Raw genomic sequence first — 113,423 nt, 5'->3', positions numbered from 1 at the left:
ACCGGCCAGCAACAGCGCGTCGGCATCGCCCGCGCCATTGTCCACCGCCCGGCCTTGCTGCTGGCGGACGAACCTACCGGTAACCTCGACCCGCGCCTGGCGGCGGAGATCATGGGCGTGTTCGAAGACATTAACCGCCTGGGCACCAGCGTATTGATCGCCAGTCACGACCTGGCACTGATCGCCCGTATGCGCCACCGCATGCTGACCCTGCAACGCGGCCGTCTGATCGGCGACGGGGAGGCTGGCGTATGAGTGCAACTCGCAGCCCCAAGGTTTCCGAGCGTGTGGCGCCAAAAGCCGCCGACCCGCAACCGCCGAAGAAAAAACGCGACGAAGATGATGGCCCGGATTTCGCCACTTTGCTGCGCGCCTGGATCGAAAGCCATCGCGCCAGTTTGGTCGACAGCCTGCGCCGCCTGGGCAAGCAGCCGATCGGCAGCTTTTTCACCTGCCTGGTAATGGCCGTGGCACTGAGCCTGCCGATGGGCTTGTCGCTGCTGCTTAATAATGTCGAGCGCCTGGGCGGTTCCTGGCAGCGCGCGGCGCAGATTTCGCTGTACCTGGACCTCGACACCAGTGCCAAAGACGGCGAGAACCTGCGCGATGACATCAAGAATCTGCCGGGCGTGGCGGATGCCGAATACATCAGCCGCGATCAGGCGCTTGAAGAGTTCCAGCAGCAATCGGGCCTGGGTGAGGCGCTTAAAGAGCTGCCGCAGAGCCCACTGCCGGGCGTGGTGCTGGTGACGCCGAACGAAGTCGACAAGCCGGCGCTTGAGGCCCTGCGACAAAAACTCGCAGAGATGCCGAAGGTGCAACAGGCACAACTTGATCTAGTCTGGGTAGAGCGCCTGGCGGCCATTCTCAAGCTGGGCGACCGCTTTGTGTTCGGTCTCACGGTGTTGTTGGTGTCTGCATTACTTTTGGTGATAGGTAATACCATTCGTCTTCATATTGAAAACCGCCGCACCGAGATAGAAGTGATTAAACTGGTCGGCGGCACAGACAGCTATGTGCGTAGGCCTTTTCTGTACATGGGCGCGCTTTATGGCTTCGGTGCCGGGATTTTGTCCTGGGGCGTTTTGGCTTTTGGCTTGAACTGGCTCAACGACGCGGTAGTAGGGCTGGCCGGCTTGTACGGCAGCGATTTTGCCTTGGCCGGTGTGCCGGTTGCCGATGGCCTGAGTCTCTTGCTTGGTGCCGTCTTGTTGGGGTATATCGGTGCTTGGATTGCGGTCGCTCGTCATTTACGTGAGCTGGCACCGAAGTAGTTAATGTCAGATTAATGTGGTTTCGTTTGTATTGACCGTATTGGTGGTTTAGGGAACTTGTCCTACGGTTCCCGGTCAATTTTCGCAGTGCTGAACTGCACGAGTTATGTGAGTCGGAGGTTTTTTCGTATGACCACTTCTTTGCAACCTGCTTATGCTCTGGTCCCAGGTGCAAACCTGGAAGCCTATGTGCACACGGTCAACAGCATTCCATTGCTGACGCCCGAGCAGGAGCGTGAACTGGCCGAGAGTCTCTACTATGAGCAGGATTTGGGGGCGGCTCGGCAGATGGTGCTCGCCCACCTGCGTTTTGTCGTACATATCGCCCGTAGCTATAGCGGCTACGGCCTGGCCCAGGCTGACCTGATTCAGGAAGGCAACGTCGGCCTGATGAAGGCTGTAAAGCGCTTCAACCCTGAGATGGGCGTGCGCCTGGTGTCGTTTGCCGTGCACTGGATCAAGGCGGAAATCCACGAGTTCATCCTGCGCAACTGGCGCATCGTGAAAGTCGCGACCACCAAGGCCCAGCGCAAGCTGTTCTTCAACCTGCGCAGCCAGAAAAAACGCCTGGCGTGGCTGAACAATGAGGAAGTACACCGCGTGGCCGAAAGCCTCGGCGTGGAGCCGCGTGAAGTGCGCGAGATGGAAAGTCGCCTGACCGGTCATGACATGGCCTTCGACCCGGCCGCTGAAGCGGACGACGACAGCGCCTTCCAATCGCCGGCCAACTACCTGGAAGACCACCGGTACGACCCGGCACGTCAACTGGAAGACGCCGACTGGAGCGACAACTCCAACCAGAACCTGCACGAAGCGCTGGAAGTGCTGGACGACCGCAGCCGTGACATCCTCTATCAGCGCTGGTTGGCTGAAGACAAAGCCACGCTGCATGACCTTGCGCAGAAGTACAACGTGTCGGCCGAGCGGATTCGTCAGCTTGAAAAAAGCGCGATGAACAAGCTGAAATTGTCTATCGCCGCTTAAAACGCTGCGATAAGACAAAAAAATGCCCCGGTCGGAAGGCCGGGGCATTTTTGTGTGCAATCTAAAGTCTCTAGCTCAACTCGGTCTACTGTGGGAGCTGGCTTGCCTGCGATGAGGCAGTCTCAGCCAGCACATGTGGTGATTGACCCACCGCAATCGCAGGCAAGCCAGCTCCCACAGGTATTGCATTGTGTCAGTCAGCCCACGGGGCTTTTCGGGAGTTATTCAACTCCACCAAGTAGCCATCCCCACCCAGTTGGCTCATCTGCTGCCGAATCCACGCCGCCCGCCGTGCCACATACGCCGTTGGATGGCTGGCACTCCACACCCGTGGATTAGGCAAAACCGCCGCCAGATAGCTGGCCTGCTGACGGGACAGCGCCTTGGCACTCACGCCAAAGTGATGCCGCGCGGCTGCCTCTGCGCCAAACACGCCTTCATCCCACTCCACGCTGTTGAGGTACACCTCAAGAATCCGCTGTTTGGGCCACAGCACCTCGGTCAGTGCGGTAAACCAGGCTTCCAGGCCTTTGCGCAGATAACTGCGACCGGTCCACAAAAACAGGTTCTTCGACACTTGCTGGCTCAAGGTGCTGGCGCCGCGAATCGAACCGCCGCGCTCGTTATGCAGCAGCGCCGCCTGGATCGCGCCGAAATCAAAACCCCAATGCTGCGGGAAACGCTGGTCTTCACCGGCCATTACCGCCACTTTCAGTTCGTCGGATATGTCGTCCCACGGCACCCACGTGCGTTGCAGGTCAATCGGTTCGCCGTCGACCCAGGATTCGACCTTGCGCTCCACCATCAGCGCGGTGAACGGTGGCGGCACCACACGAAACAGCAGCACCAGCAGCACACTGCCGATGGCAAACCATTTAATGACTTTAAGAAAGCGCTTGAAGAGGAGACGCAGCATAGAGATGGCTTGGCCGAACCCGTTGAGCGGGCCATTATACAGACCCTGCCCATCGAGTCTGACTGGAGTTCCTCATGCTGCGTAGCTTTCTGATGCTGGCTGCCTTTTTCGGCTTTACCGGCGTCGCCCTGGGTGCCTTTGCCGCCCACGGCCTGAAAAACCGCCTGAGCGCCGAGTACCTGGCAATCTTCCATACGGGCGTCACCTACCAGTTGGTGCACGCCCTGGCGCTGTTCGGCGTGGCGTTGCTGGCCGCGCATATACCTGGCCGACTGGTCAGTTGGGCGGGCATCTCGTTTACCGTTGGCATTCTGCTGTTCTCGGGCAGTCTGTATGCGCTGACCCTGACCGGCATCAGCAAGCTCGGCATCATCACGCCGTTTGGGGGGCTTGCCTTCTTGCTCGGCTGGTTCTTCCTCGGTTTGACTGCGTGGCGTCTACAGGTCGCCTGACCAAGGGACTTGGGTCAGCCACGCTGATCGGGCTAGAATGCTGGCCCCTAAAAACGATGGCGGCCCGTGGCATGCGCATTCAGTTGAACGGCGAACCCCTTGAACTGCCCGACGGTGAAACCGTTGCGGCCCTGCTGACCCGTCTGGACCTGACCGGGCGCCGTGTCGCAGTGGAGCTCAACCTGGATATCGTCCCGCGTAGCCAGCATGCCGAAACCGCGCTCACCGAAGGTGATCAGGTGGAAGTGGTCCACGCCATCGGCGGCGGCTAGCCGCCCGGCGCTCAAGGGCGCCAACCCGCATTCTGCAGAACCTCACCCCACTTCGAGGATTTCCCATGAGCATCGTTCGTAGCGACAAGCCCTTCGTCCTGGCCGGTCGTACCTACCAGTCCCGTCTGCTGGTCGGCACCGGCAAGTACCGCGACATGGAAGAAACCCGTCTGGCCATCGAAGCCTCGGGTGCCGAGATCGTGACGTTTGCCGTGCGCCGCACCAACCTCGGCCAGATCGAAGGCGAGCCGAATCTGCTCGAAGTGTTGTCGCCGGATCGCTACACCTTCCTGCCGAATACTGCCGGTTGCTACGACGCCATCGAAGCTGTGCGCACCTGCCGCCTGGCCCGTGAGCTGCTCGACGGCCACAACCTGGTGAAGCTGGAAGTGCTGGCCGACCAGAAAACCCTGTTCCCCAACGTGATCGAAACCCTCAAGGCCGCCGAAACCCTGGTCAAGGAAGGCTTCGACGTGATGGTCTACACCAGTGATGACCCGATCATCGCGCGCCAATTGGCCGAAATTGGCTGCATCGCCGTGATGCCGCTGGCCGGGCTGATCGGTTCCGGCCTGGGCATCTGCAACCCGTACAACCTGCAAATCATCCTCGAAGAAGCCAAGATTCCGGTGCTGGTGGATGCGGGCGTGGGCACTGCCTCCGACGCCACCATCGCCATGGAGCTGGGTTGCGACGCGGTGCTGATGAACTCAGCCATCGCCCATGCCCAGCAGCCGGTCATGATGGCTCAAGCCATGCAACATGCAATCGTAGCGGGCCGCCTGGCGTACCTCGCCGGTCGCATGCCGAAAAAACTGTACGCCAGCGCCTCCTCGCCGCTGGATGGTCTGATCAAGTAAGAGCCATTGATGACTGAATCAAACGAAACGCCGAACACCGTGGAAGAAGGCGACGAGTCCAAGCACCGCCGCATCAAGAGTTTTGTGATGCGCGCCGGCCGCATGACCGAAGGCCAGCAAAAGGGCCTGGAGCAAGGTACGCCGCTGTTCGTGTTGCCATTGGCCGACGCGCCGGTGGACTACGACCAGGTGTTCGGCCGTTCGGCCCCACGCTCCCTGGAAATCGGTTTCGGCATGGGCCACTCCCTGCTGGAAATGGCTGCGACCGCGCCGGACCAGGACTTTATTGGGGTGGAAGTGCACCGCCCAGGTGTCGGCGCGCTGCTTAACGGCGTGCTGACCCAAGGCCTGACCAACCTGCGCGTCTACGACTGCGACGCGATTGAAGTGCTAAACCGCTGCATCGCCGACAACAGCCTCGACCGCCTGATGCTGTTCTTCCCGGACCCTTGGCACAAATCGCGTCACCACAAACGCCGTATCGTCCAGGCTTCCTTCGCGGAGCTGGTGCGCAGCAAGCTCAAAGTGGGCGGCATCCTGCACATGGCCACCGACTGGGAACCGTATGCCGAATACATGCTGGAAGTAATGGACGTAGCGCCTGGCTACCGCAACCTGGCCGAAGACGGCAAATGCGTGCCACGCCCGGCTGAGCGTCCGATTACCAAGTTCGAACGCCGCGGCGAGCGACTGGGGCATGGGGTTTGGGATTTGAAGTTCGAGAAGGTCGACTGACAAGCCAATAGCTGGCTTGGAATGCAATCAACTGTGGGAGCTGGCTTGCCTGCGATGCAGACACCTCGGTGTATCAGTGATACCGAGTTGATGCCATCGCAGGCAAGCCAGCTCCCACAGTCGTTTTGCAGTGTTGCTGGAGTTGGCGGCGATCTATCGCCATTTGGTGTTTGACTTGTAAAGGAATACACGGGTTTGAAATCCATTCTCTGTTGCTCGGTACTGCTGGGCTTGCTGTCTTCGACGGTCTTTGCTGCCACCACCGCCGCCCTGCCAGTGACCTCCCCGGACGACTACTTCGAGCGTGCGCAAAAGAAGGCGGAACAACTCAAGTTATTGTTCGATGAGAACGTCAAGCTGGAGGCCAGTGGCAAGCTGGATAAGGCCACTTTGCCTGAGCAACTCAAAGAGGTTCAGGGCACCATGGCTGCGTTCGAGCGTGATCTGAAGATGGCCTCGGAGGGTGGCCACGTTGTAGCGACCTATATGCTGGCCAATATGCAAAGCCGGTTCGGCATGTCTGACGAAGAACGCAAACAGGTGTGTGAGCCGATGCACAGGGCAATGGATCAAGGTTTGTTGGCCGCCGGCGTGGGTTATTACTATCAGTGCGACATGACGTACATGCGCCTTGATCTGCTTGATCCTGGGCACATCAAGTATCTGGAGGCGCTCAAGCAGATGCTGCTGAAAGTTGACGAAAACCGCGATTACTATCCGTTGTACACCAATCGCTCGCTTTGCTTTGAAAGTGATCGGTTAGCCGAGATCAAAGAAGAAAGAACTCTGGGTAACATGCAAGCCCGTGCCAGTGCGCGGATGCTGACCTATGATCAGTACCGGGCGGATGCCTACTACATATTGGCTGCGACTCGAATGAACGAGAAAGGTATGCCGGATAGCACTAACCTGGCTTATCTCAACCAGGCGCTTGAGCTGGGTTGTAAAGACCCGATGACTCTTAAAGAGTATTACCAAAAAGAGTTTGGTAAGCCGGTGTCGAAATAGAGCGCCGACACTTAGCGGCGGTCGGCTACTACGCCTATCAACACCAGCACCACCACCAACACCGGCGCCAGGCTGTAGTTATTGAACTGGCTCAACCCCCGCACAATCCACGGCGTGGCATACAGCAATGCGGCGCCGCTGCCGATCATGCACACCAATGCCATCAACGGTACGCGCAATGCCCCGGCGATGCTGCCCAAGCGGCCTTCGATCCAGCCTTTGATATCAGCGCCAAACAACACCAGTAGGCAGCCGACAAGGGCCAGGGAGATTTCCGACAGATTGCTACGGCTCCAGCGGGACACGGTGGCGAGCAGGTCGAGTACCAAATCCATGTGATTTCCTTAGAGCGATCAGCTCAAAAACTTCTGCAACAGGTCATTGAGAAACAGTTGCCCACGGTCGGTGGCCGCCAGGCGTGACGGTTCGACCTGCATTAAGCCACTTTGTTCTGCCTCACGGCGGCCTTCGTCGAGGCTGGCCAGGTCGAGGCCGGTGCGCTCGGCGTACAGCTTGGATTCAACGCCTGCGGTGAGCCGCAAAGCGTTCATCAGGAACTCGAATGGCAGCTCTTCATTGGTGAGCTCTTTTGCTCCGGCCTGGAAGCTTTTGGCCGGGTTGAGGTAGTCCTTGGGGGCCCGGGTTTTCCAGGTGCGTACGATGCGCCCGTCCGGGTGGCTGAGCTTGCCGTGGGCACCGGCGCCGATGCCGATAAAGTCACCGAAGCTCCAGTAGTTCAGGTTGTGTCGCGCCGGGCGGCCCGGTTGGGCATAGGCCGACACTTCATATTGCGCGTAACCGTGTTCGGCCAGCAGCGCCTGGCCGGCTTCCTGAATATCCCACAGCGTGTCGTCTTCCGGCAGCGCGGGCGGCTGGTTCCAGAATACGGTGTTGGGTTCCAGCGTCAGCTGATACCACGACAGGTGCGTTGGCTTCAGCGCGATGGCCTGGCGCAAGTCGCTCAGCGCATCGTCCAGTGACTGATCGGGCAAACCGTGCATCAGGTCCAGGTTGAAGTTATCGAACCCGGCCTGGCGGGCCATGCCAGCGGCGCGTACAGCCTCATCGCCATTATGGATGCGGCCCAACGCCTCAAGCTTTTGCTGCTGGAAGCTCTGGATGCCGATGGACAGGCGATTGATCCCCAACTTGCGGTACGCCACGAACTTCTCTTGCTCGAAGGTGCCAGGGTTGGCTTCCAGGGTAATTTCGATGTCGTCGGCAAACGGGATACGGGCTTGCACGCCTTTGAGCAGGCGTCCCAGCGCGGCGGCACTGAACAGGCTGGGCGTACCACCGCCGAAGAAAATCGAGCTTAGTTCACGGCCGTAAACCGCGTGCAGGTCTTGATCAAGGTCGGCGAGCAAGGCGTCCACGTACTCTTCTTCCGGCAGCACTTTGCTGGCGGTGTGGGAGTTGAAGTCGCAATACGGGCATTTGCGCACACACCACGGAATGTGGATATACAGCGCCAGGGGCGGCAGCACCGGCAAGGCCGCCCGCGGTGTTTGCGCGCCGCCGTGGATCAGCGGCTGCGCAGAAGTGTTTTGGGTCATTTCAGGCTCAGGCGTTGGCGCAGCAAATCCATTGCGCGGGCGCGGTGGCTGATCTGGTTCTTGTCGGCCGGGCTCAGCTCGGCGCTGGAGACATTGCGCTCCGGCACCCAGAACAGCGGGTCATAGCCAAAGCCATGCTCGCCACTGGCGGCATGCAGGATGCGCCCGTGCCACAGGCCTTCGCACAGAATCGGCAACGGGTCATCAGCGTGGCGAACCAGCGCCAGCACACAGACGAACTGTGCTCCACGCTCGGCGTCCGGCACATCCTTGAGGGCTTCGAGCAGCTTGGCGTTGTTAGCCGCATCGCCTTTGCCATCGGCATACCGCGCCGAGTAGATGCCCGGCGCGCCGCCGAGGAAATCCACGGCCAGGCCCGAGTCGTCCGCGAGTGCCGGCAGGCCGGAGATGCGTGCGGCATTGCGGGCCTTGAGGATGGCGTTTTCAACAAACGACAGGCCGGTCTCTTCCGGCTCTACTTGGCTGAACTCTCCGATCGAGCGCAGTTGCACGGAGTCGCCGAGCATGGCCTGGAGTTCTTTGAGTTTGCCGGCGTTATGGCTGGCCAGTACGAGTTGGGTGAGGTTCATCATTCGGCCGGGAAAAGTTCTTGGACAAAACTGAAACCGTGGGCCTTGCCGCCAGTTTCAACATTGATAGTGAAGGTCTTGAATTCTTGTTGCGGCACTGAGTAAGGGGCCAGGTAATTGGTCACGCCTTTTTCGGTGATTTGCTTAAACGTCAGCACTTCACTCTTACCGCTCAAGTCCTTGATGGTGCCGGTGACTTGCGCCACCACAGGCGTCACGCCTTTGAACACCGACACATTGATCAAGCCTTTGTTCTTGCTGCGTACCACGCCCACCGCTTGAGCGGTTTCGGGTTGCAGGAAGCTGGAGGTAAAGGTGTTGTAACGCACGGTGATATCACCAAATTCTTTGGTGCGATTAGGGTCGATAACATCGGCGGCCATGGCGTTGGCGCCCAGCAGTGCAGTCAATAAAAAAATAGCCAAACGACTCATAAGCGTCCCTCTTGAAATAATTAGACGGCAATCTTGTGGTCGGTCAGGCCAGGGCTGCTGACCCGGTAGATACCAATTTCGCCCAACAGGTTGGGCCATAGTTTACTCGCCCAGCCGTGGCGGTGCTGTTGATCGACGGCAAGGCGGTTGATCACCTTGGCCTCACGCTCGCCGCACAGGGCTTCGAAGTCTTCAAACGTGCAGAAGTGGATGTTCGGCGTGTTGTACCAGGTGTATGGCAGGAAGTCCGAGACCGGCATGCGGCCCTTGGTCGCCAGGTACCAACGGCAGCGCCAGTGGCCGAAGTTGGGGAAGGTAATGATGCACTGACGGCCCACGCGCAGCATCTCGTCGAGGATGCGGTCCGGGTAATGCACCGCCTGCAGGGCCTGGGTCATCACCACGATATCGAAACTGTTGCTGGCAAAGTTGCCCAGGCCCTTGTCCAGGTCCTGCTCGATCACGTTGATGCCCTTGGCCACGCACTGGGCGATGTTGTCCGGGTCGTTTTCCAGGCCATACCCGGTGACTTGCTTGTTGTCGCGCAGCCAGCTGAGCAGTTCGCCATCACCACAGCCCAGGTCGAGCACGCGGCTGCCGGCGGGGATCCAGTCTTGGATGATTTCCAGGTCGGCTCTCATGGCGTTCTCACAAAGTAATGCGGTTCATGTAGTTGCTGAAAGCCTGCAAGTAACGCGGGATCGGAATCAGGAAGGCGTCATGGCCTTGCGGAGCATCGATCTCGAGGTAGCAGACGTCTTTGCGGGCAGCCATCAAAGCGTCCACCAGCTCACGCGAACGCGCCGGCGAGAAGCGCCAGTCGGTGGTGAACGACATCACGCAGAACTTGGCCGTGGCGTGCTCGAAGGTTTTCGCCAGGTCGTCGTCGTGGTTGGCGGCCGGGTCGAAGTAGTCCAGCGCCTTGGTCATCAGCAAGTAAGTGTTGGCGTCGAAGCGCCCCGAGAACTCCTCGCCCTGATAACGCAGGTAGCTTTCGACCTGGAACTCGACACTGTGGAAGTCGTAGTTGAGCTTCTCACTCTTGAGCCCACGGCCGAATTTTTCGCCCATGGAGTCATCGGACAGGTAGGTGATATGCCCGACCATCCGCGCCAGCATCAAGCCGCGCTTGGGGATCACGCCCGCTTCCTGGAACGAGCCGCCGTGGAACTCGGGGTCGGTGAGGATGGCCTGGCGTGCCACTTCATTGAAGGCGATGTTCTGCGCCGACAGTTTTGGCGCCGAGGCAATGGCCAGGCAATGGCGCACGCGATCCGGGTAGGAGATGGTCCATTGCAGCGCCTGCATACCGCCCAGGCTGCCGCCGATCACGGCGGCCCACTGGCTGATGCCCAGCAAGTCGGCAAGGCGCGCCTGGCTGTGCACCCAGTCTTCCACGGTCAGCACCGGGAAGTCGGCGCCGAATGGCTTGCCGGTTTCCGGGTTGAGGCTGCTCGGGCCGGTGGAACCGTTGCAGCCGCCGAGGTTGTTCAGGCTGACCACAAAGAATTTGCTGGTGTCGATGGGCTTGCCGGGGCCGATGCAGCTGTCCCACCAGCCGGGCTTGCGCTCGTCGACACTGTGAAAGCCGGCGGCGTGATGATGCCCGGACAAGGCGTGGCAGATCAGCACGGCGTTGCTCGCCGTGGCGTTCAACTGGCCGTAGGTTTCATAGATCAGGTCGTAGGCGGGCAGCGAACGGCCGCAGGCCAGGGCCAGCGGTTCGCTGAAGTGCGCCACTTGGGGCGCGACCAGTCCAACAGAATCGGGGGGGAAGGCAGCTGGCATCGACCCTGCTCTCGTTTAAATGAGGCGTAAGTCTAAAGAGCGGTGACCCCAGCGGCAAGCAAAGGCCTGCACCAGTACGCAGATACAGATATCAGCACTGGCTTGTGTGGGAGCTGGCTTGCCTGCGATTGCATCACCAAGGTGAGACTGACACGCCGAGGTGCCTGCATCGCAGGCAAGCCAGCTCCCACCTATCAGATCAGGCCGAACAGCTCTTTAGGCATGAACGCGTAGTACGCCAGGCGCGGAATCACCCAGCTTTGCAGCAGCTGGATCGCGATAAACGCGAAGATCGGCGAAATATCCAGGCCGCCCAGGTTCGGGATCAGGCGGCGGAACGGCGCCAGCACCGGCTCGGTGATCTGGGCCACCAACTCGGCGCCCGGGCTGCGGCTGCCAGGTGCGACCCACGACAGAATCACGCTGATGATCATCGACCAGAAAATGATCTTCAAAAACAGCGAGAAGATCCCGATCAAACCCCATGGCAACAGCAGCACGGTGAACGCCTGGTAGCCGTTGAGCATCAGGATCACCACAAACAACAGGATTTGCAGGAGCAGCGCCAGCACCAGCGAAGACATGTCCAGGCCGAACATGCTCGGCACTACCCGGCGCAGTGGCTTGAGCAGCGGCTGGGTGGCCTTGACCACGAACTGGCACAGCGGGTTGTAGAAATTCGCCCGCACCAGTTGCAGGATAAAACGCATCAGCACGATCAGCAGATACAGGCTGCCCAGGGTCTGGATGATGAAAATGGCAGCGTCATTGATTCCGAGCATGTTTGATTACCTTGGTAAGGGATGACTATTTGCCCAGTTGCTCAGCCATCTCGGCCGAACGGTGTGCCGCAGCACCCAGTGCTTTTTCCACCAGGGCTTCAAAACCCCCGGCCTGGAACGATTCGATGGCAGCCTGCGTGGTGCCGCCTGGCGAGGTCACGCGACGGCGCAACTCGGCAGCGTCTACATCACTGTCGACCGCCATGTTCGCGGCGCCCAAAGCAGTTTGCTCGGCCAGTTGCTCGGCGACTTCATGGGGCAGGCCCAGTTTCACGCCAGCGGCGGTCATGGCTTCGATCAACAGAAAGAAGTAAGCCGGGCCGCTGCCGGACACGGCAGTAACCGCGTCCAATTGCTGCTCCTGTTCCAGCCACACGGCCAGGCCCACGGCAGACAGCAGTTCCTGCGCCTGGTCGCGCTGCTCTGCCGTCACGTCGGCAGTGGCGTACAAGCCGCTGACGCCCTTGCGCAGCAGTGCTGGAGTATTGGGCATGCAACGCACAATCGGCTGGGCACCGAGCCAGGTGTTCATGCTCGCGCAGGTGATACCGGCGGCAATCGACACCACCAGTTGGTGCGGTTGCAGGCTCGGGCGCAGGCTCTCGCACACGGCCTTCATGGCTTGCGGCTTGACCGCCAGCACGATCACGTCGACGCCCTGGATGGCCTCGGCGTTATCGGCAAAGGTTTCGATACCGTGCTCGGCGCTGACGCGCGCGCGGGTTTCGGCGCCAGGGTCGCTGGCGCGGATTTGCGTGGTTTCCAGGCCCTTGGCCCGCAGGCCGCCGATCAGGCTGGCCGCCATGTTACCGGCGCCGATAAAGGCAATACGCGTGTTGCTCATGACAGGTCCTTACTTAGAGGGATGTCAGCCATTTCACGGCTGGCTGTAGTCGCGGGCGCCAAACAGGGCGGTACCAATCCGCACCCAAGTGGCCCCTTGGGCGATAGCCGACTCAAGGTCGTGGCTCATGCCCATGGAAAGTGTGTCCAGCCCCAGGTTCAGGCTGGCTTGCAGATCGCTGACCGCTGCGAAGGCTGCATCTTGTGCCGCGCGATTTTCAGTCGGCTCGGGGATCGCCATCAAGCCACGCAGCTTCAAACGCGGCAGGGCGCTGATTGCAGTGGCCAAGGCCGGCAGGTCGGCGGGTGTACAGCCGGACTTGCTGGCTTCGCCACTCACATTCACCTGAATGCAGATATTCAGCGGCGGCAGGTCAGCCGGGCGTTGTTCAGACAGGCGTTGCGCGATTTTCAGGCGGTCCACGGAATGCACCCAAGCGAAGTGCTCGGCGATCGCACGAGTCTTGTTCGATTGAATGGGGCCGATGAAGTGCCAACTCAAGGGCAAGTCGGTTAATTCAGCCTGTTTGCCCAGGGCTTCCTGCAGGTAGTTCTCGCCAAAGTCGCGCATGCCGGCGGCATAGGCTTCACGCACGGCCTGGGCCGGTTTGGTCTTGCTCACGGCCAGCAGGTGGATGCTGCTTTCGTCACGTTGCACGGCGTGGGCCGCGACGCGGATGCGCTGGCTAACCTGGCCAATGTTGTCTGCTATCGTCGACATTCAAGATGCACCCGTGGATATGGAGTCCGCGGCATTCTACTGGAAATGGAAAGCCCTATGGATATCACTGAAATGCTGACGGCCAGCGTGCGCCGTGGCGCCTCCGACCTGCATCTGTCGGCGGGCCTGGCGCCAATGCTGCGTGTTGATGGCGAAATCTGGCCATTGGATGGCCCGGTGCTTTCGCCTACGCAAGTTGCGGACTTATTAAGCCCTTTGCTCAATCAGCACCAACAAAAGGATTTCGAAACATCTCTTGAAACGGATTTTGCCTTCGCGCTGCCGGGCCTGGCGCGGTTCCGCGCGAATGTGTTCCGCCAGGATCGCGGCATGGGCGCGGTGTTTCGCACCATCCCGACCGAAGTGCAAAGCCTGGAGAGCCTCGGGTTAGGCGAGGTCTTCCGCCGTATCGCACAGCTGCCGCGTGGCCTGGTGTTGGTGACCGGGGCGACCGGCTCGGGCAAGTCCACGACCCTGGCGGCGATGATCGACCACCTCAATCAGCACCGGCGCCAGCAAATCCTCACGCTGGAAGACCCGATCGAATTTATCCACAGGCCGAAAATGGCCCTGATCAATCAGCGTCAGGTACACCGCGATACCCATAGTTTCTCGGTGGCGCTGCGCTCGGCACTGCGTGAAGACCCGGATGTGATTCTGGTGGGCGAGCTGCGTGACCTGGACACCATCCGCCTGGCACTGACGGCGGCAGAGACCGGGCACTTGGTATTGGGCACGCTGCACACCACCTCAGCGGCAAAGAGCGTGGATCGGCTGGTGGACGTGTTCCCTGCGGGGGAAAAAGCCATGGTGCGCACCATGCTGTCGGAGTCGTTGCAGGCGGTGGTGTGCCAGGTGCTGGTCAAGAAGCTCGGCGGCGGCCGGGTCGCGGCGCACGAAATCATGCTGGGCACGCCAGCCATTCGTAACCTGATCCGCGAGGACAAGGTGGCGCAGATGGTCTCAGCGATTCAGACCGGCGGGGCGTTGGGGATGAAAACGCTGGATATGAGCTTGAAGGCGTTGGTCAGCGAAGGGCTGATCAGCCGGGAGGATGCGCGGGGGCAGGCGAGGGTGCCTGGGGATATATAGGTCTGAAGATCGACGCAAAAAAATGTGGGAGCGGGCTTTGTGTGGCGAGGGAGCTTGCTCCCGCTTGACCGGGCTGGCGCTCCAGTGCGAAGCGCTCCCAAAATCTTGGGGCCGCTGCGCAGCCCAGCGGGAGCAAGCTCCCTCGCCACAGCAAGCCCTCCCACATTTTGTAGTGCATTCAGCCTGGGATCAGCGCTGAACAACCCGCAGGTTATTCTGCTCTTTAGGCAGAACACGCTTGGCAATCACGTAGTTCTTGTCCCAGAACGGCTTTTTCAGTGTGTCGATGCTCACCGACTTGCCACGGCGCGGTGCGTGGATAAAGCGGTCGTTGCCCAGGTAGATGGCAACGTGGTTGACCTGGCGGCTCTTCAACTTGAAGAACAACAGGTCGCCCGGTTTCAAATCCTTGCGGTCAACCTTCAAGCCGTGGCCGGCAGCCATGGCATTGGAGGTGCGGGGCAAATCCACCGCTTTTACATCATTAAACGCATATTTCACCAAACCGCTGCAGTCGAACCCTTTACTTGGGCTGCTGCCGCCCCAACGATAAGGTGTACCGAGCACGTTAACGGCACGGCTGAGGACATTGCTGCTTTGTTTGGTGTTGACGGCCAGTTGGGTGTGGGTTGCTTTACCGTGGGCCTTGCTCACTTGAGTCGGGCGGTTGACGGTCAGCTTTACCGACTTGGCAGTGCTGGGTGTGCTGTGAACTTTAGGGGTGAAACCGTTAACGTTAGGAAGACGTTGCTCACGATTGGTGGCGTGGGCGGCCAGTGGCATTAATAGGCAGATGGTTAGCCATGTCTTGAAAAATGGTCGCATTAGGCGTGGCTCTTTATGGTTTGCGCGCAACTTTATAACAGCTTTTTGTGTCGTTCTAAGGCCGTTTGTCGACTGAACCCTGGGGTCAAATACAGGAAAAACGCGACGAATTGCCGCTATTGTCCTACAGAAGTCAGGTGGCATAAGGCTTTGCGGGAGGGAAGATACCATTTGCCGTGCGTCGGGCGCCCGTAAAAAAGTCACAAAGAAAATGAAAAAATTTATCTATCGAGGCAAAAGAGGTACTCCATGAACACCTATCGACAGGATGTTACGCAGCAAGACACCCACAGCAAGGTGATCGGTTACCTGCTGTGGATTTTTGGTTTTACTGGGGCACATCGCTTCTATTACGGCAAACCGGTGACCGGCACGATCTGGTTTTTCACCTTCGGCCTGTTCGGTATCGGCTGGCTGATCGACTTGTTCCTGATCCCGGCCATGGACCGTGAAGCGGACCTGCGTTTCACCGCCGGGCCGATCGAATACAACGTGGCCTGGATACTGTTGGCGTTCCTGGGTGTGTTCGGCTTGCACCGCATGTACCAGGGCAAATGGATCACCGGCCTGATCTACCTGCTGACCGGCGGTTTGTTCCTGATCGGGGTGCTGTATGACTTCTGGACGTTGAATACGCAGATTTCGATCCGCAATGCCGAGCGCAATGCTGGACGATAAAGCACTTAAGTCATGTAGAGATGCAAATGTGGGAGCTGGCTTGCCTGCGATAGCATCACCTCGGTAGGGATGAAAAACCGAGGTGTCCGCATCGCAGGCAAGCCAGCTCCCACATTGACCGTGCCTACACTAGCTGTGTGATCTATCAGGCCTGGTAAGTAATTCGCCCATCCACCAAGGTGTAACGCACCGTCGCCGGCAGGCTATGGCCGATGAACGGGCAGTTCTCGCCCTTGGACAGCCAGTGCTCCCCGGCGACCGTGGAACTGGCCGGGGCAAACAGCACCAGATCCGCCGCCGAACCCACCGCCAACTTACCCGCCGGCAAGCGCAATGCCTCGGCCGGGCCAGCGCTCAGGCGCGCCAGCAGCGTCGGCAAGTCCAGCAAGCCGTCTTCCACCAACGTCATCGCCAAGGGCAGCAACAGCTCTACGCTGCTGATTCCCGGCTCGGTAGCGCCAAACGGTGCCAGCTTGGCATCCCGTTCGTGGGGCTGGTGATGGCTGGAGATGGCCGACACCACACCCGACTTCACCGCCGCCCGCAAACCTTCACGGTCGGCCAGGGTGCGCAGCGGCGGCTGCACGTGATACAGGCTGGAGAAGTCGATCAGCGCCTCATCGGTCAAAATCAGCTGATACAACGCCACATCCGCCGTCACCGGCAAGCCGCGCGCCTGGGCCTGGGCGATCAAGGCCACACCGCGTGCGCTGGTGAGTTGGCTGAAGTGCGCGCGCACGCCGCTTTGTTCCACCAACAGCAGGTCGCGGGCCAGGGCCACGGTCTCGGCAGTTTCCGGAATGCCCGGTAGGCCGAGGAAGCTGGCCACGGCGCCCTCATGGGCCAGGCCGCCTTCGGCCAGGTCGCGGTCCTGGGAGTGGAAAATCACGGTCAGATCGAACGTAGCCGCATATTCCAGCGCACGGCACAGCGTGCGGGTGCTGCGAAAACTCTCCAGGCCGTTGCCGAATGCCACGCAACCGGCGTCACGCAGGGCGATCAGCTCGGCAAGTTGTTCGCCTTCCAGGCCTTTGCTCAACGCGCCGATGGGGAACACCTTGCAATTACCGGCTTCACGGGCGCGGTCGAGGATCAGCTCGGTCACCGCCGAAGTGTCCAGGATCGGCTTGGTGTGGGGCGGGCAGCACAGGCTGGTGACGCCACCGGCCGCAGCCGCGCGGGTTTCGCTGGCGATGCTGCCTTTGCGGCTGTAACCCGGCTCGCGCAGGGCGACGTTCAGGTCCACCAGGCCAGGCGCGGCCACCAGGCCTTTGGCATCGATGCTCTGGCTGGCGCTGAAGCCTGCGGGCGCGGCGCCAATGGCGATGAGCTTGCCGGCTTCCAGGTGAAGGTCGGTGACTTGATCCAGGCCACTGGCCGGATCGATAACGCGAGCGCCAAGAATGCTGAGCTTCACTGGGCGTTCTCCTGCTCGAATTGACGTTGCGCGGTTTGCCCGCTCATGGCCATGGACAGCACGGCCATACGGATGGCGATGCCATAAGTCACCTGGTTGAGGATCACTGACTGCGGGCCATCGGCCACCGCCGATTCAATCTCCACGCCACGGTTGATCGGGCCTGGGTGCATCACGATGGCGTCCGGCTTGGCGCCGGCCAAACGTGCGGTAGTCAGGCCGAACAGGCGGTAGAACTCGCCTTCGCTCGGCAGCAGGCCACCGGACATGCGCTCGCGTTGCAGGCGCAGCATGATCACCACGTCCACATCCTTGAGGCCTTCGGTCATGTCGGTGTAGACCTTCACGCCGTATTGCTCGATGCCGATCGGCAGCAGGGTTTTCGGCGCGATTACGCGGATATCCGGGCAACCCAGGGTTTTCAGGGCCAGCATGTTCGAGCGCGCCACCCGCGAGTGCAGGATGTCGCCGACGATGGCCACCGACAGGTTTTCAAAGCTGCCCTTGTGCCGACGGATGGTGAGCATGTCGAGCATGCCCTGGGTCGGGTGGGCGTGGCGGCCGTCGCCGCCGTTGATGATTGCCACCTGCGGGCACACATGTTCGGCGATGAAATGCGCGGCACCGGAGTCGCCGTGGCGTACCACGAACATGTCCGCAGCCATGGCTTCCAGGTTGCGCAGGGTGTCGAGCAGGGTTTCGCCCTTGCTCGCCGACGAGGTCGACACGTTCAGTGTGATCACGTCGGCTGACAGCCGCTGGGCCGCCAGTTCAAACGTGGTGCGGGTGCGCGTTGAGTTCTCGAAGAACACATTGCAGATGGTTTTGCCGCGCAGCAGCGGGACTTTCTTCACCGCCCGGCCACCGACTTCGAGGAACGAGTCGGCGGTGTCGAGGATTTCAGTGAGCAGTTCGCGGGGCAAACCGTCGAGGGACAAGAAGTGTTGCAACTGGCCCTGAGCATTGAGCTGCAGCGGGCGCTTGGCATCTAGAGGCGTCATCGCGGGGACTCTGTACAAGGCGGTTTAAAGGGCAAGGTCTTGCAGTTCGAGTTCGAGCGGCGTGGGACCGGACAATTTTACCCGCTGGTGGGCTTCAAGGGACAGTGTGGCGCCGACCACATCCGGGCTGATCGGCAATTCGCCAGCATCCAGGTCCAGCAGGCACACCAGGGTTACGCTGGCCGGGCGGCCGTAGTCGAACAGCTCGTTGAGGGCGGCGCGGATAGTGCGGCCGCTCATCAGCACGTCGTCGATCAGCACCAGATGCTGGCCTTCGACCTCAAACGGCAGCGCCGAGGGCTGCACTTGCGGGTGCAGGCCATTCTGGCTGAAGTCGTCGCGGTAAAAGGACACGTCCAGGGTGCCCAGCGGCGAATCGCTGCCCAGCTCTTCCAGTAACGCCTGGGCCACCCACACACCGCCAGTGCGGATGCCGATAAAACGCGGCTCGCTGATGGCGCGGTGTTCCAAGTGGGCCTTAAGGCGAATCGCCATCTGGCTGATCAGTTCGGTGGGATTGGGCAGGCTCATGGTGGCTCCTTCAAGGCCTTGCGCGGCGTGGGCGCAGCAAGGTCCGGACTCAAACGTAAAAAGACGCGGCAAGCCGCGTCAGTCAGGATTCAAATAAAGCGGTGTTTTCATCCAGCCAGCCCTGCAGCAACAGGGCGGCGGCAATGGCGTCCACGGGGTTGTCGCGGTAGCTGCCTTTTTGCCCTCCACGGTCGCGGCGTTCACCCTTGGCTTCAAAGGTGGTCAGGCGTTCATCGTGGGTATAGAAGGGCAGGTTGTAGCGGCCATTGAGGCGGCGGGCGAATTTTTCCGCGCGCAGGCACATTTCGCTGGGGGTGCCGTCCATGTTCAAGGGCAGGCCGACCACCACAGCATCGGGCTTCCACTCTTTAATCAGGGCTTCGACCTGGTTCCAGTCCGGCACGCCGTTCTGGGCTTTCAAGGTACACAGCTCGCGGGCCTGGCCGGTAATCACCTGGCCGACCGCTACGCCGATCTGTTTGGTGCCGTAGTCAAAACCGAGGATCAAGCGCAAAGCCATCAGGCGTGCCCCGCCTGGCTGGTCAGCAGGCTGAGGTTGACCCGCAGCTTGGCGGCAGCCGCTTCCAGGCGCAGCTCACTGGCGGTGTTGAACAGGATGTCGGCGTCAAACGGGCACGTCAGCCAGGCATTGCTGGCCAATTCCGCTTCCAGTTGCCCGGCTTCCCAGCCGGCGTAGCCGAGGGTGATCACGCTTTGCTCAGGGCCGACGCCGTCGGCGATGGCGAACAACACGTCCTGGGAGGTCGACAGCGACACGCCTTCAAGGTCTACCGTGGCCTGAAACTTTGGCCCGGTGGGGTGCAGCACAAAGCCGCGATCGGTCTGCACCGGCCCGCCAATGTAGATCGGCACACCCTGGCAGCGCGCCGGCGGGTCGATCTCGGGGCGCAACTGCTCAAGGATATCGGCCAGGTTCAGCTCTTGCGGGCGGTTGACCACCAACCCCATGGCACCATTGGCCGTGTGCTCGACGATGTAGGTCAAGGTCTGCGCAAAGTTCGGGTCGGCCATATGGGGCATGGCGATCAGGAATTGGTGCTTGAGGTAGGTCGGGCTGACATTTTTCATGTCCACTAGTGTGGCGTTGGAGGGGCGAACTGACAAGCTGGAGTTAGTGATCGCTCCCACGCTCTGCGTCACGCTCTTGAAAGTGGACGCGGAGCGTCCTGAGATGTATTCCCACGCAGAGCGTGGGAACGATCCTTATCCTGTATTAAAGGATGTACTTCGTACCTGTGGCGAGGGAGCTTGCTCCCGTTGGACTGCGCAGCAGTCCGATTTTTGGGGCCGCTGCGCAGCCCAGCGGGAGCAAGCTCCCTCGCCACAAGGGGGAACTATACTCAGTTGCTCGACAGCCGATCGCCCCTGGCGAACTTCCAGGTGCGGATGATTTCCAGGCGGTCGATGTCGTTGAGGTCGCCGGTAAACGGCGCGAAAGGCGCAGCCAGGCGCACGATGCGCTGGGCGGCCTGGTCCAGCAGCGGCTGGCCGGACGACTCCAGCACCTGCACTTCATAAAGCGAGCCGTCGCGGTTGATCGACACCAGAAGACGCAAATTGCCGTAAATCTGCTGACGCCGCGCTTCATCCGGGTAGTTGAGGTTGCCGATGCGCTCGACCTTCTTGCGCCACTCGTCTTTATACCAGGCGCCTTTGTCACGCATGGTCGACGCGGCGTTGAGGCGATAGATGCGCGGGCGCTTGGCATACAGCTGTTGCTCATTGGCCAGCTCCGCTTCCAGGCTGGAGATCTGGTCGGAGAGCTGCGAACTGTCGAACGTCGGGGCGGGCTTCACCGGCTCAGGCGTCGGTTCGGTCTTGGCTTTTTCGCGCTGGGTCGCAGCTTTTTGCGGTTTGGGCGCGACGGTGGTCACGGCAGCCTTGGGCGCGGCCTGCTTGACCTCGGGCTTGGGTGCGGGTGGCGGCGTGACTTTATTGACCTTGTTGTCCTGGAAAGGCGCCACTTCGGTGGTCTTGGGCACGGCTTTCTTGTCGAGGGTGCCGCTGCCTTGCTGGTTGTCCTGGGCAAGAAAATCAGCCTTTTCGGGCTTCTTTTCGCTCTTGAACGTGGCAAGGGTGATTTCCAGGGTTTTGGTGATCTGCTTGGGTTCGACGTAGGTGAAGCCCAGGCCGAGCAGTAGGGCGAGGTGGATCAAGGCGGCCAGGAACAGGGTAAATCCGAGCCGATCAGCCGGGCGCACGCCGCTGTGGGAGAGTTCGTAGGGCAGATCGGACGGGAGTGTCATGACAAAAAAAACCAACATCGCGCGTTTCACAGGTGGCGCATGATAACGCAATGTTGGTTGATGTCCGGCTGTTCTATGTCACTTGGCTTGTAGCTTGCGTTCAATGGCCGCCATCAGCATTTCGCCGATGTTCGTGCCAAATGCGTTGTCAATCTCGCGAATACAGGTCGGGCTGGTGACGTTGATTTCGGTGAGGTTCTCACCAATTACGTCTAGTCCTACAAATAGCAGGCCTTTTTCCCGCAGGGTTGGGCCAACCTGAGAGGCGATCCACCGGTCTTTGTCCGACAACGGGCGTGCCTCACCACGACCACCGGCCGCCAGGTTGCCACGGGTCTCGCCGGCTGCCGGAATACGCGCCAGGCAGTAATCCACCGGCTCGCCGTCGATCATCAGGATGCGTTTGTCGCCATCCTTGATCGCCGGAATATAAGCCTGGCCCATGATCTGCTGGGTGCCCAGCGCGGTCAGGGTTTCCAGGATCACCGACAGGTTCGGGTCACCGGCGCGGTGACGGAAGATCGACGTGCCGCCCATGCCATCCAGCGGCTTGAGGATCACATCACCGTGTTTGGCGGCGAATTCACGCAGCACGTCGGCGCGGCGGCTGACCACGGTCGGCGGCGTGCACTGCGGGAACAGCGTGGCGAACAGCTTTTCATTGCAGTCGCGCAGGCTTTGCGGCTTGTTGACGATCAGCACACCGGCGCGCTCGGCCTGCTCCAGCAGGTAAGTGGAGTAGACGAACTCCATGTCGAACGGCGGGTCTTTGCGCATCAGGATCACGTCCAGATCGCTCAGCGGGCTGTCGATCTCGTCCGCCAGTTCGAACCACTTCTCAGGGTTGGCAAACACCTGCAGCGGGCGCATGCGCGCGCGGGCCTCGCCGTCGCCCTGGTAAAGATCGCGCTGCTCCATATAGAACAACGTCCAGCCGCGGGCCTGGGCGGCCAGGAGCATGGCCAGCGAGCTGTCCTTTTTATAGGAAATGCTGGCGATAGGGTCCATGACAATGCCGACGCGAACGCTCATGGGGGATTTCCTCTAGCAAATTAGGGCGCATAAAAGTGGCGTCAGAGTGGCGCTGCGGCTGTTGTGGGTCAAGGAAAAACCACCTGGCCGGTTGCTCGATAGATTGCGCCCGGAGACTGTGCTAAAAAGACTGCCACGGCGCAGCAGCCCTTGAATTCCAAGGCTTGCGGCGCTCATCCTGTGCAACATCAGGCAGTACACACCGAAAACCGATTCGCTGTGGCGATGGTAGAGCAGATATGGAACAGCATTCCAACGCCTTGAGAGTGATGGTGATCGACGATTCAAAAACGATCCGCCGTACCGCCGAGACGCTGTTGAAGAACGTGGGCTGCGATGTGATCACGGCCATCGACGGTTTCGATGCCCTGGCCCGGATTGTTGATCATCACCCGCACATTATCTTTGTCGACATCATGATGCCGCGTCTGGATGGCTATCAGACCTGCGCCCTGGTGAAGAACAATCCGGCGTTCAAGTCGATCCCGGTGATCATGCTGTCGTCCAAAGACGGCCTGTTCGACAAGGCCAAGGGGCGCATCGTGGGTGTCGATCAGTTTTTGACCAAGCCTTTCAGCAAGGAAGAACTGCTGGGCGCAATCAAGGCTTACGTGCCTGGGTTCGCCGCAGTAGAACAAGCACACTGACGCCGCCTCACAAGGGCCGGCGCCGACCAATGTAGTGGGGAAAACCATGGCACGCGTTCTGATCGTCGACGATTCGCCGACTGAAATGTACAAACTCACCGGCATGCTCGAAAAGCACGGCCACGTGGTGCTCAAGGCCGAAAACGGCGCGGACGGCGTGGCCCTGGCCCGTCAGGAAAAACCCGACGCCGTGCTGATGGACATCGTGATGCCGGGCCTCAACGGCTTCCAGGCTACCCGCCAGCTGTCCAAGGAGCCGGAAACCAACGGCATTCCGATCATCATCATCACCACCAAGGACCAGGAAACCGACAAAATCTGGGGCGCGCGCCAGGGTGCCAAGGATTACCTGACCAAGCCTGTGGACGAAGACACCCTGATCGCCACCTTGAACAAGGTATTGGCCGGCTAAAGGCTCGCGATCATGACCGAGTCGCAAACCGCCTTCGAGCTGCTGCTGGACATCGACCGCCGCTGCCGCCTGCTGGCCGCCGACCTGCCGTCTCAGGAAGCCCGCCTGCAACGCTGGAGCGGGATCGGCTTTCGTCTGGGGCCACACTGGTACGTGGCGCCGATGGGCGAAGTCGCCGAAGTGCTGCATGAGCCGCGTTGCACCTTGATGCCCGGCGTCAAGCCGTGGGTCAAGGGCGTGGCCAACCTGCGCGGGCGTTTGCTGCCGGTGATGGACCTGGGCGGTTTTCTCGGCCTGGAACTGTCCAAGGCACGCAAGCAGCGGCGGGTGCTGGTGGTCGAATACAACGACCTGTTTGTCGGGCTGCTGGTAGACGAGGTGGTAGGCATGCAGCATTTCGCACAAGACGCATTGTTGGTGAGCACTGCTCCAGCCGCGCCGTTTATCCAGGGCGAGTTCGACAGCGATCAGTTGTGGCAAGTCTTCAGCCCCTTCGCTCTGACCCAGGCCCCAGGCTTCATGGATGTTGCCGCATGACCACTGTCACCACGCCCAAACCCCAGGCCGCGTCGCGCAGCCGTTCGCAGATCATCGTGCTGTTTATTGCGTTGATCGTGTTCATCATGCTGTTGTTCGCCAACTTCGCGTACCTCAACACCCAGTCCACCTATGACAAGCAGTACATCGGCCACGCCGGTGAGCTGCGCGTGCTGTCGCAGCGCATCGCCAAGAACGCCACCGAGGCCGCTGCCGGCAAGGCCGCCGCGTTCAAATTGCTGGGCGATGCGCGCAACGACTTTGCCCAGCGCTGGGGCTACCTGAAAAAAGGCGATATCGAGACCGGCCTGCCGGCCGCGCCCAACGCGGTACGCGCGGAAATGCGCGCGGTGCAAACCGACTGGGAAGCGCTGCTGAAAAACACCGACGCGATCCTCGCCAGCGAGCAAACCGTGCTGTCCCTGCATCAAGTGGCCGCGACCCTCGCCGAAACCGTGCCGCAATTGCAGATGGAATCGGAAAAGGTCGTCGATATCCTGCTGCAACGCGGCGCACCGGCCAGTCAGGTGGCCTTGGCCCAGCGCCAGTCGTTGTTGGCCGAACGTATTCTCGGCGCGGTCAACACCGTGCTGGCAGGCGACGAAACCGCTGTACAAGCCGCCGATGCTTTTGGCCGCGATGCCAGCCGCTTCGGTGTGGTGCTCAACGGTATGCTCAATGGCAACCCGGGCTTGCGCATTACCCAGGTCGAAGACCATGACGCCCGCGCGCGGCTGGCGGAAATTTCGGAGCTGTTCGAGTTTGTCTCCGGCTCCGTGGATGAAATCCTCGAAACCTCGCCGCAACTGTTCCAGGTACGGGCCTCGGCAAGCAATATCTTCAACCTGTCGCAAACCCTGCTCGATGAAGCCTCGCACCTGGCCACCGGGTTTGAAAACCTCGCCAGCGGGCGCAGTTTCGACACCATTGGTGGCTACGTGCTGGGTTTGCTGGCGCTGGCCTCGATCATTCTGATTGGCCTGGTGATGGTGCGCGAAACCAACCGCCAATTGCATGAAACCGCCGAGAAGAACGAGCGCAATCAGAACGCGATCATGCGCCTGCTGGATGAAATCGAAGACCTGGCCGACGGCGACCTCACCGTAACCGCCTCGGTCACCGAGGACTTCACCGGCACCATTGCGGATTCCATCAACTACTCCGTGGACCAACTGCGCGATCTGGTCGCCACCATCAACCTCACTGCCGGTCAAGTGGCCGGTGCGGTGCAGGACACCCAGGCCACCGCCATGCACCTGGCACAGGCTTCGGAGCATCAAGCCCAGCAGATCGCTGAAGCCTCCACGGCGATCAATCAGATGGCGCAATCTATCGATCAAGTGTCGGCCAACGCTGCCGAATCTTCGGCCGTGGCGGAACGCTCGGTGGAAATCGCCAACAAGGGTAACGAGGTGGTGCACAACACCATCCATGGCATGGACAACATCCGCGAACAGATCCAGGACACCGCCAAGCGCATCAAACGCCTGGGCGAATCTTCCCAGGAGATTGGCGACATCGTCAGCCTGATCGACGACATTGCCGACCAGACCAACATCCTCGCCCTCAACGCCGCCATCCAGGCGAGCATGGCCGGTGACGCCGGGCGCGGTTTTGCGGTGGTGGCCGATGAGGTGCAAAGGCTGGCCGAGCGCTCATCCGCCGCCACCCGGCAAATCGAAACCCTGGTGCGCGCGATTCAGGCCGACACCAATGAAGCGGTTATCTCCATGGAGCAAACCACCACCGAAGTGGTGCGCGGCGCGCGGCTGGCCCAGGACGCGGGCGTGGCGCTGGAAGAGATCGAAGGCGTGTCGAAAACCCTGGCGGCATTGATTCAGAGCATCTCGAATGCGGCGCAGCAACAGACCTCGTCGGCGGGGCAAATTTCGCTGACGATGAATGTGATTCAGCAGATCACCACGCAGACCTCGTCAGGCTCCACGGCTACGGCGGAGAGCATTGGCAACCTGGCAAAAATGGCCAGCCAGTTGCGCCGGTCGGTGTCGGGTTTCACCCTGCCACCGCCTAAAAAGGTCGAAGATTGAAATGCTAGCTGGAAAACACCACAGTCCAAATGTGGGAGCTGGCTTGCCTGCGATAGCGGTGGGTCAGTTGCACAGGTATCAACTGACAGTCCGCCATCGCAGGCAAGCCAGCTCCCACAGGTGATCTCCATTGTTCTTGGCAACACCAGCAACTCATAAATTTTAAGCGGAGCAGTTATGGTTGATCGGCACGACTACGTGGCCCTCGAATGGGTCAAGGGCGACATTGCCGAAACCCTGAAGCAGGCCCGTTCGGCGCTGGACGCGTTTGTCGAAACCCACGACAGCGACGCCATCGCCGAGTGCCTGGCCGCCATCCACCAAGTGCATGGTGCGCTGCAAATGGTCGAGTTTTACGGCGCAGCCCTGCTCGCCGAAGAAATCGAAGAACTGACCCTGGCCCTGCAAGCCGAGCGCGTCGGCCAGCGCGATGAAAGCATCCGTCTGCTGCAACAAGCCCTCAGTCAATTGCCGTTGTATCTGGACCGTGTACACAGCGCCCGCCGCGACCTGCCGCTGGTGGTGTTGCCGCTGCTCAATGACCTGCGCAGCGCGCGCGGCGAAAGCCTGTTGTCCGAGACCAGCCTGTTCAGCCCACAGCTCTTGTCGATTGCACCGTTGCCCGACGAAGCCCTGGCCCAGCGCGCAGTGCCAGAGCTGCACGAACAATTGCACCAGTGGCACAAATTGCTGCAACAAGCCTTGGCCGGCCTGCTGCGCGAAGATCATGGCCCGAGCAACCTGGAAGACATGGCGCGGGTGTTCGCGCGCCTCGAAGCGCTGTGCCAGGGCGCGCCGCTGTTGCCGTTGTGGCAAGTCACCTCGGCGCTGGTCGAAGGCATGCTCACCGGCGTGATCGCCAACAGCCCGGCGCTGCGCAGCTTGCTCAAGGCCAGCGACAAGCAACTCAAGCGTTTGCTGGTCCAGGGCATCGGCGGTATCAACCAGCCTGCGCCCGACGAACTGCTCAAGAGCCTGCTGTTTTATGTGGCCAAGGTCACCCGCCCGACGCCGCGCATGCAAAGTCTCAAGGAACGCTATGGCCTGGACGAAGCCTTGCCCGACAGTGCCGTGGTCGACGCCGAACGGGCGCGCCTGGCCGGGCCGGACCGCAATGCCATGGGCTCGGTACTCGGCGCATTGTGTGAGGAGTTGGTGCGGGTCAAGGAGCGCCTCGACTTGTTCGTGCGCAGCGACCGCCAACACACCGACGACCTGGATGCGCTGCTGGCGCCATTGCGGCAGATCGCCGATACCTTGGCGGTGCTGGGTTTCGGCCAGCCGCGCAAGGTGATCATCGACCAGCTCGCCGTGGTGTTGAGCCTGGTGCAAGGTCACCGCGAACCCAACGATGCCGTACTGATGGACGTCGCCGGCGCCTTGCTCTACGTCGAGTCCACGCTGGCCGGCATGGTCGGCACCGTTGAACCGGAAAGCCGCGAAGAAAGCCGCCTGCCCACCACCGACCTGACGCAGATTCACCAACTGGTGATCCGCGAATCCTGCCAGTGCCTGCGCCAGGCCAAAGAGCTGGTGATCGACTGCATCGAAGCCGACTGGGACCGCCAACGCCTGGAATCGCTGCCGGAGTTGCTCAGCCAGGTGCGCGGCGCCTTGGCGATGATTCCATTGCCACGCGCAGCGAGCCTGATGCGGGGTTGCACCGACTACGTCGACGAACAGCTGATGATCAACGACGCGCCACCGACCCAGGCGCAGCTGGCGCATTTTGCCGAGGTGATCAGCAGTCTTGAGTACTACCTCGAACGCATGCTCCAGGACCCTGACGCCGCGGGTGAGCGCGTGCTGGAACTGGCCACCCAAGGCTTGGCAGCGCTCGGTTACCTGCCCGCCGAAAAGCCCTGGCGCCAGGCGCTGGTTGCGCCGGATGGCGCATTGTCGGCCGACAGCACGCCGAGCCAGTCCCAGTTCGATGCCTTGGCCAGCCCGATCACGCGCCTGAACCCGCCGGCGCTGCATCGCCCCGGCAGTTTGCTGCCGCCGCCGGCCGATGAAGAACCTATCGACGATGAGCTGCGCGAAGTCTTCCTCGAAGAGACCGACGAAGTCCTCGACGTGCTGCACCGCCACCTGCCCAACAGCGCCGACAAAACCGCCCAGGGCGAAATGCGCCGGGCTTTTCACTCGCTCAAAGGCAGCGGCCGTATGGTCCGCGCCCTGGTGCTGGCTGAGCTGGCCTGGGCCGTGGAGAACCTGCTCAATCGCGTGCTCGAACGCAGCGTGGCCCTCGACCCCGACGTGCAACACGTACTGGATGAGGCGGTGGCCCTGCTGCCCGAATTGATCGCCGACTTCGCCACCGACGACCAACACCAGCGCGATGAAGTCGACGCCCTGGCCGCCCGTGCCCATGCCCTAGCCAGTGGCACCGCAACAGCCACCGCCGAGCCCCACGACCCGATGCTGCTGGAGATCTTCCGCAACGAAGCCCAGAGCCACCTGGAGAGCATCAACCACTTCCTGCAACAGGCCGCCGAGCATGTGCCGCTGCAAGTCAGCGATGAACTGCAACGCGCCCTGCACACCCTCAAAGGCAGTGCCTATATGGCGGGTGTGTTGCCGATTGCTGAACTGGCGCGGCCGCTGGATCACCTGACCCGTGAGTACAAGGCCCACCGCCTGCCGCTGGACCTGGACGAAGTGGAACTGCTGCTGGAGGCCGAAGGCTTGTTCCAGCGCGGCCTGCACCAACTGGACAGTGACCCGCTGGTGCCAATCAAGGGCGCGCCGGACCTGATCAGCCGCACCCAAAGCCTGCTCGACCAACAACTGCAAGCCCTGCTCGACGCGCCGAACACGGGCCTGCGCATCAAGTGTGACCCACAGTTGATCGCCAACTTCCTGGCCCAAGGCATGGACATCCTGCTCGACGCCGAAAGCCTGTTGCGCCGTTGGCAGCAGCACCCCGGCGAACGTCAGGAACTCACCGCACTGCTGGACGAGTTGACCACCTTGGGCGAGGGTGCGCATATCGCCGATCTGCACAGCATCGACGAACTCTGCGAAGCCTTGCTTGACCTCTACGGGGCGGTGGAAGAGAGCAGCCTGGCGGTCAGCGAGAAGTTTTTTCACGAGGCCGAACAGGCCCATGACGCACTGATCAACATGCTCGACCAGTTGGCTGCGGGGCAGGAAATCAGCCCGGCGCCGACGCGGGTGCAGGCGCTGCGCGAATTGCTCGATGAAGCCCTCGACCCGTCAGCCACCGGGCTGATCAAAAGCGATGGCAGCCGTGCCCTCAGCATTGCTGAACTGGGCGCGGCCACGGCGCGATTGAGTCAGGACACGGCGATGGACGATGAGATCGTCGAGATCTTCCTCGAAGAAGCCGTGGACATCCTCGACAGCGCCGGGCAGTCGCTCAAGCGTTGGCTGCTGGAGCCCGACAGCGCCGCGCCGTTGTCTTCATTGCAGCGAGACTTGCACACCCTCAAGGGTGGCGCGCGCATGGCCGAAATCGGCCCGATTGGCGACTTGGCCCATGAGTTGGAAGGCCTCTACGAAGGCTTGGTGGACCGCCGTTACAGTTACTCCACCGAGTTGTCCCAAGTGTTGATGGCCAGCCACGAGCGGCTGGCCTTGCAGCTGGATCAACTGCAAGACCAGCAACCCTTGAGCGACTCCAGCGACTTGGTCGCGCAACTGCGCGAGTTGCGCCACAGCAGCACGCCCACGGCCGCGGCCACAGCACCCGAAGTGGCGACAGCCGACCCCGAGTTGCTGGAAATTTTCCTCGAAGAAGCCGCCGATATTCTCGACAGCTCCGGCAGCGCGCTGGTGCGTTGGCAGGCCGAGCCGAGCAATCGCCAGGAAGTGGAAACCCTGCTGCGCGACCTGCACACCCTCAAGGGCGGCGCGCGCATGGTTGAGATCGGGCCGATTGGCGATCTGGCCCATGAGTTGGAGTTTCTCTACGAAGGGCTGTCGGCTGGTTTGCTGGCGCCGTCGCCGGAGTTGTTTTCGCTGCTGCAAGGTTGCCACGACCGCTTGGCGCAGATGATCGACGCCGTGGCGGACGGTTTGCCGGTGGGCTCGGTCGACAAGCTGATCAAGCGGATCAAAAGCCTGGTACACCCGAGTGATGAGGCGCCGGCGCCGGTTGCACTGCCCGCCGGCAAGGCCGAAGCGGCTGTCGACCCGGCAGCGGACATGGTGAAAATCTCCGCCGATTTGCTCGATGATCTGGTCAACCTGGCCGGTGAAACCTCGATCTTCCGGGGACGTATCGAACAGCAGGTCAACGATGCGCGCACCGCCCTCAACGAGGTCGAAACTACCATCGAGCGCATGCGCGACCAATTGCGCCGCCTCGACACCGAAACCCAGGGCCGTATCCTCAGCCGCCAGCAAGCCGAGGCCGAGCGCCTGGGTTACGAAGAGTTTGACCCGCTGGAAATGGACCGCCATTCGCAGTTGCAGCAACTGTCCCGTGCGCTGTCCGAGTCCGCTTCCGACCTACTGGACCTCAAGGAAACCCTCGACCGCCGCAACCAGGATGCGCACAACCTGTTGCAGCAACAGGCGCGCATCAACACCGAGTTGCAAGAAGGCCTGATGCGCACGCGCATGGTGCCGTTTGAACGCATGCTGCCGCGCCTCAAGCGCATCGTGCGGCAGGTGGCAGAGGAATTGGGCAAGGACGTGGAGTTTGTGGTCGGCAATGCCGAAGGCGAGATGGACCGCAACGTGCTGGAACGTATGGTTGCGCCGCTGGAACACATGCTGCGCAACGCCGTCGACCATGGCCTGGAGTCCCGCGAAGCACGTGTGCTGGCGGGCAAGCCGGAGAAGGGTCGTATCACCCTGGACCTGACCCACGAAGGCGGCGATATCGTGTTCGACATGCGCGACGACGGCGCCGGCGTGCCGCTGGACGCGGTGCGGCGCAAGGCGATCAAGCGCGGCCTGCTCGGCCCTCATCAAGAGATCAGCGACCGTGACGTGTTGCAGTTCATCCTGCAACCGGGCTTCTCGACGGCGGAAAAGATCACCCAGATTTCCGGGCGCGGCGTGGGCATGGACGTGGTGCACGAAGAAGTGCGCCAGCTTGGCGGCTCGATGGTGATTGACTCCACGCCCGGCGCGGGCGTGCACTTTCGTATTCGCCTGCCGTTTACCGTGTCGGTCAACCGGGCGCTGATGGTGCAGTGCGCGGACGATCAATATGCGATCCCGCTCAACACCATCGAAGGCCTGGTGCGTGTGCTGCCCCACGAGCTGGCCGGGCACTATCAGCAAGACCCGCCGCGTTATGAATATGGCGGCCAGCGTTACGAATTGTTCTACCTTGGCGACTTGCTGCATACCGTCAGCCGCCCGAAATTGCTCGGTCAATACCAGCCGGTGCCGATGCTGCTGGTGCAATACAACGAACGGCGCGTGGCGGTGCATGTGGATGCCATGGTCGGTACGCGGGAGATTGTGGTGAAAGGCCTGGGGCCGCAGTTTGCGGGCGTGCAGGGCTTGTCCGGCGCGACCATCCTCGGTGATGGCCGCGTGGTGCTGATCATCGATCTGCTCGCACACATCCGTGCACGCCAACCGGCCTTGCCGGCCCAGGCGATCGACGCGCCGCTGATCCTCAACGACCCGCTGAAAAAGCGCCCGCTGCTGGTGCTGGTGGTGGACGATTCGGTCACCGTGCGCAAAGTTACCAGCCGACTGTTGGAGCGCAACGGCATGAACGTACTCACCGCCAAAGACGGCATCGACGCCATCGCCGTACTCGAAGAACACACCCCGGACCTGATGCTGCTCGACATCGAAATGCCGCGCATGGACGGCTTCGAAGTGGCGATCCAGGTGCGCAACGACCCGCGCCTGATGCGCCTGCCGATCATCATGATCACCTCGCGCACCGGCCAGAAACACCGCGACCGCGCCATGGCCATCGGCGTCAACGACTACCTCGGCAAGCCGTACCAGGAGTCGGTGCTGCTGGAAAGCATCGCCTACTGGAGCAAGTCACATGCTTGACCACCGCACCAGCCAACTCACCGGCCTGCTGCTGCCCTTGGCCGACCGCCACTTGGTGCTGCCCAATGTGGCCGTGGCCGAGCTGATCGACTTCCAGCGCGGCGAACCGGCCAGCGACGCGCCGCCGTGGTACCTGCGGCAAGTGACCTGGCGCGACCGGCAAATACCCTTGATCAGCTTTGAAGCGGTGTGCGGCGAAGCGATTTTGACCGCCGAGCGCTCGCGCATCGTGGTGCTGAACGCGCTGGGCGGGCGGCCGACGTTGAAGTTTATTGCGCTGGTGATCCAAGGCATTCCCCGCTCGTACAAGCTCGACAGCGAACTGAGCTACGTAGACGTGCCACTGTGCCCGCTGGAACTCGCGGCGGTGCAGGTGGGCGAGCACGTGGCGAAGGTGCCGGATTTGATGGGGTTGGAAGCGTTGTTGGTCGAGTCCGGCCTGGCCTGACCGCGATGATCGTTCCCACGCTCCGCGTGGGAATGCATCCCGTGACGCCCCGCGTCACTCTTTTGAGCCTTGCACTGCCTGGCGGGACGCGGAGCGTCCCAGGCGGCATTCCCACGCAGAGCGTGGGAACGATCGAAACTGAGTTTTTATCGTTTTCAACGCGAATAGTGTATTTATTATCAAATTCAAGTGAGCTTTAGCGTTTTAAGAGGTCACGAAATTATCTTTTTCGCCTACTATCCCCTGATAGTTATCATTTTTTAGCGTTCGTTAGAGGATTCGATAATGTCAGTAGGCTTCCAGGCGCTCGCCGACCGCCACAGTATCGCGCTTGCACAACCGCTGCGCGTCGAGTCGGTAATCGGTACGACACGCATGAGCCGTGAGAGCGATGGACATGTCGAACGCAGGTATCCCGCCAGTTACCAGCCGACTGACGACTTCGCGGGACATTTCGAATTTGGGCTGAAGTACGAAGAAATTCATCTCGAATTTTTTGCCCGTCTGTTTGCGGCTATCGGCCCTGAGCCTATCGAAGCCTGGTGCCGGCAAGCCCCCTTTGGTCAATACGCCCGCCGCACTGGGTTTCTATACGAGTGGCTGACCGGACAGCGCCTGGATGTGCCAGATGTCACCAATGGTGGTTACGTCGATGCCATATCCGCACAGCAATACCTGACCCGTGTTGAGCCAATGCGGGTGCGGCGCTGGCGCATCAACAATAATCTTCCCGGTGTCGCAGCGTTCTGCCCTGTTGTCCGTCGTACTGAATTCGTTCAAGAGGCGCTGCAATTTGACTTGGGTGCGGCCCTGCGCGAGCTGAACCAAACCTTTGGTATCGACATCCTGATGCGCACGGCCAGTTGGCTGACTCTCAAGGAGTCGCGTGCCAGCTTTTTGATCGAGAAGGAAGCGGACAAAGCCGACAGGATCCAGCGCTTTGCCCATGTGATCGCCAAGTATTGCGGCCATATCGAGGAGCCGTTGAGCAGCGACAGCTTGCACACGTTACAAGCCGGTATTTTGGGGGATGAGGCACTGGGGCTTGGCCTGCGACACTCTCCAGTCTTCGTCGGGCAGGCGACCATGCGCGAGGACATCGTGCACTACATCGCGCCGCCATTTGAGGTGCTACCGCAACTGCTTGATGGCCTGAAAGCATTTGAGCTGGCTACACGCGGTGCCGAGCCACTGGCCAGGGCTGCAGCCATTGCCTTCGCATTTGTATATATCCACCCCATGCGGGACGGCAACGGACGGATCCATCGCTTCCTGATCAACGATACCTTGATCCGTGACAAGGCAGTGCCAGCCGGCGTAATCCTGCCGGTATCGGCCACTATCACGAGTTCGATTGAATTCCGGGCGCGATACGATCAAACGCTGGAGGTGTTTTCGCGGCCATTTATGCAACGCTACGCAGCGTCCTATCGTTTTGGAAAAGTTGCTGTCTACGAAGATGGCACCTCAAGCAATCTAGTTTTCGATGACTACGCCGACGCGCAGTTCGCATGGCGCTATCCCGATTTGACCGAGCACGTCCTGTACACGGCGCAGGTCGTGACGCATACGGTACGCACCGAGATGGCAGATGAGGCGCGTGTGCTGGTTATCTTTCAATGTGCCCAGGAGCGGCTCAAAGAAGTGCTGGAAATGCCTGATCAGGACGCGAGCCGAATCATTCGCTCTCTAAAGGAAAATGGCTGGCAGGTATCAGGGAAATTGAAGAAAACGTATCCGCAGTTGGACGATGCAGACCGCGCAGATCGTGTTGTGGAAGCCGTACGATCCGCATTTGAAGAGCGAGAAGAGGGGAGCAGCGAGGAGTGATCGAGGTGGATGAGCCTTCGGAATTTTCCTGCAAGATTTCGGGCTGTGCATGAACTTGTTATGGGTAGTCATGGCGGCTGTGGGAGGCGATAGCGAAGGGGACTGTCAGTCGACAACTTCTTAGCTGATCCACCGCCATCGCAGGCACGCCAGCTCCCACACTGAATGTGTTCGGCTCAAGACCTCAATCAATCCGCGCAAACCGCTCAATCACTGGCTGCTCCCGATGCTCGGCCTGCCACAAATCGTAGGCACTTTGCATCGACAACCATAGCTGCGCGGTACTCATACCAGCCCGCTCCAACCTCACGGCAAGGTCTGGGCTGACAGGCGCATGCCCATGCAGGATCCTTGAAAATGTCTCGCGGGCAAAGCCCAGGCGTCGTGCCATTTCGGTGATGGTAATGCCCAAGGCCGGGATCACATCTTCAAGCAGGATTTCACCTGGGTGAGGTGGGTTGTGCATGCCTATATTGGGTTTGATGGTCGGGTTCATGATGTTCGCCCGTGGTGATGTTCGGTGGGGAAAAAGACTAGAGGGCCGGGTTCCAAGCAACAACCTGAAAACCTTGTCGGAACATTCTCTGTGGCGAGCGGGCTTGCCCCGCGTTGGGCTGCGCAGCAGCCCCCAAACCTGCCGACTCGGTTTGCCTGATGCACCGCGTTTACCTTGCTGGGGCCGCTTCGCAGCCCAACGCGGGGCAAGCCCGCTCGCCACAGGAAGCGTTTTTGCCGTGAGCGTTGTGCCCAGCCTTCGGAATTTTCCTGCAAGATTTCGAGCTGTGCATGAACTTGTTGTGGGTAGTCATGGCGGTTAGTCTTCGTCCCGTCATCGAAAAACGGTGACACGGACGTGCAAGTCCGGTTACATATCGGCGCACCAACGCCCATAGCCATTCAACGGGCGTTTTTTATGCTCGCTGTATTTGTTATGGCGGCTGTGCGCGGGAGATCCCTTGGGGTCTGCCGGGATCCGATATGCCCGGTCTTGCACACCTGCGCACAGCTGCCACCTTATTCGCGTGCAAGCGGAAGAGGGCAGCCTCCATCACATATCGGAGCTGTAAATCATGGTTAAACCTACCCCTAATCCGCCCCTCTTCACCGTAAACCCCCACCAAAACACCGAAGCTCTACTGGCCAACGCCAGCGAAACCCTGTGCTCCCTCAATGCACTGACCTGCAACCTTGCCTTCGACCTGGACCCCGCCCAGCGCGCAAGCATGTTGGCGATTCAGCAAATGGCAGAGCTGAGCCAGCTGTTGGTCGACAGAGCACTGGAACAAGTCAGCCCTGGCTAAGCAGTCCCAAAAAGGGACCGCTATCTAACAAGCACCTCGAACAAATGTGGGAGCTGGCTTGCCTGCGATAGCGGACTGTCAGCCCATAACTTCATTGCTGACCCACCGCCATCGCAGGCAAGCCAGCTCCCACAAGGCTCTGTGCGGCAGCCTGAATGTAGCCGCAGGTCACGGATTACTTGATCGTTCCCAAAAAGGGACCTATCGTTCCCTTTTTGGGACTCTTTGGCCGCTGCCATGCAAACCTTGCCGCTCAGCACCGCACTCTTCACCAACACCCAGCAGAAAGTGCTGGGCCTGCTTTTCGGCAAGCCCGATCAAAGTTTCTACACCAATGAAATCGCACGCTCGGCTCAAGTGGGCAAAGGCAGCCTCACCCGCGAGCTGGAGCGTTTGCAACTGGCGGGCATCTTGAGCATGACGCGCCAAGGCAATCAGACCCACTACCAGGCTAATCCCCAATGCCCGATTTACTCGGAGTTGTTGGCCATCGTGCGCAAGACCCTGAGCCTGGACGAACCCTTGCGCAATGCATTGGCACCATTCGCCGAGCAGATAACCTGGGCTTTCATCTACGGCTCCATTGCCAAGGGCGAGGCGCACTCATCCAGTGACATAGATCTGATGCTGATCGGCCAAAGCCTCAACTACAGTGAAGTCATGGAGCAGCTCATGCCGCTGGAAGAGCAGCTGGGCCGTACCATCAGCCCGACGCTTTACACCCCTGACGACTGGACCAGCAAATGGAATGCCGGGAACAGTTTTGTGCAGCGGGTCGTGCAGCAGGACAAGATCAATCTGATGGGGGGCAACCCTCAGGAGTCCATGGATGGACAGCAAGGCAAACCTGGAGAACCTGCAACGTAGCGGTGGCTGAAGGCTGAGCCGCCGGATCGCAAAGAGTGTGATGGGCTGATGCGCTCGGCGCGGGATCGGTTGAGGGATGCAGGTAACCCGCAGTTAGCCTTCGCCATTCGTTTCGACTTGGCATACAACGCCGCCCACGCTATCGCGCTCACAGCTCTGCGCCTGCGCGGGTATCGCTCGGACAAACGCTATTTGGTTTTTCAATGCCTGATTCATACCGTCGACACCAATAAGGTGCAGGTGAGGTTATTGGCGCTGTGTCATGAGCGCCGCAACCTGGCGGAATATGAAGGATATATGGATGAGGATGAGGCGTTGCTTGGGCAGTTGATTGAGAGCGCGAGAGTATTACTCGATGCCGCAGGCGTTCTGTTGGTTAGCCAAGAGTGGGGATAGGCGAACACGTTAAGTTGCAGATAAAGAGCCAGCTGGCGAGGAGATTTCAATAATCTTGCCTACCGAAATAATACCAAGGGCTGCAGTTTTTCCATTTCAAACTCTGATAAAAAATCTGCCCCTTGGTTAATTTAACTATCTTGAATTTGTCTTCTTTGTTAGTGTCCTCGCCGAAAACTATTCCGGAAAGCGACCCTCCAAATGATAAGTATAGTGGCTCGTCAGAGTCGCATAATACGACCCAGCGCCATTCGCTCTCGTCTTTCCAATCTGTCATTTTTTCGAAGAATAATTTTTTATAGTGCGTTTGGAGATGATCAATCGCGTACTGAGTTTTTCCTCGATGTTCTAGTTCGTCGACGTTAATCAAGTACTCCTGGTCTTTCCATAAGTCTTTAACGATGCCGCGGTCGATATATTTGACCGCACCTGACATCACATCTCGAGTTGTACCAATTTGCGATGTTATTTTTTCATGCAATGCTTGTTTATTAAAAACCAAACAAACTCCTGTGTGTCGGTTAGCGTATTGCGCCCACATACGTGGTTTGCAAAAACCTCTGCTGAAGATATCTGCAAGATGGTTTCCGGTTAAGTGGGGTGTGTCCCTAGAAAAGCAGATGAGACGAGTGTTTTGTTTTAGTTCTTTTGAAAGCCACTCAGAGAGCTCGGCTGAATTATATATTCCTAAGTCTCTATTCTCGTTTGTTCCTACGTCAAAAACCCAGTTTTTACTTTCTTTGGGGTCGTTGGTTCCTGTGTATGGACTGAATCTTAAGGTATGATCTTTCAATATAAAATTGATGGCCGTTTCTGTTGATGTGTAGTGGTAGAGGTATTTGTCGTGGTCATTAATCCCAATTATCATTTTAATTCCTTGGCTGCACATTAATGTACCAAACCAAGATCATAGCGAAGCCAATACCTATTGATCTATATGTGGATGAGGTTGAACGTTAGCCTAGCCGTAACGATCCGCCGTCGGGCTTGATTGATGCCCCCCACTTTCACTCCTAAGGTACAGCCCACGACAGCAAACCCCGTGGAGCGACCATGACAACAACCATCACCCCCGATTCGCGCTGGACGCGGCGGCGCGACGAGAAGCAGCGGCGGCTCGGGCTGGTCAAAAAATACGCAGACGGGGCGGTGTTGCCCAGTGACAAAATCGTCGAGGCGCTGGAAGCGCTGATCCTGCCCGGCGACCGTGTGGTGCTGGAAGGCAACAACCAGAAGCAGGCCGATTTTCTCTCGCGCTCACTGGCCAAGGCCGACCCGGCCAAGCTCCACGATTTGCACATGATCATGCCCAGTGTCGGCCGTTCCGAGCACCTGGACCTGTTTGAAAAGGGCATCGCGCGCAAGCTGGATTTCTCTTTTGCCGGCACCCAATCCCTGCGCATCAGCCAGTTGCTCGAAGACGGCCTGCTGGAAATCGGCGCGATCCACACCTACATCGAACTTTACGCACGGCTGGTGGTGGACTTGATCCCCAACGTGGTGCTCTCGGCCGGGTTCATGGCCGACCGCGCGGGTAACATCTACACCGGCGCCAGCACCGAAGACACTCCGGCACTGATCGAACCCGCTGCGTTCAGCGATGGCATCGTGATCGTGCAAGTCAACCAGTTGGTGGACGACGTCACTGACTTGCCCCGCGTCGACATCCCGGCCAGTTGGGTGGATTTTGTGGTGGTGGCCGACAAGCCGTTCTACATCGAACCGCTGTTCACCCGCGACCCGCGTCATATCAAGCCGGTGCATGTGCTGATGGCGATGATGGCGATCCGTGGCATCTACGAAAAACATAATGTGCAGTCGCTCAACCACGGCATCGGTTTCAACACCGCCGCCATTGAGTTGATCCTGCCCACCTACGGCGAGTCCCTCGGCCTCAAGGGCAAGATCTGCCGCAACTGGACCCTCAACCCGCACCCCACCCTGATCCCCGCGATTGAAAGCGGCTGGGTGGAAAGTGTGCATTGCTTCGGCACCGAACTGGGCATGGAGAACTACATCGCCGCCCGCCCGGATGTGTTCTTTACCGGCCGCGACGGCTCGATGCGCTCCAACCGGATGTTCTGCCAACTGGCCGGCCAATACGCGGTGGACCTGTTTATCGGCGCCACCCTGCAAGTGGATGGCGACGGGCATTCCAGCACCGTGACCCGTGGCCGTCTGGCCGGTTTCGGCGGTGCGCCGAATATGGGCCACGACCCACGCGGCCGCCGTCACGGTACGCCTGCGTGGCTCGATATGCGCCACGACGACGCGCCGGAGGCCTTGCTGGAACGCGGCAAAAAGCTTGTGGTGCAAATGGTCGAAACCTTCCAGGAAGGCGGCAAACCCACCTTCGTCGAAACCCTCGATGCCGTGGAAGTCGCGCGCAAAAGCGGCATGCCGCTGGCGCCGATCATGATCTACGGCGACGACGTTACTCACCTGCTCACCGAAGAAGGCATCGCCTATTTGTATAAGGCGCGCTCGCTGGAAGAGCGCCAGGCGATGATCGCCGCCGTCGCAGGCGTCACCGCCATCGGCATGCGCCACAACCCCAAGGACACCGCGCGCATGCGCCGCGAAGGCTTGATTGCCTTGCCCGAAGACTTGGGGATTCGCCGCACCGACGCCACCCGCGAGCTGTTGGCCGCCAAGAGCGTGGCCGACCTGGTGGACTGGTCCGGTGGCTTGTACAACCCGCCCGCCAAGTTCAGGAGCTGGTAAATGCGCGCCCTCAAACTGCATGAACTGAGCCTCGCCGATCGCCTGGCAGATATGGCCGTGGATGCCTTGATTGATGAAGCCGACCTGTCGCCCAAACCCGCATTGGTAGACCGTCGCGGCAATGGCGCCCATAGCGATTTGCACCTGGGCCTGATGCACGCCTCGGCGCTGTCGTTGTGGCCGATGTTCAAGGAAATGGCCGAAGCAGCGCTTGAGTTCGGTGAAGTCGGCTTGCCCTTGCGCGAGGCCCTCGGGCGTATCGGGCGCGAAGGTGAGCAAGCCATGCTCGCCACCACCCAAGGCGTCAATACCCATCGCGGTGCGATCTGGGCACTGGGTTTGCTCACTGCCGCAGCGGCTCTGGCACCACGCGCCGTCACGCTCACCGCCGCCAAACTGGCCTTGCTCAACGACCGCTACGCCCCGCAGCCCATGAGCCATGGCGCGCAAGTCGCGCAGCGCTACGGCGCACGCGGCGCCCGTGAAGAAGCGCAATTGGGCTTTCCTGCCGTGGTGCAACGTGGCCTGCCGCAACTGCACAAAAGCCGCCGGCAAAACGCCGGTGAACAGAATGCGCGCCTGGACGCCTTGCTCGCGATCATGACCGACCTGGCCGACACCTGCGTGCTCTACCGCGCCGGCACTGAAGGCCTGCTCGCCATGCAGAGCGGCGCCCAGGCAGTGCTGGACGCTGGCGGCAGCGCGAGCCTCGCCGGGCGCCGCCAACTGCACGACCTCGACCAGCAACTCTTGGCCCTGAATGCCTCCCCCGGCGGCGCCGCTGACCTGTTGGCCGCCTGCCTGTTTATCGACCGCCTCGACGGAGCGTTGTGATGGAAACCTTATCCTTTGAATTCCCCGCCGGGCAGCCGCCCAAAGGCCGTGCGCTGGTGGGTTGCGTCGGCTCCGGCGACCTGGAAGTGCTGCTGGAACCGGGCACGCCCGGCACGCTGACCATCCAAGTGCAGACCTCCGTGAATGGCGCCGAGCAACGCTGGCAGCATCTGTTCGAACGGATCTTCCAGGAGCAGACGCCACCGGCCTTGAAGATTGACATCCACGACTTCGGCGCCACGCCCGGCGTGGTGCGTTTGCGCCTGGAACAGGGTTTCGAGGAGATCGGCCATGACTGACTTGCTCAACAAGCACAGCTTCGTCGAACTCGGTGCGCGGCAGCGAGCCAAGGCGTTGCTGGACAGCGGCACTTACCGCGAACTGATCGACCCGTTCCAACGCGTGATGTCGCCCTGGCTCAGCCGCCAAGGCGTGGTGCCGCAAGCGGATGACGGCGTGGTGATCGCTAAAGGCAGCATCGCCGGGTTGCCGGTGGTGATTGCTGCCATTGAAGGCAATTTCCAGGGCGGCAGCCTCGGTGAAGTGGGCGGCGCAAAAATCGCCGGTGCCCTCGAGTTGGCGGCCGAAGACAACCGCAAAGGTATCCCCACCCGTGGCGTGTTGCTGCTGGAAACCGGCGGCGTACGCTTGCAGGAAGCCAACCTCGGGCTGGCGGCGATTGCCGACATCCACGCGGCGATTGTCGACCTGCGCCAGTACCAGCCGGTCGTCGGCGTGGTGGCGGGCAGCGTTGGTTGTTTTGGCGGCATGTCCATCGCCGCCGGGTTGTGCAGTTATCTGGTGGTCACCCGCGAAGCACGCCTGGGCTTGAATGGCCCACAAGTGATCGAGCAGGAAGCGGGCCTGGAAGAGTACGACTCCCGCGACCGGCCGTTTATCTGGAGCCTTACCGGCGGCGAGCAACGCTTTAACAGCGGCTTGGCCGACCGTTATGTGGCGGACGATGTGGCGCAGATCCAACAGACTGTCAGCGCCTTGCTGCAACAAGGTTTGCCCGAGCAACAGCGCAGCCGTCAGATCGATTTCTACCTGGCGCGCCTCACTGAACTGGACGCAACGCCGCAAATAGACCCCGCGACGGTGCGCGACCTGTATCAAGGAGAACGCCCATGAGAGGCTTGCAGTGGTTCAACGCATTGAGCGCCGGTGCAACGCCTGTCGAAGGGTTGCCCGACTCATTGAAGGTTGCAGATGGTGTAGTGGGTGAACAGGCCGTGCGCTTTATTGCCGTGGTCACCGACGCGCAAAATCGTTTCCCGCGTGCGCGCAACGGTGAAGTCGGCCTGCTGGAAGGCTGGGGCTTGGCCAAGGCCGTTGACGAAGCCATCGCCCGTGGCGACAAGCGCCCGATCATCGCCATCGTCGATGTGCCGAGCCAGGCCTATGGCCGCCGCGAAGAAGCCCTGGGCATCCATCAGGCGCTGGCCGCCGCCGCCGACAGCTATGCCCGCGCTCGCTTGGCCGGGCACCCGGTGATTGCGCTGCTGGTGGGCAAAGCCATGTCCGGAGCGTTTCTCGCTCACGGCTATCAGGCCAACCGCATGATCGCCCTGCGTGACCCTGGCGTGATGGTGCACGCCATGGGCAAAGCCTCGGCTGCGCGGGTGACCTTGCGCAGTGTTGAAGAACTCGAAGCCTTGGCGGCCAGCGTGCCGCCCATGGCCTATGACATCGACAGCTACGCCAGCCTCGGTTTGCTCTGGGAAACCCTGTCGGTCAGCCAGATTGAGCAGCCCACGGCGGACGACGTGACGCGGGTCAGCGATTGCCTGTTGCACGCCATTCAAGATATCCGCAGCCCTGATCTGAAAGGGCGCCTGGGTGCGAGCAATCGCGCAGCTTCCAGCCATGTACGCCAACTGCTGCGGGAGCAATGGTGAACGCCCACGACTTGCTCTGGGGCATGACCCCGGCGCAGCTGCCCGCTGACGCGCCAGCCTGGGTACGCGCCGCGATCAGCGCCGGTCACCCGGTGGTGGTGCGTCGCGCCGTCGTCGACTCGGGTTACGTGGCCGTCGGCGTGCGCGGGCGCTTGCGTGAGCAGCGGTTTGCGGCGGTGATGCCTATCGTCGCGGTGCAGCGGCGGGTGACACCGCAAGATTTGCGCAATGCGGTCTCGACACGGGATTTGCCGGCACTGCGCGCGCTTGATCAACTGCGGCCGGTGCTGGCGCAGCAAGACTGGGGCGTCACCGGCAGTGCGGGTTTCGAGTTGGCAAGCGGGATTGAAGCGCTGCACGCCAAGAGCGATCTGGATTTGATCCTGCGCACGCCCGAGCCACTTGAGCGCAACGCCGCACGCGATCTGCTGGCGCGGTTGGACTCGGCCGAATGCACCGTCGACCTGCAACTGCAAACCCCGTTTGGCGCTGTCGCCTTGCGTGAGTGGGCAGGCGAGTCACGCCGTGTGCTGCTTAAAACCACCCACGGCGCGCACCTGGTACTCGACCCTTGGCAGGCTGTGGCATGAGCAGCCTTCTGGTATTTCCGGGGCAGGGCGCCCAGCGCGCGGGCATGCTTCAAGCGTTGCCTGCTCACGTGCTGGAACAAGCCAGTGATGCATTGGGCGAAGACGTAAGGCTGCTCGATTCAGCCCAAGCCTTGGCCAACACACGCGCCGTGCAACTCTGCCTGTTGATCACGGGTGTGGCCCACGCCCGCCAATTGCAACATACGCCGGATTACGTAGCGGGCCTGTCCATCGGCGCCTACCCGGCCGCCGTCATCGCCGGTGCGCTGGAGTTTGCTGACGCGGTAAAGCTGGTGAGCCTGCGCGGCGAACTGATGCAAAACGCTTATCCACAAGGCTTTGGCATGACCGCGATTATCGGCCCGCAGTTATCCACAGTCGAAACGTTGCTGGCTGAAATCCACAGCGCGCAGACCCCGGTGTACCTGGCCAACATCAACGCCGACAACCAGACCGTCATCGCCGGCAGTGATGAAGCCATGCAGCGTGTCGCGCAACGCATCAAAGGCAACGGCGTGGCCAAGCGCCTGGCCGTGAGCGTGCCATCCCATTGCATGCTGCTGAACGAACCCGCCGAGGCATTGGCGCAGGCGTTTGTAACGCTCAAGGCGCCGCGCATCACCTACCTGAGCAGCACCCGCGCGCGGCCTATCCACAACCCCGAGCAACTGCGCGACGACCTGGCCTTCAACATGTGCCGCATCGTCGACTGGCGCGGCACCGTGCAAAGCGCTTACGAGCGCGGTGTGCGCCTGCAAATCGAACTGCCGCCTGGCGCGGTACTCACCGGCCTGTCCCGGCGTGTCTTCGAACAAGGCAGCGTAATCGCCTATGAAGGCGCACGCCTGGACACCTTGCAGGCCCTGCTGCAAGAGGAGGAGCGCCGCCACCGATAAAGCACCACCCAAGGCTTTCGAAGCACAAAAACAACAATTTCGATGAAGCACTTTGAGGACAACAACCATGATTATTTACGGTGTGGCGTTTCTGGCGCTGTGTACGTTGATCGGCCTGTTTATCGGTGAGTTGCTGGGCAAATGGATGGGGATTCCGGCCAACGTCGGCGGGGTGGGTATCGCTATGTTGCTGTTGATCGGCCTGGGCAGTTACCTCAGCAAACGTGGGCTGTTTACCGGCAAGTCGGAGCAGGGCGTGAGCTTTTGGGCGGCGGTGTATATCCCGATTGTGGTAGCGATGGCGGCCCAACAAAACGTGTACGGCGCGATCAAGGGCGGGCCGATGGCGATTCTGGCCGGCACGCTCGCCGTAGTGCTGGGGTTTGCCCTGGTACCGGTGTTGGTGCGCATCGGTAACCGTGAGCCAGTTGCGGCTGTTCCCACTAAAGAAGCCGGGTGATCGCCATGTACGAATCCATGATGAAAGTGATCACCGGCTACGGCCTGATCAGTGGTTTTGCCGTGATCGGCCTGACCATGTGGGTGTCCTATTGGATCTCCGACACCTTTACCAAAGGCCGCCTGCACGGTTCGGCCATCGCCATTTTGCTCGGGCTGGTGCTGTCGTATGTGGGCGGCGCGTTTACCGGCGGCGCCAAGGGCGTGGTGGATATTCCGTTGCTGTCGGGCATCGGCCTGCTGGGCGGTGCGATGCTGCGCGACTTTGCCATTGTTGCCACGGCGTTTGGTGTGAGTGTGGATGAACTCAAGCGCGCCGGTTACGTGGGCGTGCTGGCGCTGTTTGTCGGCGTGGGTTCCTCGTTCGTGGCTGGCGTCGGAGTGGCGATGGCGTTTGGTTACACAGACGCCGTGAGCCTCACCACCATTGGTGCGGGCGCCGTAACCTACATTGTTGGCCCGGTGACGGGCGCGGCGATTGGTGCCAGCTCCGAGGTCATGGCGCTGTCGATTGCCGCCGGGTTGATCAAGGCCATCCTGGTGATGGTGATGACGCCATTTGTAGCGCCGTTGATCGGGTTGAATAACCCACGCAGTGCGGTAATTTTCGGCGGGCTGATGGGCACGTCCAGCGGCGTGGCCGGTGGTTTGGCAGCGACCGATCCGAAACTGGTGCCGTATGGTTGCCTGACGGCGGCGTTTTACACGGCGCTGGGCTGCCTGCTGGGACCGTCGTTGCTGTTTTTGCTGATGCGCGGGTTGGTGGGCTGACCTGAGCCGGCCTCATTAATGATCGTTCCCACGCTCCGCGTGGGAATGCAGCCCTGGACGCTCCGCGTCTGCTCTTAAAGGCGTGACGCGGAGCGTCACATGAGGCATTCCCACGCAGAGCGTGGGAACGATCGGTGTCAGGTTTGACGGTTGGCGTACATCCGACACTCCGCCAGCAGTGCCAATAAATTTGGATCACGCTCCTTGGCCTTCAAGAACACCACGCCAATATGCTGCTGCAACCGATACCGCGGTTGCAGCGGTATGAGCTTCACGCGGTTCTCATACACCGCCGCAATCCGCCCTGGCAGCAACGCATAACCCACCCCAGAACTGACCATGCTCAGCAGCGTGAAAATGTCGTTCACCTGCATCGCCACCTTCGGCTCAAACCCCGCCTGCTTGAACACCCGGTTGCCGTCCTGATGGGTGGCGAAGCCTTGGGTCAGGGTGATGAAAGTAGCGTCGCGCACATCCGCGAGGTCGATCTGCTGCTCGCGGTCGAAGGGCGAATCGGCCGGTGTGGCGAGGAAGATGTCGTCGGAAAACAGCGCAATCTGTTCGCAGTCGGGGTCGTTGGCGTGGTCGTCGAGGGAGATCAGGATCGCGTCGACTTCCATGTTCTTGAGCTTGTAGAGCAGGTCGAAGTTGGAGCCCAGAATAAGGTCGATGTTGAGTTCGCTGCGCCTGATTTTCAGGCCCATGATCAACTGCGGCACGGTTTTGACCGTCAGCGAATACAGCGAGCCCAGCTTGAAGCGCTCGGCGGAAAACCCGGCGGCTTCGCGGGTCAGGCGTACGCTGTCGACCACGTCGGCCACCAGCTTTTGTGCGCGCTCTTCCAGTACGTAGGCACTTTCGAGCGGGGTGAGGTTGCGCCCTTCGTGTTTGAACAACGGGCAGCGCAGCGCATTTTCCAGCGAGTGAATAGCGCGGTGTACGCTGACGTTGCTGGTTTGCAGTTCGGCAGCGGCGCGGGCCAGGTTGCCGGTGCGCATGAACGCCAGGAAGATTTCCAGCTTCTTGAGGGTGAATTCTTCGTCGATCAGCATGGCCGTGGCTCGGGTTCGAATGCCGTCGATTGTGCCCCTAAAACCAGTTCACTCCCAGCCATGCGCTGCACAGGCCCAGCACCACGCCAAGGATGATCAGCCAGATCGCGTTAAGCCGCGTGTAATACACCACGGCGGCGCTGGCCAGGGTCAGCACCAGGCTGGTGGTGTTGTTTTCCAGGCTGTTCATCAAGATGTAGCTGGCGGCCAGGATCAGGCCGATGGAGATCGGCAACAAGCTGCGCTTGACCCGCTGCACCCACGGCGTGGTGGTGTGTTTTTCCAGCCAGCCGGCGCCTACGTAGGTGAGCACCGAACACGGCACCAGCTTGGCCAGCAAGGCGACCAGCGCACCCGGCAGCCCGGCGGCTTGCTGGCCGATAAACACCAGCAACATGCCGTTGGGACCGGGCAGTGCCTGGGACAGGGCGAAGAAGGCGACGAACTGGGCGTCGCTGACCCAGTTCATGTCGTTGACGGAGTAGCGGTGGATATCACCGATGGCGACCATGTTGCCGCCAATCGACATCAGCGACCACAGTGCGCATTGGAGCATCAGGTGCAGGAGCGTGGCTTGCATCAGCGGGCCACCTTGCGCGTGTCGATAAAGCCCAGGGCCAGCGAGCTGGGGATGCAGATCAGCAGCACCATCCACAGTGGCAGCACCAGAATCGCCATCAGCACGAAGGTCAGCAGGAAGGCTACGTAGTTGGCGACCGTCCTGGGCATGGCTTTGAGCAGGCGCAGGGTGGTGCCGAGGATCAGCCCGGTGGCAATCGGCATCACGGCGCCGAAGACCTGCTGCACCACGTCGTGGGTCCACCATCGGGTGTAGGCGAAACCGGCGAGCACGGTGATGATCGAGGGGAACAGGTACAGCCCGCACACGGTCACAACAGCACCCGGCAAGCCATGCAGGCGCCGGCCGTAGATGATGCCGACGTTGGCGATATTGGGGCCCGGGAAGAACTGGCCGGTGGTCAGCAGCTCATTGAAGCCTTGCTCGCTGACCCAGCGGCGGCGGTCGACCATCATCTGCCGCGCCCAGGGCATTACGCCGCCGAAGCCGAACAGGCCGACCATGGCAAAGTTGTAAAACAGTTGCCATAGGCTGGGTTGCGGCGGGGCGGGTTCAAGCTCGGGCACGGGGATTACCGATAGGCTGCATTTATCTGGGAGCCAGCTCCCACAGGATGAGGTGAATGATCCATCGGCACGGGGTCGTTGGGCAAATGAAGAAATGCGTGTTACCTGCAACAGTGCTAGTAGCGTCACAATGGTCCTGGCACAACCATGTGGTAACGGTTATTCGAGGTGAGTGATACATGTATCACGGGGAACGATTCAACGCCTGGAGCCATTTGGCCGGGGCGGTTGCCGCTTTTATCGGCGCAGTGTGGATGTTGGTGGTGGCGAGCCTGGACGGCAGCCCCTGGAAGATTGTCAGCGTGGCGATTTATGGTTTTACCCTGCTGGTGCTGTACAGCGCGTCCACCGTGTACCACAGCGTGCAGGGGCGGCGAAAAGAGATCATGCAGAAGGTCGATCACTTTTCGATCTACCTGCTGATTGCCGGCAGCTACACACCCTTTTGCCTGGTGACGCTGCGCGGGCCGTGGGGCTGGACGCTGTTCGGGATTGTGTGGGGGCTGGCGGTGATCGGCATTTTGCAGGAGATCAAGCCAAGGTCTGAGGCGCGGATTCTGTCGATTGTCATCTACGCGGTGATGGGTTGGATTGTGCTGGTGGCGGTCAAACCATTGATTGCCGCGCTGGGCACGGCGGGGTTTGTCTGGCTGGCGTCGGGTGGGGTGCTGTACACCGTCGGCATCATCTTTTTTGCCCTGGAGGATCGCTTGCGGCATTCCCATGGGATCTGGCATTTGTTTGTGATCGGCGGCAGTTTGCTGCACTTTGTGGCGATCATGCATTACGTGCTGTGACCCGTGGGAGCTGGCTTTTTGGGAGCTGGCTTGTGTGGGAGCTGGCTTGCCTGCGATAGCGTCGGCACATTCAATACCGCTATCGCAGGCAAGCCAGCTCCCACATTACAAGCGTTCCAGCAGCTCTCGCGCTCGGTTGCCGAAAATGTCCAACAGGTTCGCCAACATATGCGGCGGCGGCTCATTCGCGCGGGTCAGGGCGTACAGCGTGATCGGCAACGGCGGCGTGAGCGGGCGAATGCAGGTGGTCGCCGTCGACGCGCCGAGGGCGGTAAACGGGTCGATGACCGTCAACCCGGCGCCGGATTCCACCATCGCCCGTGCCAGGGAATAGGTCTGTACGGCAATACTCACCCGTGGCGGCGGGTCGACGCTTTCCAGGTAGCTGTCGAGCTTGGCGGCCAACGGATCGGCACTCGACAAGCCAACCAATGGCGCACCCGCCAGGTCTGCCAAGGGCAGTGGCTTGCTCAACTGCGCATCCGACCAATACCCCTTTGACGCCAACGCCACCAACACCCCATTGGCCAGCACTTGCGTGGTCAGCCCCGGATGGCCGGAGAAGTTAAGCGTCAGCGCCAGGTCAATCTCACGCATCAACAGCTGCTGCACCAACTCGCGGCTATGGTCGCTGGACAGCTCGCAGGCAATGTCCGGGTAGTCGCGCTTCCATTCCAGAATGGCCGGCGGCAGCAACGACAGGGCCAGTGCCGGAATCGCACCAATACGTACACGTTGGCCCGGCTCGCGGCGCAGGCTCTTGGCCAGGCGCCGCACGCCTTGCAGGCTTTCGGTGACTTTCTCGACTTCGCTTTCCAGCGCCAACGCTTCCGGCGTGGGTTGCAGCTTGCCGCGCACCCGTAAAAACAGCGCAAAGCCCAGCTGCAACTCGGCGTGCTGCAGCACTTTGGTCACCGCCGGTTGCGACACGTGCAACAGCTGCGCGGCGGCGCTGATAGAACCGGTCTGGCGGATGGCCTGGAAGATTTCGATATGACGCAAGCGCATGGCAAGTCCATAACCTTTGTTTATGGGTGACCCATCTTTATTCATTGTCGGCGGCCTGTCACCTGGCCCTAGGCTTGAAGCCAGTCAATTCAACAGCGGGTGGCGGCAATGGCCAAGCGGGTTTGCATCATCGGTGGTGGCGTTATCGGCTTGGCGAGCGCCTATGCCTTGGTGCGTGCGGGCCATGAGGTGACAGTGATCGAAGCGCGGGACAGCCTCGGCAGCGAGACCAGTTTCGCCAATGGCGGGCAACTGTCTTACCGCTATGTCGCGCCGTTGGCCGACAAAGGTGTGCCGCTGCAAGCCATCGGCTGGTTGCTGCGCGGTGATTCGCCGTTAAAGTTGCGCCCTAAACTCGACCCGCAGCAATGGCGCTGGATGGCGGCCTTTATCGGCGCCTGCCGTGGCTCGGTGAACACGCGCAATGCCGCGCACCTGCTGCGCCTGGCGTCCTTGAGCCAGGCCACGCTGGAGCAATGGCGCGAAGGCGATCGCCTGGAGGGTTTCGACTGGCGCCGCAACGGCAAACTGGTGACGTTTCGTAACGCCGCATCCTTTGAGCATGCACGCAGCAAGGTCAGCAATAGCGTGCAGCAGCAGGTGTTGTCCGTGGCCGATTGCGCGTTTCTGGAGCCAGCGTTGATGGGCGCTGATTTCCTCGGCGGTATTTACACGCCGAACGAGGAAGTGGCTGACTGTCACGCCTTCTGCCAACGGCTGGCGGCCCGGCTCGAAGCCTCGGGGCGCTGCAGGTTTTTGCTGGGCCAAAAGGTCACCCGCATACGCCACGCCGACGGCGCAGTGCAGGCCATCGAGTTGGGTGACGAGGTGATGGCGGTAGACCAACTGGTGCTGGCGGCTGGGCATCGCGGCGCCGAGCTGGGTTTGCCTGGGTTGTCATTGCCACTGTATCCGCTCAAGGGCTACAGCCTCAGCGTGCCGATTGGTGCGCACCACCACGCGCCGGACGTGAGTGTCACCGACTATGACCGCAAGATCGTGTATGCGCGCATCGGCGAGCAACTGCGCGTCGCGGCCATGGTGGATATCGTCGGCTTTGATGCGCGCCTTGAGCCCAAGCGCCTGGCCTTGATGAAACGCCAGGCCATGGAGACATTCCCAACCGCCGGCGATTACACCCACGCCGTCGAATGGGCCGGCATGCGCCCGGCCACACCCACCGGCGTGCCGTTGATCGGCGCCAGCGCCTATCGCAACCTGTGGCTGAACCTCGGCCACGGCGCGCTGGGTTTTACCCTGGCCTGCGGCAGCGGGCAATTGCTGGCCGAACTGATCAGCGAACACGCGCCTTCCATCGATATGCAGGGCCTCACGCCCCGCGCCGCTTAAGGATACAGCCATGACCATTACTCGAATCAGCAGCAACGAGCGCCTCTCTGGCGCCGTCACCTTCAAGGACTTGGTGTTCCTCTCGGGCCAGGTGCCGGGCGACGGGCAGGATGTGGCCACGCAAACCCGCGAAGTACTGGCCAGGATCGATGCACTGCTGGCGCAAGCAGGCAGCGACAAGGATCACTTGCTCAACGCCACGATTTACCTCAAAGACATCGGCAGTGGTTTTGCACCGATGAATCAAGTGTGGTCCGCATGGTTGTCGCCGGGCATGGCGCCGACACGCACCACTTTGCAGGCCGAGTTGGCGCGCCCGACGGTGCTGGTGGAAATCAGCGTGATTGCTGTACGTAAATAACCGCAAGACCAACGGAGAATAACAATGAAAAAAATCCTGTTGACCGGCTGCACTCTGGGGCTGCTGTTTGGCGCACAGGTTCAGGCCAATGAAGCCCCGCTGGACGGCACCTTGAGCAAAATCGCGAACGCCAAGTCCATCACCTTGGGGTATCGCGATGCCTCGGTGCCGTTTTCCTATGTGGGCGATAGCAGCGGTACGCCCATGGGCTATTCGGTGGAGTTGGCGAACAAGATCGTTGAGCGCATCCAGCAGAAAGTCGGGGTGGCCAAGTTGAATGTGAAGTACAACCTGGTGACCTCTCAAACCCGTATTCCGCTGGTGCAAAACGGCACCGTCGACCTTGAATGCGGTTCCACCGGTGTCACCGCCGAGCGGCAGAAGCAGGTGGCGTTTTCCTACGGGTTTATCTATGTGAAGGGCCAACTGCTGACCGCCAAGGACAGCGGCATCCAGGGCTTTGAAGACCTCGCGGGCAAAAACGTGGTGACCACGGCAGGCACCACCAATGAACGCTTTCTCAAGCGCTACAACGCCGACCACAAAGCCAATATGTTTGTGATCAGCGCCAAGGACCATGGCGAAGCGTTCAAAATGCTCGAGACCGGCCGCGCAGTGGCGTTCTACATGGATGATGCGTTGCTCTACGGCGAGCGCGCCAAGGCCCGCGACCCGCACCACTGGGTGGTGGTGGGCAAGGAGCAATCGCGGGAGATCTACAGCTGCATGTTGCGTAAGGACGACCCGCAGTTCCTCGCGGTGGTCAACGAAACGCTCGCCGACCTGTACCGCTCCGGGGAGATCAACGGGATTTATCAGCGCTGGTTTGAACAGCCAATTCCGCCCAAGGGCCTGAACCTGGAGTTTCCGATGACCAGCGAGTTGAAGGCAATTATTGCCAAGCCGGTGAGTGACCCGGTGGAATAGCGAAGTGTTAACCCGATTACTGTGGGAGCTGGCTTGCCTGCGATAGCGGTGTTGAATGTACCGACGCTATCGCAGCGGTGCGGCGTCCCGACAAGCCAGCTCCCACAGTTTTGATTGGGTTGGCAGCGAGGGTTAGAAGTCGCCCCAGAGTTGTTGGGCCACAGCCAGCGCCACGACTGGCGCGGTTTCGGTGCGCAGCACCCGCGGGCCGAGGCGGGCGGCGTGGAAGCCGGCGCCTTGGGCCGCTTGCACCTCAGTGTCGGTCAAGCCACCTTCCGGCCCGATCAGGAACGCCAGGCTCGTTGGCTTGGCGTGGCTGATCATCGGCTCGGCTACCGGGTGCAGCACCAGCTTCAAATCCGCCTCGGCTTGCTTCAACCAGTCGGCCAGTAACAGCGGCGGGTGAATCACCGGCACCGTCGAACGCCCACATTGCTCGCACGCGCTGATCGCCACCTGGCGCCAGTGCAGCAGGCGTTTGTCGGCGCGCTCATCCTTGAGGCGCACTTCGCAGCGGTCGCTGAAGATCGGTGTGATTGCATTCACACCCAGCTCGGTGGCTTTCTGAATCGCCCAATCCATGCGCTCGCCCCGCGACAGGCCTTGGCCGAGGTGGATGTGCAGCGGTGATTCGGTCTGGCCCGCAAAGCTTTCCGTGAGTTGCACGGTGACGCGTTTTTTACCGACCTCCAGCAAGGTGCCGAGAAACTCCTGGCCTGAGCCGTCGAACAATTGCACGGCATCGCCTTCGCCCATACGCAATACGCGGCTGATGTAATGCGCCTGGGCTTCGGGCAATTCATGGTCGCCGATGCTGAGCGGGGTGTCGGTGAAAAAGCGGGACAGTCTCATTTCTGTTCTCTGGAAGTGGTGTGCAGAGCGGACGCGGAGCGTCCAGGGCTGCATTCCCACGCGGAGCGTGGGAACGATCATTGGCTAGCCGGGATCACGAAAGCCTGGGTGGAAGTCCTTCGGCACCGCAACACTGACGTTGCTGTTGGTGGCGATATCGATGCCTTCACTGGCCACCTCGGCCAAAAAGTCGATCTGCTCCGGCGTAATCACATACGGCGGCAGGAAATACACCACGCTGCCCAACGGCCGCAACAAAGCACCGCGTTCCAGCGCATGCTCGAACACCTTCAAGCCACGGCGTTCCTGCCACGGGTAGGCGGTCTTGGTGGCTTTGTCCTGGACCATCTCGATGGCCAGCACCATGCCGGTCTGGCGCACTTCCGACACGTGCGGGTGGTCCACCAGGTGCGCGGTGGCGGTGGCCATGCGCTGGGCCAGGGCCTTGTTGTTTTCGATGACGTTGTCTTCTTCGAAGATATCCAGGGTCGCCAGGGCTGCCGCGCATGCCAACGGGTTGCCGGTGTAGCTGTGGGAATGCAGGAAGGCGCGCAGGGTCGGGTAGTCGTCGTAGAAGGCGTCGTACACATCGTCGGTGGTGACCACGGCAGCCAACGGCAGGTAGCCGCCGGTAAGCGCCTTGGACAAGCACAGGAAGTCCGGGCGGATGCCGGCTTGTTCACAGGCGAACATGCTGCCGGTGCGGCCGAAGCCGACGGCGATTTCGTCGTGGATCAGGTGCACGCCATATTTGTCGCAGGCTTCACGCAGCAGCTTGAGGTACACCGGATGGTACATGCGCATGCCGCCGGCGCCCTGGATCAGTGGCTCGACGATCACGGCGGCGACGCTGTCGTGGTTTTCGGCCAGGGTGTGTTCCATGGCCAGGAACATGTTGCGCGAGTGCTCTTCCCAGCTCATGCCCTCGGGGCGCAGGTAGCAATCCGGGCTCGGCACCTTGATGGTGTCCAGCAGCAAGGCTTTATAGGTCTCGGTAAACAACGGCACATCGCCCACTGACATCGCGGCGATGGTTTCGCCGTGGTAGCTGTTGGTCAGGGTGACGAAGCGTTTTTTGTTCGGCAGGCCACGGTTGAGCCAATAGTGAAAGCTCATCTTCAGCGCGACTTCGATGCACGACGAGCCGTTGTCGGCGTAGAAGCAGCGGGTCAAACCCTCGGGCGTCATCGCCACCAGGCGTTCGGACAACTCGATCACCGGCTGGTGGCTGAAACCGGCGAGGATCACGTGTTCCAGTTGGTCGACCTGATCCTTGATGCGCTGGTTAATACGCGGGTTGGCGTGGCCGAACACATTGACCCACCAGGAACTGACGGCATCGAGGTAGCGCTTGCCTTCGAAGTCTTCCAGCCATACGCCTTCACCGCGCTTGATCGGGATCAGCGGCAGTTGCTGGTGGTCTTTCATCTGGGTGCAGGGATGCCACAGCACCGCGAGGTCGCGTTGCATCCACTGGTTATTCAAGCCCATCGGTTATCTCCTCGAAGCGGCCCTGCGCCCGGCGCAGGCGAAACAATCGCGCAAGCCTATGCAATGCCAGGCGGCGTCACAACCCATTACGGATGAATTGGCAGTAAAGGCAGGACGATCTGTCACGTTTCTTAGGAATAGTCCTTAATCCATTGTTAACGTACTGTGCATACTCTCTTGATCGTATTTCTCGATATTTCAAAGCGAAATTTTCCGCTTTAATTCGATAGGTAAATCGCTAGTCTTGGGCACAGCTCTTACGGGATTTGGGACATGCAGCTACGTAATTCATCGGCCCGTTATGGCTGGGTCAGCATTGTTTTGCACTGGGGCGTAGCGCTGGTGGTGTTCGGTTTGTTCGCACTGGGCCTGTGGATGGTCGGCCTCGACTACTACAGCGCCTGGCGCAAAGACGCGCCCGATCTGCACAAGAGCATTGGCATTACGCTGTTCGCCATCATGCTGGTGCGTATCGTCTGGCGCCTTGTCAGCCCGCCGCCACCGCCGCTGGCCAGCTACAGCCGTTTGACGCGTATTGGCGCTGCATTTGGCCACGCGTTCCTGTATCTCGGGCTGTTTGCCGTGATGATCGCCGGTTACCTGATTTCCACCGCAGACGGTGTCGGTATCCCGGTGTTTGGCCTGTTTGAGATTCCTGCCGTGGTTTCCGGGCTACCGGACCAGGCAGACAACGCCGGCCTGGTGCATCTGTACCTGGCCTGGGTATTGGTGGTCTTCGCCGGTTTGCACGGTGTGGCTGCGTTTAAACACCACTTTATCGATCGTGATGCGACCCTTATGCGAATGCTGGGACGCAAAGCCTGATGTTCAACCTCGACTCACAAGGAATAGAAAGCATGTTGAAAAAGACTCTCGCCGCCCTGGCAATCGGTTCCGCACTGCTGTCCGCAGGTTCGGCGATGGCCGCTGATTATGTTGTCGACAAGGAAGGCCAGCACGCCTTCGTTGACTTCAAGATCAGCCACTTGGGCTACAGCTTCATCACCGGTACTTTCAAGGACCTGGACGGCAAGTTCAGCTTTGACGCCGCCAAGCCTGAAGACAGCAAAATCGAGTTCAACGTCCGTACCGCCAGCGTGTTCACTAACCACGCCGAACGTGACAAGCACATCGCCAGCAAAGACTTCCTGGACGTTGGCAAGTTTGCCGATGCCAAGTTCGTCTCCACCAGTGTCAAAACCACCGGTAAAAATGCTGCAGGCCAAGTCACTGCCGACGTAACCGGCGACCTGACCTTCCACGGCGTGACCAAGCCGATCGTGGTCAAGGCTACGTTCCTGGGCGAAGGCAAGGATCCATGGGGCGGCTACCGTGCCGGCTTTGAAGGCACTACCAGCTTCAACCGTCAGGACTTCGGCAAGCAGATGGACCTGGGCCCAGCGTCCAACACTGTTGAGCTGTACGTGACGTTTGAAGGCGTAAAAGCGAAGTAATTATTTCGCTGTTTCAAACGCCAAGCGCCGACCTCAGGGTCGGCGTTTTGCTGTGCGCTGTTCAAAGGCTCTCTTGATAGGTCGCCACTTGGCCCTTGAGCCAAGTGTGCAACAAGGTCAACTGCGCCGACGGTTTGCTGCCCGCAGGCCAGACGATGTAATAGCGTGAGGTGTGCGCCGGTTCAATGTCGGTGAGCCGGACCAGCTCCCCGCGTTGAATCAGTGCATGGGCTATCGAGCGGCGGGTCAGCGCGACGCCGTGCCCGAGCCGCACGGCTTCGAGCATCAACGTGGAGTCGGTGAACTCCAGCGACGCTTGCGGGCGTTGCCCCTCTATACCTGCGGCGCCCAGCCAGATCGGCCAGCTTTCACTGGCGTGCAGCAGCGGCAACTCAAGGACGTCTTGCGCCGTCTGCGGCCGAACGCCGTGGTTAAAGTCGTGAGCGGCAACTACCAGCAGTGAATCGCCCATCAACGGTTCGCAATACACATCCGGCCACTGGCCATGGCCGAAGCGGATCGCGCAATCGAGCGGGCCTTGCTCAAAGCTGGCGAACTCCATGCTCGACTCCAGCCGCAGGTGCAGTTCGGGGTGAGCCGCCCTGAAATCATGCAAGCGCGGCAACAACCAATGCATGGCGTAGGAAGGCAGTACCGAAGCGGTCAGCTGTGGGTGTCTGGTTTTTGCCATCAGTTTTTCGGTGATCCCGGCGATCTCGCCCAGCCCCTGCCTGATCTGGTAGGCATACACGCGGCCTTCATCCGTCAGCATCAGCGTGCGTTTGTTGCGCATCACCAAAGCGAGGCCCAGGTACTCCTCAAGTGCGCGAATCTGATGGCTGACGGCACTGTGGGTCACGTGCAGCTCAAAGGCGGCCAGGTTTACCTTGCCCAGTCGGGCCAAGGCCTCGAAGGCGCGCAGCGCGGCGAGTGGGGGCAGTTTCAATGTGTGAATTCCTTTCACAATAAAGCCTAATAATAGCCGCTATACGTCAAATAAGCGGGCTACCGATAATGGCGGCACGTTATTTATTCAAATAACACCGTGCTGAAACTGTCGGGAGTTGTGAACCATGATTGATGAGATTCAAGCGTTTCTGAACGATTACTTTAGTGTGCTGCAAACCCAGGACTTGAATAAGTTCGATCAAGTCTTTCATCGTGGCTGCGTGTTATACAGCGCACAGAACTCGAGCGTGGTCGTGCGGCCGTTCGATGAATACCGGGCCATGGTTCAAGGCCGTAAATCGCCGCAGGAAGGCAGTTTCCCACAGCTTGATGAAGTATTGATGATTGACGTGATGTCGCCGGAAATGGCCATCGTCAAAGTGCGTTTGCGCTTGTTCAATAACGTGATGGTTGATTATTTGAACCTGATGAAAGTTGACGGTCGCTGGATGATCTTCGCCAAGCTTTTTCATAAAGCCGGTGAAGTGGCTGAGCAATAAGCGGCTGCCTGGATGCAAAAACGCCCCGACTAATCGGGGCGTTTTTGTTAGCGTCGAAAACTCAGCGGTTGCGGGTCAGCAACGCAGGTTTTTCACCACGAGGGCGGCCTGGCAGTTGGTCCAACTGCTCAGGTGTCGGGAAGCGATCCGCTTTCGACTCCTTGTGGATAATTTTCGGCGCCGGGCCACCGCGCGGGTTCTGCACGGCGGGTTCCGACAAGCGTGGCTGGTCGTCACGGGCCGGGCGGCGGTTGTTGCTGCGTGAGTCTTCACGACGAGCTTGGCCGTCACGGGGTGCGCCATTGCGCGGGCCGTTGCGCTTGGCAGGTGGCGTACCGGTGGTACCGCCGCTGCTGTTGCGCGGGCCATTTTGACGACCGCCCTGTGGCTGGCCGCCACGTGGAGCGCTTGTACCTGCGCCTGCACCCGCGCCCTGTGCCGGGGCACCTGGACGGCGGCCACGGCCCTGGGCCGGCTTGGCTTGGGGCACGTAGTCAACGCGGTTACCGAAGTTATCCACATCGTCGTCGAGGAACTCGTCCGGAGCGCGGTCGGCGGCGCGTGGTGGCTGGCTCGGCTGGCGCTGTTCGCGGGCCGGGGTGCCTTCACGAGGCTTCTGCTCACGGGCTGGGCGTTCGCCACGGCCGTTGGTAGGCGCTTTTTCCTTGCCGCCTTTGTCTTTGCCCTTGTCGCGACGGCCACCGCCACCACCGCCGCCGTTCGGGCCATCGCCCTTCGGACCGCGTGGGTTGCGTGGGTTACGTACGTCCGGACGCTCGCGCGCTTCAGGCTTTTCGGCCTCCACGGCGCTGGCATCGAAGCCCATCAGGTCGCCGTCGGCGATTTTCTGCTTGGTCATGCGCTCGATGCTTTTCAGCAGTTTTTCTTCGTCCGGAGCGACCAGGGAAATGGCCTCGCCCGAACGACCGGCACGGCCGGTACGGCCGATACGGTGCACGTAATCTTCATCGACGTTCGGCAGCTCGAAGTTGACCACGTGTGGCAATTGGTCGATATCCAGGCCGCGTGCGGCGATATCGGTGGCGACCAGGATGCGCACAGTGCCGGCCTTGAAATCGGCCAGGGCTTTGGTGCGCGCGTTCTGGCTCTTGTTACCGTGGATGGCGACGGCGGTGAGGCCGTGTTTGTCCAGGTACTCGGCCAGGCGGTTGGCGCCGTGCTTGGTGCGGGTAAACACCAGCACCTGCTCCCACGCGCCGTGGGTGATCAGGTGCGCCAGCAGCGAACGCTTGTGGCTGGCGGCCAGGCGGAATACGCGTTGCTCGATGCGCTCGACCGTGGTGTTCGGCGGCGTGACTTCGATGCGTTCCGGGTTGTGCAGCAGCTTGCCGGCCAGGGCGGTGATGTCCTGGGAGAACGTTGCCGAGAACAGCAGATTTTGACGTTTGGCCGGCAGGCGGGCGAGGACCTTTTTCACGTCATGGACAAAGCCCATGTCGAGCATGCGGTCGGCTTCGTCCAGCACGAGGATTTCCACGTGGGACAAGTCGACGCTGCCTTGGCCGCACAGGTCGAGCAAACGACCCGGGCAGGCGACCAGCACGTCAACACCACGGGACATGGCCTGAACCTGTGGGTTCATGCCGACGCCGCCGAAGATGCAGGCGCTGACGAACTTCAAGTCGCGGGCATACAGCTTGAAGCTGTCGTGCACCTGGGCGGCGAGTTCGCGGGTAGGGGTCAGGACCAGTACGCGCGGTTGGCGTGGGCCGTGACGCTGGGATTTGTCCGGGTGACCGTTGGGAAACAACCGCTCCAGAATCGGGAGGGCGAAACCACCGGTTTTACCAGTACCTGTCTGCGCCGCAACCATCAGGTCGCGACCTTGCAACACGGCGGGAATGGCCCGCTGTTGCACCGGAGTAGGCTCGGTATAGCCCGCTGCCTCGATGGCGCGGACTAAAGCCTCGGAGAGACCGAGGGAAGCAAAGGACATGAGTAATCCTGTTTTAGTTAGGGCTTGGCCCAAAGGGATAATCTTGCCGGGCGTGAATGGCGCTTAGGGGAGCGCAACCCCGTCCGGTCCTGCTGCGTCTGGCGGGCACTCCACCGGCTCGCGCGGGCTGAAAGCTGCGCAGTAGCTGGGTTAGGTGCCTTTTTCAAGACCTCAGCGGCCGGGCGTGAGCCTGGCGGAAAGGCCGGAGTATAACAGAGCAATCACGGCGCGCCGCTTTCCTGCTGCTCAACGGTGTGTTCAGGGGCGGTATTGGCTTGGATTCCGCCATATTTGGCGCTTAAGGCTGCGTAGGCAGGCTCTTGCTTGAAGCGCTTGAGCTCGGCGGCAAAGCGTTGCACCAGCAGGTCCATGCCGGCGCCACGGCGCACGGCTAAAAATTGCGGCTGGCGGCTGACCACCAGCGGCGCCTGGCTGACCTTGCCTTCCAGGCCCATGGCCTTGATCACATGCCGGCCGACTCGACGGTCTGTAATCACCAGGTCAATGCGGCCCAGCGACAGTTTGCCGAAGTTGGCCTCATGGCTGGGTGCCGGCTCGCGGTCGAACAGGCTGGATTCGCTGAAGGCCTCGCCATACAGATAGCCCGGCGACGTGCCGACTGTCAGCCCGCGCAAGTCATCCAGGGTTTGGGCCGGGTGAGGGCGGTCGTTGGCATAGAACAGCACGAACTCGACAGCCGACAACGGTTCGCTGGGATAAAGCAGCAAGGCGTCGCGCTCATCGCTGTGGAAAATATCCAGTGCGCCATCGGCATGGCCTTGGTCGAGCATGGCCAGGCAACGTTTCCAGGGCAAAAATTGCCATTGCACTTCCACCCCCAGGCGCTGGAACACGATCACCGTGGTTTCGTAATCCAGGCCGCGCATGCTGCCTTTGTCGTCGTACACATAAGGCGCCCAAGGCTCGGTGACAATGCGCAATTTCTCGCCGTAAGCGGTGAAGCTCAGGCAAGCGAAAAGCACAGCAGTCAACAGCTTGAGAATGACGGGCATACCCTGAGGTTACGATGCTCCTGCGCTAAAGAGAAGCTCTGGCACACGCATTCGCGGGCAAGTTGATGTAGCGCATTTAAAACCAAAAGGCCCGCGTGTGAACGAGGGCCTTGGCGTTACCAAACAAGCCTTAGCGTGGCAGCTTGAGGTTGTTCCAGATGGCCAGGCTGGGTTCAGTCTGGTTCAGGGTGTAGAAGTGCAACCCTGGTGCGCCACCTTGCAGCAATTGTTCACACATCTGCGTGATGACCTGCTCGCCGAACGCCTGGATGCTCTTGACGTCATCGCCATAAGCTTCCAGTTGCTTGCGCACCCAGCGTGGGATTTCAGCGCCGCAAGCGTCGGAGAAGCGCGCCAGCTTGCTGTAGTTGGTGATCGGCATGATGCCCGGCACGATAGGGATATTCACACCCATGGCCCGTACACGCTCGACAAAGTAGAAGTAGCTGTCGGCGTTGAAGAAGTACTGGGTGATCGCGCTGTCGGCGCCGGCATTGGCCTTGCGCACGAAGTTCTGCAAATCGTCTTCGAAATTACGCGCCTGTGGGTGCATCTCCGGGTAAGCCGCCACTTCGATATGGAAGTGATCGCCGCTTTCTTCGCGGATGAAACTCACCAGGTCATTGGCGTAGCGCAGCTCGCCGCTGGCCATGCCCATGCCGGACGGCAGGTCGCCACGCAGGGCGACGATGCGCTTGATGCCGGCTTGTTTGTATTGGGTCAGCAGGCTGCGCAGGTCGGCCTTGCTGTCGCCCACGCACGACAAGTGCGGAGCGGCGGGAACTTTGACTTCGCTTTCGAGCTGCAACACGGTGTTGATCGTGCGGTCACGGGTCGAGCCGCCGGCGCCGTAGGTGCAGGAGAAGAAGTCGGGGTTGTAGCTGGCCAACTGCTTGGCAGTCGCCATCAGTTTTTCATGCCCAGCATCGGTCTTGGTCGGGAAGAACTCGAAGCTGTAGCGACGGTCTTGGGACATGGTCGTACCTATGGAAACTCAGAATACCGGTGTGGGAGCTGGCTTGCCTGCGATAGCATCGCCTCGGTATTGCTGAAAAACCGAGGTGCCTGCATCGCGGGCAAGCCCGCTCCCACAAAAGCCAGCTCCCTTATGGCAGCTGGCACTGGGCCGATCAGTAACGGTAAGCGTGCGGCTTGAACGGACCTTCAACGGTCACGCCGATGTAGTCGGCCTGGGTCTTGGTCAGTTGAGTCACCACGCCGCCGAAGCCGCGGACCATTTCCAGGGCCACTTCTTCGTCGAGTTTCTTCGGCAGTACTTCCACGGTCAGGCGCTCGGCTTTCTGGGCCGGCGACAGATCGGCGTACTTCTGGCCGAACAGGAAGATCTGCGCCAGTACCTGGTTGGCGAACGAGCCATCCATGATGCGGCTTGGGTGGCCGGTGGCGTTGCCCAGGTTAACCAGACGGCCTTCAGCCAGCAGGATCAGATAGTCGTCGTTCTGCGGGTCGAAATCGCCAGCGCCGGTGCGGTGAACCTTGTGTACCTGCGGCTTCACTTCTTCCCATGCCCAGTTCTTGCGCATGAAAGCGGTGTCGATTTCATTGTCGAAGTGGCCGATGTTGCAGACAACAGCGCGCTTTTTCAGGGCTTTGAGCATGTTTGCGTCGCAAACATTCACGTTACCGGTCGTGGTCACGATCAGGTCGATCTTGCCCAGCAGGGCTTTGTCGATGCTCGCTTCGGTGCCGTCGTTCTGGCCGTTGATGAACGGCGAAACCACTTCGAAACCGTCCATGCACGCTTGCATGGCGCAGATCGGATCGACTTCGGAGACTTTAACGATCATGCCTTCCTGACGCAGGGACTGGGACGAACCCTTGCCCACGTCGCCGTAGCCGATCACCAGGGCTTGCTTGCCCGACAGCAGGTGGTCGGTGCCGCGCTTGATGGCATCGTTGAGGCTGTGACGGCAGCCGTACTTGTTGTCGTTCTTGCTCTTGGTCACCGAGTCGTTGACGTTGATGGCCGGGATTTTCAGCTCGCCCTTGGCCAGCATGTCCAGCAGGCGGTGTACGCCGGTGGTGGTTTCTTCGGTCACACCGTGAACGCGGTCAAGAATCTGCGGGTATTTCTTGTGCAGCAGCTCGGTCAGGTCGCCGCCGTCGTCGAGGATCATGTTGGCATCCCATGGCGCGCCATCTTTGAGGATGGTTTGCTCCAGGCACCACTCGTACTCTTCTTCGGTTTCGCCTTTCCAGGCGTATACCGCGATACCGGCAGCAGCGATAGCAGCGGCGGCCTGGTCTTGGGTCGAGAAAATGTTGCAGGACGACCAGCGTACTTCGGCACCCAGTGCAACCAGGGTTTCGATCAGCACGGCAGTCTGAATGGTCATGTGGATGCAGCCGAGGATCTTCGCGCCTTTGAGCGGCTGCTCAGCGGCGTACTTGCGGCGCAGACCCATCAGGGCTGGCATTTCGGATTCGGCGATAAAGGTTTCGCGACGGCCCCAGGCGGCGAGGGACATGTCGGCGACTTTGTAGTCGGTAAAACCTGCAGGCGTGATTACAGCGCTCATGAAGAGCCTCCATTCGTAGTGTGCGAATGGGCGCCGTTGTGCGTTTAGTATCCAGCTGGCTAACCAGGCCGGACAACGCCCCATCCGAGCCTGACAGGTTGAACCTGCTGCAGCGCCCCTCGGACAGGTGGCGGGAGAACGGTATCAATCGAAGATGACCGTTTTGAAGCGGTGGCGATTATAGCCGTGTGCGCGGCACTTCCCAAGCCTTTCTGTCGGCCAGATGAAGATCGCTGATGGGCGTGATAGACAATGCTTCATAGAGCTTGGGCCCATGCTCTGCCATGATGTTGCCCATCATTTCGCAAGACGCTTTGGAGTGACCATGAACTTCCACACCCGCAAATGGGTAAAACCCGAAGACCTCAACCCCAACGGCACCCTGTTCGGCGGCAGCCTGCTGCGCTGGATCGACGAAGAAGCGGCCATCTACGCGATTGTTCAATTGGGCAACCAGCGCGTGGTGACCAAGTACATCTCCGAAATCAACTTTGTCAGCGCCTCGCGCCAGGGCGACATCATCGAACTGGGCATCACCGCCACCGAGTTCGGCCGCACCTCGATCACCCTGACCTGTGAAGTGCGCAACAAGATCACCCGCAAAAGCATCCTCACCGTAGAGAAAATGGTCTTCGTCAACCTGGGCGAAGATGGTTTGCCGGCACCGCACGGGCGTACTGAAATCAAATATGTGAAAGACCAGTTTCAGGATGAGTAACTGCACGGCCTGCGTCAGCGGGCATTGAACGCTCGCGAATGAAGACAGGTCGTACCTGAACAGCATCCCCTTGTTCAGGTACGACCATGGCTACGCAAGCAGACGGCAAAACCCCCAACCTGTCGCAGGAAGAGCAACAGGATGTCGACGAGAACCAGCCGCCCCGCGCGGCGGTTCTGCACGAAATCATCCGCACCCAGGGCGACCAGGAACTGGAACGCAATATGGCCGCGTTGTGGTGGTCGGCGTTGGCGGCCGGCCTGACCATGGGCCTGTCATTGATGGGCATGGGCCTGCTCAACTCGCGCCTGCCGGATGGCGAAGCCTTCAAGGTGATCGCCAGCTTTGGCTATTGCGCGGGCTTTCTCGCGGTCATCCTCGCGCGTCAGCAATTGTTCACCGAAAACACCCTGACCGCTGTGCTGCCGGTGATGAGCAAGCCGACGCTGGCCAATGCCGGCCGCCTGTTGCGGTTGTGGACGGTGGTGCTGGTGGGCAACCTGTGCGGCACCTTGCTGGTGGCCTACGTGATGCTGCACCTGCCGATCTTCGACACCAAGACTGACATGGCCTTCCTCGAAATCGGCCGCAAAGTCATGGAAAACGACCCCGGCCAGATGTTCGCCAAGGGCATTATTTCCGGCTGGATGATCGCCACCATGGTGTGGATGATTCCGTCCATGGAAAGCGCGAAGATGTTAATCATTATCCTGATCACTTACCTGATGGCGCTGGGGGACTTCACCCACATCGTCGTCGGCTCGGCGGAAGTGTCGTACCTGGTGTTTGCCGGCGAATTGCCGTGGAAGGACTTTTGGCTGGTATTCGCCGGGCCAACCCTGGCGGGCAATATCATCGGCGGCAGTTTTATTTTTGCGCTGATCAGCCATGCGCAGATTCGCAGTGAGAGCAGCCTGCCGGGTAAACCCGCAGACCCGCGTCATCCCCAGCGAGTGAACAAGGACGAGTAAGCTGATTCGTCATAAATGAATGGCAAAGTCGTTGCGCGGTTTTCCATTCATGAAAGAAGGATCTTTATGCGGACTTTGCCTTTTTTGCGAGTGCGCCGTTGGTGCGTGCTGGTGCTGGCGGTGGGCGTGTTCGGTGTGGCGCAGGCCAAGGATGAGGCTGCGGATCGCTCCGTGACCATCGAAAAGCATACTCAACGCTACGTGATCAATACCGACGGCAGCTATGTGTTGGATGCCGAAAAGGTCGTGCTGATCAACGAGGAGCGGGCCATCCGGTCCAGTGCCCAGCAAGCGGTCAGTTACAATCGCTCATTGGATAGCCTGGAGATTGTCGAGGCGTTCACGCTCAAGCCCGATGGGCGCAGGGTAATGGTCACCGCGCCGCAGATCAGGGAGCAACAGGAGCAGGCCTCGGCCAATGCTCCGATGTTTCAGGATTCGCGGGTCAAGGTGGTGATTTTTCCTGATGTGGCGGTGGGGGATCGTCTGAGCTTGCGCTACAAGCGAATACGCCACACGGCACTGTTTCCTGGCGAGTTTACCGACTTCTCCACGGCGAGCTTGAGCCCCACGCTGGATTACTCCCTGATCTACGACTTGCCGGCCGACAAGCCCTTGTACGCCGAGGCCCGCGGTTTCAAAGCCTCCACTTCGGCCGCAGCGGTTGGGCGCAAAGTGTACCGATGGGACTATGTGCCGGCCGACAAAACCCGACCCGAACAAGGCGCGGTGGCCTACACCGACTATGGACAGATCCTCGCTGTTTCGACCTTTGCAACCTACAAAGACTTGGCCAGGGCTTACGAGGCGCGTGCCACAGTTGAGGTCACACCGCAAATCACCGAATTGGCGCACAGGCTCACCGCCGACCAGCCAACGTCTCGAGCTAAGGCCCTGGTGCTCAGCGATTGGGTGCGCAAGAACATCCGTTATGTGGCGGTGTACATCGACGCCGGCGGCGTGGTGCCGCACCCGGCGCAATCGGTGCTGGACAACCGTTACGGCGACTGCAAGGACCATGTGGCACTGTTGGAAGCCATGCTCAAGGCCGTCGCCATCGACAGCTCACCGGTATTGATCAACGCCGGCAATGCCTATGTTTTGCCCAAGGTGGCGGCGTTACGCGTGCTCAACCATGCGATCACCTATGTGCCAAGCCTGGACCTGTATCTGGACTCCACCGCCAGTTTCATCGCTGCCGGTTACTTGCCACTGCAGGACTTGGACAAGCCGGTGTTGTTGACGCGTACTGGCGAGTTGGCACGTACCCCGGCCACTCAACCGAGCAAGCTATCGAGTGAATTGGTGTTCAAGGTCGATGACAAGGGCGCGGCAGACTTTACGCAAACGTCCCTCGCCGAGGGTTGGCGTACCGAAGCGACGCGTTTTTGGATCAGGTCTCAGCAGCCGGCGGAGCGTGATCAGATGATCCAGAAAATGCTGCGCAGCTCAGGCCAAGCGGGCAACGGCACCCTGCAAACAGATGCGCTCGAAAGTACTGCATCCGGTTTCAACACCACGTTGGCCGGGCGCACGGAAAACCTCGTCAACGTGCCGGGGCCGATTGGTGTGCCGGCACTCAGTCGCCTGGGAAGCTATATCGCCCAGGACGTGCAGGTCCTGTCGGTAGAAAAGGAACGGGTGCAGAACTTCACCTGCTTTGCCGGCGAGAGCGTTGAAAAGGCCCGCTTCGAGTTCCCCGCTTCGTTGACTATTCTGGCGCTGCCCAAGACCGTTTCGCTCAAGGGCGCGGATGTTACCTACGACGCCAGTTATGAGCGCAGCGGCAATACCGTGCTGGTTTCCCGCACGCTTGCTTTTAACCACCCCGAAGCGGTGTGCAGCCCTGAGTGGTTCAAGAGCATGCAGCCAATGGTCGAGGCGATGTTCAACGACCTCAAAAGCCAGATCATCGTGCAGGCCCATTGATCGCAGGCGCCGGCGGCGAAATGAATTCGCCGCCGGCCTTGATCAGTGAGCCTCGGTTGGCTGCGCCGGCTCATCTTTGGTCACATGCTTGACCAGCTTGCCGATGCTCAAACCCTGCAACAGGATCGACGACAGCACCACGATGTAGGTAATGCTCAGCAGCAAGTCGCGTTCCGGGCCCAGTGGCAGGGCCAGCGCCAGTGCAACCGAGACGCCACCGCGCAAACCACCCCAGGTGAGAATGCGGATAGTGCCGCGTGGCACCGTTCGCCAGCGGCGCAGCAACAGGATCGCCGGAGCCACGGTCAGCAGGCGTGAAGCCAGGATCGCCACGGCCAGCAAGGTGGCGGCCAGTACGTGCAGCCAGTTGAACGGCAACAGCAGCAACTCCATGCCGATCAGGGCAAACAGCAGGGCGTTGAGCATGTCATCGAGCAATTCCCAGAAACCGTCGAGATAGCGGCGGGTCATGTCGTTCATGGCCAGCTTGCGGCCCAGGTTGCCGATGATCAGCCCGGCCACCACCATCGCAATCGGCGCCGAGACGTGCAGTTCGGTCGCCATTGCCGACCCGCCGATCACCAACGCCAGAGTCAGCATCACTTCGATCTGGTGTTGCTCGATGCTCTTGATCATCAGGTACACCAGGTAGCCGATCAGCCCGCCGAACACCACGCCGCCAATCGCTTCATGGGCGAACAGCATGGCCGTGGCGCCGACCGTCGGCGTTTCGCCCAGCTGTGCGATACCGAGCAGCACAGTAAACACCACCACTGCCGTGCCATCGTTGAACAGCGACTCGCCGACGATGGTGGTTTTAAGCGGCTTCGATGCGTTGGCGGTTCGCAGTACGCCCAGCACCGCAATCGGGTCGGTGGGTGAAATCAGTGCGCCGAACAGCAGGCAGTAGAGGAAGCTGACGTGCCAGCCAAACAGGGCAAAGATGTAATACGCCAGGCTGCCGATGACCACGGTGGCGATCAATACGCCGAACGTCGCCAGCAGGCCGATGGGCCAGCGATAGCTGCGCAGGTCGTTGAGGTTGACGTGCAAGGCGCCGGCGAACAGCAGGAACGACAGCATCCAGTTCATCAGCAAGTCGCCGAAGTCGATCTGGCCGATCAACTGCTGGATACGTTCTTCCAGCCCGGGGTAGCCGATAACACTCAGGCCTTGCAGGATCAGGGAAAACAACAGGGCCGTGACCATCACGCCGATGGTGGGCGGCAGGCCGATAAAACGGTAGTTCACATAGGTGAGCAGCGTGGTGAGGCAAATAAAGGCGGCGACAAGTTCAAGCATCCGAGGTCCTTGGAAGTGAGGGAAGGTCGTAATTGCTGGGATGGACCGCAACAGTGGCGGGATGTTTCAAGGCGCCGGCTAAAAGCGCGATAGAACCTTTCGGCGTGCTTCGGTTCATAGCCGGTGAGTGCGATTTTGCAGTTATAGTGCTAAAACTCTAATTTCTATTTAAAACAAAAAAAGGAATCCATGATGACGGCCGCTTTCTGGTGTGTGTTGATCGCAATATTCCTGCCTTACCTGTGTACGGGGGTGGCCAAGTTCAGCGGCGGCAAGTTCGGGCCGCGGCAGAACCACGATCCGCGCGCCTTCCTGGATACCGTCGAAGGTCTCGCCAAGCGCGCCCACAACGCCCAACTCAATAGCTTTGAAGTAACGCCTGCGTTTGCTGCGGCGGTGATCATCGCGCACCTGGCCGGTACGGCGTCGCTGGTGACCATCAATGTGCTGGCGGTGCTGTTTATCACCAGTCGGCTGCTGTACATCATTTGCTACCTGGCCGACTGGGCGATGCTGCGTTCGCTGGTGTGGTTTGCAGGGATGGCGTTGATTGCGAGTTTCTTTTTTGTCTCGATCTAGAGGTATTACGCACATTCAAGAGGGGAGCAGGCTTGTTGTGGCGAGCGGGCTTGCCCCGCGTTGGGCTGCGAAGCAGCCCTAAAACAGGCACTGAGTTCTTTCTGAAAGAACTCGTTGCTCTTATTGGGGCCGCTGCGCAGCCCAACGCGGGGCAAGCCCGCTCGCCACAAATGCCTCCACACAATTCCCTCCCACATTCGATCTTCAGCGTTATTCAAGACCCGGCTGGCGCATCCGGCACGTGCGGCAGCGCCGCGCCTTTGGGCCATAGCATCCAGATCTGCCCCTGTTGCTTCATATTCCCCGCCAGCTCGCCCGCCGCGTCACCGGTGCCCCAGAACAAGTCTGCCCGCACTTCACCCGTGATCGCACCGCCTGTGTCCTGGGCCGCGACAGGTCTTGTGATCGGTGAGCCATCGGGCTTGGTGGTCGACAGCCACAGCAGGCTGCCCAGCGGAATCACCTTACGATCCACTGCCACGCTGTAGCCGGCGGTCAATGGCACGTTCAGCGAACCGCGCGGGCCTTCGTTACTGTCGGGGCGGGCGCTGAAGAAGACGTAGCTGGGGTTGCTCGCCAACAGCTCGGGAATGCGCTGTGGGTTGGCCTTGGCCCAGGCGCTGATGGCGCCCATGGTCACGTCTTCTTTTTTCAGTTCGCCTTGCTCTACCAGCCAACGGCCGATAGGGCGGTAGGGGTAGCCATTCTGGTCACCATAACCGACGCGCAGTTGGCGCCCACCGGCCAGTTGAATGCGCCCCGAGCCCTGGATCTGCAGGAATTGCAGGTCCATCGGGTTGGTCAGCCAGGCAATCGGCTTGGCGGTGGAGCCTTGGCTGTTGAGGGTGCTGGCATCGTCATAGGGCTTGAGCACGCGGCCCTCGAGGCGGCCGCGCAGGCGCTTGCCCTTGAGTTCCGGGTAGATGCTTTCCAGGTTGACGATGATCAGGTCATCCGGCACGCCGTACACCGGTACATGGGCAGTGGCGGTTTCGGTCAGGCTGCCGGGGTAGACCGGCTCGTAGTAACCGGTGATCAGGCCATTGGGTGTGTTGTCGGCCGAGCGCAGGCCGAACACATCCAGGCGCTCCTTGAGAAAACCGCGCACGGCCACGGCATCGCCCGGTACGCTTGCGGCGGCGGCACAGGTCGCGCCCCATACCGGATCAGCTTTGAGGCGTTGGCAGGCACTGCGCCAGGATTCAAACCCGGCCAGCAGGTCGCTGTCGGACACCGCCGGCAGTGCTTCCCACGGCGCACTTACATAGGTGGCGACCGCATGAGGCTTGGCCGCTTGATCTTTTTTGTCGGCGTCTTTGCCGCCATCGCAACCGGCCAACAGCGCGACCATCGGCAGAGCCCACACCATTCGGCGGCTCCAGCGTTTCAAGGTGACATTCATGCACGTAATTCCTGAAGCGGTTGCCTGCGCCGCAGCGCGTTCGGGCAACCCTTATTATTAATAGGGCTATTGGTCTTTGCGGGCAGGGCGAGGATACTGGCCGCCGTTTCCCGTGACCTTGAAGCCATCATGACTTTTAAAAAGCTGACCGTGGTATTGCTGGCCTGCCTGACCTTGTCCGCCTGCGGCGGTGTCGATCCGAATTCGCCGCTGGGCCAACGCAAGGCCATCTTCAAGCAGATGCTCAAGACCGGCGAAGACCTGGGTGGCATGCTGCGTGGGCGTATCCCGTTCGACGGCGCGAAGTTCGCCGAAGGCGCGGTCAAGCTCGATGCTTTGTCCCACGAACCGTGGAAGCATTTCCCGAGCGTGCGTGAGGAAGATCACACCAGCGCCAAGGACACGGTGTGGCAACAGCAGGCACGCTTTCAGGAGCTGGCCCGAAACCTTGAAGCGGCCACCGGTGAATTGGTGATCGCAAGCCAGGTGCAGCCCTACAAGGCCAGCAACCTGGGGCCTGCGGTGCAGAAAGTCGAAGATGCCTGCACGGCCTGCCATAAACAGTTTCGCGACCACTGACCGGTTTTACTTGTCGAGTTCGTCGACGGCCTCCTGCAGTTCTTTGCGTGACTGAGCGAGCTTGTCTTTGCGTTTGTTGATCTTGTCGGCATCGCCTTTTTTCATCGCCTTGTCGAGGTCGGCCTGACGGCGGCTGACTTCGTGCTTGGCGTCGAGCACCTTGTTCTCGCGTTCTTTGCGCAAGGATGCGTCGGTGCAGTGGGCGGTGACTTCGCTCAGGGCTTTTTCCAGGCCGGCTTGTTGTGCGCTGTTGTCATGGGCCTTGGCTTGTTCGATTTGTGCGCTGATGGCCTGGCGCTTGGCGGCGCAGCCGGTAAGTTCCGGCACTTCTTCGGCGGCTAGCAGCGGCATGCTCGCCAGGCTTACGGTGGTCAACAAGGCAAGTGGGGCTAGAAATTTCATGTGAGGCTCCAAGGTCGCAATCGGATGGCAGGGTGAATTCTGCCGGGGGTAAAAGTGGTCGGGTTGGGCTTAAAATCCGTCAATTCCGGCCACACGTAATGTTTCAGCTAACGCTTGTACTTGCGGGTCGCGAAAAAAAGCGCTCAATTGCGCCGCGCGGCCCGGGCCAATGCCATCGGTGGTCAGCCAGGCTTGAGTGTCTCTGGCGGCCAAGGCTTGCCAGCCGCCCTCCAGATCGCTACGTGCCGACGGCGGCACGCCCAGGGCCTTGAGCCATTGTGCAAAGGGCCGTTGCCGCGCGCTTTGCAGGCTGTCGAGCACCCGCGCACGGCGGCGATCACCGAAGCCGTCAATGTTAGCAAGCTCTGCCGCATCCAGGGTTAACCAATCGAGAATGCCTGCGATTAGACCGGCCTGGATCAATGCGTTCCAGGTCTCGCGGCCCATATAGGGCAGGGCCAGGCCCTGGTTGCTGCTCAGCCAGGTCAGGCGCGCGAGCAATTGCTCCTCGCAGCCAGGGTCCAGTTGCCAGCAACTCAAGGCGTGGAAGTTGCGCGCGTCGGGCACTTGCACTGCCACTCTGGTCTCGTTGCGCAGGATCACTTGCTCCAGTCGCGGAATCACTTGGCCGGCAAGGCTGATGGAGACCTGATCGCCGGGGCGGATGTCCAACGCATGCCAGTGCTTCAAGGAGCCGACGCTGACGCGGCGGATTTGCCGATCGTCCAGCCGCACCGACTCCAGTTCCAGAATGGGGGTGATGCGCCCCGTGCGGCCGATCTTGAACTGCACCTTGCGCACCAGCGCCAAGGCCCTGGTTACCGGGTACTTCCAGGCCACCGCCCAGTAAGGCGCGCTGGCTTGCCAGCGGTTGGCGGGCGCGCGCAGGGCCTGGTGCAATACCACACCATCGCTGGCAAAGGGCAGCGGATGGTTGTACCAGTAACTGCGCCAATGCGCGGCTTCAGTGAGGTTTTGCACGGGGTGGCTGTAGCGTTGGCTATCGGTGAAGCCCCAGCGTGCCAAGGTGGCCAGGCGCGTGCTGAAGTCTGCCGGGCCGTCGGGCCAGGCCCAAACGAACAGCCCGATCCTGGCGGCCTCGGCCTCACTTAACTGCCGGCGATTCATCAGCCCGGCCACTTTGCTGCGGGCGCTGAGCCCGCCGTGTTCGGACTGCACATGATCGTCAAGGCGCCAATAGAGTTCGCCTTGCAGCACCAGGTCGATGGGCTCGGGCAATTGCTGGACAATGCCTTGGATCTTGTGCGCGGTGGCTGTCCAATCCTGACCGAGCAGGCCGTCACCACGGCTGATGAGCTGGCTCAGGCGGCCTTTGCGGTACACCAGCGTCACTGCAACGCCGTCGACCTTGGGTTGCACCCAGACGCCCTGGCGTGTCTTGAACCACTCGCCCACGGCCTCTTCATCCACCAGCTTTTCCAGGCCGGTATGAGCGACTGGATGTGGCTGTGTGCCGCGCGCACCAGCCAGCGGGTTGTCCGCCGTCGACGGCGTTGGTGCAAAACACGCCTGCCACCGCGCCAGGCGCTGGCGCGCTTGGTCGTATAGCTCGTCGCTGACCGGAGATTGACCGAGCCGGTGGTAACTGTCATCCCATAGCTTGATCTGTTCCGTCAGGGTGCCGACCTGTGAGCGTGCCTCGTCGGGGCAGTCTTCGGCCCAGGCCAGAAACGCCAGGGCGCTGAGTACAAGGGCAATCAGTAAACGCATGATGAGCATCCGTGCTCGGAAGGGGCGCCCAGCCTAAGTGATCCAGGCGGGCACAAAAAAGCCCCGGCAGGGCGGGGCTTTTTACCGGGTGTTTCCAGTGAGTTGAATAGGCCGCCCAATGCCTTCAAGGCATCGTTCTTTTGCATCTTGGCGCCCTGTGTTTGTTGCTCGGCATCGACCTTGGCCTGGGACTTAGCCAGTTTGTTACAGCCTTTGTTGAGCGGCTCTTTTGCCGTTTTGAAGGCCTGTGTGCTCAGCAGGTCAAAAGGCGCGGTTTATCGCGGCGCAGGCAATAAAAAGCCCCGCCGGGCGAACCCGGCGGGGCTTTGGGTGCAACGCGTGCTTACAGGCCGGCGGCAGTGCGCAAGTCGTTGGCGCGGTCGGTTTTTTCCCAGGTGAAGGTGGTGAAGGTGTCGTCGCCGACAGTCTTCTGCGCAGGGGTACGACCGAAGTGGCCGTAGGCTGCGGTTTCCTGGTACATCGGGTGCAGCAGGTCGAGCATGGTGGTGATGGCGTACGGGCGCAGGTCGAAGATCTCACGCACCAGCTTGACGATCTTGTCATCGCTGATCTTGCCGGTGCCGAAGGTATTCAGCGAGATCGACGTAGGTTGGGCCACGCCGATAGCGTAGGAAACCTGAATCTCGCAACGCTCGGCCAGACCGGCCGCGACGATGTTCTTGGCCACGTAACGACCGGCGTAGGCCGCCGAGCGGTCAACCTTGGATGGGTCTTTACCCGAGAACGCGCCACCGCCGTGACGGGCCATGCCGCCGTAGCTGTCGACGATGATCTTGCGGCCGGTCAGGCCGCAGTCACCCACTGGGCCGCCGATGATGAACTGGCCGGTCGGGTTGATGTGGAACTGAGTGTCTTTGGTCAGCAGTTCGGCAGGCAGCACGTGCTTGACGATCAGCTCCATCACGCCTTCACGCAGGTCGGCGTAGGACACGTCCGGGTTGTGCTGGGTCGACAGTACAACGGCGTCGATACCCACCACTTTGCCGCCTTCGTAACGGCAGGTGACCTGGGACTTGGCGTCTGGACGCAGCCACGGCAGCACGCCGGATTTACGTGCTTCGGCCTGGCGCTGTACCAACTGGTGCGAGAAGGTGATCGGTGCCGGCATCAGCACGTCGGTTTCGTTGCTGGCGTAGCCGAACATCAGGCCTTGGTCGCCGGCGCCTTGATCTTCAGGCTTGGCGCGGTCCACACCCTGGTTGATGTCGGGGGACTGCTTGCCGATGATGTTCATCACGCCGCAGGTTGCGCCGTCGAAGCCGACGTCGGAGCTGTTGTAGCCAATGTCGGTGATCACATCACGAACGATTTGCTCCAGGTCGACCCAGGCGGTGGTGGTGACTTCACCGGCGATGATCGCCACGCCCGTTTTCACCAGAGTCTCGCACGCCACGCGGGCGAACTTGTCTTCAGCAATGATGGCGTCCAGCACCGCGTCAGAAATCTGGTCGGCGATTTTGTCCGGATGCCCTTCAGACACGGACTCGGAGGTGAAAAGGGAGTATTCGCTCATCTCGATGTTTTCCTGATATTTACCGATGGTGAGTGTCGCCAGTCGGTCGCTGAAAGTGGCGGACCTGGATCTGGAAACCATTACGTAAACCTACATAGAGGCTTTCCCCGGGAACGAGTCCCGCAGCGGTGGCCCAACGGGCCAGATCGTCCTGTTCAAAACCCAACCAGAGATCACCGCAGGCCTCCTTGGCCCAATTCTGGTTGTGGCTGCATAAATCTGTGACCAGCAGGCTGCCGCCCGGTTGCAGCAAATTCGCCATCTGCTTGAGGGCTTCGGCGGGGGCTGCAAAATGGTGCAAGACCATGTTCAGCACCACGCAATCGGCGCGCAGGCTGGTGTCATTCAACGCGTCGGCCAACTGCAGGCTGACGTTGCCCAACGCCTCGCGCTCGCACAGCTGGCGTGCCAGCTCAAGCATTGCCGGGCTGTTGTCCAGCGCCGTCACCTGCTTGAAGCGGCGGGCCAGTTCCGGCAGAAAGCCACCGTCGCCGGGGCCGACTTCCAGCGCCGTCGCCTCATCACTGAAGCTCAGCTTGTCCAACAGCGCCAGTACACTTTCGCGGTATTGGGGCAAACCGGCGATCAGGTCCTGTTGGGCGCGAAACTTCTCGGCAACCCGTGAGAAAAAGTCCTGGCTGGCGGCGGCGCGTTGCCCGTGGACCTGGCTGATGCGCGACTGCACGTCGCTGGGCAGGCCCAAACTGTCTACCTCGTCGAGCAGGGCGGCGTGCAGCTTGCCGCCGAGCAGCTCGGTGTGGGGCAGGGCGCGGCGATAGAAAATCGCATTGCCTTCGCGGCGCGTGGCGACCAGCTCGGCTTGGGCCAGCACCTTGAGGTGGTGGCTCATGCCGGATTGGCCGATAGCGAAGATCTGCGCCAGTTCCAGCACCCCAAAAGAGTCGTTGGCCAGTGCGCGCAACACGTTCAGGCGCAACGGATCACCAGCGGCCTTGCATAAGGCAGCCAGCTCATCGCTGTCGTCGGGACGCAAGGAAGGCACGGGTAGGTTCATAAGGCCAGCAGTCTAGTGACGGGTGGAAATCCCCGCAAGGCCAATATCAAAAAGTTTTGATATTGGTCGATAATTGGTAGTTATAAGCAGCCGCTATAACCTTTAGACGAACCAGTAGGCTGTTTCTGCAAGCCAATGCCGGGTAAACCGCAGGAAAAACACCTTCAAGTGACTATCTGTCATTGCCCGCAGGCGGTGGCTGAGGGAAAATGCCGGTCCTTTTTTCCGTTTCTTCTAATCAAACCCCAGGAGATCAGCGATGCCCAGCCGTCGTGAGCGTGCCAACGCCATTCGTGCCCTCAGCATGGATGCCGTGCAAAAAGCCAACAGCGGCCATCCCGGTGCCCCGATGGGCATGGCGGATATCGCCGAGGTACTTTGGCGTGACTACCTGAAACACAACCCGAGCAACCCGGCGTTCGCTGACCGTGACCGCTTCGTGCTGTCCAACGGCCACGGCTCGATGCTGATCTACTCGCTGCTGCACCTGACCGGCTACGACGTCACCATCGATGACCTCAAGAGCTTCCGCCAACTGCACAGCCGCACCCCGGGCCACCCGGAATTCGGCTACACCCCGGGCGTAGAAACCACCACTGGCCCGCTGGGCCAAGGCCTGGCCAACGCCGTGGGTTTTGCCCTGGCGGAAAAAGTACTGGGCGCGCAGTTCAACCGCCCTGGCCATGCCATCGTCGACCACCACACCTATGTGTTCCTGGGTGATGGCTGCATGATGGAAGGCATTTCCCACGAAGTCGCGTCCCTGGCCGGCACCCTAGGCCTGGGCAAGCTGATCGCCTTCTACGATGACAACGGCATCTCCATCGACGGCGAAGTCGAAGGCTGGTTCACCGACGACACGCCAAAGCGTTTCGAAGCCTACAACTGGCAGGTGATCCGCAACGTTGACGGCCACGATCCGGAAGAGATCAAGACCGCCATCGACACCGCTCGCAAGAGCGAGCAGCCGACCCTGATCTGCTGCAAGACCATCATCGGTTTCGGCTCGCCGAACAAGCAAGGTAAAGAAGACTGCCACGGCGCCCCACTGGGTGACGCGGAAATCGCCTTGGCTCGCGAAGCGCTGAAGTGGAACCACGGCCCGTTCGAAATCCCGGCTGACATCTACGCCGAGTGGAGCGCCAAGGAAAAAGGCCTGGCCGCCGAAGCCGAGTGGGACCAGCGTTTTGCTGCCTACTCCGCTGAATTCCCGGAATTGGCCAACGAGCTGGTGCGCCGCCTGGCCGGTGACCTGCCTGCCGACTTCTCGGAAAAAGCCTCGGCCTACATCGCCGAAGTCGCGGCCAAGGGCGAGACCATCGCCAGCCGTAAAGCCAGCCAGAACACCCTGAACGCCTTTGGCCCATTGCTGCCTGAGATCCTCGGTGGTTCGGCCGACCTGGCCGGTTCCAACCTGACCCTGTGGAAAGGTTGCAAAGGTGTCTCGGCTGAAGACGCCAGCGGCAACTACATGTACTACGGCGTGCGCGAGTTCGGCATGAGCGCCATCATGAACGGCGTGTCCCTGCACGGCGGCCTGGTGCCTTACGGCGCGACCTTCCTGATGTTCATGGAATACGCACGTAACGCGGTACGTATGGCCGCGCTGATGAAGAAGCGTGTGATCCATGTGTACACCCATGACTCCATTGGCCTGGGCGAAGACGGCCCGACGCACCAGCCGGTCGAGCAACTGACCAGCCTGCGTACCACGCCGAACCTCGATTGCTGGCGTCCAGCCGACGCGGTGGAATCCGCGGTGGCCTGGAAGCACGCTATCGAGCGTAAGGACGGCCCTTCGGCGCTGATCTTCTCGCGTCAAAACCTGCAACACCAAGTGCGTACCGACGCGCAGATCGCCAACATCAGCCGTGGCGGTTATGTGCTCAAAGACTGCATCGGCGAGCCGGAACTGATCCTGATCTCCACCGGTTCCGAAGTCGGCCTGACGGTTCAAGCCTACGACAAGCTGACCGCCCAGGGCCGCAACGTTCGCGTTGTGTCCATGCCGTGCACCAGCCTGTTCGAAGCCCAGGATGCGGACTACAAGCAGTCGGTTCTGCCGTTGCAGGTCAGCGCGCGTATCGCCATCGAAGCGGCTCACGCTGACTACTGGTACAAGTACGTGGGCCTGGAAGGCCGCGTGATCGGCATGACCACCTACGGTGAGTCGGCGCCGGCGCCAGCGTTGTTCGAAGAATTCGGCTTCACCCTGGAAAACATCCTGGGTCAGGCTGAAGAGCTGCTGGAAGACTAAAAGCTCGTCCCCTTGTAGGAGCAAGCTTGTTGTGGCGAGGGAGCTTGCTCCCGCTGGAGCGCGAAGCGCTCCCAAACCGTTCACCGAGATGTAACTGATGTATCTCGGTTGTTCGGTTTGGGACCGCTTCGCAGCCCAGCGGGAGCAAGCTCCCTCGCCACACAAGCGCGCTCGCGCAATGGTTTGTGTCGCCCACACTGCGAGAACCCCATGCCTCAACCGCGTCCCTACAAAGTTGCACTCAACGGCTACGGCCGCATTGGTCGTTGCGTCTTGCGTGCTCTGTTCGAGCGAGGGGCGGCGGCCGGGTTTGAAATTGTGGCGATCAACGATTTGGCCGACATGGCCAGCATCGAATACCTGACACGCTTTGACTCCACCCACGGTCGCTTCCCCGGCGAAGTGCGGGTCGAGGGCGATTGTCTGCATATTAATGGCAACTGCGTGCAGGTCTTGCGCAGTGCCACCCCAGAAGGCATCGACTGGAAAGCACTCGGCGTTGACCTGGTGCTGGAGTGTTCCGGTGTCTACCACACCCGAGCCGATGGCCAGCGTTTTCTCGACGCCGGCGCGCCGCGTGTGCTGTTTTCCCAGCCGATGGCCAGCGAGGCGGATGTGGACGCCACCATCGTCTACGGCATCAACCAGGATTGCCTGACCGGCGATGAGCTGCTGGTGTCCAACGCCTCCTGCACCACCAACTGCAGCGTGCCGCTGTTGCGCCTGCTGGATCAGGCGATCGGCATCGATTATGTGTCGATCACCACGATTCACTCGGCGATGAACGACCAGCCGGTGATCGACGCCTATCATCATGAAGACCTGCGCCGCACGCGCTCGGCGTTCCAGTCAGTGATTCCGGTGTCTACCGGCCTGGCCCGTGGCATCGAGCGACTGTTGCCGGAACTTGCCGGGCGAATCCAGGCCAAAGCCGTACGGGTGCCGACGGTGAACGTGTCCTGTTTGGATATCACCATGCAAACCGTCAGCGACACTGACGCGACGGAGGTCAACCGGATCTTGCGCGACGCCGCCACCAGCGGCCCGCTCAAAGGCCTGCTGGCCTACACCGAGTTGCCGCACGCCAGTTGTGATTTCAACCATGACCCGCATTCGGCGATTGTCGATGCCAGCCAGACCCGTGTTTCCGGCCCCAGGCTGGTGAACATCCTGGCGTGGTTCGACAACGAATGGGGTTTTGCCAACCGCATGCTGGATGTTGCAGGGCACTATCTGCACATCGCTACTAAACAACCTCAACAGTAATTCAGGAACTGCGACCCATGACCGTGTTGAAGATGACCGACCTCGATCTGCAAGGTAAGCGCGTACTGATTCGCGAAGACCTCAACGTCCCAGTCAAGGACGGTGTTGTCACCAGCGATGCGCGAATCCTGGCCTCGCTGCCGACCATCAAGCTGGCCCTGGAAAAAGGCGCGGCCGTGATGGTCTGCTCCCACCTGGGTCGCCCGACCGAAGGTGAGTTCAGCGCCGAAAACAGCCTCAAGCCTGTAGCTGACTACCTGAGCAAGGCCCTGGGCCGTGACGTGCCGCTGGTAGCCGATTACCTGGGCGGCGTCGACGTTAAGCCTGGCGACATCGTGCTGTTTGAAAACGTGCGCTTCAACAAAGGCGAGAAAAAGAACAGCGACGAACTGGCCCAGCAATACGCGGCCCTGTGCGACGTGTTCGTGATGGACGCTTTCGGCACCGCGCACCGCGCCGAAGGCTCGACCCACGGCGTGGCTAAGTTCGCTAAAGTGGCAGCGGCTGGCCCATTGCTGGCTGCTGAGCTGGATGCATTGGGCAAGGCGCTGGGTGCTCCGGCACAACCGATGGCTGCCATCGTGGCCGGCTCCAAAGTGTCGACCAAGCTGGACGTGCTCAACAGCCTCAGCACCATCTGCAATCAACTGATCGTCGGCGGCGGCATCGCCAATACCTTCCTGGCCGCAGCCGGGCACCCGGTGGGCAAATCGCTGTACGAGCCAGACTTGCTCGACACTGCCCGCGCCATCGCCGCCAAAGTCAGTGTGCCGCTGCCGGTGGACGTGGTGGTTGCCAAGGAATTCGCTGAAAGCGCCGAAGCCACGGTCAAGCTGATTGCTGACGTGGCGGCTGACGACATGATTCTGGATATCGGCCCGCAAACCGCAGCCAACTTTGCCGAGCTGCTGAAAGCCTCCCAGACCATTCTGTGGAACGGCCCGGTCGGTGTGTTTGAGTTCGACCAGTTCGGCAACGGCACCAAAGTGCTGGCCAAGGCGATTGCCGAAAGTTCGGCATTCTCCATCGCCGGCGGTGGCGACACCCTGGCAGCCATCGATAAATATGGCGTTGCTGACCAGATCTCCTACATTTCTACCGGTGGCGGCGCATTCCTCGAATTCGTTGAAGGCAAAGTGTTGCCGGCCGTTGAAGTGCTGGAAACCCGAGCCAAAGGTTAAGGCTCGTGATCCGGAAAAGGAGCATTCCCATGATCAAGTCGTTGGCACTGGTGATCGCAGCGGGCCTGTTGGCCGGCTGCGGCAGCACGCCAAGCGCTGCGCCCGAGGCGCAAGTGCCTGGGGCTGCGCCGAAAAAAAGCTGCTACCAGGCCGACTGGCAAGCCGAAACCATGCCGGTGATCAACAAGCGCATCGGCAATGAACGGCTGGAACAATACGACGCCGCGCCCAACGGTCAGGAACAGGGTTGCCCATGACGGGTCTGATCAACTAACCGACAGCAGTGGCGGCCCTTGGGTCCGTCGTTCGAGGAGTGGCAATGAAAGGCGTTTTCGCCCTCGCAGCCCTGGCTTTGTTGGCCGGCTGCAGCAGCATGAACATGTTCAACAAGGCGCCAGAGCCGGCAGACAAATGGACTACCTGGACCTGCGACAGCAAGGCCGAGGTCAACTGGCGCTTTACCAACCCGGCGCGTTCCGAGGTGGATGTACGCCTCGGCGGTTCCGACCAGGTTTATCGCCTTAAACAAGAGGTTGCCGCCTCGGGCGTGCTGTACAGCGACGGCCAATTGGCGTTTCACACAAAAGGTGAGGAGGGCCTGGTTTACTGGGTCGCCACCGATGATTTGATTGGGCGCGGCTGTAAGGCCCAGTAAAAAGATCGAATGGGAGAGCAGATTGTGTGGCGAGGGAGCTTGCTCCCGCTGGACCGGGCTGGCGCTCCAGTGCGAAGCGCTCCTGAAAACTTGGGGCCGCTGCGCAGCCCAGCGGGAGCAAGCTCCCTCGCCACATCAAGCCAGCTCCCACATTGATCCGGTTCCAAAGTCACTTATGTGCGAACCGGGCACTGCAATAACGATTCAGCAGCTCAAGCTTAACCCCTTGATCTGCAATAACTTGAATAGCAGCCGCCGCTACGGCAGGCTTGCACGATTAACGACCCTCGACCGGGAGAGACAACACAATGGCACTTATCAGCATGCGTCAAATGCTGGACCACGCAGCCGAGTTCGGCTACGGCGTCCCAGCCTTTAACGTCAACAACCTTGAGCAGATGCGCGCCATCATGGAAGCCGCTGACAAGACCGACTCCCCCGTGATCGTCCAGGCTTCGGCCGGTGCGCGCAAATACGCTGGCGCCCCGTTCCTGCGTCACCTGATCCTCGCCGCGATCGAAGAATTCCCGCACATCCCGGTGTGCATGCACCAGGACCACGGCACCAGCCCTGACGTGTGCCAGCGCTCCATTCAACTGGGCTTCAGCTCGGTGATGATGGACGGCTCCCTGGGCGAAGACGGCAAGACCCCAACCGACTACGAGTACAACGTACGCGTGACCCAACAAACCGTGGCCATGGCTCACGCCTGTGGTGTTTCGGTTGAAGGTGAACTGGGTTGCCTGGGTTCCCTGGAAACCGGTATGGCCGGTGAAGAAGACGGCATCGGCGCCGAAGGCGTGCTGGATCACAGCCAGATGCTGACCGACCCGGAAGAAGCCGCTGACTTCGTCAAGAAGACCCAAGTGGACGCCCTGGCCATCGCCATCGGCACCAGCCACGGCGCCTACAAGTTCACCAAGCCACCTACCGGCGACGTGCTGGCCATCGACCGCATCAAGGAAATCCACAAGCGCATCCCTAACACCCACCTGGTGATGCACGGTTCTTCCTCGGTACCGCAAGAGTGGCTGGCGATCATCAACCAGTACGGCGGCGACATTAAAGAAACCTACGGCGTGCCGGTTGAAGAAATCGTTGAAGGCATCAAGTACGGCGTGCGCAAGGTCAACATCGACACCGACCTGCGTTTGGCATCCACCGGTGCGATGCGTCGCCTGATGGCCACCAACCCGAGTGAATTTGACCCACGTAAATTCTTCGGCGCCACCGTAACGGCCATGCGTGATGTATGTATCGCACGCTACGAAGCTTTCGGCACTGCCGGTAATGCTTCGAAAATCAAGCCGATCTCGTTGGAAGCGATGTACCAGCGTTACCTGAAAGGTGAGTTGAACGCCAAGGTGAACTGAGCCTTAAGCGTTTAAAAAGAAGCCCGCAGCGATGCGGGCTTTTTTGTGGCCGCGTGTTGCAGACGGAAGGTGGTTGAAATGTCCGCTATAGTGGACATAATCATGATTAATACTTAAAAAGTCCTATATGGGTGACATTTTGCTTATCACCAATCCTCCCTCATTTGGCGAACGGCTGAGACAGCTGCGGCGGGCGAAGCAATACAGTCAGCAACAGCTCGCGGAAAAAGCCAGGTGCAGTCGCAAGACGATCATCGATCTTGAGGCAGGGGAAAACGTGGCTATGTATACCGTATTCAGGGTCATTACCGCATTGGGAATGGCACTGGAGGTGGTTGATCGGCGCATCGACCTCAAATCCCTTGCCGAGTTGGTAGAGCGCGATGAGTAAGATCAAGCTGCTCAACATAACCACGCCCCAAGGCATGGCAGGCGAGCTGTCCAAAGGCTCACAGTTTTCGTTCGCCTATGCCTCGGCGCAGGCTTCGTCTGAAGTGTCATTGGTCATGCCCTATGACCCGACGCCTGCGGTCAGCAACGTCCTGCATCCGATTTTTGATATGAATGTGCCGGAGGGTTTCCTGGCTGATCAGATTAAACGTCGCATGGCCAAGCATATGCAGGTGGACGAAATGCGTTTGCTGTCGATCATTGGTGGCAATCAGATTGGTCGATTGAGTTACGAGAACCCCGTTGAAGCTTCTACACCGGTGAAAGCGCAAGTGGGGTTGCAGGAAATCCTTTCTGCGGATGCCTCACAAGGCGTATTCGACTTCCTGGTCGAGACCTACTTTGAGTCAGGTATTTCCGGGGTGCAGCCGAAGGTGCTGGTACCTGACCTGGATAAGCTGACAGGCAGTCGCAAAACCATGCTCAGTTCTGATTTGATCGTGAAGTCCGGCGCTGATGAATATGCACACTTGGCCCAAAACGAATTCCTTTGTTTGGAAGCTGCTCGCCTTGCAGGCATGCAAACTCCGCGTTTCTGGCTGTCGGAACGGGGTGATCTGTTTGTCATGGAGCGCTTTGATCTGACGGAGTCTGGCAGGTTGGGGTTCGAGGATATGGCAGTGCTGTTGGGACTGAACAAAGATCCTCACGACAACTACAAGTATTCCCAAAGTTACGAAACGCTTGCTGCGGTGATAAATGAGGTTTGTCGGCAGGGTGATGTGCTGCGTGAACTCGAACGTTTTTATTCATCTGTGTGCTTGTCGGTCATGGTGCGCAATGGCGATGCTCATCTGAAAAATTTCGGTGTGCTCTATACCCATCCCGGTGCGCCGGAAACCGTGCAGTTAGCCCCTGTGTTCGATGTCACAACGACTACCGTGTATGAAAGTTACAACCCCAAGTCTGGTCAGTCACTGGTCGACCGTACCTTGGCGATCAAGATGAACAAGGCAAAGACCTACCCGGATCGCCAGCAACTGATCGAGTTCGGTCGCAAGCACTGTGGTGTTGCAAACCCAGGCGCGATTATTGAGCGAATTAGCGATGCCATGTCTGAGGCGCTAAACGAACATAAAGTACACATCGACGTCGAGCTGTTTTCAACGATGCAGAAGGAATGGGACGCCGGCCGCGCAATGGCGCTTCATGATTCGGTGGTATCCGGGATGAGACGAAAGCCAGTGGAAAAACGGGCGCCATAAGTACCTGTAAAGAAGCCCGCAGCGATGCGGGCTTTTTTGTGGCCGGGATTTGATCAGGCGGCGGCGTCGAAGCCTCGGTGCTCAATGACGCGGAACACATCACTCACGTCCTGCACCAGAATACGTGCGGTATTGGCCACGTTATTCAGGTCGCGCTCGGCGAAGTCCGGCAGGCTGGAGCAGGCCATCAGGTTGAGGTGTTCGAGGGCGGCGTTGAGGCGTTCGCGCAGGCAGGCGTGGAGGTCGGGCAGTGGGGCGGCGCTGTCGATCAAGAGCACGGGTGAATCGGTGGCGGATTCGGTGCAGGGGTAGAAGCGGCGGGGCGGTAATGGGTCGGTCATGGCAAATCCTTAACTCAAAAGAAGAATGACCACCGTTTGCTGCGAAACAAATTGGGTGGCAGCTGTACGCGGGTTCGCAGACCGAGGAGTTAAGACCCGGCAGACCCGAAGGTCTCCCACGCACAGCCGCCATAACAAGGACGGCCGTCGGCGGAGCGCCGGGGCCGTTTGTGACGGGTGCGGTATTAACTCTGTAGGGCTGCGAAACCCTATCGCTGTTCTCAGCGACGGGGCGAACTATAAGCGGCGATCTGTCTGCCCGCAACGGTCGTGTAGGACCAACCTCGATCTCCAAATCGATGGAGATCCAATGTGGGAGCCGGGCTTGCCCGCGATGGCGGTGTGTCAGGCACTGCTGATATTGGCTGATACACCGCCATCGCGGGCAAGCCCGGCTCCCACAGGGTTCGGTGGTGAGTTTAAGTGGTTGGATTAATCTGAGAATAGTCTCTTTGTCTGTCGGAGTTTGCCTACGAATAGTGGCGACGCAAAAGTTCTTTGCAATCGGAAGTGTCCTCAAACCCGTCAGTAGAATTCCCGCTGTCTTTATAGGTTTTCTGTTTTATTCGTACGCCATTCAAAGTGCGCTTTTATCAGCCTCTGATCATTTAAGGTTGATCTTTAAATGCATTCAATGATGGAGAATTGATCATGAGCTTGGTTAAAACCGCTGGCGCTATTATGGCGTTGCTCACAGCAGGATCCTTTGCCTACGCCGAGGGCCGACTATTCACCGCATCTGTTAACGAAAAGGGGCAAGTCACTGCACAGTCGCCCAAGTGGCTGAAAGAGGTCAAGTTGACCGCGCAGCCTGATTACTTTTCAACCTATAAGGTCAGGTTCATACCGGGCGTATTTAAAGAGCCTCCCCGTTTCTGCACGGTCTCGGTCGCCGATGTCAGTTCCAATGAACCTATCTTCTATGGCCATGCCAAGTTGGGCAGTGTCCCGGCCATCAACTACGTTAATGTATTGACGCTTAAAGTCGGCGATAACAAACCCGCTGGCGATTCATCAATGGGCTTTATGCTGATGTGCGTTGAATAAACCCTCTAAGCAGCCCCGCTATTAACGGGGCTTCTTTTACGCGCTACTCGTGATCAATGTCCAACTTGGCAAACGTCACCCGCGCACCTTCCTTACTGTCGCCGCTGTTGTCCTGCACATACACGCCCGCTTTGAAGTACAGCGGCTTGGCACCCCACGCGGCGCCTATGCGCTCGTTCCATTGGCCGTCTGCGGCAGATACGCTGAGCAAGCCGGCCTTATTGAGATTGATCACATAGGTGAAGCTCTTCTGCAATGGCACGTTACTGGCGACGGTAACCACACGGCCTTCGCCATCATCCGGGCGCATGCGCACCTTGGCGACGATGTTGCCGGTCTGGGTTTTTTGCTTGAATTGGTACTCCAGCTTGATCAGCGGTTTCTGGCTGTCATACGCGTGGATCTGGCCGATAACCACTTTGCCGCTGGAGGGCACCTGGTTGACCGCAACGGTGGCGCGCAGGAAGTTGTTGGCCTCGTTGTACGTCCAGTTGCGCAGGCGCCCATCGGCGTAGGTTTCACGCAGTTCACTGCGCGGGTAGATGGCGTTTTCGGTGCGGGTGCCGGTCACGGGTGTCCAGAATTGCACGTTGCTGCCTTCGGCCTGGAAGTACTGGTCTTTGAAGCCGCTCAGCAGCTTGGGGGTGTCGATGGTCGTGGGCGGGGAGCCGACCGGAATGCTGAGGTTCCAGGTGGAAAGGTCGATCATGGTGTTGGCCTTTTACAGAGGGTGAAGGCTTTAGCGCGAGGGCTGTACTGCTTCTTTATAGGTGGTGGTTGTCCGGTTGTTAAACAGTTTGTGGCAAATAATTGGCGTCAGCTAAATGCCAAAAAGCCATGTTTCCCACAGGCCGTGGGCTGTAGGGCTTGACCGTTAGTCGGCTTCCTGAGCTTTGGCGCAATGATGGCATCCACGTCACTTCTGCTTTTTTTAAAGCGGGGCTAGAGTGAGCCCTCAGTGTTTGTCCGGTTTTTATAGCAGAAGTGACCGGTGCAGCCCCTCAAGGAAGAGACGTAGCATGGATTGCGCTCCACACCCCAGCGATGGCAGTTCGGTTCTTTTGGTAGTCGATGACTACCCCGAGAACCTCATCAGCATGCGTGCGCTTTTGCAGCGTGAAGACTGGCACGTGATTACGGCCGCATCCGGGCTGGAAGCCTTGGAGTTGCTGCTTGCCCACGAGGTCGACCTGGTCTTGCTGGATGTACGCATGCCCGGCATGGACGGCTTTGAAGTCGCACGCCTGATGCGCGGCAGCCAGCGCACACGCATGACGCCGATTATCTTCCTCACCGCCCACGCTCAATCGTCCGATGCCGTGCAGGAAGGCTATGCCAGCGGTGCGATCGACTACCTGTTCAAACCCTTCGACCCGCAGGTGCTCAAGCCCAAGGTCCAAGCCTTGCTGGAGCATCAGCGCAATCGCCGCGCCTTGCAGCGCCTGAGCCATGACTTGGAGCTGGCGCGTGCCTTTAACGCCTCGGTGCTCGACAACGCCGCCGAAGGCCTGTTGGTGGTGGGCGAGGGCAGTGTAATCGAGTACGCCAACCCGGCTATTTCACGCTTGTTGAACGCCACGATGGCCGAGTTGCAGGGCGAGAGTTTCTTGAGCTTCCTGCAGAAGCCCCATGTGCCTGCGTGGTTGAGTTTCCCGATGTACGAGGCCTACCGCCGGGGTGAAACGTGGCGCCAGCACGACGCGATTTTGCGCACTGGCCGTGGCCAGCAAGTGCCGGTGGCGTTGTCCTGCGCGCCGCTGCCCGCCGAGCAGAGGGCCATGGTGGTGACTGTGCTGGACATGTCCGAGGTGCGCCACCTGCATCAGCAACTGGAGTTCCAGGCGGTGACCGATCCGCTGACCGGGCTGTTGAACCGGCGCGGCTTTCACCAGGCGGTGGAGAACACCTTGTTGCGCAGCGAGCGTAACGAGCAGTCGCTGGTATTGCTGTACCTGGACCTGGACGGTTTCAAGCGGGTCAACGACTCGTTGGGCCACGACGCCGGTGACCGCGTGCTGCGCTGGGTCTCGGAGCAGATGCAGGCCTGCCTGCGCTCCTACGATATTCTCGGGCGTATGGGCGGGGATGAGTTCACCGCGCTGCTGGAGCTGGAGTTCCCGGAGCAGGCCGCCAAGATTTCGGAAAAACTGATCGAAAGGGTGTCTGTGTGCCAGCAAGTGGACGGTTTGGAGGTGATGCTCGGTGTCAGTATCGGCATCGCCACATTCCCGGACTGCGGCGCCGACCTGAGCGGCCTGTTGCGTGCGGCGGACATCGCCATGTACGAAGCCAAGCGTGCGGGGCGTCAGCAATATCGCTATTACGATCAGGAAATGAACGGCCGTGCCCGTTCGCGGTTGATGCTGGAAGACAGCGTGCGCACCGCGATTCAAAACAAGGATTTTACCCTGGTCTACCAGCCCCAAGTCTCGCTGGAAGACGGGCGCTTGCGTGGCGTCGAGGCGCTGTTGCGCTGGCAGCACCCCAGCGTTGGCGATGTGCCGCCGGGCTTGTTCTTGCCGCTGCTGGAAGAGGCGCGACTGATCAGCCAATTGAGCGCCTGGATCTACCAGCAAGTCGCCGCGCAGCGCCAAGCCTGGCAAGCCACCTTCGATGAAGAGCTAGTGCTGAGCGTGAGCTTGAGTGCCAGCCAGTTCAACATGCCCAATCTCGCCAGCCAACTGCAGCAGGTACTCGAGCGGCATGGGTTACAGGGGCGCCAGTTGGAGGTGGAAATCAGCGAAGACAGCCTGATGAGTAACCTTGAAGAGGCCCATAAGCAGCTCAAGTTATTGCGCCAGATCGGCGTGCGCATTGCCTTGGACGATTTCGGCCTGGGCCAATGCTCCCTGGCCCATCTGCGGGACCTGGAGTTCGATACGCTCAAGCTCGACCCGCAACTGGTGGCGCGCCTGCCAGGCTCGGTACGGGACGCGGCAATGGCGCGCAGTATCATTGAGTTATGCGCACATTTTGAGGTGTTGGTGATCGCCGAGGGCGTGGAAACCCTCGAGCAGTCAACGTGGCTCAAGGCCAATGGCTGCGCATTTATCCAGGGGCCGTTGGCGGCCCAACCGCTGGTGGCGGAGGAAGTGGCTGCCTGGTCCCACCCTCGTCTGCTGTGAATTCGCTACACTGGCGGCCTTCAAACCCTGTTGCAGAACCCCATGACCGCGTTGAAATACCTCCAGGCCTACCCCGCAGCGCTCCAGGAGCAAGTGCGCCAATTGATCGCCAAGGACCAGTTGGGCGCCTACCTGGAGCAACGTTACCCCGAACGCCACGGCGTGCAGAGCGACAAGGCGTTATACAGTTATGCCTTGGCGCTCAAGCAGGAACACCTGCGTAACGCGCCGGCCATCGACAAAGTGCTGTTCGACAACCGCCTGGACCTCACCCACCGCGCCCTGGGCCTGCACACCACGATTTCACGGGTGCAGGGCGGCAACCTCAAAGCCAAGAAAGAGATCCGCATTGCCGCCTTGTTCAAGGAGGCCGCGCCGGAGTTTCTGCGCATGATCGTGGTACACGAGTTGGCGCACTTCAAGGAATCGGACCACAACAAGGCGTTCTATAAACTCTGTGAGTACATGATGCCGGGCTACCATCAGGTGGAATTCGACCTACGGGTGTACCTCACGTATCGCGACTTGCAGGGCAAGCCCTAACTTCACAAGGCGTTCGACCATGGATGTGAGCAAGACCAAAAGCAGTTTTTATCGCCGCCTGTATGTGGCCTACCTGATCGACAGCGGCCAGGCCAGCAACGTGCCGGCCCTTACCGATGCCACCGGCATGCCACGGCGCACGGCGCAGGACACGATTGCGGCGTTGGCTGATCTGGATATTGTGTGTGAGTTTGAGCAAGAGGACGGCGCGCGCAATCATGCCGGGCGTTATCGGATTCGTAGCTGGGGCGCGATTGATCGGCGCTGGATCGAGGCGAACCTGGTGTCGGTCAAGCAGGTGTTGGGTTATCCCTGAACAGGGTGCCCAGCAGGTCTGGCCCCATCGCAGGCAAGCCAGCTCCCACACTTGAAGTGTTCGCAAATCAAAATGTGGGAGGCTGGCTTGCCTGCGATGGCGTCCTTACTGGCGCCGCATACCAATATGGGGAATGTCATCCTCCAGGTATTCCTCACCCGCCACTTCAAACCCATACTTGCCGTAATACCCTTGCAAATGCGCCTGGGCTGACAGATAGATCGGTGTCTGCGGCCAGATGTCTTCAATGCGCTTGAGGGCTGCTTCCATCATCTGGTGCCCCAACCCGGTACCGCGTGCTACGGGCGCGACGATCACCCGGCCAATCACCACATCACCGCCCTGGGATTGCGGGTCCAGCAGGCGCAGGTAGGCCACCAGCACGTCATCTTTCCAGGCCATCAAGTGGTGGGTATCGCCCGAAAGATCTTGCCCGTCGAGGTCTTGATAAACGCATTTTTGCTCGACGACGAACACCTCATTGCGCAGACGCATAATGGTGTACAGCTGCTCTTTGCCGAGGTCTTCGTGATGTTTGCAGACCCATTCAACCGTCATGGCGTTTTCCCTTATTAATGTCTGTGGCCGATAGTAAGCGCCGCCGCCCGTCCTGTCTAAATTGAGCATTTTTGTGAATGGCGTCAATTTGCCATCATTCAGTCCGATTGCCACAGGCTTCTTTGTGTAATCTGCAATACAGGCTCATTGATGAGCTACTGTTATCAGGCCAATGCCTGCCCGCCAAGGACTTTGAGCATGCCGCGATTTTCTCGTGCCGTTGCTTTGATAGGAGTGTTGTTGCTGGCTCAGCCGGCGGTGGCGCAGCGCCTGCGCCTGGTGGCGGATGCCTGGCCACCCTTTACCGATTCCACGTTGATCAACGGCGGCCTGGCCACCGATATCGTCAGTACGGCGCTGGCCCGGGCAGGCTATGCCAGTGATTTCGAACAGGTGCCCTGGGCGCGAGCGCTGATGGGCGTGGGCGATGGCCGTTATGACGTGTTGATCAACGCCTGGTACGACGAAGCCCGCACTAAGCTGGGCCAGTTTTCCGGCGAATACCTGCTTAACCGCGTGCGGTTTATCAAGCGGCGCGACGACCCGATCGATTATCAGAACCTGAAACAACTGCACGACGACCCCATCGCCGTGGTGCGCGGTTATGCCTATTCGGCGGCGTTCGACGAGGATGCGCAGTTGCAGAAAGTGCCGGTACACAACTTCGCCATGGCGGTGCGTATGCTCGCGGCCAAACGCGTCAAGCTGACGCTGGAAGATGAGTTTGTGGCCCGCTATTACCTGGCGCGGGAGTCGCCACGGGTGCGCAACGCGGTGGAGTTTTTACCCAAGCCGTTGAGCGAGAACAGCCTGCATATTCTGGTAAGCCTGAAGAACCCCGAGCATCAACAGATCGTGGCCAGCTTTGATCGGGAGATTGCTCGGATGAAGGCAGATGGCAGTTATGCGCGGTTGATGAAGGAGCATGGGATGTAGTGTTTCTGCTGGCCCCATCGCAGGCAAGCCAGCTCCCACATTTTGAATGGCGAACACCTTCAAAGGTGGGAGCTGGCTTGCCTGCGAGGGCGGTCTACGCCGCGCTGGTATCTTTGATCAAATGCGCCGCCAACGTGCGCAACGGCCCCAACTGCCGGCAGATCAACGCCAGTTGCGTCTGCACCAACCGCTGCCCTTCATCGATCTCATCGGGCATCTGCTCCAGGTCCGCCGCCAACGCTTCCTCGGCATCACTCTGAATCGCGATGGGCTGCTTGTTGGCCAGCCCCGTGGCGATTTCGTCGATACTTGCCGCCAGGCTGTTACCGGCACCGTCGATCAAATGCTCACGCACATCGGCGGGCAGTTGGGTTTCACGGTGCGCGCCGAGCCCCGACAGGTAACTGAGCAACGTGTGCGACAGCACCAGGAAGCGGAAGCCCACATCGGCCTCTTTACGGAAATGCCCTGGCTCCATCAGCATATTCGCCAACGTGGTCGACAGCGCCGCATCGGCATTGTGCGCATTGCGCCGCGCCAGCCGGTAGGCAAGGTCGTCGCGCTTGCCGGCGGCGTATTGCTGCATGATCTGGCGCAGGTAAATGCTGTTGCAGGTCAGGGTGTTGGCCAGCACTTTGTTCAGGCGCCGGCCTTGCCAGTCCGGCAGGAACAGGAACACCGCCAGGCCTGCAATCAAACTGCCCAGCAAGGTATCGAACAGCCTTGGCAGGAACAGCCCGTAGCCATCGCCCACCTGGTTGAAGCAGAACAGCACCATCAAGGTGATCGCCGCCGTGGCCAGGGTGTAGCGGGTGGTGCGGTTGATAAAGAACACCAGGCCTGCGGCGATGGCGAACATCGACTGCACCAGCGGGCTTGGGAACAGGTCGAACAGCGCCCAGGCCACGGTCAGGCCGATGGCGGTGCCGATGATCCGCTGGCCCAGCTTGCGCCGGGTGGCGCCGTAGTTTGGCTGGCACACGAACAGGGTGGTGAGGATGATCCAGTAGCCTTGGGACGGGTGGATCAAATGCACCATCCAATAACCGATACTCAGTGCCAGCGGCAGGCGCAGGGCGTGGCGGAACAGCAATGAGGTCGGCGTCAGTTGCGTGCGCAGGCGTGTCCACATTTCCTTGAGGTTGCGCGGTGCACGGTCCAGCAGGCTGCTGTCGGTGGCGTCGGCGAGGGAGTCGGGGTTGCTGGCATCGCCGAGCAGGCGGTCGAGGGTGGACAGGTTCGCGGCCAACGCACGCAACGAGCGCAACAGGCCGCGCCAGGCCGGGTTGCTCTGGATGCGCAAGTGCTCCAGCGAGGCGTTCAGGTCGCCCAGCGCCTCGGCGAAGCTGTCGTCGTAAATGAACGGCTGACGCAGTTGGATCGATTCGGCCAGCGCCTGGCAGGCCTTGCCTTGCTGGCGCAACAGGCGCTGGCAGCGGAACAGCACGTCGCTGTGGAAGAAGGCTTCAGCCAGGGCGTTGTAAGGGTAGTGGGACGAGCTGGCGCGTTCGTGGATATCCTGGGCCAGAAAGTACAGCTTCAGGTAACGGCTGACTTTCGAACCTGGGCGGCCATTGCCTACGCGGTGCAGGATGATTTCTTTGGCGGCATTCAGCGCCGCCACCACCCGGCCATTTTGCTGGGCCAGTTCCAGGCGGCGCGCTTCCACATCCAGTTGGCGGATCGGCTCGAACAGTGACGATTTGAGCTTGAGGTAACGCCCCAGCTCGCGAAACAATCGCGCCAGACTTTGCTGCACCGGCTGGTTGGAAAACAGCACCTGCCACAGCACCGACAGCACGCCATACCACGCGGCGCCGGCCACCAGCAGCAATGGCTCATGCCAAAAATCGGTGACGGCGCCACCGCGCTGGTCCACGCCGATCATGGTGTACACCGACAGAATCAGCGTTGCCGAAGCAATCGCGCCGTAACGTTCGCCCAACGCGCCGAGCATGGTCAGGCAGAAGCTGGCCAGGGCCAGGGCGATGGCGAAGATCCACGGATAAGGAAACAGCAGCTCAACCGACAGTGCGGCGACACTGAAACACACCAGCGTGACCGCCAGCGCATTCAGGCGGCCTTGCCAACTGTCATCGGTCTCGGCCAGGGCGCTGGCGATAATCCCCAGGAACAGCGGGATCAGCAACGTCATTTCGTTTTGATACCAGCACAGCGCCATGCTGCCGGTGAGGGCGATGAACACCCGAACGCTGTAACTGAATTTATCCAGCGCCCACAGGCGCCGCATGGACTGCTTGAACGAGGTCGATGACATGAAGTCTGGAGTCTTCCGGGACGATGCCGCTAAATTGAGCCAGTAATGACGCCACGGCAAGCGTGGCGATCACATGTAACAGCAAAATTTATTCCAGCCAACATCCTAAGAACACCACGAAACTACTGTGGGAGCTGGCTTGTCGAATCGTCGCACCGCTGCGATAGCGGCGGTGAATCCACCACCGCTATCGCAGCGGTGCGACGATTCGACGAGCCAGCTCCCACATGTTGACTGCGCACATTCTTCAGGCGTATTGCGCGGCCGCATAGCCGGAAGCCCAGGCCCACTGGAAGTTGAACCCACCGAGGTGACCGGTCACATCCAACACTTCACCAATGAAGTACAAGCCTGGGCTTTTCAGCGATTCCATGGTCTTGGACGACACTTCCCGCGTGTCCACGCCACCCAGCGTTACCTCGGCCGTGCGATAGCCTTCGGTGCCCGCCGGCACCAACTGCCAGCTCGACAGCTTTTGCGCGATGTCGGCCACTTCGGCGTGGGTGTATTGTTTCATCGGCTTGGACACAAACCAGATCTGCGCCAACAGGTTGGCCATCTTCTTGGTGAAGATCTCACCCAGCAGGGTTTTCAGCTCGCTGTTGGGGTGCTCGACCTGTTGCTGTTGCAGCCAGGTGTGGGCGTCGTGATCGGGCAGCAGGTTGATTTCCACCGTGTCGCCGGATTCCCAATACGACGAAATCTGCAGAATCGCCGGGCCACTGAGGCCGCGGTGAGTGAACAGGATGTTCTCGCGAAAGCTCTGGTCATTGCAGCTCACCAGGCAGTCCACGGACGTACCGGACAGCTCGCCACACAGTTCCTTGAGCTGATCGGTGATGGTAAACGGCACCAAACCTGCGCGGGTCGGCAGCAGTTCGTGGCCGAACTGTTTGGCCACCTGGTAACCGAAACCGGTGGCGCCCAGGGTCGGAATCGAAAGGCCGCCGGTGGCGATCACCAGGGATTCGCAGCGCAGTTCGCCCAAGGTGGTTTGCAGTTGATAGCCGCCGTCGACTTTGGCAATTTCCTCGATGGAGGTGTCCAGGTGCAGGCTAACGCCGGTCTGGATGCATTCATCGAGCAGCATGCCGAGGATGTCGCTGGACTTGTTATCGCAGAACAGCTGGCCGAGTTTTTTCTCGTGGTACGGCACGCCGTGCTTGGCCACCAGCCCGATGAAATCCCACTGGGTGTAGCGGGCCAGGGCGGATTTGCAGAAGTGCGCGTTGTGCGAGAGGAAGTTGGCCGGCTCGGTGTACATGTTGGTGAAATTGCAGCGGCCACCGCCGGACATCAGGATCTTTTTGCCGGCCTTGTTGGCGTGGTCGATCAGTATCACCTTGCGCCCACGCCCGGCGGCGGTCAGTGCGCACATCAAGCCTGCGGCGCCGGCGCCAATGATCACAACTTCGGTCGAGCGCAAAACGGTGTCCTCACAAAAGATTGCCTTGGAATGCAATCAAATGTGGGAGCTGGCTTGCCTGCGATGGCTGTAGTGAATTCACCACCGCTATCGCAGCGGTGCGACGATTCGACAAGCCAGCTCCCACATTGATTCGGTTTCCACAGTAAATATGCGTGTTGTTACAAGATCCGCACGCGCAACGAGCGGCCTTTGATCTTGCCGTCATTCAAACGCTGCAACGCCTGCTTGGCGATCCCGCGCTCTACGGCCACGAACGCCTGGAAATCAAAGATCGCGATCTTGCCGACCTGGGCACCCGGAATCCCCGCGTCACCCGTCAGTGCGCCGAGGATGTCGCCTGGGCGCACCTTGTCTTTACGGCCGGCGGCGATGCACAGCGTGCTCATCTGCGGCAGCAACGGGCCGCCGCTTTGCGGCTTGAGGTTGTCCAGTTGGTCCCAGTTCAGCGGCGACTTTTGCAGTTGCTCGATGGCCTGGGCGCGGTGCGCTTCGGACGGTGCCACCAGGCTGATGGCGATGCCGGTCTCACCGGCGCGACCGGTACGGCCCACGCGGTGGATGTGGATTTCCGAGTCACGGGCCAGTTCGACGTTGATCACCATGTCCAGCGAGTCAATGTCCAAACCACGCGCGGCAACGTCAGTGGCAACCAGCACTGAGGTGCTGCGGTTGGCGAACATCGCCAGTACCTGGTCACGGTCGCGCTGCTCCAGGTCGCCATGCAGGCCGACGGCGGAAATGCCCTTGGCGGTCAGGTGATCCACGGTTTCCTGCACTTGCTGCTTGGTAAAGCAGAACGCCACGCACGAGGCCGGGCGGAAGTGCGCCAGTACCTTGGTCACCGCGTCCATGCGCTCTTCCGGCGAGATCTCATAGAAACGCTGCTCGATCTGGTCGTCGGAGTGGAAGGCTTCGGCCTTCACCTGCTGTGGCGCGCGCATGAACTTGGAGGCCAGTTGCTTGATGCTCACCGGGTAGGTGGCCGAAAACAGCAGGGTTTGGCGGCGTGGCGGGGTCTTGCTGATGATGTCTTCGATGGCGTCGTAGAAGCCCATGTCGAGCATACGGTCGGCTTCGTCGAGGATCAGCGTGTTCAGGCCGTCCAGCACCAGCGAACCTTTGCGCAGGTGTTGCTGGATACGGCCTGGCGTGCCGACGATCACGTGGGCACCGTGTTCCAGCGAGGCGATCTGCGGGCCGAGGGACACGCCGCCGCACAGGGTCAGTACCTTGATGTTGTCTTCGGCACGCGCCAGGCGACGGATTTCCTTGGCGACCTGGTCGGCCAGCTCACGCGTCGGGCACATCACCAGCGCCTGGCAGCCGAAGTAACGCGGGTTGATCGGGTTCAACAGGCCGATACCGAAGGCGGCGGTCTTGCCGCTGCCGGTCTTGGCTTGGGCGATCAGGTCCAGCCCCTTGAGGATCACCGGCAAGCTTTGCGCCTGGATCTGCGTCATCTCGACGTAACCCAGCGAGTCGAGGTTAGCCAGCATGGCGGCGGACAGGGGCAAAGTATTAAAAGCGGTGGCGATGGTAGTCACGGGACTGGCTCTGCAAAACAAAATGTCGCGCAGTGTACCAGCCCTGTGGGATTTTCCCTGCAAGTTCTAGACGAGAAACCTGTTAATGCTCAAGGTCGTGCTCGCGGCTGACCACCCGTTTGCCGTCTTTTGGCGACAGTTGCAGGAAGATCGCGGCCGCCAGCATGGCCATGATGCCGACGGTAAGGAAAGTCAGTTGGAACGCGCCCAGTACGCTTTCCACGCCGTCATTGCCCGCTTCGGCAGTAAAGCCGCCGAGCAGGGCACCGGCACAGGCTACGCCCAGGCTCAAGGACAGTTGCGCCACCACCGAGAGCAAACTGTTGCCGCTGCTGGCCTGGGCGTCGTCGAGGTCGATCAGGGTGACGGTGTTCATCGCGGTAAATTGCAGCGAGTTGATCGCGCCCAGCACCGCCAGCATGCACAGCAGCAGCGGGTAGGGCGTGTGTTCGCTGACCAGGCCCATGCTGGCCAGCATGATGCCCAGCGCGAGGGTGTTGCCGGTGAGCACAATGCGATAGCCCAGCCGCTCGATCAGTGGCCGCGCGATGGACTTGGCAAACATCGCCGCCGCCGCCAGCGGCAGCATGCTCATGCCGGCTTCCGAGGGTGAGTAACCCAGTGCCACCTGCAGCAGCAACGGCACCAGAAACGGCAGCGCGCCGCTGCCCAACCGGGCGAACAGGTTGCCGAGGATGCCCACGGCAAAGGTGCGGGTCTTGAACAGCACCGGCGAGAACAGTGGGTTATCGATATGCCCGGCGCGCAGCCAGTACGCGGCCAGGCAGGCGAGCCCGCCGAACAGCAGCAACATCACCCGCAGGTGCGGCAGGTGCAGTTCGCCCAGGCCTTCCATGGCAATGGTGATCAGCACCATCGCCGCGCCAAATAGCACAAACCCCACACTGTCAAAGCGCGTGCGTTCGCTGCCGCGCAAGTCGGGAATGAATTTCCACACGGCGTAGCAACCAACCATGCCCACGGGCAGGTTGATCAGGAAGATCCAGTGCCAGGTCAGGTATTGCACCATCCAGCCGCCCATGGTCGGGCCGAGCAGTGGGCCAAGCAGGCCGGGTATGGTGATGAAACCCATGATGCGCACCAGTTCGGAGCGCGGATAAGCACGCAAGACCACCAGCCGCCCGACCGGCAGCATCAGTGCACCGCCCAAACCCTGGATGACCCGCGCGCCCACCAGCATGGTCAAGCTGCTCGACAAGGCGCACAGCAAGGAGCCGATGCTGAACAGCATGATCGCGCCGAAGAAGATTTTTTTGGTGCCGAAGCGGTCGGCCACCCAGCCCGAAGCCGGGATCAGCAAGGCGACGGTGAGCATGTAGGCGATCACCACCCCTTGCATGCGCAGCGGGTTTTCCGCCAAGTCCCGCGCCATGGCGGGCAGGGCGGTGTTTAGAATCGTCCCGTCCAGCGACTGCATGAAGAAGGCAATCGCTACCACCCAGGGTAGCCAGCGGGCGGTCTTGGCATCGAGAGGGGCGCGATTCGGCATGTGAACCCTTTTATTAGCAGGCTATGTGTCGGCGATTATGCGCCATCCGTCGCCCCTTTTCCCACTGGCGGTTCGTCTAATTCCGACAGGGTTGCGTGCTCTCCCACCAGGAAATCCAACAGCGCACGGTGCACCGCCATGGCCGCTTCGCGCGACTCCAAATCAAGCAAGTGCCCGGTGTGCTCGGCGACCGCAAAGCTGCTGCGGCCGACATAGTGCTTAAAGAACTGGGCCTCGGCCGCCGGCGTGTATTCATCCAGGGCGCCATTGAGAAAGTGCACCGGGGTTTCAATCTGCTTGAGTGCCGGCAGGTAGTTGCCATCGCCCAAGGCCAGCACCTGATGGATATGAAAACGCGCCTGGCGGTATTCGGTGGTGGCCATGCTCGACAGGTGGCGATGGTTGTTGCGCTTGAGGCGCGGCGACAGGTATTTGCCGACGGTCTCGTTGAGCAAGTGGCCGACGGCGGATTTGTCATCGGCCTCGATCAGTACGCGCACGCGCTCCACGTAGTCGAGCATGGCTTGGTTGAGGTTGGGCGCCAGGGCCATCACCACCGAGCTTTCGATGGACGGCGGGTTGTGGGCCAGGGTCAGCAAGGTGGAGATACCGCCCCAGGAGGCCGACACCAGATGGTTGACCTCGAAGCGCTCCACCAGCGCGCGCAAGATTTGCACCTCGTCGTCCTTGGTTACAAGGTCGAGGTCGGTGTTGTGCTCGCGCGAATAGCCGGAGAACGGCAGGTCGAACAGCAGCACATTGAAATGCTCCGCCAGGCATTTGCTGGTCCGTGCGAACGAGCGTGTGGTGGACAGCGCGCCGTTGACCATCAAGACAGTCTTTTTTCCCGAATCGTTTCCTAGCTGCTCAACATGCACGTTGTAGTGTTTGAACAGCTTCTCTATGACAAAACTTCCATGGTTCATGCCAACGCTCCAGCTTGCCCTTCCCGGGCAAGGTCGTGCTCTCGTGGGGTAGGTGGCGGGATGCCACTAACCGTTATAACGAGGTTTTTTGCGGGCGACAACAGGCCGCACGGGGAGAAGTGTCAGATAGGATTTTGCGGTAGGAAGGGATGAAACGAGGTGTCTGAAATCAATACAAGCCTATGTGGGAACAGGCTTGTATTGGGAGCAGGTCTGTTTGGGAACTGGCCTATGTGGGAGCTGGCCTATGTGGGATCAGGCTTATGTGGGAGCTGGCTTGCCTGCGATGGCATCACTGCAGTGTGGCTGACACACCGAGGTGACTGCATCGCAGGCAAGCCAGCTCCCACACAAGCCGTCCCCCACGCAAGCCCGCTCCCACAGGGAGTTGTATTTACAGAGTGAGCGTCAGGCGCTTGACCAGCGCACCCGGCAGCAGGTTGGACGAGGTATTGCGCTGGCTGTAGGTGCTCGCCGACAGCAGCAGTTCTCGCTCAGCAGTCAGCGCTTCCAGCTGCGAACCGAGCAGGCTGTAGACACTGTCGTCAAAGCGCATGGTGCTGACCGGCGCCTTGATCTCACCGTCTTCGACCCAAAAGGTGGCGAAGCGCGTCATGCCGGTCAGGCGTGCCGCCGGCAAGTCCGAGTAGTTCAAGTACCACAGGTTGCTGATGAACAAGCCAGTGCCCAATTGCTTGAGGATATCGGCCTGGGCCAGGCTGCCGGCGGCCATCTGCAAGGCGCTGGGCGACTCGTCGCTGCTGGCGCCGTTGGTACTCAGCCCATACTCGGCCGCGCTGCGCGAGTTGATCAACTGGCCTTCGGCTTTGCCGGCGTTGATCAGGGGGACGTCGCCGCGTGGGTAGCCTTCGGTGGAAAACGCCTGGCTCAACGAGCCACTGATCTGTTCGTCGACCTTCACCAGCGGGCTTAACGACTGCTCACCCGTATAGAGCTTTTGCAAGCAACTGCCTTTGCTGGCGATGGCCTGGGCGGAAAACCCGCCCCAGGTGACGATGCTGAAGATTTCTTCCAGCGCCGCCGGGGCGAGGTAGGCGCGGTACTGGCCGGTAGGCAGCTTATGCAGCGGGCGGCCGAGGAATTCCAGCTGTTCACGCGCCCGCAGGAAACGCTCAGTGAACTCGACGCTGTCCCAAGTGTGCCCGGCGTAGCTGGCCTTCACTGCTTCGCCGTTGGCGTGGAACAGGCTGAAATCGAAGTTGAAACTATTGGCCTGGTGCCAGCCGAACGCGCCGTCGGAACTGGCAAAGCCACGGCTGATTGGGCCGGCAGCGTAGAAGCCGACCAGGTCCACACCTTCGGCGGCCTGGCTGATATCTGCCAGCACCTGGGCCAGCTCCGGCAGCGGTCGCAGTTGTTCGTTGTGGTTTTGCCAGGCGTTATGGTTCAGCAGCAGGTACGGATCCTGCGGCAACAATGGCAGGGTTTCGCGCAGTTGTTGCAGGCCATCGGCGAGGCGCTGGCGATCCAGCTCCGGCTCGCCCGCCAAGGTGATGCCGAGGTCGGCGTGGCGGCCATCGTTGATCAGCTTGAGGTTGAGGCTGGCCTGTTGTACCTGCCCGGCTTGGCGCACCTTGGCGTGGTTGAAACGCACAAACTCGGACGACTCGTCAGCGTAGCCCAAGTGAAAGTGTTCCTTGTCGGTGACGGCTTGCTTGAGCCAGTCCACCAGTGCCTTGAAGTTGTTCATCAGGCATCTCCCCCAAACACGTCGATATCACTGAACACACAGGCAGGTGACGCGTGGCCCACGCGGATCACCTGGTTGGGTTCGCCTTTGCCGCAGTTGGGCGTGCCTAAAACCTGGAAGGTACTGGCGTCGCCGACGGCGCTGAGGTTGCGCCAGAACTGCGCGGAGATGGCGCGGTAGTTGGGGTTTTTGACCACGCCCTTGAGTTCGCCGTTTTCGATCAACTGGCCCCATTCGCAGCCGAACTGGAATTTATTGCGCGCGTCATCAATGGACCAGGAGCGGTTGGTACTCATCAGAATGCCGTGCTCGATGCCGCTGACCAGTTCGGCCTGGGTCTTGTCGCCGGCCTCGATGTTGAGGTTGGCCATGCGGTCAATGGGTGGGCGATTCCAGCCGCACGCGCGGCTGTTGGCCACGCCTGGCAGGCTCGCGCGAAATTGCGACAGCGCGCCGCCCAAGGGACGGAGCAGCAGGCCATCGCGGATCAGGAATTGTTTGCTGGCAGCCGTGCCATCGTCGTCATGCCCGTAGCTGGCGAGCTGTTCGGGGATGTCCGGGTCGAAGGTCACGTTGAGCAACGGCGAGCCGTATTGCAGGTGGCCGAAGTCGCTGGCCTTCACAAAGCTGGTGCCGGCGTAGTTACGCTCATCGCCCAGGATGCGATCCAGTTCCAGCGGATGGCCGATGGACTCGTGGATCTGCAGGATCATCTGGTCAGGCATCAGCAGCAGGTCGCGTGGGCCGTGGGGCGTGTTCGGCGCCAGCAGCAGTTGCAGGGCTTCGTCGGCGACTGTGCGGGCGGCGCCGGCCAGGCCGAAGCGGCGAATCACGTTCGCACTGCCTTGCTGGCCGAAGTTGGTGCCGCCCAGGGTACGGGTCTGGCTGTCGTTGCCGTCGAACGCGGTGACGCTCAGGCCCGGAAAGACAAAACGCTGGGCCTGGCGCAGTTCGGCACCGGCGCTGTTGAGGTAGATCTGCTCAACGTGGGTGGTGCCCAGGCTGACTTCCCAACTGACCAGGCGCTCATCCTTGGGCACGCTGGCGGACTCATCGCCGAGCAGTTGGTAGCAGTCGCTCAGGGATGGGAAGGGCTGGTCGAGGTCGGGCGACAAATAGTCGGCCACGTCGCTGGAGACCTGTTGTGTATGCAAGTCGAGCAGGGCGTGGGGCGAAATCTGCCGGGCTTGCTGCTCGGCGCGCTCAAGGGCGGCTTGCAGGCCGGCGAGGGAAATATCGTTAGTTGCGGCGTAGGCTTCCACGCCATTGAGACGCACGGTGAGCATCGCGCCCTCGTCGTGGCTCAGGTGCGGCGGCTCGGCGACGTTCTTGCGTACCGACAGGTACTGGCCGGATTCGCGCACATAACGCAGCGAGAAAAATTCGGCGCGGGTGCGCAGAGCACTGAAGTGCTGCTTGAGGGTGGGTTGTTTGTCGAACATGGGGCCTTCCTTGTGGGCGGCTCATCGCGGGCAGGCAACAGAGTAGGCCTGGGGCGGGGAGCTGATCAAGGAAAGCTGATCACCCGTGGCGAGGGAGCTTGCTCCCGCTGGGCTGCGTAGCGGCCCCAAAATCCTGGGAGTGCTTCGCACTCCAGCGCGAGCAAGCTCGCTCGCCACAGAGGTATCGGTTACTGCGCGGTCGGGCCGACTAGGTGATCAATCACCGGTGGCGAGGGAGCTTGCTCCCGCTGGGCTGCGTAGCGGCCCCAAAATCCTGGGAGCGCTTCGCACTCCAGCGCGAGCAAGCTCGCTCGCCACAGAGGTATCGGTTACTGCGCGGTAGGGCCGACTGGGTGATCAATCACCGGTGGCGAGGGAGCTTGCTCCCGCTGGGCTGCGTAGCGGGCCCAAAATCCTGGGAGCGCTTCGCACTCCAGCGCGAGCAAGCTCGCTCGCCACAGGGGTATCGGTTACTGCGCGGTCGGGCCGACTAGGTGATCAATCACCTGTGGCGAGGGAGCTTGCTCCCGCTGGGCTGCGTAGCGGGCCCAAAATCCTGGGAGCGCTTTGCACTCCAGCGCGAGCAAGCTCGCTCGCCACAGAGGTATCAGTTACTGCGCGGTAGGGTCGACTAGGTGATCAATCACCCATGGCGAGGGAGCTTGCTCCCGCTGGGCTGCGTAGCGGCCCCAAAATCCTGGGAGCGCTTCGCACTCCAGCGCGAGCAAGCTCGCTCGCCACAGAGGTATCAGTTACTGCGCGGTAGGGTCGACTAGGTGATCAATCACCCATGGCGAGGGAGCTTGCTCCCGCTGGGCTGCGTAGCGGCCCCAAAATCCTGGGAGCGCTTCGCACTCCAGCGCGAGCAAGCTCGCTCGCCACAGAGGTATCGGTTACTGCGCGGTCGGGTCGACTAGGTGATCAATCACCGGTGGCGAGGGAGCTTGCTCCCGCTGGGCTGCGTAGCGGCCCCAAAATCCTGGGAGCGCTTCGCACTCCAGCGCGAGCAAGCTCGCTCGCCACAGAGGTATCGGTTACTGCGCGGTCGGGCCGACTTCACGCATCGGCTTGCCACGCACCGGCGCATCGCCTGCCACGTAGTAGTCGGCAGTGCTGCGCGGCAGTGGCTGGCGGCCACGGATCTTGTCGGCGATTTTCTCGGCGATCATGATCGTCGGCGCGTTGAGGTTGCCGGTGGTGATGATCGGCATGATCGACGCATCCACAACACGCAGACCCTGCATGCCATGCACGCGGCCTTCGGCATCCACTACAGCCATCTCGTCGGTGCCCATTTTGCACGAGCAGGACGGGTGGAACGCAGTCTCGGCGTGCTCGCGGATGAACTTGTCCAACTGCTCATCGGTTTGCACCTCAATACCCGGGCTGATTTCACGGCCACGGTATTGGTCCAGCGCCGGCTGCTGCATGATTTCACGGGTCAGGCGGATGCCGTCACGGAATTCCTGCCAGTCCTGCTCGGTGGCCATGTAGTTGAAGAGGATGCTCGGGTAGTCCCGTGGGTTCTTCGACTTCAATTGCACGCGGCCACGGCTTGGCGAACGCATGGAACCCATGTGTGCTTGGAAACCGTGCTCTTTCACACCATTGCTGCCGTTGTAGTTAATTGCCACCGGCAGGAAGTGGTACTGAATGTTCGGCCAATCGAATTCTTCACGGGTGCGGATAAAACCGCCCGCTTCGAACTGGTTGCTGGCGCCGATGCCGGTGCCATTGAACAGCCACTCGGCACCGATGGCCGGCTGGTTGTACCAGAGCAGCGATGGGTACAGCGACACTGGCTGAGTGCAGGCGTATTGCAGGTACAGCTCAAGGTGATCCTGCAGGTTTTCGCCGACGCCGGGCAGGTCGTGGACCACCGGGATGTCGAGGCTTTCCAGCAGTTTGGCCGGGCCCACACCGGAGCGTTGCAGCAGTTGCGGCGAAGCGATTGCGCCGCTGCACACCAGTACTTCTTTACGCGCACGGGCTTCAACACGCTCTTCAGCCGCGCCGATCAGGTAACGCACGCCCACGGCACGCTTGCCTTCAAACAACACTTTGTCGGTGAGGGCGTGGGTGACGATGGTCAGGGTCGAGCGCTTCTTGGCCGTGTCCAGGTAACCGCGTGCGGTGCTGGCGCGACGGCCTTTAGGCGTGACGGTACGGTCCATCGGGCCGAAGCCTTCTTGCTGGTAGCCGTTCAGGTCGTCGGTACGTGGGTAACCGGCCTGTACACCGGCTTCAACCATAGCGTGGAACAACGGGTTGTTGCCGGCTTTAGGCGTGGTCACGCTGACCGGGCCGTCGCCACCGTGGTAGTCGTTGGGGCCGATGTCGCGGGTTTCGGCTTTACGGAAATACGGCAGGCAGTCGAGGTAGGTCCAGTTTTCCAGACCTGGCAGCTTCGACCAGTTGTCGTAGTCCAGGGCGTTGCCACGGATGTAGCACATGCCGTTGATCAGCGAAGAACCGCCCAGGCCTTTGCCGCGACCGCATTCCATCCGACGGCCGTCCATGTGTGGCTCTGGGTCGGTTTCGTAGGCCCAGTTGTAGCGACGGCCTTGCAGCGGGAACGCCTGTGCGGCCGGCATTTGGGTACGGAAGTCAAAACGGTAGTCCGGGCCGCCGGCTTCCAGCAGCAGGACGGTGACGCCTTCGTCTTCGGTCAGACGGGTCGCCAGGGTGTTACCGGCGGAGCCGGCACCCACAATGATGTAATCGTATTCTTGGGACATAAATGCACCCTCATATAAGTGGTTCAAGCTGCTTTTGTGGCGAGGGAGCTTGCTCCCGCTCGACTGCGTAGCAGTCGCAAAACCAGCGAACGAGTTCGGTCTGGAGAACTGCGGGGCCTGGGATGGGGCTGCTGCGCAGCCCAACGGGAGCAAGCTCCCTCGCCACAAAGGCGACTCCCAGGCGCCTGTGGTTTAGAACACCGAGGCGTAGTCGCCCAGCTCAACCTGTACCGATTTGATGCGGGTGAAGTTGTTCAGCGAACTGATGCCGTTCTCACGGCCAACGCCCGACTGCTTGTAGCCGCCAACCGGCATCTTGGCGTCGGATTCGCCCCAGGCGTTGATCCAGCAAATACCCGCTTCCAGCTGATGAATCACGCGGTGGGCGCGGTTCAGGTCCTTGGTCACCAAACCTGCGGCCAGGCCGAAGTCGGTGTCGTTGGCGCGGCGGATCACTTCTTCTTCGGTCTCGTAAGTGAGGATGCTCATTACTGGGCCAAAGATTTCTTCACGGACGATGGTCATCTCGTCAGTGCAGTCGGTGAACACAGTCGGAGCCACGTAGGCGCCTTTGGCGAATTCGCCGTCGGTGAGGCGGTCGCCGCCGCACAGTACGCGGGCGCCTTCTTCCTTACCTTTGGCGATGTAGCCGAGCACGCTTTCCATGTGGGCGAAGCTGACCAGCGGGCCGAAGTTGGTGTTCTCGTCTTGCGGGTTGCCAACGCGAATGCGCGCAACGCGCTCAACGATCTTGGCTTCGAACGCCGCTTGCAGGTGCTTGGGTACGAACACGCGAGTACCGTTGGTGCAGACCTGACCGGAGCTGTAGAAGTTGGCCATCATGGCGATGTCGGCGGCGCGATCGAGGTCGGCATCTTCGAACACGATCAGCGGCGATTTGCCACCCAGTTCCATGGTCACTTCTTTGAGCGAGGAACTCGAAGCGCTGGCCATGACTTTTTTGCCGGTGTCGGTGCCGCCGGTGAACGAGACTTTCTCGATGCGCGGGTGCTCGGTCAGCCAGGTGCCGACTTCGCGGCCGCTGCCGGTCAACACGTTGAACACACCGGCTGGAACGCCAGCTTCGGTGTAGATCTCGGCCAGTTTCAGGGTGGTCAGCGAAGTGACTTCGCTTGGCTTGAAGATCATTGCGTTACCCGCCGCCAGGGCCGGTGCGGATTTCCACAGGGCGATCTGGATCGGGTAGTTCCACGCGCCGATACCGGCTACTACGCCCAGCGGTTCGCGGCGGGTGTAGACGAACGAAGTGTCGCGCAGTGGGATCTGCTCGCCTTCGATGGCTGGCACCAGGCCTGCGTAGTATTCCAGCACGTCGGCGCCGGTGACGATGTCGACGTATTGGGTTTCGGAGAAGGCTTTACCGGTGTCCAGGGTTTCCAGGGCGGCCAGCTCATCGTTGCGCTCGCGCAGGATGTCGACGGCACGACGCAGGATGCGCGAACGCTCCATGGCGGTCATGGCAGCCCAGATTTTCTGGCCTTTTTCGGCGCTGACCACGGCACGTTCCACATCTTCCTTGGTGGCGCGTTGCACTTGGGCGAGAACTTCACCGTTAGCCGGGTTGATGGCTTCGAAGGTGGCATCGCTGCCAGCGTCGCTGTAGCCGCCGTCAATGTAGAGTTTTTGCAGTTCGAAACGGGCCATAAAGTCCTCGCAAGTGCATAAGTGGTTGGCGTTACCCGCCGAAAGTGGGCCATGGGGTTGTGGCAACACTGAGCGGCAGACGTTCAGGGGTTGAGCGTTTATGTGTGCTCTAACTCACCTGCTTGGCCAATTGGAAATCCATGTATTCGTAAGCGATCCGTTGCGCCTGCTCCGTGTCGAAAGCGTCTCCCGACAGGGCGCCGCGCAACCACAAACCGTCGATCAGGGCCGCCAGGCCTCGGGCTGCTTTGCGTGCGTGCGGCAGCGGTAGCACTCGGCGGAACTGGCAGCACAGGTTGGAATACAGACGTTGATCGTTGATCCGCTGCAACCTGTGCAATGACGGGTGGTGCATGCTGGTGGCCCAGAAGGCCAGCCAGGTTTTCATTGCCGGTCCGTTGACCTGGCTGGCGTCGAAGTTGCCCTCGATGATCACCCGAAGGTGCGCCCGTGGGCTGTCGTCTTTCAACGCTTGCCTGCGTTCGTGGACGTTCTCGATCAGCACATTCATCAAGTACCGCATCGTCGCGGCAATCAGGCCGTTCTTGTCCTGAAAGTAGTGACTGATGATGCCGTTCGAAACGCCGGCCAAACGGGCGATCAGCGCAATGCTGGCATCTCCCATTCCAACCTGATCGATGGCCGTCAAGGTGGCTTCGATCAACTGCTGGCGGCGTATGGGTTGCATACCGACCTTGGGCATGTAGCACCTCTCCTTAGGCCTGCCGTTGGGCGTTAAACGTCCGTCGGCTTGATGGCCAGTCTATTTTGTTTTGATTGAACGTTCAATCAACAAAGAATAAGATCTGCGACAAATGGTCGCTGCCTACAGATTTTTCCTACCTGTGAGCAACGTCCTCTGACACCTGCAAAAACCCTTGAAACAGGCCGTATCAGGGCCTGGCCACTGCCTCGGCGTGGCTCAAGAATTTTCGGGGTGTCTTTATAACACCCGTCCGTCGACTGCCGAAAAATCGATGTCCCGGGATAACCGTTGCCTTGTGTTTCTCTCTCGCACTGCCCGGAGCATCTGCGCCATGAGTTCTGCCTCTCTTATAAAGACCCCGCCGGAAAAGGTCAGGGTCAACGGTTGGGTGTTCTACACCTCCACCGCGCTCATTCTGTTGTTGACCGCCATTTTGATCATCGCCCCGCAGGAGGCCGGGCGCATGCTCGGCGTAGCCCAGGCGTGGCTGTCGAAAAGCTTCGGCTGGTATTACATGGTGGTCATCGCTGCCTACCTGGTGTTTGTGGTCGGCCTGGCGTTTTCGTCCTACGGTAAATTGAAACTGGGCAGCAAGGACGACACCCCGGACTTCAGCTACGGCGCCTGGGCCGGCATGTTGTTCTCGTCGGGCATCGGCATCTCGCTGCTGTACTTCGGCGCTTCCGAGCCTTTGGACCACTACTTCAACCCGCCCGAAGGTGCCGCCGCCAGCAATGGCGCAGCCCGCCAGGCGTTGCAGTTGACGTTCCTGCACTGGGGCCTGCACGGCTGGGCGATTTATGCGCTGGTCGGCCTGGCCGTGGCGTACTTCGCGTACCGTCATAACCAGCCGCTGGCCTTGCGTTCGGCGCTGTACCCGCTGGTGGGCGAGCGTTGGGTCAAAGGCGCAGCCGGCCACGCGGTGGACGGTTTCGGCATGTTCGTGACCCTGCTGGGCCTGGTGACGAACCTGGGGATTGGTTCGATGCAAGTGTCGTCGGGGCTTGAAAACCTGTTCGGCATGCAGCACAGCAACACCAACCTGCTGATCGTTATCATCGTGATGAGCACCGTGGCGACCATCGCTGCCGTGTCGGGTGTGGAAAACGGCATTCGCCGCCTGTCCAACCTCAACATCGTGCTGTTCAGCGGCTTGCTGATCTTTGTGCTGTTGTTCGGCCCGACCTTGCACCTGCTCAATGGCCTGGTGCAGAACACCGGTGACTACCTCAACGGCATCATCCTGAAAACTTTCGACCTGTATGTGTACGAAGGCGACGCCGACAAGACCGAGCGCTGGATGGGCCTGTGGACCCTGTTCTACTGGGCCTGGTGGATTTCCTGGGCGCCATTTGTAGGCATGTTCATCGCGCGTATCTCGCGTGGTCGTACCGTGCGTGAGCTGGTGGCCGGCGTGCTGCTGATCCCGCTGGGCTTCACCCTGGCGTGGTTGTCGATCTTCGGTAACTCGGCGCTGGACCTGGTGCTGAACCACGGTGCAGTGGAATTGGGCAAGACGGCGCTGGAGCAACCGTCCATGGCCATCTACCAATTGCTTGAGCATTACCCGGCGTCGAAAATCGTGATTGGCGTGTCGATCTTCGTGGGCTTTGTGCTGTTCCTGACCCCGGCGGATTCGGGCGCGGTGATGATGGCCAACCTTTCGTGCAAGGGCGGCAATGTGGATGAAGATGCGCCGCACTGGCTGCGGATCTTCTGGTCGGTGGTGATCACCCTGGTGACCATCGGCCTGCTGTTCGCGGGTAACTTCGAAGCCATGCAAACCATGGTAGTGCTGGCGGGGCTGCCGTTCTCGGTGGTGCTGATTTTGTTTATGTTCGGTTTGCACAAGGCGATGCGCCAGGATGTGGCCATCGAACAGGAGCAGGCGCAATTGGCCGAGCGTGGCCGTCGTGGTTTCAGCGAGCGTTTGACCGCGCTGGACCTGCAACCGAGCCAGGGCACCGTACAGCGCTTTATGGACAAGCACGTTACGCCGGCGTTGGAAGAAGCGGCGATTGCGCTGCGTGACCAAGGGCTGGAAGTGCAGACCTTGTTGGGTAAATCCAAGCGCTGCATCGGTGTGCGCATCGAGATGGAAGAGGGCAACCCGTTTGTCTATGAAGTGAGCCTGGATGCTTACTCCTCGGCACCGAGCGACCTGCCCGAAGAAGAGCGCACCCGTTACTACCGGGCCGAGGTCTACCTGCACAACGGACCTCAGGAATATGACCTGATGGGCTTTGCCCAGGAACAGATCACCCGGGACGTGCTCGATCAGTTTGAAAGCCATCGGCAGCTCCTTGGCCGTGTCTATAGCTGATAGTTGAGCCGAGCGGCGCCGTCACTGGCGCCGCTTTTTCAAGCGTGGAATGGGGTCAAATGTGGGAGCTGGCTTGCCTGCGATAGCGGTGGTGAATTCACTAAAGCTATCGCAGGCAAGCCAGCTCCCACATTGACTCAGTTTCTTCAGTTGGTTTTGCGGTGCCGACTAGCCCAGGTTCTTGCCCAGCAGGGCATGGTACAGCTCGCTATCCCCCAATATCCCCACCACCTGGTTGTTGTTATGCAACACCAGCTTGTTCCCCGTGTGGTAGCGAATCTGCAACGCATCGCGCATGCCGATATTGGAATCCACCAGCGTCGGCACGCGGCCCAAACCTTCCACCGCTTGCCCCGGCGCCCAGTTCTGCAGGTTCAACGGCGTGCCGTTCTGGCGTGCGCCCTTGATCACATTGCCTTCGGCCAGGTCCAGCCACGAATCGCCGCCCGGGTCCAGGCTGATGGAGCCGTTGACGTGGGTGCAGTTCTCTACGGTACGCATCAGGCTGCGGCCGCACAGCACGTTCAGCGGGTTGGTATGGGCGACGAAGGTGCGCACATAGTCGTCCGCCGGGTTCAGCACGATTTCTTCCGGCACGCTGTACTGGATGATCTTGCCGTCTTTCATGATCGCGATGCGGCTGCCCAACTTCAGCGCCTCATCGAGGTCGTGGCTCACGAACACGATGGTCTTGCTCAGCTTGCGTTGCAGCTCCAGCAATTCGTCTTGCAGGCCTTGGCGGATCAGCGGGTCGAGGGCCGAGAAGGGTTCGTCCATCAGCAGGATATCGGCGTCCATCGCCAGGGCGCGGGCCAGGCCGACGCGCTGCTGCATGCCGCCGGACAGCTCGTCGGGCTTCTTGTTGCGCCATTGGGCGAGGCCCACCAGCTCAAGTTTTTCATCCACCAGCGCGCGCCGTTCTTTCTCTGGGCGGCCCTGCATCTCAAGGCCGAAGCTGATGTTTTCGCGCACGGTCAGCCACGGCATCAGTGCGAACTTCTGGAACACCATGGCGATGCGCTTGGTGCGCATCATTTTCAGCTCGGCCGGCGTGCACGAAGCGATGTCGATCTGGCGACCTTCATGCTCTACAAACAGCTGGCCACGGCTCACGGTGTTGAGGCCGTTGATGCAGCGCAGCAAGCTTGATTTGCCGGAGCCGGACAGCCCCATCAGCACGCAGATCTCACCTTTCTCAACGTCCAGGCTGGCTTTTTCAACGCCGACGATCTGCCCGGTCTTTTTCAGGATCTCGTTACGGCTCATGCCCTGGTCCAGCAGCTTGAGCGCTTCGCGTGGGTCTTTGGAGAAGATCACGTCGACATTGTCGAATCGGATAATGCTCATGCATCACCCCCTACTTTGGCGTCGGGTTGTTTGCAGATGCGGTCGAGCATGATGGCCAGCAATACGATTGCCAGGCCGGCTTCAAAGCCTAGGGCGATGTCAGCGGTGTTGAGTGCGTTGACCACCGGCTTGCCGAGGCCGTCGGCGCCCACCAGGGCCGCGATCACCACCATCGACAACGACAGCATGATGCATTGGGTAATGCCGGCGGCAATGCTCGGCATGGCGTGGGGCAGTTCAATGCGTGAGAGCAACTGACGGCGCGAGCAGCCAAAGGCCTTGCCGGCGTCCATCAACTCTTGCGGTACATCGCGGATGCCCAGGTAGGTCAGGCGGATAGGCGCGGCAATCGCGAACACCACCGTGGAGATCAAACCAGGCACCACACCCAGCCCGAAGAGGGTCAGGGTAGGGATGAGGTAGACGAAGGTCGGTACGGTCTGCATCAGATCGAGCACCGGCCGCATCATGGTGTAGAACAGCGGTTTGTGTGCGGCAACAATGCCCAGCGGCACACCGATAACCACGCAGACCAGGGTGGCGAACAACACCTGCGCGAGGGTTTCCATGGTTTCCTGCCAGTACCCCAGGTTGAGGATCAGCAGGAAGGAGGCGATGACAAACACCGTCAGGCCCCATTTACGTTGAATAAAGTGAGCCAGCAGCGCAATCAGACCGATCAATGCCAGCGGATTGAACCAGGTCAGCGCGAACGTCACGCCGTGGATCATCGTTTCCAGGGTCGATGCGATTGCGTCGAAGTAGTTGGCGCCATGTTGGGTCAACCATTCGACGAAGGCAGCGATGTACTGGCCTAGTGGGATTTTATGTTCAGTCAGCATGGTAGTGAATGTCCACATGCGAAGGGAAAACATCCCAGGCCAGCGCACCGGCCTGGGGTCAGCGGTGATTACTTGGCGAGGTACGCTTTAACGGCCTCCAGACCCGGTTTGCCATCGACAGTGGTCACACCTGCAAGCCAAGTGTCGAGCACTTGCGGGTTGGCTTTGAGCCAGGCTTTGGCGGCTGCGTCGGGTTTTTGTTTGTCGTCGAGGACTTTACCCATCAGGGTGCTTTCCATGTTCAGGGTGAACGACAGGTTTTTCAGCAACTGACCGACGTTGCTGCATTCCTGGGTGTAGCCCTTGCGAACGTTGGTGTAGATGGTGGCCTGGCCGTAGTTGGGGCCGAACGAATCGTCACCGCCGGTCAGGTACTTCATCTTGAAGCGGGTGTTCATCGGGTGCGGTTCCCAGCCGAGGAACACGATGGCCTGGTCGCGCTTGGTGGCGCGTTCCACTTGCGAGAGCATCCCGGCTTCGCTGGACTCCACCACTTTGAAGCCTGCGGTTTTCAGGCCGAAGGCGTCTTTGTCGATGAGGGTTTGAATGGTGCGGTTGCCGTCGTTACCCGGCTCGATGCCGTAGATCTTGCCGCCCAGTTCATCCTTGAATTTGACGATATCGGCGAAGTCTTTCAGGCCTTTGTTATACAGCGCCTCGGGTACGGCCAGGGTGTACTTGGCGTTCTCCAGGTTGGCGCGCACGGTTTCCACGGTGCCGGCATCACGGTACTGCTTGATGTCGTTTTCCATGGTCGGCATCCAGTTGCCGAGGAAGATGTCCATGTTCTTGCCGTCGGCCAGCGACTTGTAGGTCACCGGTACCGAGATCATCGTTGTGCGTGGCTTGTAGCCCAAGCCCTTGAGCACTTCACTGGTGGTTGCGGTGGTGACGGTGATGTCGGTCCAGCCGACATCGGAGAAGTTGACGGTCTGACATTGTGCCGGTTCTGCAGCGTGCGCCAGGGCTGGCAGACTCAACATGGCGGCCAACAACAACGAGGGTGAACCTTTCATCTGGGTAGACTCCTGTGTCTTTTTTCTGGCGGCATTTGCCGCGCTTTATAAGTGTTGCGGTTGGGGCGTGCTTCAAGCTGACGGCACGATGCCTTGCAAACGAGTCGAGACTGATCATGTACCAGTGAAAATCTGACGCCTACAGGGGGCGTCGTATCCAGTACAGGGATGGTCGTATCCAGTGTCGGTGACGTCGCTTACAGATTTTTTCAACGGCAAAACTGCTGTTTTAAACGATCTGCACCGCTAAAAACGGCCAAAACGCCCGTTCGTGCCAGGGCGGCGCTGCTGAGCATGGTTACGTCGGTGTGAGACGCCGTGAGGGGCAACAAAAGCTTGATGATGCCGCTATTCGGGCGAGTTCAGCGTAGCAGGTCGCCCGTGCCCATCGAGGAGTTTCACGGCAATGGCTATCAGTGTTTTCGACCTGTTCAAGATCGGCATCGGGCCTTCGAGTTCTCACACCGTCGGCCCCATGCGCGCCGCAGCGTTGTTCGTTCAGCACTTGCGTGAACGTGGAATGTTGGAACAAGTACGTCGCGTTGAAGTTCAGCTCTATGGTTCGTTGTCGGCCACCGGCATCGGCCACGGCAGCGACACCGCTACTATCATGGGCTTGATGGGCGAATGGCCGGACGCAATTGACCCGTCGCAGATCGGCCTGCGCATTCACACCCTGCGTGAGACCGGCACGCTGTTGCTCGACGGGCGTTTGCCGGTGCCCTTTATCTGGGCGCGCGACATGCGCCTGCTCGACGAAAACCTGCCATTCCACCCCAACGCCATGACCCTGGTGGTGTTCGGTGATGAGGGCGAGCTGCACCGCGACACCTACTATTCGGTCGGCGGCGGTTTTGTGGTGGATGAGGCCCAGGCGCAAAGCGGCGTGGCGGACATGGACCGCACCGAGCTGCCGTATGATTTTTCCAGTGCGGTGGAGCTGTTGCAGCTGTGCAAGACCCACAACCTGCGCGTTGCCGAATTGATGCTGGCCAACGAAAAAACCTGGCGCAGCGAAGAAGAAATCCGCAGCGGCCTGATGAAACTCTGGCGCGCCATGCAGGACTGCGTGGAGCAGGGCCTCAAGCACGAAGGCATCCTGCCCGGCGGCCTGAATGTGCGTCGTCGCGCGGCCAAGCTGCACCGCAGTTTGCAGGAGTTGGGCAAACCGAATGTGATCGGCTCAACCTTGAGTGCCATGGAATGGGTCAACCTGTTCGCCTTGGCAGTCAATGAAGAAAACGCCGCCGGTGGGCGCATGGTCACCGCACCCACCAATGGCGCAGCGGGGATTATTCCGGCGGTGCTGCACTACTTTATGAAGTTCAGCGAAGAGGTCACTGAAGCCAACGTGGTCGACTATTTGCTCGGGGCTGCGGCGGTCGGGATTCTGTGCAAGAAGAACGCCTCGATCTCCGGCGCCGAAGTCGGCTGCCAGGGCGAAGTCGGTTCTGCTTGCGCCATGGCGGCTGCGGGACTGGCCGAGATCCTCGGCGCCACGCCGGAGCAACTGTGCAACGCTGCCGAAATTGGCCTGGAACATAACCTCGGCCTGACCTGCGACCCGGTCGGTGGGCTGGTGCAAGTGCCGTGCATCGAGCGTAATGCGATCGCGGCGGTGAAGGCGATCAACGCGGCGCAAATGGCGCTGCGCGGTGATGGCCAGCACTTTATTTCCCTGGACCGGGTGATCCGCACCATGCGCGATACCGGCGCGGATATGCATGACAAGTACAAAGAGACCTCACGGGGTGGCTTGGCGGTCAGCGCAGTAGAGTGTTGATTCAGTGATACCGCCATCGCAGGCAAGCCAGCTCCCACATTTGGAATGCATTCTCCTGTGGGAGCTGGCTTGCCTGCGATAGCGGTAGTTGCAGCACCACTGCGCATAAAGTGAACACCCGGATCCAAAAGCGCCACCTTTTAGCGCGTCGCAAATAGATAAGTAGCTTGCGAACGATTCCGCGCCCCACCACCCGTCACCCGTGCGTGCGGTGACAGACTTTCCCTACGCCCGCAAAGCGCCTTCCCACAAGTGCTACCGATCTGCTCACACCCCTTGAGCAGGGCCGGTCTTACGTCGATTTCGGGCCATATCCCGCACTCCCCGCGCGGGCTTATATAGACGCGTCATCAGGTCGTTTTTAGGAGTTATTGGACGGCCATTCAATTTTAGGCATGGCATTTGCTCTATCCATTTAAAGCCTCGCTTCTTGCTGGAGACGAGCGCAATAACAAGAGCCTCGCCTGAGGCCATCACCCGCTTTGTGTGAGGAGATACCGCGATGACGTCGTTCAACTCAGGGGCTCAACCCCAGAACCGTGCGCCTCAATCCATCGGCTTTTTGCTGCTGGACAATTTCACGCTGATTTCCCTGGCGTCGGCAGTGGAACCGCTGCGCATGGCCAACCAGCTGTC

109 protein-coding genes, 1 pseudogene and 1 riboswitch (2 of these 111 cut by a window edge) are annotated in these 113,423 nt (G+C 60.4%); of the genes and pseudogenes, 57 read left to right on the top strand and 53 right to left on the bottom strand.

Translation table 11 applies throughout. The features are described 5' to 3' along the window. The 3 genes from ftsE to rpoH form a co-directional block, all read left to right on the top strand. Window positions 1-255, top strand: partial view of a cell division ATP-binding protein FtsE gene (gene ftsE, locus P5706_RS31030; RefSeq protein WP_003213784.1) — the end only. It extends 417 nt beyond the left edge of the window; only the last 255 of its 672 coding nucleotides appear in the window; the start codon falls outside the window, past its left edge; it ends in the stop codon at window positions 253-255. Further along, a complete protein-coding gene (gene ftsX / locus P5706_RS31025) occupies window positions 252-1,274 on the top strand; it encodes a permease-like cell division protein FtsX (RefSeq protein WP_285684199.1) in 1,023 nt (340 codons plus the stop codon). Before ftsE ends, ftsX begins: the two co-directional genes overlap by 4 nt. Window positions 1,275-1,403: 129 nt before the next feature. Continuing rightward, on the top strand, window positions 1,404-2,258 hold the full coding sequence (gene rpoH, locus P5706_RS31020) for an RNA polymerase sigma factor RpoH (RefSeq protein ID WP_065912223.1): 855 nt from the start codon (window positions 1,404-1,406) through the stop codon (window positions 2,256-2,258). 193 nt (window positions 2,259-2,451) lie between these two features. Here rpoH and mtgA read toward each other — a convergent pair whose 3' ends face one another. Further along, window positions 2,452-3,174, bottom strand: a complete 723-nt coding sequence (gene mtgA / locus P5706_RS31015; RefSeq protein ID WP_285684196.1) for a monofunctional biosynthetic peptidoglycan transglycosylase — start codon at window positions 3,172-3,174, stop codon at window positions 2,452-2,454. A gap of 74 nt (window positions 3,175-3,248) precedes the next feature. On the opposite strand from mtgA, the gene P5706_RS31010 reads away from it, so the two are divergent. The 5 genes from P5706_RS31010 to P5706_RS30990 all read left to right on the top strand — a co-directional run bounded on the left by P5706_RS31010 (window position 3,249) and on the right by P5706_RS30990 (window position 6,501). Continuing rightward, complete coding sequence (locus P5706_RS31010; protein ID WP_056857688.1) at window positions 3,249-3,626, top strand: DUF423 domain-containing protein; 378 nt, start codon at window positions 3,249-3,251, stop codon at window positions 3,624-3,626. Window positions 3,627-3,697: 71 nt separating this feature from the next. Next, on the top strand, window positions 3,698-3,898 hold the full coding sequence (thiS, locus tag P5706_RS31005; protein WP_178112716.1) for a sulfur carrier protein ThiS: 201 nt from the start codon (window positions 3,698-3,700) through the stop codon (window positions 3,896-3,898). Between the two features lie 65 nt (window positions 3,899-3,963). Further along, a complete protein-coding gene (locus P5706_RS31000) occupies window positions 3,964-4,758 on the top strand; it encodes a thiazole synthase (RefSeq protein ID WP_105521099.1) in 795 nt (264 codons plus the stop codon). 9 nt (window positions 4,759-4,767) lie between these two features. Beyond that, window positions 4,768-5,493 (top strand): tRNA (guanosine(46)-N7)-methyltransferase TrmB, encoded by a 726-nt coding sequence (gene trmB / locus P5706_RS30995; protein WP_285684190.1) that lies wholly within the window; start codon window positions 4,768-4,770, stop codon window positions 5,491-5,493. A 195-nt stretch (window positions 5,494-5,688) separates the two neighbouring features. Continuing rightward, on the top strand, window positions 5,689-6,501 hold the full coding sequence (locus tag P5706_RS30990; RefSeq protein WP_285684188.1) for a hypothetical protein: 813 nt from the start codon (window positions 5,689-5,691) through the stop codon (window positions 6,499-6,501). 11 nt (window positions 6,502-6,512) lie between these two features. Here P5706_RS30990 and P5706_RS30985 read toward each other — a convergent pair whose 3' ends face one another. The 9 genes from P5706_RS30985 to P5706_RS30945 all read right to left on the bottom strand — a co-directional run bounded on the left by P5706_RS30985 (window position 6,513) and on the right by P5706_RS30945 (window position 13,215). Next, window positions 6,513-6,836, bottom strand: a complete 324-nt coding sequence (locus tag P5706_RS30985) for a DUF3392 domain-containing protein (protein ID WP_017139459.1) — start codon at window positions 6,834-6,836, stop codon at window positions 6,513-6,515. A gap of 18 nt (window positions 6,837-6,854) precedes the next feature. Continuing rightward, window positions 6,855-8,057, bottom strand: a complete 1,203-nt coding sequence (hemW, locus tag P5706_RS30980; RefSeq protein ID WP_285684184.1) for a radical SAM family heme chaperone HemW — start codon at window positions 8,055-8,057, stop codon at window positions 6,855-6,857. Next, a complete protein-coding gene (gene rdgB, locus P5706_RS30975) occupies window positions 8,054-8,650 on the bottom strand; it encodes an RdgB/HAM1 family non-canonical purine NTP pyrophosphatase (protein ID WP_105521096.1) in 597 nt (198 codons plus the stop codon). Before rdgB ends, hemW begins: the two co-directional genes overlap by 4 nt. Next, on the bottom strand, window positions 8,647-9,081 hold the full coding sequence (locus tag P5706_RS30970; protein WP_138813460.1) for a DUF4426 domain-containing protein: 435 nt from the start codon (window positions 9,079-9,081) through the stop codon (window positions 8,647-8,649). Before P5706_RS30970 ends, rdgB begins: the two co-directional genes overlap by 4 nt. Before the next feature lie 20 nt (window positions 9,082-9,101). Next, on the bottom strand, window positions 9,102-9,722 hold the full coding sequence (metW, locus tag P5706_RS30965) for a methionine biosynthesis protein MetW (RefSeq protein WP_016972957.1): 621 nt from the start codon (window positions 9,720-9,722) through the stop codon (window positions 9,102-9,104). A gap of 7 nt (window positions 9,723-9,729) precedes the next feature. Continuing rightward, on the bottom strand, window positions 9,730-10,869 hold the full coding sequence (metX, locus tag P5706_RS30960; RefSeq protein WP_285684177.1) for a homoserine O-succinyltransferase MetX: 1,140 nt from the start codon (window positions 10,867-10,869) through the stop codon (window positions 9,730-9,732). Between the two features lie 194 nt (window positions 10,870-11,063). Next, window positions 11,064-11,651: a YggT family protein gene (locus P5706_RS30955; RefSeq protein ID WP_017139454.1), complete on the bottom strand. Its 588-nt coding sequence runs from the start codon at window positions 11,649-11,651 to the stop codon at window positions 11,064-11,066. A gap of 25 nt (window positions 11,652-11,676) precedes the next feature. Then, on the bottom strand, window positions 11,677-12,495 hold the full coding sequence (gene proC, locus P5706_RS30950) for a pyrroline-5-carboxylate reductase (RefSeq protein WP_285684174.1): 819 nt from the start codon (window positions 12,493-12,495) through the stop codon (window positions 11,677-11,679). 33 nt (window positions 12,496-12,528) lie between these two features. Continuing rightward, a complete protein-coding gene (locus tag P5706_RS30945) occupies window positions 12,529-13,215 on the bottom strand; it encodes a YggS family pyridoxal phosphate-dependent enzyme (protein ID WP_285684172.1) in 687 nt (228 codons plus the stop codon). Window positions 13,216-13,272: 57 nt separating this feature from the next. On the opposite strand from P5706_RS30945, the gene P5706_RS30940 reads away from it, so the two are divergent. Next, window positions 13,273-14,307, top strand: a complete 1,035-nt coding sequence (locus P5706_RS30940; RefSeq protein ID WP_285684170.1) for a type IV pilus twitching motility protein PilT — start codon at window positions 13,273-13,275, stop codon at window positions 14,305-14,307. 189 nt (window positions 14,308-14,496) lie between these two features. Here the strand turns inward: P5706_RS30940 and P5706_RS30935 are convergent, their stop codons facing one another. After that, complete coding sequence (locus P5706_RS30935; protein WP_200430436.1) at window positions 14,497-15,132, bottom strand: C40 family peptidase; 636 nt, start codon at window positions 15,130-15,132, stop codon at window positions 14,497-14,499. Window positions 15,133-15,381: 249 nt separating this feature from the next. Between P5706_RS30935 and P5706_RS30930 the strand changes: the two genes are divergently transcribed. Beyond that, entirely contained in the window at window positions 15,382-15,810 is a 429-nt protein-coding gene (locus tag P5706_RS30930) for an NINE protein (RefSeq protein ID WP_186616998.1), read from the top strand. 145 nt (window positions 15,811-15,955) lie between these two features. Here P5706_RS30930 and P5706_RS30925 read toward each other — a convergent pair whose 3' ends face one another. From P5706_RS30925 to gshB, 7 genes are all read right to left on the bottom strand, one after another. Further along, window positions 15,956-17,227, bottom strand: coding sequence for a dihydroorotase (locus P5706_RS30925; protein ID WP_285684164.1), 1,272 nt, complete (start codon window positions 17,225-17,227; stop codon window positions 15,956-15,958). After that, on the bottom strand, window positions 17,224-18,228 hold the full coding sequence (locus P5706_RS30920) for an aspartate carbamoyltransferase catalytic subunit (RefSeq protein ID WP_056857699.1): 1,005 nt from the start codon (window positions 18,226-18,228) through the stop codon (window positions 17,224-17,226). The genes P5706_RS30925 and P5706_RS30920 overlap by 4 nt, the downstream gene beginning before the upstream one ends. A gap of 24 nt (window positions 18,229-18,252) precedes the next feature. Next, complete coding sequence (pyrR, locus tag P5706_RS30915; protein WP_200430435.1) at window positions 18,253-18,759, bottom strand: bifunctional pyr operon transcriptional regulator/uracil phosphoribosyltransferase PyrR; 507 nt, start codon at window positions 18,757-18,759, stop codon at window positions 18,253-18,255. Window positions 18,760-18,841: 82 nt separating this feature from the next. Continuing rightward, entirely contained in the window at window positions 18,842-19,279 is a 438-nt protein-coding gene (ruvX, locus tag P5706_RS30910; protein WP_003213744.1) for a Holliday junction resolvase RuvX, read from the bottom strand. Further along, a complete protein-coding gene (locus P5706_RS30905; RefSeq protein ID WP_017139445.1) occupies window positions 19,279-19,848 on the bottom strand; it encodes a YqgE/AlgH family protein in 570 nt (189 codons plus the stop codon). The genes ruvX and P5706_RS30905 overlap by 1 nt, the downstream gene beginning before the upstream one ends. Before the next feature lie 272 nt (window positions 19,849-20,120). Then, complete coding sequence (locus tag P5706_RS30900; RefSeq protein ID WP_200430434.1) at window positions 20,121-21,026, bottom strand: energy transducer TonB; 906 nt, start codon at window positions 21,024-21,026, stop codon at window positions 20,121-20,123. A 78-nt stretch (window positions 21,027-21,104) separates the two neighbouring features. Next, complete coding sequence (gshB, locus tag P5706_RS30895; protein WP_099550340.1) at window positions 21,105-22,058, bottom strand: glutathione synthase; 954 nt, start codon at window positions 22,056-22,058, stop codon at window positions 21,105-21,107. Between the two features lie 239 nt (window positions 22,059-22,297). Between gshB and pilG the strand changes: the two genes are divergently transcribed. The 7 genes from pilG to P5706_RS30860 all read left to right on the top strand — a co-directional run bounded on the left by pilG (window position 22,298) and on the right by P5706_RS30860 (window position 33,977). Beyond that, the gene (gene pilG / locus P5706_RS30890) at window positions 22,298-22,705 is read left to right on the top strand and encodes a twitching motility response regulator PilG (RefSeq protein WP_010564379.1); all 408 of its coding nucleotides are present in this window, start codon (window positions 22,298-22,300) and stop codon (window positions 22,703-22,705) included. Between the two features lie 46 nt (window positions 22,706-22,751). Further along, a complete protein-coding gene (gene pilH, locus P5706_RS30885) occupies window positions 22,752-23,117 on the top strand; it encodes a twitching motility response regulator PilH (RefSeq protein ID WP_017139442.1) in 366 nt (121 codons plus the stop codon). Between the two features lie 12 nt (window positions 23,118-23,129). Next, window positions 23,130-23,654, top strand: a complete 525-nt coding sequence (locus P5706_RS30880) for a chemotaxis protein CheW (protein ID WP_285684153.1) — start codon at window positions 23,130-23,132, stop codon at window positions 23,652-23,654. Further along, window positions 23,651-25,702 carry a methyl-accepting chemotaxis protein gene (locus tag P5706_RS30875; RefSeq protein ID WP_200430433.1) on the top strand — a complete coding sequence of 684 codons (2,052 nt, stop codon included), beginning with the start codon at window positions 23,651-23,653 and terminating at the stop codon, window positions 25,700-25,702. The genes P5706_RS30880 and P5706_RS30875 overlap by 4 nt, the downstream gene beginning before the upstream one ends. Window positions 25,703-25,879: 177 nt before the next feature. Next, window positions 25,880-31,699 (top strand): hybrid sensor histidine kinase/response regulator, encoded by a 5,820-nt coding sequence (locus P5706_RS30870; protein ID WP_285684150.1) that lies wholly within the window; start codon window positions 25,880-25,882, stop codon window positions 31,697-31,699. Next, entirely contained in the window at window positions 31,692-32,147 is a 456-nt protein-coding gene (locus P5706_RS30865) for a chemotaxis protein CheW (protein ID WP_065912199.1), read from the top strand. Before P5706_RS30870 ends, P5706_RS30865 begins: the two co-directional genes overlap by 8 nt. A gap of 285 nt (window positions 32,148-32,432) precedes the next feature. Continuing rightward, complete coding sequence (locus P5706_RS30860; protein ID WP_285684147.1) at window positions 32,433-33,977, top strand: Fic family protein; 1,545 nt, start codon at window positions 32,433-32,435, stop codon at window positions 33,975-33,977. A gap of 184 nt (window positions 33,978-34,161) precedes the next feature. Here the strand turns inward: P5706_RS30860 and P5706_RS30855 are convergent, their stop codons facing one another. Beyond that, window positions 34,162-34,449: a HigA family addiction module antitoxin gene (locus P5706_RS30855; RefSeq protein ID WP_285684943.1), complete on the bottom strand. Its 288-nt coding sequence runs from the start codon at window positions 34,447-34,449 to the stop codon at window positions 34,162-34,164. 598 nt (window positions 34,450-35,047) lie between these two features. On the opposite strand from P5706_RS30855, the gene P5706_RS30850 reads away from it, so the two are divergent. The 3 genes and pseudogenes from P5706_RS30850 (at window position 35,048) to P5706_RS30840 (ending at window position 36,541) form a co-directional block, all read left to right on the top strand. Continuing rightward, on the top strand, window positions 35,048-35,278 hold the full coding sequence (locus tag P5706_RS30850; protein ID WP_058420756.1) for a DUF6124 family protein: 231 nt from the start codon (window positions 35,048-35,050) through the stop codon (window positions 35,276-35,278). Between the two features lie 237 nt (window positions 35,279-35,515). After that, entirely contained in the window at window positions 35,516-36,145 is a 630-nt protein-coding gene (locus tag P5706_RS30845) for a nucleotidyltransferase domain-containing protein (protein ID WP_285684144.1), read from the top strand. After that, a pseudogene (locus tag P5706_RS30840) lies at window positions 36,108-36,541 on the top strand (hypothetical protein). Before P5706_RS30845 ends, P5706_RS30840 begins: the two are co-directional and overlap by 38 nt. A gap of 46 nt (window positions 36,542-36,587) precedes the next feature. On the opposite strand, the gene P5706_RS30835 reads toward P5706_RS30840, so the two are convergent. After that, a complete protein-coding gene (locus tag P5706_RS30835) occupies window positions 36,588-37,409 on the bottom strand; it encodes a DUF2971 domain-containing protein (RefSeq protein ID WP_285684143.1) in 822 nt (273 codons plus the stop codon). Window positions 37,410-37,594: 185 nt separating this feature from the next. Between P5706_RS30835 and mdcA the strand changes: the two genes are divergently transcribed. From mdcA to madM, 9 genes are all read left to right on the top strand, one after another. Then, window positions 37,595-39,265, top strand: a complete 1,671-nt coding sequence (gene mdcA / locus P5706_RS30830; protein ID WP_056857711.1) for a malonate decarboxylase subunit alpha — start codon at window positions 37,595-37,597, stop codon at window positions 39,263-39,265. Then, window positions 39,266-40,099 (top strand): triphosphoribosyl-dephospho-CoA synthase, encoded by an 834-nt coding sequence (locus tag P5706_RS30825; RefSeq protein ID WP_285684140.1) that lies wholly within the window; start codon window positions 39,266-39,268, stop codon window positions 40,097-40,099. Then, window positions 40,099-40,398 carry a malonate decarboxylase subunit delta gene (locus P5706_RS30820; protein ID WP_017139433.1) on the top strand — a complete coding sequence of 100 codons (300 nt, stop codon included), beginning with the start codon at window positions 40,099-40,101 and terminating at the stop codon, window positions 40,396-40,398. Before P5706_RS30825 ends, P5706_RS30820 begins: the two co-directional genes overlap by 1 nt. Then, window positions 40,391-41,233 carry a biotin-independent malonate decarboxylase subunit beta gene (locus P5706_RS30815; protein ID WP_285684138.1) on the top strand — a complete coding sequence of 281 codons (843 nt, stop codon included), beginning with the start codon at window positions 40,391-40,393 and terminating at the stop codon, window positions 41,231-41,233. The genes P5706_RS30820 and P5706_RS30815 overlap by 8 nt, the downstream gene beginning before the upstream one ends. Further along, window positions 41,230-42,000, top strand: a complete 771-nt coding sequence (mdcE, locus tag P5706_RS30810; protein WP_285684136.1) for a biotin-independent malonate decarboxylase subunit gamma — start codon at window positions 41,230-41,232, stop codon at window positions 41,998-42,000. The genes P5706_RS30815 and mdcE overlap by 4 nt, the downstream gene beginning before the upstream one ends. Beyond that, window positions 41,994-42,590, top strand: coding sequence for a malonate decarboxylase holo-ACP synthase (locus tag P5706_RS30805; protein WP_285684134.1), 597 nt, complete (start codon window positions 41,994-41,996; stop codon window positions 42,588-42,590). The genes mdcE and P5706_RS30805 overlap by 7 nt, the downstream gene beginning before the upstream one ends. Next, on the top strand, window positions 42,587-43,486 hold the full coding sequence (gene mdcH / locus P5706_RS30800) for a malonate decarboxylase subunit epsilon (protein WP_285684132.1): 900 nt from the start codon (window positions 42,587-42,589) through the stop codon (window positions 43,484-43,486). The genes P5706_RS30805 and mdcH overlap by 4 nt, the downstream gene beginning before the upstream one ends. A gap of 67 nt (window positions 43,487-43,553) precedes the next feature. Next, the gene (gene madL, locus P5706_RS30795; RefSeq protein WP_099488469.1) at window positions 43,554-43,946 is read left to right on the top strand and encodes a malonate transporter subunit MadL; all 393 of its coding nucleotides are present in this window, start codon (window positions 43,554-43,556) and stop codon (window positions 43,944-43,946) included. A gap of 5 nt (window positions 43,947-43,951) precedes the next feature. After that, entirely contained in the window at window positions 43,952-44,716 is a 765-nt protein-coding gene (madM, locus tag P5706_RS30790) for a malonate transporter subunit MadM (RefSeq protein ID WP_056857769.1), read from the top strand. A gap of 137 nt (window positions 44,717-44,853) precedes the next feature. Here the strand turns inward: madM and P5706_RS30785 are convergent, their stop codons facing one another. The 3 genes from P5706_RS30785 to P5706_RS30775 are packed head-to-tail and all read right to left on the bottom strand — an operon-like array spanning window position 44,854 to window position 46,914. Then, entirely contained in the window at window positions 44,854-45,768 is a 915-nt protein-coding gene (locus tag P5706_RS30785) for a LysR family transcriptional regulator (RefSeq protein ID WP_017139426.1), read from the bottom strand. Between the two features lie 37 nt (window positions 45,769-45,805). Then, a complete protein-coding gene (locus P5706_RS30780; protein WP_138813485.1) occupies window positions 45,806-46,348 on the bottom strand; it encodes a chromate transporter in 543 nt (180 codons plus the stop codon). Beyond that, window positions 46,348-46,914, bottom strand: a complete 567-nt coding sequence (locus P5706_RS30775) for a chromate transporter (protein WP_285684121.1) — start codon at window positions 46,912-46,914, stop codon at window positions 46,348-46,350. Before P5706_RS30775 ends, P5706_RS30780 begins: the two co-directional genes overlap by 1 nt. Before the next feature lie 179 nt (window positions 46,915-47,093). On the opposite strand from P5706_RS30775, the gene trhA reads away from it, so the two are divergent. After that, window positions 47,094-47,711, top strand: coding sequence for a PAQR family membrane homeostasis protein TrhA (gene trhA / locus P5706_RS30770; protein ID WP_200430421.1), 618 nt, complete (start codon window positions 47,094-47,096; stop codon window positions 47,709-47,711). Window positions 47,712-47,816: 105 nt separating this feature from the next. On the opposite strand, the gene P5706_RS30765 is transcribed toward trhA, so the two are convergent. Continuing rightward, complete coding sequence (locus P5706_RS30765; protein WP_285684118.1) at window positions 47,817-48,719, bottom strand: LysR family transcriptional regulator; 903 nt, start codon at window positions 48,717-48,719, stop codon at window positions 47,817-47,819. A 108-nt stretch (window positions 48,720-48,827) separates the two neighbouring features. On the opposite strand from P5706_RS30765, the gene P5706_RS30760 reads away from it, so the two are divergent. Genes P5706_RS30760 through P5706_RS30750 form a run of 3 tightly spaced genes read left to right on the top strand, consistent with a single transcriptional unit; the run spans window position 48,828 to window position 51,357 of the window. Beyond that, window positions 48,828-50,069, top strand: coding sequence for a D-amino acid dehydrogenase (locus P5706_RS30760; RefSeq protein ID WP_285684116.1), 1,242 nt, complete (start codon window positions 48,828-48,830; stop codon window positions 50,067-50,069). Between the two features lie 10 nt (window positions 50,070-50,079). Continuing rightward, window positions 50,080-50,430, top strand: a complete 351-nt coding sequence (locus P5706_RS30755; protein WP_200430418.1) for a RidA family protein — start codon at window positions 50,080-50,082, stop codon at window positions 50,428-50,430. A 24-nt stretch (window positions 50,431-50,454) separates the two neighbouring features. After that, window positions 50,455-51,357: a transporter substrate-binding domain-containing protein gene (locus tag P5706_RS30750; RefSeq protein ID WP_200430417.1), complete on the top strand. Its 903-nt coding sequence runs from the start codon at window positions 50,455-50,457 to the stop codon at window positions 51,355-51,357. Between the two features lie 132 nt (window positions 51,358-51,489). On the opposite strand, the gene P5706_RS30745 is transcribed toward P5706_RS30750, so the two are convergent. Next, the gene (locus P5706_RS30745) at window positions 51,490-52,209 is read right to left on the bottom strand and encodes a 16S rRNA (uracil(1498)-N(3))-methyltransferase (protein ID WP_285684113.1); all 720 of its coding nucleotides are present in this window, start codon (window positions 52,207-52,209) and stop codon (window positions 51,490-51,492) included. Window positions 52,210-52,293: 84 nt separating this feature from the next. Then, window positions 52,294-53,700 (bottom strand): adenosylmethionine--8-amino-7-oxononanoate transaminase, encoded by a 1,407-nt coding sequence (locus P5706_RS30740; protein WP_056857723.1) that lies wholly within the window; start codon window positions 53,698-53,700, stop codon window positions 52,294-52,296. 273 nt (window positions 53,701-53,973) lie between these two features. On the opposite strand from P5706_RS30740, the gene P5706_RS30735 reads away from it, so the two are divergent. Further along, window positions 53,974-54,525, top strand: coding sequence for a cytochrome b (locus P5706_RS30735; RefSeq protein WP_285684109.1), 552 nt, complete (start codon window positions 53,974-53,976; stop codon window positions 54,523-54,525). A 32-nt stretch (window positions 54,526-54,557) separates the two neighbouring features. Beyond that, window positions 54,558-55,154: a YceI family protein gene (locus P5706_RS30730; protein ID WP_026013867.1), complete on the top strand. Its 597-nt coding sequence runs from the start codon at window positions 54,558-54,560 to the stop codon at window positions 55,152-55,154. A 61-nt stretch (window positions 55,155-55,215) separates the two neighbouring features. Here the strand turns inward: P5706_RS30730 and P5706_RS30725 are convergent, their stop codons facing one another. Then, window positions 55,216-56,100, bottom strand: a complete 885-nt coding sequence (locus tag P5706_RS30725) for a LysR substrate-binding domain-containing protein (protein ID WP_285684106.1) — start codon at window positions 56,098-56,100, stop codon at window positions 55,216-55,218. Window positions 56,101-56,227: 127 nt separating this feature from the next. On the opposite strand from P5706_RS30725, the gene P5706_RS30720 reads away from it, so the two are divergent. After that, complete coding sequence (locus P5706_RS30720) at window positions 56,228-56,602, top strand: nuclear transport factor 2 family protein (RefSeq protein WP_285684104.1); 375 nt, start codon at window positions 56,228-56,230, stop codon at window positions 56,600-56,602. A gap of 61 nt (window positions 56,603-56,663) precedes the next feature. Here the strand turns inward: P5706_RS30720 and rhlE2 are convergent, their stop codons facing one another. From rhlE2 to ahcY, 4 genes are all read right to left on the bottom strand, one after another. Then, window positions 56,664-58,559: an RNA helicase RhlE2 gene (gene rhlE2 / locus P5706_RS30715; protein WP_285684102.1), complete on the bottom strand. Its 1,896-nt coding sequence runs from the start codon at window positions 58,557-58,559 to the stop codon at window positions 56,664-56,666. A 221-nt stretch (window positions 58,560-58,780) separates the two neighbouring features. Further along, entirely contained in the window at window positions 58,781-59,572 is a 792-nt protein-coding gene (locus P5706_RS30710) for a substrate-binding periplasmic protein (protein ID WP_285684100.1), read from the bottom strand. Window positions 59,573-59,702: 130 nt separating this feature from the next. Next, a complete protein-coding gene (gene metF / locus P5706_RS30705; protein WP_017139413.1) occupies window positions 59,703-60,548 on the bottom strand; it encodes a methylenetetrahydrofolate reductase [NAD(P)H] in 846 nt (281 codons plus the stop codon). 154 nt (window positions 60,549-60,702) lie between these two features. After that, window positions 60,703-62,112 (bottom strand): adenosylhomocysteinase, encoded by a 1,410-nt coding sequence (gene ahcY / locus P5706_RS30700; RefSeq protein ID WP_017139412.1) that lies wholly within the window; start codon window positions 62,110-62,112, stop codon window positions 60,703-60,705. A gap of 21 nt (window positions 62,113-62,133) precedes the next feature. Further along, window positions 62,134-62,239: riboswitch (S-adenosyl-L-homocysteine riboswitch) on the bottom strand. 198 nt (window positions 62,240-62,437) lie between these two features. Here ahcY and P5706_RS30695 point away from each other — a divergent pair. The 3 genes from P5706_RS30695 (at window position 62,438) to P5706_RS30685 (ending at window position 65,730) form a co-directional block, all read left to right on the top strand. After that, the gene (locus P5706_RS30695) at window positions 62,438-62,830 is read left to right on the top strand and encodes an acyl-CoA thioesterase (protein ID WP_016977737.1); all 393 of its coding nucleotides are present in this window, start codon (window positions 62,438-62,440) and stop codon (window positions 62,828-62,830) included. A gap of 86 nt (window positions 62,831-62,916) precedes the next feature. Next, a complete protein-coding gene (locus P5706_RS30690) occupies window positions 62,917-63,801 on the top strand; it encodes a formate/nitrite transporter family protein (RefSeq protein ID WP_285684094.1) in 885 nt (294 codons plus the stop codon). 66 nt (window positions 63,802-63,867) lie between these two features. Beyond that, on the top strand, window positions 63,868-65,730 hold the full coding sequence (locus P5706_RS30685; protein WP_285684093.1) for a DUF3857 domain-containing transglutaminase family protein: 1,863 nt from the start codon (window positions 63,868-63,870) through the stop codon (window positions 65,728-65,730). A gap of 42 nt (window positions 65,731-65,772) precedes the next feature. Here the strand turns inward: P5706_RS30685 and P5706_RS30680 are convergent, their stop codons facing one another. Next, the gene (locus P5706_RS30680; protein ID WP_285684092.1) at window positions 65,773-67,032 is read right to left on the bottom strand and encodes a cation:proton antiporter; all 1,260 of its coding nucleotides are present in this window, start codon (window positions 67,030-67,032) and stop codon (window positions 65,773-65,775) included. Between the two features lie 192 nt (window positions 67,033-67,224). Here P5706_RS30680 and P5706_RS30675 point away from each other — a divergent pair, with 192 nt between their 5' ends. Continuing rightward, window positions 67,225-67,611 carry an MAPEG family protein gene (locus P5706_RS30675; RefSeq protein WP_200430407.1) on the top strand — a complete coding sequence of 129 codons (387 nt, stop codon included), beginning with the start codon at window positions 67,225-67,227 and terminating at the stop codon, window positions 67,609-67,611. Between the two features lie 214 nt (window positions 67,612-67,825). Here P5706_RS30675 and mltA read toward each other — a convergent pair whose 3' ends face one another. Next, window positions 67,826-69,013, bottom strand: a complete 1,188-nt coding sequence (mltA, locus tag P5706_RS30670; RefSeq protein WP_200430406.1) for a murein transglycosylase A — start codon at window positions 69,011-69,013, stop codon at window positions 67,826-67,828. A gap of 129 nt (window positions 69,014-69,142) precedes the next feature. Here mltA and P5706_RS30665 point away from each other — a divergent pair, with 129 nt between their 5' ends. Next, entirely contained in the window at window positions 69,143-69,592 is a 450-nt protein-coding gene (locus P5706_RS30665) for a c-type cytochrome (protein WP_056857735.1), read from the top strand. 6 nt (window positions 69,593-69,598) lie between these two features. On the opposite strand, the gene P5706_RS30660 is transcribed toward P5706_RS30665, so the two are convergent. The 4 genes from P5706_RS30660 to P5706_RS30645 all read right to left on the bottom strand — a co-directional run bounded on the left by P5706_RS30660 (window position 69,599) and on the right by P5706_RS30645 (window position 74,274). Further along, the gene (locus P5706_RS30660; protein WP_200430405.1) at window positions 69,599-69,994 is read right to left on the bottom strand and encodes a DUF1090 domain-containing protein; all 396 of its coding nucleotides are present in this window, start codon (window positions 69,992-69,994) and stop codon (window positions 69,599-69,601) included. Window positions 69,995-70,063: 69 nt separating this feature from the next. Further along, window positions 70,064-71,725, bottom strand: coding sequence for an NAD-dependent DNA ligase LigB (gene ligB, locus P5706_RS30655; RefSeq protein ID WP_200430404.1), 1,662 nt, complete (start codon window positions 71,723-71,725; stop codon window positions 70,064-70,066). 343 nt (window positions 71,726-72,068) lie between these two features. Next, entirely contained in the window at window positions 72,069-73,259 is a 1,191-nt protein-coding gene (gene metK, locus P5706_RS30650) for a methionine adenosyltransferase (protein ID WP_060548155.1), read from the bottom strand. Between the two features lie 19 nt (window positions 73,260-73,278). Further along, window positions 73,279-74,274 (bottom strand): ArsR/SmtB family transcription factor, encoded by a 996-nt coding sequence (locus tag P5706_RS30645; protein WP_065929477.1) that lies wholly within the window; start codon window positions 74,272-74,274, stop codon window positions 73,279-73,281. Window positions 74,275-74,533: 259 nt separating this feature from the next. On the opposite strand from P5706_RS30645, the gene tkt reads away from it, so the two are divergent. The 8 genes from tkt (at window position 74,534) to P5706_RS30605 (ending at window position 82,661) form a co-directional block, all read left to right on the top strand. Then, window positions 74,534-76,531 carry a transketolase gene (tkt, locus tag P5706_RS30640; RefSeq protein ID WP_200430402.1) on the top strand — a complete coding sequence of 666 codons (1,998 nt, stop codon included), beginning with the start codon at window positions 74,534-74,536 and terminating at the stop codon, window positions 76,529-76,531. 210 nt (window positions 76,532-76,741) lie between these two features. Then, on the top strand, window positions 76,742-77,797 hold the full coding sequence (epd, locus tag P5706_RS30635) for an erythrose-4-phosphate dehydrogenase (RefSeq protein ID WP_138813509.1): 1,056 nt from the start codon (window positions 76,742-76,744) through the stop codon (window positions 77,795-77,797). A 17-nt stretch (window positions 77,798-77,814) separates the two neighbouring features. Next, the gene (locus P5706_RS30630) at window positions 77,815-78,978 is read left to right on the top strand and encodes a phosphoglycerate kinase (protein WP_058420730.1); all 1,164 of its coding nucleotides are present in this window, start codon (window positions 77,815-77,817) and stop codon (window positions 78,976-78,978) included. Window positions 78,979-79,007: 29 nt separating this feature from the next. Next, complete coding sequence (locus P5706_RS30625) at window positions 79,008-79,235, top strand: hypothetical protein (RefSeq protein WP_200430401.1); 228 nt, start codon at window positions 79,008-79,010, stop codon at window positions 79,233-79,235. Between the two features lie 62 nt (window positions 79,236-79,297). Then, window positions 79,298-79,633 carry an MliC family protein gene (locus tag P5706_RS30620; RefSeq protein WP_200430400.1) on the top strand — a complete coding sequence of 112 codons (336 nt, stop codon included), beginning with the start codon at window positions 79,298-79,300 and terminating at the stop codon, window positions 79,631-79,633. Window positions 79,634-79,941: 308 nt separating this feature from the next. Then, window positions 79,942-81,006, top strand: coding sequence for a class II fructose-bisphosphate aldolase (fba, locus tag P5706_RS30615; protein WP_003177554.1), 1,065 nt, complete (start codon window positions 79,942-79,944; stop codon window positions 81,004-81,006). A gap of 127 nt (window positions 81,007-81,133) precedes the next feature. Further along, window positions 81,134-81,397, top strand: a complete 264-nt coding sequence (locus tag P5706_RS30610) for a helix-turn-helix transcriptional regulator (RefSeq protein WP_236708801.1) — start codon at window positions 81,134-81,136, stop codon at window positions 81,395-81,397. Further along, window positions 81,390-82,661 (top strand): type II toxin-antitoxin system HipA family toxin, encoded by a 1,272-nt coding sequence (locus P5706_RS30605; protein ID WP_285684076.1) that lies wholly within the window; start codon window positions 81,390-81,392, stop codon window positions 82,659-82,661. Before P5706_RS30610 ends, P5706_RS30605 begins: the two co-directional genes overlap by 8 nt. A 53-nt stretch (window positions 82,662-82,714) precedes the next feature. Here the strand turns inward: P5706_RS30605 and P5706_RS30600 are convergent, their stop codons facing one another. Then, window positions 82,715-83,002, bottom strand: a complete 288-nt coding sequence (locus tag P5706_RS30600; RefSeq protein WP_200430398.1) for a fructose-bisphosphate aldolase — start codon at window positions 83,000-83,002, stop codon at window positions 82,715-82,717. 651 nt (window positions 83,003-83,653) lie between these two features. Here P5706_RS30600 and P5706_RS30595 point away from each other — a divergent pair. Further along, window positions 83,654-84,049 carry a hypothetical protein gene (locus tag P5706_RS30595; protein ID WP_285684073.1) on the top strand — a complete coding sequence of 132 codons (396 nt, stop codon included), beginning with the start codon at window positions 83,654-83,656 and terminating at the stop codon, window positions 84,047-84,049. A gap of 43 nt (window positions 84,050-84,092) precedes the next feature. On the opposite strand, the gene P5706_RS30590 is transcribed toward P5706_RS30595, so the two are convergent. Continuing rightward, window positions 84,093-84,758, bottom strand: a complete 666-nt coding sequence (locus P5706_RS30590) for a polysaccharide lyase family 7 protein (protein WP_285684071.1) — start codon at window positions 84,756-84,758, stop codon at window positions 84,093-84,095. Between the two features lie 310 nt (window positions 84,759-85,068). Here P5706_RS30590 and P5706_RS30585 point away from each other — a divergent pair, with 310 nt between their 5' ends. The 3 genes from P5706_RS30585 to P5706_RS30575 are packed head-to-tail and all read left to right on the top strand — an operon-like array spanning window position 85,069 to window position 88,033. After that, on the top strand, window positions 85,069-87,174 hold the full coding sequence (locus P5706_RS30585; protein WP_285684069.1) for a putative bifunctional diguanylate cyclase/phosphodiesterase: 2,106 nt from the start codon (window positions 85,069-85,071) through the stop codon (window positions 87,172-87,174). 42 nt (window positions 87,175-87,216) lie between these two features. Next, entirely contained in the window at window positions 87,217-87,717 is a 501-nt protein-coding gene (locus P5706_RS30580; protein WP_017139389.1) for a M48 metallopeptidase family protein, read from the top strand. A gap of 19 nt (window positions 87,718-87,736) precedes the next feature. After that, window positions 87,737-88,033 (top strand): winged helix-turn-helix domain-containing protein, encoded by a 297-nt coding sequence (locus P5706_RS30575; RefSeq protein WP_285684067.1) that lies wholly within the window; start codon window positions 87,737-87,739, stop codon window positions 88,031-88,033. A 105-nt stretch (window positions 88,034-88,138) separates the two neighbouring features. Here the strand turns inward: P5706_RS30575 and P5706_RS30570 are convergent, their stop codons facing one another. Further along, window positions 88,139-88,591, bottom strand: coding sequence for a GNAT family N-acetyltransferase (locus tag P5706_RS30570; protein ID WP_200430394.1), 453 nt, complete (start codon window positions 88,589-88,591; stop codon window positions 88,139-88,141). A gap of 198 nt (window positions 88,592-88,789) precedes the next feature. Here P5706_RS30570 and P5706_RS30565 point away from each other — a divergent pair, with 198 nt between their 5' ends. Further along, window positions 88,790-89,527 (top strand): substrate-binding periplasmic protein, encoded by a 738-nt coding sequence (locus P5706_RS30565; RefSeq protein ID WP_200430393.1) that lies wholly within the window; start codon window positions 88,790-88,792, stop codon window positions 89,525-89,527. A gap of 94 nt (window positions 89,528-89,621) precedes the next feature. Here P5706_RS30565 and yccS read toward each other — a convergent pair whose 3' ends face one another. The 10 genes from yccS to betI all read right to left on the bottom strand — a co-directional run bounded on the left by yccS (window position 89,622) and on the right by betI (window position 105,473). Beyond that, window positions 89,622-91,805 (bottom strand): YccS family putative transporter, encoded by a 2,184-nt coding sequence (gene yccS / locus P5706_RS30560; RefSeq protein ID WP_138813523.1) that lies wholly within the window; start codon window positions 91,803-91,805, stop codon window positions 89,622-89,624. Between the two features lie 247 nt (window positions 91,806-92,052). Further along, the gene (locus P5706_RS30555) at window positions 92,053-93,231 is read right to left on the bottom strand and encodes a BaiN/RdsA family NAD(P)/FAD-dependent oxidoreductase (RefSeq protein ID WP_285684062.1); all 1,179 of its coding nucleotides are present in this window, start codon (window positions 93,229-93,231) and stop codon (window positions 92,053-92,055) included. A gap of 161 nt (window positions 93,232-93,392) precedes the next feature. Beyond that, window positions 93,393-94,730, bottom strand: a complete 1,338-nt coding sequence (gene dbpA / locus P5706_RS30550; protein WP_232626477.1) for an ATP-dependent RNA helicase DbpA — start codon at window positions 94,728-94,730, stop codon at window positions 93,393-93,395. Window positions 94,731-94,860: 130 nt separating this feature from the next. Further along, complete coding sequence (gene mdtD, locus P5706_RS30545) at window positions 94,861-96,288, bottom strand: multidrug transporter subunit MdtD (RefSeq protein ID WP_285684060.1); 1,428 nt, start codon at window positions 96,286-96,288, stop codon at window positions 94,861-94,863. A gap of 35 nt (window positions 96,289-96,323) precedes the next feature. After that, the gene (locus P5706_RS30540) at window positions 96,324-97,214 is read right to left on the bottom strand and encodes an alpha/beta fold hydrolase (RefSeq protein ID WP_285684058.1); all 891 of its coding nucleotides are present in this window, start codon (window positions 97,212-97,214) and stop codon (window positions 96,324-96,326) included. Window positions 97,215-97,608: 394 nt separating this feature from the next. Continuing rightward, complete coding sequence (locus P5706_RS30535) at window positions 97,609-98,925, bottom strand: TldD/PmbA family protein (RefSeq protein WP_285684056.1); 1,317 nt, start codon at window positions 98,923-98,925, stop codon at window positions 97,609-97,611. Next, complete coding sequence (locus P5706_RS30530; protein ID WP_285684054.1) at window positions 98,925-100,367, bottom strand: TldD/PmbA family protein; 1,443 nt, start codon at window positions 100,365-100,367, stop codon at window positions 98,925-98,927. Before P5706_RS30530 ends, P5706_RS30535 begins: the two co-directional genes overlap by 1 nt. A 1,034-nt stretch (window positions 100,368-101,401) precedes the next feature. After that, entirely contained in the window at window positions 101,402-103,105 is a 1,704-nt protein-coding gene (gene betA / locus P5706_RS30525) for a choline dehydrogenase (RefSeq protein WP_285684052.1), read from the bottom strand. Window positions 103,106-103,297: 192 nt separating this feature from the next. Next, window positions 103,298-104,770 carry a betaine-aldehyde dehydrogenase gene (gene betB / locus P5706_RS30520; protein WP_017139377.1) on the bottom strand — a complete coding sequence of 491 codons (1,473 nt, stop codon included), beginning with the start codon at window positions 104,768-104,770 and terminating at the stop codon, window positions 103,298-103,300. A gap of 109 nt (window positions 104,771-104,879) precedes the next feature. Further along, a complete protein-coding gene (gene betI, locus P5706_RS30515) occupies window positions 104,880-105,473 on the bottom strand; it encodes a transcriptional regulator BetI (protein ID WP_145157581.1) in 594 nt (197 codons plus the stop codon). A gap of 391 nt (window positions 105,474-105,864) precedes the next feature. Between betI and P5706_RS30510 the strand changes: the two genes are divergently transcribed. Next, complete coding sequence (locus tag P5706_RS30510) at window positions 105,865-107,799, top strand: BCCT family transporter (protein ID WP_285684938.1); 1,935 nt, start codon at window positions 105,865-105,867, stop codon at window positions 107,797-107,799. Between the two features lie 168 nt (window positions 107,800-107,967). On the opposite strand, the gene choV is transcribed toward P5706_RS30510, so the two are convergent. From choV to P5706_RS30495, 3 genes are all read right to left on the bottom strand, one after another. Beyond that, window positions 107,968-109,146 carry a choline ABC transporter ATP-binding protein gene (choV, locus tag P5706_RS30505; RefSeq protein WP_200430385.1) on the bottom strand — a complete coding sequence of 393 codons (1,179 nt, stop codon included), beginning with the start codon at window positions 109,144-109,146 and terminating at the stop codon, window positions 107,968-107,970. After that, window positions 109,143-109,988, bottom strand: coding sequence for a choline ABC transporter permease subunit (gene choW, locus P5706_RS30500; protein ID WP_078739495.1), 846 nt, complete (start codon window positions 109,986-109,988; stop codon window positions 109,143-109,145). Before choW ends, choV begins: the two co-directional genes overlap by 4 nt. 68 nt (window positions 109,989-110,056) lie before the next feature. Then, entirely contained in the window at window positions 110,057-111,004 is a 948-nt protein-coding gene (locus tag P5706_RS30495; RefSeq protein WP_200430384.1) for a choline ABC transporter substrate-binding protein, read from the bottom strand. 406 nt (window positions 111,005-111,410) lie between these two features. Between P5706_RS30495 and P5706_RS30490 the strand changes: the two genes are divergently transcribed. Both P5706_RS30490 and gbdR read left to right on the top strand, forming a co-directional pair. Then, window positions 111,411-112,787: an L-serine ammonia-lyase gene (locus P5706_RS30490; RefSeq protein ID WP_285684041.1), complete on the top strand. Its 1,377-nt coding sequence runs from the start codon at window positions 111,411-111,413 to the stop codon at window positions 112,785-112,787. Between the two features lie 502 nt (window positions 112,788-113,289). After that, window positions 113,290-113,423, top strand: partial view of a choline metabolism transcriptional regulator GbdR gene (gbdR, locus tag P5706_RS30485; RefSeq protein WP_285684039.1) — the beginning only. Its footprint extends 970 nt past the window's final position; only the first 134 of its 1,104 coding nucleotides appear in the window; its start codon is at window positions 113,290-113,292; the stop codon falls past the right edge of the window.

This window comes from Pseudomonas sp. ChxA, assembly GCF_030263855.1.
GTDB classification, from domain to species: Bacteria; Pseudomonadota; Gammaproteobacteria; order Pseudomonadales; family Pseudomonadaceae; genus Aquipseudomonas; species Aquipseudomonas fluorescens_CB.
The sequence above is the reverse complement of the archived record's forward strand: the minus strand, read 5'-3'. Positions and strand labels throughout refer to the sequence as shown.

Coding starts and splice junctions, on each gene's coding strand:
- ftsX (WP_285684199.1), top strand. CDS start 252: ATGAGTGCAACTCGCAGCCCCAAGGTTTCCGAGCGTGTGGCGCCAAAA.
- rpoH (WP_065912223.1), top strand. CDS start 1,404: ATGACCACTTCTTTGCAACCTGCTTATGCTCTGGTCCCAGGTGCAAAC.
- mtgA (WP_285684196.1), bottom strand. CDS start 3,174: ATGCTGCGTCTCCTCTTCAAGCGCTTTCTTAAAGTCATTAAATGGTTT.
- P5706_RS31010 (WP_056857688.1), top strand. CDS start 3,249: ATGCTGCGTAGCTTTCTGATGCTGGCTGCCTTTTTCGGCTTTACCGGC.
- thiS (WP_178112716.1), top strand. CDS start 3,698: ATGCGCATTCAGTTGAACGGCGAACCCCTTGAACTGCCCGACGGTGAA.
- P5706_RS31000 (WP_105521099.1), top strand. CDS start 3,964: ATGAGCATCGTTCGTAGCGACAAGCCCTTCGTCCTGGCCGGTCGTACC.
- trmB (WP_285684190.1), top strand. CDS start 4,768: ATGACTGAATCAAACGAAACGCCGAACACCGTGGAAGAAGGCGACGAG.
- P5706_RS30985 (WP_017139459.1), bottom strand. CDS start 6,836: ATGGATTTGGTACTCGACCTGCTCGCCACCGTGTCCCGCTGGAGCCGT.
- hemW (WP_285684184.1), bottom strand. CDS start 8,057: ATGACCCAAAACACTTCTGCGCAGCCGCTGATCCACGGCGGCGCGCAA.
- rdgB (WP_105521096.1), bottom strand. CDS start 8,650: ATGATGAACCTCACCCAACTCGTACTGGCCAGCCATAACGCCGGCAAA.
- P5706_RS30970 (WP_138813460.1), bottom strand. CDS start 9,081: ATGAGTCGTTTGGCTATTTTTTTATTGACTGCACTGCTGGGCGCCAAC.
- metW (WP_016972957.1), bottom strand. CDS start 9,722: ATGAGAGCCGACCTGGAAATCATCCAAGACTGGATCCCCGCCGGCAGC.
- metX (WP_285684177.1), bottom strand. CDS start 10,869: ATGCCAGCTGCCTTCCCCCCCGATTCTGTTGGACTGGTCGCGCCCCAA.
- P5706_RS30955 (WP_017139454.1), bottom strand. CDS start 11,651: ATGCTCGGAATCAATGACGCTGCCATTTTCATCATCCAGACCCTGGGC.
- proC (WP_285684174.1), bottom strand. CDS start 12,495: ATGAGCAACACGCGTATTGCCTTTATCGGCGCCGGTAACATGGCGGCC.
- P5706_RS30945 (WP_285684172.1), bottom strand. CDS start 13,215: ATGTCGACGATAGCAGACAACATTGGCCAGGTTAGCCAGCGCATCCGC.
- P5706_RS30940 (WP_285684170.1), top strand. CDS start 13,273: ATGGATATCACTGAAATGCTGACGGCCAGCGTGCGCCGTGGCGCCTCC.
- P5706_RS30935 (WP_200430436.1), bottom strand. CDS start 15,132: ATGCGACCATTTTTCAAGACATGGCTAACCATCTGCCTATTAATGCCA.
- P5706_RS30930 (WP_186616998.1), top strand. CDS start 15,382: ATGAACACCTATCGACAGGATGTTACGCAGCAAGACACCCACAGCAAG.
- P5706_RS30920 (WP_056857699.1), bottom strand. CDS start 18,228: ATGACGCCTCTAGATGCCAAGCGCCCGCTGCAGCTCAATGCTCAGGGC.
- pyrR (WP_200430435.1), bottom strand. CDS start 18,759: ATGAGCCTGCCCAATCCCACCGAACTGATCAGCCAGATGGCGATTCGC.
- ruvX (WP_003213744.1), bottom strand. CDS start 19,279: ATGGCTTTGCGCTTGATCCTCGGTTTTGACTACGGCACCAAACAGATC.
- P5706_RS30905 (WP_017139445.1), bottom strand. CDS start 19,848: ATGAAAAATGTCAGCCCGACCTACCTCAAGCACCAATTCCTGATCGCC.
- P5706_RS30900 (WP_200430434.1), bottom strand. CDS start 21,026: ATGACACTCCCGTCCGATCTGCCCTACGAACTCTCCCACAGCGGCGTG.
- gshB (WP_099550340.1), bottom strand. CDS start 22,058: ATGAGCGTTCGCGTCGGCATTGTCATGGACCCTATCGCCAGCATTTCC.
- pilG (WP_010564379.1), top strand. CDS start 22,298: ATGGAACAGCATTCCAACGCCTTGAGAGTGATGGTGATCGACGATTCA.
- pilH (WP_017139442.1), top strand. CDS start 22,752: ATGGCACGCGTTCTGATCGTCGACGATTCGCCGACTGAAATGTACAAA.
- P5706_RS30880 (WP_285684153.1), top strand. CDS start 23,130: ATGACCGAGTCGCAAACCGCCTTCGAGCTGCTGCTGGACATCGACCGC.
- P5706_RS30875 (WP_200430433.1), top strand. CDS start 23,651: ATGACCACTGTCACCACGCCCAAACCCCAGGCCGCGTCGCGCAGCCGT.
- P5706_RS30870 (WP_285684150.1), top strand. CDS start 25,880: ATGGTTGATCGGCACGACTACGTGGCCCTCGAATGGGTCAAGGGCGAC.
- P5706_RS30865 (WP_065912199.1), top strand. CDS start 31,692: ATGCTTGACCACCGCACCAGCCAACTCACCGGCCTGCTGCTGCCCTTG.
- P5706_RS30860 (WP_285684147.1), top strand. CDS start 32,433: ATGTCAGTAGGCTTCCAGGCGCTCGCCGACCGCCACAGTATCGCGCTT.
- P5706_RS30850 (WP_058420756.1), top strand. CDS start 35,048: ATGGTTAAACCTACCCCTAATCCGCCCCTCTTCACCGTAAACCCCCAC.
- P5706_RS30845 (WP_285684144.1), top strand. CDS start 35,516: ATGCAAACCTTGCCGCTCAGCACCGCACTCTTCACCAACACCCAGCAG.
- P5706_RS30835 (WP_285684143.1), bottom strand. CDS start 37,409: ATGATAATTGGGATTAATGACCACGACAAATACCTCTACCACTACACA.
- mdcA (WP_056857711.1), top strand. CDS start 37,595: ATGACAACAACCATCACCCCCGATTCGCGCTGGACGCGGCGGCGCGAC.
- P5706_RS30825 (WP_285684140.1), top strand. CDS start 39,266: ATGCGCGCCCTCAAACTGCATGAACTGAGCCTCGCCGATCGCCTGGCA.
- P5706_RS30820 (WP_017139433.1), top strand. CDS start 40,099: ATGGAAACCTTATCCTTTGAATTCCCCGCCGGGCAGCCGCCCAAAGGC.
- P5706_RS30815 (WP_285684138.1), top strand. CDS start 40,391: ATGACTGACTTGCTCAACAAGCACAGCTTCGTCGAACTCGGTGCGCGG.
- mdcE (WP_285684136.1), top strand. CDS start 41,230: ATGAGAGGCTTGCAGTGGTTCAACGCATTGAGCGCCGGTGCAACGCCT.
- P5706_RS30805 (WP_285684134.1), top strand. CDS start 41,994: ATGGTGAACGCCCACGACTTGCTCTGGGGCATGACCCCGGCGCAGCTG.
- mdcH (WP_285684132.1), top strand. CDS start 42,587: ATGAGCAGCCTTCTGGTATTTCCGGGGCAGGGCGCCCAGCGCGCGGGC.
- madL (WP_099488469.1), top strand. CDS start 43,554: ATGATTATTTACGGTGTGGCGTTTCTGGCGCTGTGTACGTTGATCGGC.
- madM (WP_056857769.1), top strand. CDS start 43,952: ATGTACGAATCCATGATGAAAGTGATCACCGGCTACGGCCTGATCAGT.
- P5706_RS30785 (WP_017139426.1), bottom strand. CDS start 45,768: ATGCTGATCGACGAAGAATTCACCCTCAAGAAGCTGGAAATCTTCCTG.
- P5706_RS30780 (WP_138813485.1), bottom strand. CDS start 46,348: ATGCAAGCCACGCTCCTGCACCTGATGCTCCAATGCGCACTGTGGTCG.
- trhA (WP_200430421.1), top strand. CDS start 47,094: ATGTATCACGGGGAACGATTCAACGCCTGGAGCCATTTGGCCGGGGCG.
- P5706_RS30765 (WP_285684118.1), bottom strand. CDS start 48,719: ATGCGCTTGCGTCATATCGAAATCTTCCAGGCCATCCGCCAGACCGGT.
- P5706_RS30760 (WP_285684116.1), top strand. CDS start 48,828: ATGGCCAAGCGGGTTTGCATCATCGGTGGTGGCGTTATCGGCTTGGCG.
- P5706_RS30755 (WP_200430418.1), top strand. CDS start 50,080: ATGACCATTACTCGAATCAGCAGCAACGAGCGCCTCTCTGGCGCCGTC.
- P5706_RS30750 (WP_200430417.1), top strand. CDS start 50,455: ATGAAAAAAATCCTGTTGACCGGCTGCACTCTGGGGCTGCTGTTTGGC.
- P5706_RS30745 (WP_285684113.1), bottom strand. CDS start 52,209: ATGAGACTGTCCCGCTTTTTCACCGACACCCCGCTCAGCATCGGCGAC.
- P5706_RS30740 (WP_056857723.1), bottom strand. CDS start 53,700: ATGGGCTTGAATAACCAGTGGATGCAACGCGACCTCGCGGTGCTGTGG.
- P5706_RS30735 (WP_285684109.1), top strand. CDS start 53,974: ATGCAGCTACGTAATTCATCGGCCCGTTATGGCTGGGTCAGCATTGTT.
- P5706_RS30730 (WP_026013867.1), top strand. CDS start 54,558: ATGTTGAAAAAGACTCTCGCCGCCCTGGCAATCGGTTCCGCACTGCTG.
- P5706_RS30720 (WP_285684104.1), top strand. CDS start 56,228: ATGATTGATGAGATTCAAGCGTTTCTGAACGATTACTTTAGTGTGCTG.
- rhlE2 (WP_285684102.1), bottom strand. CDS start 58,559: ATGTCCTTTGCTTCCCTCGGTCTCTCCGAGGCTTTAGTCCGCGCCATC.
- P5706_RS30710 (WP_285684100.1), bottom strand. CDS start 59,572: ATGCCCGTCATTCTCAAGCTGTTGACTGCTGTGCTTTTCGCTTGCCTG.
- metF (WP_017139413.1), bottom strand. CDS start 60,548: ATGTCCCAAGACCGTCGCTACAGCTTCGAGTTCTTCCCGACCAAGACC.
- ahcY (WP_017139412.1), bottom strand. CDS start 62,112: ATGAGCGCTGTAATCACGCCTGCAGGTTTTACCGACTACAAAGTCGCC.
- P5706_RS30695 (WP_016977737.1), top strand. CDS start 62,438: ATGAACTTCCACACCCGCAAATGGGTAAAACCCGAAGACCTCAACCCC.
- P5706_RS30690 (WP_285684094.1), top strand. CDS start 62,917: ATGGCTACGCAAGCAGACGGCAAAACCCCCAACCTGTCGCAGGAAGAG.
- P5706_RS30685 (WP_285684093.1), top strand. CDS start 63,868: ATGCGGACTTTGCCTTTTTTGCGAGTGCGCCGTTGGTGCGTGCTGGTG.
- P5706_RS30680 (WP_285684092.1), bottom strand. CDS start 67,032: ATGCTTGAACTTGTCGCCGCCTTTATTTGCCTCACCACGCTGCTCACC.
- P5706_RS30675 (WP_200430407.1), top strand. CDS start 67,225: ATGACGGCCGCTTTCTGGTGTGTGTTGATCGCAATATTCCTGCCTTAC.
- mltA (WP_200430406.1), bottom strand. CDS start 69,013: ATGAATGTCACCTTGAAACGCTGGAGCCGCCGAATGGTGTGGGCTCTG.
- P5706_RS30665 (WP_056857735.1), top strand. CDS start 69,143: ATGACTTTTAAAAAGCTGACCGTGGTATTGCTGGCCTGCCTGACCTTG.
- P5706_RS30660 (WP_200430405.1), bottom strand. CDS start 69,994: ATGAAATTTCTAGCCCCACTTGCCTTGTTGACCACCGTAAGCCTGGCG.
- ligB (WP_200430404.1), bottom strand. CDS start 71,725: ATGCGTTTACTGATTGCCCTTGTACTCAGCGCCCTGGCGTTTCTGGCC.
- metK (WP_060548155.1), bottom strand. CDS start 73,259: ATGAGCGAATACTCCCTTTTCACCTCCGAGTCCGTGTCTGAAGGGCAT.
- P5706_RS30645 (WP_065929477.1), bottom strand. CDS start 74,274: ATGAACCTACCCGTGCCTTCCTTGCGTCCCGACGACAGCGATGAGCTG.
- tkt (WP_200430402.1), top strand. CDS start 74,534: ATGCCCAGCCGTCGTGAGCGTGCCAACGCCATTCGTGCCCTCAGCATG.
- epd (WP_138813509.1), top strand. CDS start 76,742: ATGCCTCAACCGCGTCCCTACAAAGTTGCACTCAACGGCTACGGCCGC.
- P5706_RS30630 (WP_058420730.1), top strand. CDS start 77,815: ATGACCGTGTTGAAGATGACCGACCTCGATCTGCAAGGTAAGCGCGTA.
- P5706_RS30625 (WP_200430401.1), top strand. CDS start 79,008: ATGATCAAGTCGTTGGCACTGGTGATCGCAGCGGGCCTGTTGGCCGGC.
- P5706_RS30620 (WP_200430400.1), top strand. CDS start 79,298: ATGAAAGGCGTTTTCGCCCTCGCAGCCCTGGCTTTGTTGGCCGGCTGC.
- fba (WP_003177554.1), top strand. CDS start 79,942: ATGGCACTTATCAGCATGCGTCAAATGCTGGACCACGCAGCCGAGTTC.
- P5706_RS30610 (WP_236708801.1), top strand. CDS start 81,134: ATGGGTGACATTTTGCTTATCACCAATCCTCCCTCATTTGGCGAACGG.
- P5706_RS30605 (WP_285684076.1), top strand. CDS start 81,390: ATGAGTAAGATCAAGCTGCTCAACATAACCACGCCCCAAGGCATGGCA.
- P5706_RS30600 (WP_200430398.1), bottom strand. CDS start 83,002: ATGACCGACCCATTACCGCCCCGCCGCTTCTACCCCTGCACCGAATCC.
- P5706_RS30595 (WP_285684073.1), top strand. CDS start 83,654: ATGAGCTTGGTTAAAACCGCTGGCGCTATTATGGCGTTGCTCACAGCA.
- P5706_RS30590 (WP_285684071.1), bottom strand. CDS start 84,758: ATGATCGACCTTTCCACCTGGAACCTCAGCATTCCGGTCGGCTCCCCG.
- P5706_RS30585 (WP_285684069.1), top strand. CDS start 85,069: ATGGATTGCGCTCCACACCCCAGCGATGGCAGTTCGGTTCTTTTGGTA.
- P5706_RS30580 (WP_017139389.1), top strand. CDS start 87,217: ATGACCGCGTTGAAATACCTCCAGGCCTACCCCGCAGCGCTCCAGGAG.
- P5706_RS30575 (WP_285684067.1), top strand. CDS start 87,737: ATGGATGTGAGCAAGACCAAAAGCAGTTTTTATCGCCGCCTGTATGTG.
- P5706_RS30570 (WP_200430394.1), bottom strand. CDS start 88,591: ATGACGGTTGAATGGGTCTGCAAACATCACGAAGACCTCGGCAAAGAG.
- P5706_RS30565 (WP_200430393.1), top strand. CDS start 88,790: ATGCCGCGATTTTCTCGTGCCGTTGCTTTGATAGGAGTGTTGTTGCTG.
- yccS (WP_138813523.1), bottom strand. CDS start 91,805: ATGTCATCGACCTCGTTCAAGCAGTCCATGCGGCGCCTGTGGGCGCTG.
- dbpA (WP_232626477.1), bottom strand. CDS start 94,730: ATGCTGGCTAACCTCGACTCGCTGGGTTACGTCGAGATGACGCAGATC.
- mdtD (WP_285684060.1), bottom strand. CDS start 96,288: ATGCCGAATCGCGCCCCTCTCGATGCCAAGACCGCCCGCTGGCTACCC.
- P5706_RS30540 (WP_285684058.1), bottom strand. CDS start 97,214: ATGAACCATGGAAGTTTTGTCATAGAGAAGCTGTTCAAACACTACAAC.
- P5706_RS30535 (WP_285684056.1), bottom strand. CDS start 98,925: ATGAACAACTTCAAGGCACTGGTGGACTGGCTCAAGCAAGCCGTCACC.
- P5706_RS30530 (WP_285684054.1), bottom strand. CDS start 100,367: ATGTTCGACAAACAACCCACCCTCAAGCAGCACTTCAGTGCTCTGCGC.
- betA (WP_285684052.1), bottom strand. CDS start 103,105: ATGTCCCAAGAATACGATTACATCATTGTGGGTGCCGGCTCCGCCGGT.
- betB (WP_017139377.1), bottom strand. CDS start 104,770: ATGGCCCGTTTCGAACTGCAAAAACTCTACATTGACGGCGGCTACAGC.
- betI (WP_145157581.1), bottom strand. CDS start 105,473: ATGCCCAAGGTCGGTATGCAACCCATACGCCGCCAGCAGTTGATCGAA.
- choV (WP_200430385.1), bottom strand. CDS start 109,146: ATGAGCATTATCCGATTCGACAATGTCGACGTGATCTTCTCCAAAGAC.
- choW (WP_078739495.1), bottom strand. CDS start 109,988: ATGCTGACTGAACATAAAATCCCACTAGGCCAGTACATCGCTGCCTTC.
- P5706_RS30495 (WP_200430384.1), bottom strand. CDS start 111,004: ATGAAAGGTTCACCCTCGTTGTTGTTGGCCGCCATGTTGAGTCTGCCA.
- P5706_RS30490 (WP_285684041.1), top strand. CDS start 111,411: ATGGCTATCAGTGTTTTCGACCTGTTCAAGATCGGCATCGGGCCTTCG.